At 37.6% G+C, this 115,343-nt stretch carries 119 protein-coding genes, 1 tRNA gene, 2 pseudogenes, 1 riboswitch and 2 other annotated features (2 of these 125 cut by a window edge); of the genes and pseudogenes, 107 read left to right on the top strand and 15 right to left on the bottom strand.

What is annotated here, in order from left to right:
• The 16 genes from sppA to ACFSUL_RS12575 form a co-directional block, all read left to right on the top strand.
• Window positions 1–547: the 3' portion of a signal peptide peptidase SppA gene (gene sppA / locus ACFSUL_RS12650; RefSeq protein WP_071411051.1), read on the top strand. It extends 470 nt beyond the left edge of the window; the window shows 547 of its 1,017 coding nt (coding positions 471–1,017); its start codon lies beyond the left edge, outside the window; the stop codon is at window positions 545–547.
• 20 nt (window positions 548–567) lie between these two features.
• Complete coding sequence (locus tag ACFSUL_RS12645; protein ID WP_377935930.1) at window positions 568–1,134, top strand: RDD family protein; 567 nt, start codon at window positions 568–570, stop codon at window positions 1,132–1,134.
• 13 nt (window positions 1,135–1,147) lie between these two features.
• Window positions 1,148–1,897, top strand: coding sequence for a DUF2953 domain-containing protein (locus tag ACFSUL_RS12640; RefSeq protein WP_377935928.1), 750 nt, complete (start codon window positions 1,148–1,150; stop codon window positions 1,895–1,897).
• Between the two features lie 69 nt (window positions 1,898–1,966).
• Complete coding sequence (gene ytfJ, locus ACFSUL_RS12635) at window positions 1,967–2,458, top strand: GerW family sporulation protein (protein ID WP_377935926.1); 492 nt, start codon at window positions 1,967–1,969, stop codon at window positions 2,456–2,458.
• Between the two features lie 142 nt (window positions 2,459–2,600).
• A complete protein-coding gene (gene tpx / locus ACFSUL_RS12630) occupies window positions 2,601–3,098 on the top strand; it encodes a thiol peroxidase (protein WP_377935924.1) in 498 nt (165 codons plus the stop codon).
• Between the two features lie 118 nt (window positions 3,099–3,216).
• On the top strand, window positions 3,217–4,203 hold the full coding sequence (locus ACFSUL_RS12625; protein WP_377935922.1) for a class I SAM-dependent methyltransferase: 987 nt from the start codon (window positions 3,217–3,219) through the stop codon (window positions 4,201–4,203).
• Window positions 4,204–4,437: 234 nt separating this feature from the next.
• Window positions 4,438–5,628, top strand: a complete 1,191-nt coding sequence (locus ACFSUL_RS12620; RefSeq protein WP_377935920.1) for an acetate kinase — start codon at window positions 4,438–4,440, stop codon at window positions 5,626–5,628.
• A gap of 261 nt (window positions 5,629–5,889) precedes the next feature.
• Window positions 5,890–6,090: a cold-shock protein gene (locus ACFSUL_RS12615; protein ID WP_071411057.1), complete on the top strand. Its 201-nt coding sequence runs from the start codon at window positions 5,890–5,892 to the stop codon at window positions 6,088–6,090.
• A gap of 215 nt (window positions 6,091–6,305) precedes the next feature.
• Window positions 6,306–7,142, top strand: a complete 837-nt coding sequence (locus ACFSUL_RS12610; protein WP_071411058.1) for an EcsC family protein — start codon at window positions 6,306–6,308, stop codon at window positions 7,140–7,142.
• A gap of 192 nt (window positions 7,143–7,334) precedes the next feature.
• Window positions 7,335–8,540, top strand: a complete 1,206-nt coding sequence (locus ACFSUL_RS12605; protein WP_377935917.1) for an argininosuccinate synthase — start codon at window positions 7,335–7,337, stop codon at window positions 8,538–8,540.
• The gene (argH, locus tag ACFSUL_RS12600; RefSeq protein ID WP_377935915.1) at window positions 8,537–9,925 is read left to right on the top strand and encodes an argininosuccinate lyase; all 1,389 of its coding nucleotides are present in this window, start codon (window positions 8,537–8,539) and stop codon (window positions 9,923–9,925) included. Before ACFSUL_RS12605 ends, argH begins: the two co-directional genes overlap by 4 nt.
• Window positions 9,926–10,213: 288 nt before the next feature.
• A complete protein-coding gene (locus tag ACFSUL_RS12595) occupies window positions 10,214–10,369 on the top strand; it encodes a hypothetical protein (RefSeq protein WP_377935913.1) in 156 nt (51 codons plus the stop codon).
• Between the two features lie 258 nt (window positions 10,370–10,627).
• Entirely contained in the window at window positions 10,628–11,749 is a 1,122-nt protein-coding gene (gene ald, locus ACFSUL_RS12590) for an alanine dehydrogenase (protein WP_377935911.1), read from the top strand.
• A gap of 155 nt (window positions 11,750–11,904) precedes the next feature.
• Window positions 11,905–12,585, top strand: coding sequence for a metal-dependent hydrolase (locus tag ACFSUL_RS12585; RefSeq protein ID WP_377935909.1), 681 nt, complete (start codon window positions 11,905–11,907; stop codon window positions 12,583–12,585).
• Between the two features lie 132 nt (window positions 12,586–12,717).
• Complete coding sequence (locus ACFSUL_RS12580) at window positions 12,718–12,960, top strand: hypothetical protein (protein ID WP_377935907.1); 243 nt, start codon at window positions 12,718–12,720, stop codon at window positions 12,958–12,960.
• 181 nt (window positions 12,961–13,141) lie between these two features.
• Window positions 13,142–14,461 (top strand): DRTGG domain-containing protein, encoded by a 1,320-nt coding sequence (locus tag ACFSUL_RS12575; RefSeq protein ID WP_377935905.1) that lies wholly within the window; start codon window positions 13,142–13,144, stop codon window positions 14,459–14,461.
• A gap of 56 nt (window positions 14,462–14,517) precedes the next feature.
• Here the strand turns inward: ACFSUL_RS12575 and ACFSUL_RS12570 are convergent, their stop codons facing one another.
• Window positions 14,518–14,817: a YtpI family protein gene (locus ACFSUL_RS12570; protein WP_377935903.1), complete on the bottom strand. Its 300-nt coding sequence runs from the start codon at window positions 14,815–14,817 to the stop codon at window positions 14,518–14,520.
• Window positions 14,818–14,942: 125 nt separating this feature from the next.
• On the opposite strand from ACFSUL_RS12570, the gene ACFSUL_RS12565 reads away from it, so the two are divergent.
• Window positions 14,943–15,878, top strand: coding sequence for a DHH family phosphoesterase (locus tag ACFSUL_RS12565; RefSeq protein ID WP_377935901.1), 936 nt, complete (start codon window positions 14,943–14,945; stop codon window positions 15,876–15,878).
• A 77-nt stretch (window positions 15,879–15,955) separates the two neighbouring features.
• On the opposite strand, the gene ytrI is transcribed toward ACFSUL_RS12565, so the two are convergent.
• Both ytrI and ACFSUL_RS12555 read right to left on the bottom strand, forming a co-directional pair.
• On the bottom strand, window positions 15,956–16,459 hold the full coding sequence (gene ytrI, locus ACFSUL_RS12560; protein WP_377935899.1) for a sporulation membrane protein YtrI: 504 nt from the start codon (window positions 16,457–16,459) through the stop codon (window positions 15,956–15,958).
• The gene (locus tag ACFSUL_RS12555; protein ID WP_071411067.1) at window positions 16,456–16,791 is read right to left on the bottom strand and encodes a YtrH family sporulation protein; all 336 of its coding nucleotides are present in this window, start codon (window positions 16,789–16,791) and stop codon (window positions 16,456–16,458) included. The genes ytrI and ACFSUL_RS12555 overlap by 4 nt, the downstream gene beginning before the upstream one ends.
• Before the next feature lie 410 nt (window positions 16,792–17,201).
• Here ACFSUL_RS12555 and dnaE point away from each other — a divergent pair, with 410 nt between their 5' ends.
• The 8 genes from dnaE to ACFSUL_RS12515 all read left to right on the top strand — a co-directional run bounded on the left by dnaE (window position 17,202) and on the right by ACFSUL_RS12515 (window position 28,402).
• Window positions 17,202–20,561, top strand: a complete 3,360-nt coding sequence (gene dnaE, locus ACFSUL_RS12550) for a DNA polymerase III subunit alpha (protein WP_377935897.1) — start codon at window positions 17,202–17,204, stop codon at window positions 20,559–20,561.
• Window positions 20,562–20,850: 289 nt separating this feature from the next.
• Window positions 20,851–22,089, top strand: coding sequence for an NAD(P)-dependent malic enzyme (locus tag ACFSUL_RS12545; RefSeq protein ID WP_377935895.1), 1,239 nt, complete (start codon window positions 20,851–20,853; stop codon window positions 22,087–22,089).
• A 68-nt stretch (window positions 22,090–22,157) separates the two neighbouring features.
• Window positions 22,158–22,724 (top strand): FadR/GntR family transcriptional regulator, encoded by a 567-nt coding sequence (locus ACFSUL_RS12540; RefSeq protein ID WP_377936138.1) that lies wholly within the window; start codon window positions 22,158–22,160, stop codon window positions 22,722–22,724.
• Between the two features lie 143 nt (window positions 22,725–22,867).
• The gene (gene accD / locus ACFSUL_RS12535) at window positions 22,868–23,737 is read left to right on the top strand and encodes an acetyl-CoA carboxylase, carboxyltransferase subunit beta (RefSeq protein WP_377935893.1); all 870 of its coding nucleotides are present in this window, start codon (window positions 22,868–22,870) and stop codon (window positions 23,735–23,737) included.
• Window positions 23,731–24,708: an acetyl-CoA carboxylase carboxyl transferase subunit alpha gene (gene accA / locus ACFSUL_RS12530; RefSeq protein ID WP_377935891.1), complete on the top strand. Its 978-nt coding sequence runs from the start codon at window positions 23,731–23,733 to the stop codon at window positions 24,706–24,708. The genes accD and accA overlap by 7 nt, the downstream gene beginning before the upstream one ends.
• A gap of 355 nt (window positions 24,709–25,063) precedes the next feature.
• On the top strand, window positions 25,064–26,023 hold the full coding sequence (gene pfkA / locus ACFSUL_RS12525; protein WP_377935890.1) for a 6-phosphofructokinase: 960 nt from the start codon (window positions 25,064–25,066) through the stop codon (window positions 26,021–26,023).
• Window positions 26,024–26,132: 109 nt separating this feature from the next.
• Complete coding sequence (gene pyk, locus ACFSUL_RS12520) at window positions 26,133–27,893, top strand: pyruvate kinase (protein ID WP_377935888.1); 1,761 nt, start codon at window positions 26,133–26,135, stop codon at window positions 27,891–27,893.
• A gap of 122 nt (window positions 27,894–28,015) precedes the next feature.
• Complete coding sequence (locus ACFSUL_RS12515) at window positions 28,016–28,402, top strand: FxsA family protein (RefSeq protein ID WP_377935886.1); 387 nt, start codon at window positions 28,016–28,018, stop codon at window positions 28,400–28,402.
• A gap of 312 nt (window positions 28,403–28,714) precedes the next feature.
• Here ACFSUL_RS12515 and ytvI read toward each other — a convergent pair whose 3' ends face one another.
• Window positions 28,715–29,830 carry a sporulation integral membrane protein YtvI gene (ytvI, locus tag ACFSUL_RS12510; protein WP_377935884.1) on the bottom strand — a complete coding sequence of 372 codons (1,116 nt, stop codon included), beginning with the start codon at window positions 29,828–29,830 and terminating at the stop codon, window positions 28,715–28,717.
• Between the two features lie 287 nt (window positions 29,831–30,117).
• On the opposite strand from ytvI, the gene ACFSUL_RS12505 reads away from it, so the two are divergent.
• The 21 genes from ACFSUL_RS12505 (at window position 30,118) to thrS (ending at window position 54,908) form a co-directional block, all read left to right on the top strand.
• Window positions 30,118–30,576, top strand: coding sequence for a DUF441 domain-containing protein (locus tag ACFSUL_RS12505; RefSeq protein ID WP_377935882.1), 459 nt, complete (start codon window positions 30,118–30,120; stop codon window positions 30,574–30,576).
• A 469-nt stretch (window positions 30,577–31,045) separates the two neighbouring features.
• A complete protein-coding gene (gene citZ / locus ACFSUL_RS12500; protein ID WP_377935880.1) occupies window positions 31,046–32,164 on the top strand; it encodes a citrate synthase in 1,119 nt (372 codons plus the stop codon).
• 184 nt (window positions 32,165–32,348) lie between these two features.
• Window positions 32,349–33,620, top strand: coding sequence for an NADP-dependent isocitrate dehydrogenase (gene icd / locus ACFSUL_RS12495; RefSeq protein ID WP_377935878.1), 1,272 nt, complete (start codon window positions 32,349–32,351; stop codon window positions 33,618–33,620).
• An 80-nt stretch (window positions 33,621–33,700) separates the two neighbouring features.
• The gene (gene mdh, locus ACFSUL_RS12490) at window positions 33,701–34,639 is read left to right on the top strand and encodes a malate dehydrogenase (RefSeq protein ID WP_377935876.1); all 939 of its coding nucleotides are present in this window, start codon (window positions 33,701–33,703) and stop codon (window positions 34,637–34,639) included.
• Between the two features lie 167 nt (window positions 34,640–34,806).
• Window positions 34,807–35,283, top strand: a complete 477-nt coding sequence (locus tag ACFSUL_RS12485; RefSeq protein WP_377935874.1) for a MaoC/PaaZ C-terminal domain-containing protein — start codon at window positions 34,807–34,809, stop codon at window positions 35,281–35,283.
• A gap of 393 nt (window positions 35,284–35,676) precedes the next feature.
• Window positions 35,677–36,396: a response regulator transcription factor gene (locus ACFSUL_RS12480; RefSeq protein WP_377935872.1), complete on the top strand. Its 720-nt coding sequence runs from the start codon at window positions 35,677–35,679 to the stop codon at window positions 36,394–36,396.
• On the top strand, window positions 36,393–38,177 hold the full coding sequence (gene pnpS / locus ACFSUL_RS12475; RefSeq protein WP_377935870.1) for a two-component system histidine kinase PnpS: 1,785 nt from the start codon (window positions 36,393–36,395) through the stop codon (window positions 38,175–38,177). The genes ACFSUL_RS12480 and pnpS overlap by 4 nt, the downstream gene beginning before the upstream one ends.
• 296 nt (window positions 38,178–38,473) lie before the next feature.
• On the top strand, window positions 38,474–39,451 hold the full coding sequence (hflK, locus tag ACFSUL_RS12470) for an FtsH protease activity modulator HflK (protein WP_377935868.1): 978 nt from the start codon (window positions 38,474–38,476) through the stop codon (window positions 39,449–39,451).
• Entirely contained in the window at window positions 39,448–40,383 is a 936-nt protein-coding gene (hflC, locus tag ACFSUL_RS12465; RefSeq protein ID WP_377935866.1) for a protease modulator HflC, read from the top strand. The genes hflK and hflC overlap by 4 nt, the downstream gene beginning before the upstream one ends.
• 316 nt (window positions 40,384–40,699) lie before the next feature.
• Window positions 40,700–43,330 carry a DNA polymerase I gene (gene polA / locus ACFSUL_RS12460; RefSeq protein ID WP_377935864.1) on the top strand — a complete coding sequence of 877 codons (2,631 nt, stop codon included), beginning with the start codon at window positions 40,700–40,702 and terminating at the stop codon, window positions 43,328–43,330.
• A gap of 66 nt (window positions 43,331–43,396) precedes the next feature.
• Window positions 43,397–44,221 (top strand): DNA-formamidopyrimidine glycosylase, encoded by an 825-nt coding sequence (gene mutM / locus ACFSUL_RS12455; RefSeq protein WP_377935862.1) that lies wholly within the window; start codon window positions 43,397–43,399, stop codon window positions 44,219–44,221.
• A 312-nt stretch (window positions 44,222–44,533) separates the two neighbouring features.
• Entirely contained in the window at window positions 44,534–45,166 is a 633-nt protein-coding gene (gene ytaF / locus ACFSUL_RS12450) for a sporulation membrane protein YtaF (protein ID WP_377935860.1), read from the top strand.
• 19 nt (window positions 45,167–45,185) lie between these two features.
• Window positions 45,186–45,791 (top strand): dephospho-CoA kinase, encoded by a 606-nt coding sequence (gene coaE, locus ACFSUL_RS12445; RefSeq protein WP_377935858.1) that lies wholly within the window; start codon window positions 45,186–45,188, stop codon window positions 45,789–45,791.
• Window positions 45,792–46,079: 288 nt separating this feature from the next.
• Window positions 46,080–47,108, top strand: coding sequence for a glyceraldehyde-3-phosphate dehydrogenase (locus ACFSUL_RS12440; protein ID WP_377935856.1), 1,029 nt, complete (start codon window positions 46,080–46,082; stop codon window positions 47,106–47,108).
• Window positions 47,109–47,580: 472 nt separating this feature from the next.
• On the top strand, window positions 47,581–47,961 hold the full coding sequence (gene speD, locus ACFSUL_RS12435; RefSeq protein ID WP_071411091.1) for an adenosylmethionine decarboxylase: 381 nt from the start codon (window positions 47,581–47,583) through the stop codon (window positions 47,959–47,961).
• A gap of 137 nt (window positions 47,962–48,098) precedes the next feature.
• Complete coding sequence (locus tag ACFSUL_RS12430; RefSeq protein WP_377935854.1) at window positions 48,099–48,476, top strand: cytosolic protein; 378 nt, start codon at window positions 48,099–48,101, stop codon at window positions 48,474–48,476.
• A gap of 73 nt (window positions 48,477–48,549) precedes the next feature.
• The gene (nrdR, locus tag ACFSUL_RS12425; RefSeq protein WP_377935852.1) at window positions 48,550–49,005 is read left to right on the top strand and encodes a transcriptional regulator NrdR; all 456 of its coding nucleotides are present in this window, start codon (window positions 48,550–48,552) and stop codon (window positions 49,003–49,005) included.
• 103 nt (window positions 49,006–49,108) lie between these two features.
• Entirely contained in the window at window positions 49,109–50,518 is a 1,410-nt protein-coding gene (locus ACFSUL_RS12420; protein WP_377935850.1) for a replication initiation and membrane attachment family protein, read from the top strand.
• Window positions 50,519–50,527: 9 nt separating this feature from the next.
• Complete coding sequence (gene dnaI, locus ACFSUL_RS12415) at window positions 50,528–51,460, top strand: primosomal protein DnaI (RefSeq protein ID WP_377935848.1); 933 nt, start codon at window positions 50,528–50,530, stop codon at window positions 51,458–51,460.
• A 144-nt stretch (window positions 51,461–51,604) separates the two neighbouring features.
• Window positions 51,605–52,474, top strand: coding sequence for a putative sporulation protein YtxC (locus ACFSUL_RS12410; protein ID WP_377935846.1), 870 nt, complete (start codon window positions 51,605–51,607; stop codon window positions 52,472–52,474).
• Window positions 52,475–52,976: 502 nt separating this feature from the next.
• The gene (gene thrS, locus ACFSUL_RS12405; protein WP_377935844.1) at window positions 52,977–54,908 is read left to right on the top strand and encodes a threonine--tRNA ligase; all 1,932 of its coding nucleotides are present in this window, start codon (window positions 52,977–52,979) and stop codon (window positions 54,906–54,908) included.
• 137 nt (window positions 54,909–55,045) lie between these two features.
• On the opposite strand, the gene ACFSUL_RS12400 is transcribed toward thrS, so the two are convergent.
• Window positions 55,046–55,378, bottom strand: a complete 333-nt coding sequence (locus ACFSUL_RS12400) for a winged helix-turn-helix transcriptional regulator (protein ID WP_071411097.1) — start codon at window positions 55,376–55,378, stop codon at window positions 55,046–55,048.
• A 169-nt stretch (window positions 55,379–55,547) separates the two neighbouring features.
• Between ACFSUL_RS12400 and ACFSUL_RS12395 the strand changes: the two genes are divergently transcribed.
• The 6 genes from ACFSUL_RS12395 to ACFSUL_RS12370 all read left to right on the top strand — a co-directional run bounded on the left by ACFSUL_RS12395 (window position 55,548) and on the right by ACFSUL_RS12370 (window position 59,225).
• Window positions 55,548–56,405 (top strand): VOC family protein, encoded by an 858-nt coding sequence (locus ACFSUL_RS12395; RefSeq protein WP_377935842.1) that lies wholly within the window; start codon window positions 55,548–55,550, stop codon window positions 56,403–56,405.
• Window positions 56,406–56,619: 214 nt separating this feature from the next.
• Window positions 56,620–56,761: a sequence feature (ribosomal protein L20 leader region), on the top strand.
• Window positions 56,762–56,833: 72 nt separating this feature from the next.
• Window positions 56,834–57,352, top strand: coding sequence for a translation initiation factor IF-3 (infC, locus tag ACFSUL_RS12390; RefSeq protein WP_084778168.1), 519 nt, complete (start codon window positions 56,834–56,836; stop codon window positions 57,350–57,352).
• Between the two features lie 21 nt (window positions 57,353–57,373).
• Window positions 57,374–57,574: a 50S ribosomal protein L35 gene (gene rpmI / locus ACFSUL_RS12385; protein ID WP_071411100.1), complete on the top strand. Its 201-nt coding sequence runs from the start codon at window positions 57,374–57,376 to the stop codon at window positions 57,572–57,574.
• A 29-nt stretch (window positions 57,575–57,603) separates the two neighbouring features.
• Complete coding sequence (rplT, locus tag ACFSUL_RS12380) at window positions 57,604–57,963, top strand: 50S ribosomal protein L20 (protein WP_071411101.1); 360 nt, start codon at window positions 57,604–57,606, stop codon at window positions 57,961–57,963.
• A gap of 246 nt (window positions 57,964–58,209) precedes the next feature.
• Window positions 58,210–58,488: a DUF1294 domain-containing protein gene (locus ACFSUL_RS12375; RefSeq protein WP_377935839.1), complete on the top strand. Its 279-nt coding sequence runs from the start codon at window positions 58,210–58,212 to the stop codon at window positions 58,486–58,488.
• A 161-nt stretch (window positions 58,489–58,649) separates the two neighbouring features.
• Window positions 58,650–59,225, top strand: a complete 576-nt coding sequence (locus tag ACFSUL_RS12370) for a TVP38/TMEM64 family protein (protein ID WP_071411103.1) — start codon at window positions 58,650–58,652, stop codon at window positions 59,223–59,225.
• 95 nt (window positions 59,226–59,320) lie between these two features.
• Here the strand turns inward: ACFSUL_RS12370 and ACFSUL_RS12365 are convergent, their stop codons facing one another.
• Window positions 59,321–59,719, bottom strand: coding sequence for a sigma-w pathway protein ysdB (locus ACFSUL_RS12365; RefSeq protein WP_071411104.1), 399 nt, complete (start codon window positions 59,717–59,719; stop codon window positions 59,321–59,323).
• Window positions 59,720–60,123: 404 nt separating this feature from the next.
• Here ACFSUL_RS12365 and ACFSUL_RS12360 point away from each other — a divergent pair, with 404 nt between their 5' ends.
• Complete coding sequence (locus ACFSUL_RS12360) at window positions 60,124–60,612, top strand: dUTP diphosphatase (RefSeq protein WP_377935836.1); 489 nt, start codon at window positions 60,124–60,126, stop codon at window positions 60,610–60,612.
• Between the two features lie 87 nt (window positions 60,613–60,699).
• A complete protein-coding gene (locus ACFSUL_RS12355; protein WP_377935834.1) occupies window positions 60,700–61,785 on the top strand; it encodes a M42 family metallopeptidase in 1,086 nt (361 codons plus the stop codon).
• A 99-nt stretch (window positions 61,786–61,884) separates the two neighbouring features.
• Here ACFSUL_RS12355 and sspI read toward each other — a convergent pair whose 3' ends face one another.
• The gene (gene sspI / locus ACFSUL_RS12350; protein WP_377935832.1) at window positions 61,885–62,091 is read right to left on the bottom strand and encodes a small acid-soluble spore protein SspI; all 207 of its coding nucleotides are present in this window, start codon (window positions 62,089–62,091) and stop codon (window positions 61,885–61,887) included.
• A 162-nt stretch (window positions 62,092–62,253) separates the two neighbouring features.
• On the opposite strand from sspI, the gene ACFSUL_RS12345 reads away from it, so the two are divergent.
• From ACFSUL_RS12345 to pheT, 3 genes are all read left to right on the top strand, one after another.
• Window positions 62,254–63,015, top strand: a complete 762-nt coding sequence (locus ACFSUL_RS12345; RefSeq protein ID WP_377935830.1) for a TrmH family RNA methyltransferase — start codon at window positions 62,254–62,256, stop codon at window positions 63,013–63,015.
• Window positions 63,016–63,072: 57 nt separating this feature from the next.
• Window positions 63,073–63,312 (top strand) — a binding site (T-box leader).
• A 48-nt stretch (window positions 63,313–63,360) separates the two neighbouring features.
• Window positions 63,361–64,398 (top strand): phenylalanine--tRNA ligase subunit alpha, encoded by a 1,038-nt coding sequence (gene pheS, locus ACFSUL_RS12340; RefSeq protein WP_377935828.1) that lies wholly within the window; start codon window positions 63,361–63,363, stop codon window positions 64,396–64,398.
• An 18-nt stretch (window positions 64,399–64,416) separates the two neighbouring features.
• Complete coding sequence (gene pheT, locus ACFSUL_RS12335; RefSeq protein WP_377935825.1) at window positions 64,417–66,831, top strand: phenylalanine--tRNA ligase subunit beta; 2,415 nt, start codon at window positions 64,417–64,419, stop codon at window positions 66,829–66,831.
• 187 nt (window positions 66,832–67,018) lie between these two features.
• Here the strand turns inward: pheT and rnhC are convergent, their stop codons facing one another.
• On the bottom strand, window positions 67,019–67,942 hold the full coding sequence (rnhC, locus tag ACFSUL_RS12330; protein ID WP_377935823.1) for a ribonuclease HIII: 924 nt from the start codon (window positions 67,940–67,942) through the stop codon (window positions 67,019–67,021).
• Window positions 67,943–68,120: 178 nt separating this feature from the next.
• On the opposite strand from rnhC, the gene zapA reads away from it, so the two are divergent.
• The 13 genes from zapA (at window position 68,121) to ACFSUL_RS12265 (ending at window position 83,963) form a co-directional block, all read left to right on the top strand.
• Complete coding sequence (zapA, locus tag ACFSUL_RS12325) at window positions 68,121–68,381, top strand: cell division protein ZapA (protein ID WP_377935821.1); 261 nt, start codon at window positions 68,121–68,123, stop codon at window positions 68,379–68,381.
• Between the two features lie 5 nt (window positions 68,382–68,386).
• Complete coding sequence (locus tag ACFSUL_RS12320) at window positions 68,387–68,926, top strand: CvpA family protein (RefSeq protein WP_377935819.1); 540 nt, start codon at window positions 68,387–68,389, stop codon at window positions 68,924–68,926.
• A 418-nt stretch (window positions 68,927–69,344) separates the two neighbouring features.
• Window positions 69,345–71,057 carry a DNA polymerase/3'-5' exonuclease PolX gene (gene polX / locus ACFSUL_RS12315; protein WP_377935817.1) on the top strand — a complete coding sequence of 571 codons (1,713 nt, stop codon included), beginning with the start codon at window positions 69,345–69,347 and terminating at the stop codon, window positions 71,055–71,057.
• A gap of 22 nt (window positions 71,058–71,079) precedes the next feature.
• Window positions 71,080–73,440 (top strand): endonuclease MutS2, encoded by a 2,361-nt coding sequence (locus ACFSUL_RS12310; protein ID WP_377935815.1) that lies wholly within the window; start codon window positions 71,080–71,082, stop codon window positions 73,438–73,440.
• A 22-nt stretch (window positions 73,441–73,462) separates the two neighbouring features.
• Window positions 73,463–73,870 (top strand): DUF350 domain-containing protein, encoded by a 408-nt coding sequence (locus ACFSUL_RS12305; protein ID WP_377935813.1) that lies wholly within the window; start codon window positions 73,463–73,465, stop codon window positions 73,868–73,870.
• Window positions 73,871–74,260: 390 nt separating this feature from the next.
• Entirely contained in the window at window positions 74,261–75,955 is a 1,695-nt protein-coding gene (locus ACFSUL_RS12300) for a long-chain-fatty-acid--CoA ligase (protein ID WP_377935811.1), read from the top strand.
• Between the two features lie 211 nt (window positions 75,956–76,166).
• Window positions 76,167–76,754 carry a TetR/AcrR family transcriptional regulator gene (locus tag ACFSUL_RS12295; protein ID WP_377935809.1) on the top strand — a complete coding sequence of 196 codons (588 nt, stop codon included), beginning with the start codon at window positions 76,167–76,169 and terminating at the stop codon, window positions 76,752–76,754.
• A gap of 22 nt (window positions 76,755–76,776) precedes the next feature.
• On the top strand, window positions 76,777–77,550 hold the full coding sequence (locus ACFSUL_RS12290; RefSeq protein WP_377935807.1) for an enoyl-CoA hydratase: 774 nt from the start codon (window positions 76,777–76,779) through the stop codon (window positions 77,548–77,550).
• A 185-nt stretch (window positions 77,551–77,735) separates the two neighbouring features.
• Window positions 77,736–78,509 (top strand): electron transfer flavoprotein subunit beta/FixA family protein, encoded by a 774-nt coding sequence (locus tag ACFSUL_RS12285; RefSeq protein ID WP_377935805.1) that lies wholly within the window; start codon window positions 77,736–77,738, stop codon window positions 78,507–78,509.
• Window positions 78,510–78,608: 99 nt separating this feature from the next.
• Window positions 78,609–79,589, top strand: a complete 981-nt coding sequence (locus ACFSUL_RS12280; RefSeq protein ID WP_377935803.1) for an electron transfer flavoprotein subunit alpha/FixB family protein — start codon at window positions 78,609–78,611, stop codon at window positions 79,587–79,589.
• A gap of 409 nt (window positions 79,590–79,998) precedes the next feature.
• Window positions 79,999–80,313 (top strand): thioredoxin, encoded by a 315-nt coding sequence (trxA, locus tag ACFSUL_RS12275; RefSeq protein ID WP_071411121.1) that lies wholly within the window; start codon window positions 79,999–80,001, stop codon window positions 80,311–80,313.
• A gap of 196 nt (window positions 80,314–80,509) precedes the next feature.
• Window positions 80,510–82,300: an excinuclease ABC subunit UvrC gene (uvrC, locus tag ACFSUL_RS12270; RefSeq protein ID WP_377935800.1), complete on the top strand. Its 1,791-nt coding sequence runs from the start codon at window positions 80,510–80,512 to the stop codon at window positions 82,298–82,300.
• Window positions 82,301–82,371: 71 nt separating this feature from the next.
• Window positions 82,372–82,550: riboswitch (Lysine riboswitch) on the top strand.
• A 174-nt stretch (window positions 82,551–82,724) separates the two neighbouring features.
• The gene (locus ACFSUL_RS12265) at window positions 82,725–83,963 is read left to right on the top strand and encodes an aspartate kinase (protein WP_377935798.1); all 1,239 of its coding nucleotides are present in this window, start codon (window positions 82,725–82,727) and stop codon (window positions 83,961–83,963) included.
• Window positions 83,964–84,044: 81 nt separating this feature from the next.
• Here ACFSUL_RS12265 and ACFSUL_RS12260 read toward each other — a convergent pair whose 3' ends face one another.
• On the bottom strand, window positions 84,045–84,488 hold the full coding sequence (locus ACFSUL_RS12260; protein WP_377935796.1) for a YslB family protein: 444 nt from the start codon (window positions 84,486–84,488) through the stop codon (window positions 84,045–84,047).
• Window positions 84,489–84,847: 359 nt separating this feature from the next.
• Here ACFSUL_RS12260 and ACFSUL_RS12255 point away from each other — a divergent pair, with 359 nt between their 5' ends.
• The 15 genes and pseudogenes from ACFSUL_RS12255 to ACFSUL_RS12185 all read left to right on the top strand — a co-directional run bounded on the left by ACFSUL_RS12255 (window position 84,848) and on the right by ACFSUL_RS12185 (window position 98,014).
• Window positions 84,848–85,456 carry a succinate dehydrogenase cytochrome b558 subunit gene (locus ACFSUL_RS12255; protein ID WP_071411125.1) on the top strand — a complete coding sequence of 203 codons (609 nt, stop codon included), beginning with the start codon at window positions 84,848–84,850 and terminating at the stop codon, window positions 85,454–85,456.
• Between the two features lie 68 nt (window positions 85,457–85,524).
• Window positions 85,525–87,291, top strand: coding sequence for a succinate dehydrogenase flavoprotein subunit (gene sdhA, locus ACFSUL_RS12250; RefSeq protein WP_377935793.1), 1,767 nt, complete (start codon window positions 85,525–85,527; stop codon window positions 87,289–87,291).
• The gene (gene sdhB / locus ACFSUL_RS12245; protein ID WP_377935791.1) at window positions 87,291–88,058 is read left to right on the top strand and encodes a succinate dehydrogenase iron-sulfur subunit; all 768 of its coding nucleotides are present in this window, start codon (window positions 87,291–87,293) and stop codon (window positions 88,056–88,058) included. Before sdhA ends, sdhB begins: the two co-directional genes overlap by 1 nt.
• Before the next feature lie 275 nt (window positions 88,059–88,333).
• The gene (locus tag ACFSUL_RS12240; protein WP_377935789.1) at window positions 88,334–90,130 is read left to right on the top strand and encodes a bifunctional metallophosphatase/5'-nucleotidase; all 1,797 of its coding nucleotides are present in this window, start codon (window positions 88,334–88,336) and stop codon (window positions 90,128–90,130) included.
• 384 nt (window positions 90,131–90,514) lie between these two features.
• A complete protein-coding gene (locus ACFSUL_RS12235) occupies window positions 90,515–90,739 on the top strand; it encodes a helix-turn-helix domain-containing protein (RefSeq protein WP_014097816.1) in 225 nt (74 codons plus the stop codon).
• 358 nt (window positions 90,740–91,097) lie between these two features.
• Window positions 91,098–91,541: a MarR family winged helix-turn-helix transcriptional regulator gene (locus ACFSUL_RS12230; RefSeq protein WP_377935786.1), complete on the top strand. Its 444-nt coding sequence runs from the start codon at window positions 91,098–91,100 to the stop codon at window positions 91,539–91,541.
• 9 nt (window positions 91,542–91,550) lie between these two features.
• Window positions 91,551–92,345, top strand: a complete 795-nt coding sequence (racE, locus tag ACFSUL_RS12225; RefSeq protein WP_377935784.1) for a glutamate racemase — start codon at window positions 91,551–91,553, stop codon at window positions 92,343–92,345.
• Window positions 92,346–92,571: 226 nt separating this feature from the next.
• Entirely contained in the window at window positions 92,572–93,678 is a 1,107-nt protein-coding gene (locus tag ACFSUL_RS12220; protein WP_377935781.1) for a GerMN domain-containing protein, read from the top strand.
• A gap of 255 nt (window positions 93,679–93,933) precedes the next feature.
• On the top strand, window positions 93,934–94,668 hold the full coding sequence (gene rph, locus ACFSUL_RS12215; protein ID WP_377935779.1) for a ribonuclease PH: 735 nt from the start codon (window positions 93,934–93,936) through the stop codon (window positions 94,666–94,668).
• 17 nt (window positions 94,669–94,685) lie between these two features.
• The gene (locus ACFSUL_RS12210) at window positions 94,686–95,297 is read left to right on the top strand and encodes an XTP/dITP diphosphatase (RefSeq protein ID WP_377935777.1); all 612 of its coding nucleotides are present in this window, start codon (window positions 94,686–94,688) and stop codon (window positions 95,295–95,297) included.
• Window positions 95,294–95,806, top strand: a complete 513-nt coding sequence (locus tag ACFSUL_RS12205) for a metallophosphoesterase (protein ID WP_377935775.1) — start codon at window positions 95,294–95,296, stop codon at window positions 95,804–95,806. Before ACFSUL_RS12210 ends, ACFSUL_RS12205 begins: the two co-directional genes overlap by 4 nt.
• A 193-nt stretch (window positions 95,807–95,999) precedes the next feature.
• A tRNA-Arg gene (locus ACFSUL_RS12200) sits at window positions 96,000–96,076 on the top strand.
• 108 nt (window positions 96,077–96,184) lie between these two features.
• Window positions 96,185–97,153 (top strand): tyrosine-type recombinase/integrase, encoded by a 969-nt coding sequence (locus ACFSUL_RS12195; RefSeq protein ID WP_377935773.1) that lies wholly within the window; start codon window positions 96,185–96,187, stop codon window positions 97,151–97,153.
• A 144-nt stretch (window positions 97,154–97,297) separates the two neighbouring features.
• Window positions 97,298–97,537: pseudogene (locus tag ACFSUL_RS12190) on the top strand (helix-turn-helix domain-containing protein); the annotation flags it as partial.
• 27 nt (window positions 97,538–97,564) lie between these two features.
• Complete coding sequence (locus ACFSUL_RS12185; protein ID WP_377936148.1) at window positions 97,565–98,014, top strand: hypothetical protein; 450 nt, start codon at window positions 97,565–97,567, stop codon at window positions 98,012–98,014.
• Here ACFSUL_RS12185 and ACFSUL_RS12180 read toward each other — a convergent pair.
• From ACFSUL_RS12180 to ACFSUL_RS12170, 3 genes are all read right to left on the bottom strand, one after another.
• Window positions 97,996–98,157 carry a hypothetical protein gene (locus ACFSUL_RS12180; RefSeq protein ID WP_377935771.1) on the bottom strand — a complete coding sequence of 54 codons (162 nt, stop codon included), beginning with the start codon at window positions 98,155–98,157 and terminating at the stop codon, window positions 97,996–97,998. The two genes, ACFSUL_RS12185 and ACFSUL_RS12180, sit on opposite strands and share 19 nt — an antisense overlap.
• Window positions 98,158–98,464: 307 nt before the next feature.
• Complete coding sequence (locus ACFSUL_RS12175) at window positions 98,465–98,656, bottom strand: hypothetical protein (RefSeq protein ID WP_377935769.1); 192 nt, start codon at window positions 98,654–98,656, stop codon at window positions 98,465–98,467.
• 18 nt (window positions 98,657–98,674) lie between these two features.
• Window positions 98,675–98,866 carry a hypothetical protein gene (locus ACFSUL_RS12170; protein WP_377935767.1) on the bottom strand — a complete coding sequence of 64 codons (192 nt, stop codon included), beginning with the start codon at window positions 98,864–98,866 and terminating at the stop codon, window positions 98,675–98,677.
• Between the two features lie 161 nt (window positions 98,867–99,027).
• Between ACFSUL_RS12170 and ACFSUL_RS12165 the strand changes: the two genes are divergently transcribed.
• The 4 genes and pseudogenes from ACFSUL_RS12165 to ACFSUL_RS12150 all read left to right on the top strand — a co-directional run bounded on the left by ACFSUL_RS12165 (window position 99,028) and on the right by ACFSUL_RS12150 (window position 101,040).
• Window positions 99,028–99,585: a recombinase family protein gene (locus tag ACFSUL_RS12165; protein ID WP_377935765.1), complete on the top strand. Its 558-nt coding sequence runs from the start codon at window positions 99,028–99,030 to the stop codon at window positions 99,583–99,585.
• Window positions 99,586–99,916: 331 nt separating this feature from the next.
• A pseudogene (locus tag ACFSUL_RS12160) lies at window positions 99,917–99,988 on the top strand (hypothetical protein); the annotation flags it as partial.
• 129 nt (window positions 99,989–100,117) lie between these two features.
• Complete coding sequence (locus ACFSUL_RS12155) at window positions 100,118–100,273, top strand: hypothetical protein (RefSeq protein ID WP_377936146.1); 156 nt, start codon at window positions 100,118–100,120, stop codon at window positions 100,271–100,273.
• 236 nt (window positions 100,274–100,509) lie between these two features.
• Window positions 100,510–101,040, top strand: a complete 531-nt coding sequence (locus ACFSUL_RS12150; RefSeq protein WP_377935763.1) for a hypothetical protein — start codon at window positions 100,510–100,512, stop codon at window positions 101,038–101,040.
• A 4-nt stretch (window positions 101,041–101,044) separates the two neighbouring features.
• On the opposite strand, the gene ACFSUL_RS12145 is transcribed toward ACFSUL_RS12150, so the two are convergent.
• Complete coding sequence (locus ACFSUL_RS12145) at window positions 101,045–102,145, bottom strand: tyrosine-type recombinase/integrase (RefSeq protein WP_377935761.1); 1,101 nt, start codon at window positions 102,143–102,145, stop codon at window positions 101,045–101,047.
• A gap of 93 nt (window positions 102,146–102,238) precedes the next feature.
• Window positions 102,239–102,463: a helix-turn-helix domain-containing protein gene (locus ACFSUL_RS12140; RefSeq protein ID WP_377935759.1), complete on the bottom strand. Its 225-nt coding sequence runs from the start codon at window positions 102,461–102,463 to the stop codon at window positions 102,239–102,241.
• A gap of 309 nt (window positions 102,464–102,772) precedes the next feature.
• On the opposite strand from ACFSUL_RS12140, the gene ACFSUL_RS12135 reads away from it, so the two are divergent.
• The 3 genes from ACFSUL_RS12135 to ACFSUL_RS12125 all read left to right on the top strand — a co-directional run bounded on the left by ACFSUL_RS12135 (window position 102,773) and on the right by ACFSUL_RS12125 (window position 104,761).
• Complete coding sequence (locus ACFSUL_RS12135; RefSeq protein WP_377935757.1) at window positions 102,773–102,961, top strand: hypothetical protein; 189 nt, start codon at window positions 102,773–102,775, stop codon at window positions 102,959–102,961.
• Window positions 102,958–104,136: an FtsK/SpoIIIE domain-containing protein gene (locus ACFSUL_RS12130; RefSeq protein WP_377935755.1), complete on the top strand. Its 1,179-nt coding sequence runs from the start codon at window positions 102,958–102,960 to the stop codon at window positions 104,134–104,136. Before ACFSUL_RS12135 ends, ACFSUL_RS12130 begins: the two co-directional genes overlap by 4 nt.
• A 256-nt stretch (window positions 104,137–104,392) precedes the next feature.
• The gene (locus ACFSUL_RS12125; RefSeq protein ID WP_377935753.1) at window positions 104,393–104,761 is read left to right on the top strand and encodes a hypothetical protein; all 369 of its coding nucleotides are present in this window, start codon (window positions 104,393–104,395) and stop codon (window positions 104,759–104,761) included.
• 16 nt (window positions 104,762–104,777) lie between these two features.
• Here the strand turns inward: ACFSUL_RS12125 and ACFSUL_RS12120 are convergent, their stop codons facing one another.
• Window positions 104,778–105,011, bottom strand: coding sequence for a helix-turn-helix domain-containing protein (locus ACFSUL_RS12120; protein WP_377935751.1), 234 nt, complete (start codon window positions 105,009–105,011; stop codon window positions 104,778–104,780).
• 266 nt (window positions 105,012–105,277) lie between these two features.
• On the opposite strand from ACFSUL_RS12120, the gene ACFSUL_RS12115 reads away from it, so the two are divergent.
• The 15 genes from ACFSUL_RS12115 to tig form a co-directional block, all read left to right on the top strand.
• Window positions 105,278–105,871, top strand: a complete 594-nt coding sequence (locus tag ACFSUL_RS12115) for a hypothetical protein (RefSeq protein WP_377935749.1) — start codon at window positions 105,278–105,280, stop codon at window positions 105,869–105,871.
• Window positions 105,871–106,125, top strand: coding sequence for a hypothetical protein (locus tag ACFSUL_RS12110; RefSeq protein WP_377935747.1), 255 nt, complete (start codon window positions 105,871–105,873; stop codon window positions 106,123–106,125). Before ACFSUL_RS12115 ends, ACFSUL_RS12110 begins: the two co-directional genes overlap by 1 nt.
• Window positions 106,126–106,271: 146 nt before the next feature.
• Window positions 106,272–106,652: a hypothetical protein gene (locus ACFSUL_RS12105; protein ID WP_377935745.1), complete on the top strand. Its 381-nt coding sequence runs from the start codon at window positions 106,272–106,274 to the stop codon at window positions 106,650–106,652.
• A 245-nt stretch (window positions 106,653–106,897) separates the two neighbouring features.
• Entirely contained in the window at window positions 106,898–107,368 is a 471-nt protein-coding gene (locus ACFSUL_RS12100; RefSeq protein ID WP_377935743.1) for a hypothetical protein, read from the top strand.
• Window positions 107,369–107,561: 193 nt separating this feature from the next.
• Entirely contained in the window at window positions 107,562–108,326 is a 765-nt protein-coding gene (locus ACFSUL_RS12095; RefSeq protein ID WP_377935740.1) for a hypothetical protein, read from the top strand.
• A 103-nt stretch (window positions 108,327–108,429) separates the two neighbouring features.
• Window positions 108,430–108,663, top strand: a complete 234-nt coding sequence (locus ACFSUL_RS12090) for a helix-turn-helix domain-containing protein (protein ID WP_377935738.1) — start codon at window positions 108,430–108,432, stop codon at window positions 108,661–108,663.
• On the top strand, window positions 108,650–108,904 hold the full coding sequence (locus ACFSUL_RS12085; protein WP_377935736.1) for a hypothetical protein: 255 nt from the start codon (window positions 108,650–108,652) through the stop codon (window positions 108,902–108,904). Before ACFSUL_RS12090 ends, ACFSUL_RS12085 begins: the two co-directional genes overlap by 14 nt.
• Window positions 108,905–109,018: 114 nt before the next feature.
• Window positions 109,019–109,330: a hypothetical protein gene (locus tag ACFSUL_RS12080; RefSeq protein WP_377935734.1), complete on the top strand. Its 312-nt coding sequence runs from the start codon at window positions 109,019–109,021 to the stop codon at window positions 109,328–109,330.
• Window positions 109,331–109,332: 2 nt separating this feature from the next.
• Complete coding sequence (locus ACFSUL_RS12075; protein ID WP_377935732.1) at window positions 109,333–109,476, top strand: hypothetical protein; 144 nt, start codon at window positions 109,333–109,335, stop codon at window positions 109,474–109,476.
• Between the two features lie 216 nt (window positions 109,477–109,692).
• Window positions 109,693–110,478 (top strand): hypothetical protein, encoded by a 786-nt coding sequence (locus ACFSUL_RS12070; protein WP_377935730.1) that lies wholly within the window; start codon window positions 109,693–109,695, stop codon window positions 110,476–110,478.
• Window positions 110,479–110,572: 94 nt separating this feature from the next.
• A complete protein-coding gene (locus ACFSUL_RS12065; protein WP_377935728.1) occupies window positions 110,573–110,845 on the top strand; it encodes a hypothetical protein in 273 nt (90 codons plus the stop codon).
• Between the two features lie 53 nt (window positions 110,846–110,898).
• A complete protein-coding gene (locus ACFSUL_RS12060) occupies window positions 110,899–111,216 on the top strand; it encodes a hypothetical protein (RefSeq protein WP_377935726.1) in 318 nt (105 codons plus the stop codon).
• A gap of 5 nt (window positions 111,217–111,221) precedes the next feature.
• Window positions 111,222–112,805, top strand: a complete 1,584-nt coding sequence (locus ACFSUL_RS12055; RefSeq protein WP_377935724.1) for a hypothetical protein — start codon at window positions 111,222–111,224, stop codon at window positions 112,803–112,805.
• A 579-nt stretch (window positions 112,806–113,384) separates the two neighbouring features.
• A complete protein-coding gene (locus tag ACFSUL_RS12050) occupies window positions 113,385–114,386 on the top strand; it encodes a tetratricopeptide repeat protein (RefSeq protein ID WP_377935722.1) in 1,002 nt (333 codons plus the stop codon).
• A gap of 444 nt (window positions 114,387–114,830) precedes the next feature.
• Window positions 114,831–115,343, top strand: the 5' portion of a protein-coding gene (tig, locus tag ACFSUL_RS12045) for a trigger factor (RefSeq protein ID WP_071411134.1). It continues 774 nt past the right edge of the window; only the first 513 of its 1,287 coding nucleotides appear in the window; the start codon lies at window positions 114,831–114,833; the stop codon falls past the right edge of the window.

The following is a 115,343-nucleotide window of genomic DNA, read 5'->3' as shown; positions in this document are numbered from 1 at the left end:
AGCTACTAAAATTTTTGCAAGCAAAGAAACACTTACAGGTTCTTTAGGTGTTATTATGCAAAGCATTAATTATGCAGAACTGGCAGAAAAGTATGGTGTTGACTTCGTTACCATTAAAAGTGGTCCTTACAAAGATATTATGAGTCCTACACGTGAAATGACAGAAGAGGAAAGAAAGATTCTTCAATCAATGATTGATAACTCTTATGAAGGATTTGTTGACGTAATTGCCAAAGGTAGAGATATGTCAGAAGCACAAGTTAAAAAAATTGCTGATGGAAGAGTGTATGATGGTACTCAAGCCAAAGAGGTTAACTTAATAGATGAATTTGGTTATTTGGAAGATACAATTGAGGCAATGAAAAAAGATTACAAAGACCTGAAAAATGCACAAGTTATTGAGTATTCATCTGGAGACCCATTTTCTAATTTCCTCAGTATGGGAGCTAAAAAAGTAATCAGTGGTGGAGATATGGAAGCAGCTGCTTTACTGAAGATTTTCTCGCAACCTAATTCTCCAAGATTGATGTATCTCTATTCTGAATAGTAGAAAGGGTGGTGGAACAGATGAGCGAAGAACAAAGTGAGAAATCTTTTCAAAGTGAAGATAGTAGAACAGTAACAGTCAATCATTCGGAGAACGATGCTGCGTCTATAGAAAAAAGTTCACAAGACAGAGGTACTGGATCTTCTTCTTTCTTTCTAGCAGGATTTTGGATGAGGTTTTGGGCGTATTTAATAGATATCATTGTGGTAGGAAGTGTCACCAGACTGCTCATTAACCCTATTTTTAGAGCAATGGATGTTTCTTTAGTCGATACTTCTATGTTCGCTCCAATCGCGATAATGGATGCAGTTATCTTTTACGGCTACTTTATTCTGATGACAAAGTATTTTAGCCAAACAATAGGAAAAATGATTCTTGGGCTTAAAGTGATTGAATTGAATGGAAGTAAGCCCTCATGGGGAACCGTTCTATTCCGTGAGTTAATTGGCAGATTCATTTCTGCAACGGTGTTGATTTTATATATTGTTGTAGCCTTCACAAACAAAAAACAAGGAATTCATGATTTGTTTGCTGACACAACAGTTGTTCAAGAGAAAAAACGAGTACAATTTAAACCTGCTTCGTAGCAGGTTTATTTTTTTGTCACATGACCATAATGGAAGGTTGAAGGGTCGTGATAATATGGGGGTTTGGCTTTGGCTCATAATAATTATATTTACTGTTATCATTGCATTATTTTTGATTGTTTCTATTACAAAGCTCACGATAACGCTTTCCCTTTACCATGGAAATGACAATGATCATTTTACGATTAAATTTAGGGCTTGGCACGGGTTAATTAAGTATACACTCGATATTCCGTACATGAAACTTGATGAAGATGGCCCAAATATCGTTTTTGAAGAAGATAAACAAATGGGAGAGAAAGAGGATAAATCGAAACAAAAGAAATCTACGAAGAAAGTAACTCCGAATGATTTCCTAAAAACCATCCATGATGCAAAAGAACTTCTAGTACACGTGAGAGAAATGCATCGAATTATTAAACATTTTTTAAGCAAAGTAATAATTGATAATGTCCATTGGCACACATTAATAGGGTCGGGCGATGCAGCGACAACAGGAACATTATCAGGTGCTATATGGGCAGCAAAAGGTAGTTTGATTGGTGTTATTAGCAATTATATGCGATTGCAAAAAATGCCTGATTTAAACGTCATTCCCTCCTTTCAAAGGCCGATTATTCAAACGAGTTTTTCATGTATTATCCAATTCAGGTTAGGGAATGCTATCCTAGTAGGAATTAAATTACTTCGTTATTGGAGAGGGAGAGCGGATTTTAAAACAAAGCCGCTTAGCATTTTCTCCGACGAGAAGCACTCTGTATAACTTGTTAGATAATAGGGAGTTTAGATTCCCGAGTTCTTTCTCACATCAGAATTCAAAGGAGGACTACATATGTCAGAACATCCTATTGAAGGACTCATGACTACGGCAATGGAAAATCTTAAGGAAATGATTGATGTAAACACAATTATTGGGGATCCCGTTGAAACTCCAGATGGAAGTGTCATTCTTACCGTTTCAAAAGTAGGATTTGGGTTCGCAGCAGGTGGAAGTGAGTTTAAACTAGGTGGAAAAGGGCAAGGTGGCAAAGGAGAGAGTGGTGGAGATGGAAACTCTTCCAGTAAACAGCCATTTGGTGGCGGTAGTGGTGGAGGGGTATCGATTACTCCCATTGCATTTTTAATAGTAAACTCGTCTGGAGTGAAAATGTTGCATCTTGATGAGGGTACACACTTACTTGATCGACTGTTAGATCTTGCTCCTGGTGCCATTGATAAAATTCAATCAATGATGAAGAATAAATCTGGTGGAGGAAGTGGAGGCTCTAATCAATCGCAACAATCACAACAACAATCACAACCTAAGCAAAACTCAGATTTCTAGGTTTAAAGAGGCGTTCGGTGGATAGAAACTGAACGTCTGTTTCTTTGTCAATTTGGAAAAGCAGGATCTTTTTATTTGATTTATTATTCCTATATTCTGTAGTATAAAATTGTACATAAATTATTTGAGGAGGAACAAATTAATGGCTAACATTACGTTTAAACAAAACCCAGTTACCTTATTAGGGAATGAAGTAAAGGTTGGAGACCAGGCACCTGATTTTACTGTACTCGCAAATGATTTATCTGAAGTAACATTAAATGATTCTAAAGGGAAAGTTCGTTTAATTAGTGTCGTTCCTTCTATTGATACAGGCGTTTGTGATGCACAAACGAGAAAGTTTAATGAAACAGCTGGAAAACTGGATAATGTAGAGGTATTAACCATTTCGGTTGATTTACCTTTTGCGCAGAAGCGTTGGTGTGGTGCTAATGGAATTGAAAATGTACAAACACTTTCTGACCACCGTGACCTATCTTTTGGTGAAGCGTACGGAGTTCATATCCAAGAGATGCGTTTGCTTGCACGTGCTGTATTTGTTGTCGATAGCAATGATAAAGTAACATATGTAGAATATGTTAGTGAAGCAACAAATCATCCTGATTATGATGCGGCTATTGAAGCGGTAAAGAACGCCTAGTAAGTTAATAGAGAATAATAAAAAATAAGGCTGACCGCCTCGGTCAGCCTTATTTTTTACATTTACCGTATTGCACGATAAAATAGAAGAATGAAAAAAAATAAAGGAATGAAATGTAATGATGAATTCTCCAGTAGAAACAATTTTTTATATAATTGATGAAACAGCTACCATACTCCAAGAAGAATTATCTTGTACATACTTAGAAGCAGTAGCAGAAACGGGCGAAAATTTATTTCAAGATGATATTTTGCAGGATGAGGTAAGCGAAGTTACTAAGAAAAGACTTCAAAAAAGTTATGAGGAAGCAAACATTGGTGAGCAACCAAATGAAACGATTCGTAAAGCATTTCAATTTGCTATTTTAAAAGGTATGAAAGAGAACGTTCAACCGAATCATCAAATGACTCCAGATTCACTAGGATTATTCATTAGTTTCTTAGTGAACAAATTTATTACAACGGAAAAACAACTAACAGTTTTGGATCCAGCTATCGGAACCGGTAATTTACTTACAACTGTGCTGAATCAAATGGCTAACAGCAATGTACATTCTATTGGAGTTGAAATAGACGAGGTGTTAATTAAGCTTGCTTATGTAGGGGCGAACCTTCAAAAACACCAACTAGAATTATTTAACCAAGATTCATTAGAACCGTTATTTATTGATCCGGTGGATTTAGTTCTAAGTGATTTACCAATAGGATATTACCCTAATGATGTTAGAGCACAGGATTATGAGCTTCAAGCAAAAGAAGGTCACTCTTTTGCACATCATCTATTTATAGAGCAAAGTATAAAACATACGAAAGGTGGAGGCTATTTATTCTTTATTGTTCCCAATGGATTGTTTGAATCGACGCAGTCACAACAACTCCATGAATATTTACATAAGGAAGTACACATACAAGGGATGCTACAGCTACCAACGTCATTGTTTAAAAATGAAAAGGCAGGAAAAAGTATCCTCATATTGCAAAAGAAAAAAGAAGGAATTAAGCCGCCGAAAGAAATTTTGCTTGCCACTTTGCCAAGCTTAATGAAACAAAGTGCGGTGGAAGATATACTTGCAAAGATAGATGGTTGGATTAAACAAAATAAGTAAACTCTTTAGATCAACTTTCGGGTTGATCTTTTTTATTGGTAGAATATCTATAATTTTGCGAAAATATTTACTTTATCATGAAAACGATGTCATTTCAAGCTTTTTCTTGAAATAATAATTAGTCAGTGATTAAATGTGAAATTGAGAGTTTATTTAGATGTAGTAATTATATTAGTACTTACTGAACAAAATAGAAGAGAATAACAGGATCCACGAAATAAAGGAGCGATAACTGTGTCTAAAATTATAGCGATTAATGCTGGAAGTTCTTCTTTGAAGTTTCAACTTTTTGAAATGCCAGAAGAAACAGTAATTACCAAAGGATTAGTAGAACGTATCGGATTAAATGACGGAATCTTTACTATTTCTGTCAATGGTGAAAAAAAGGAAGAGATAACAGATATTCCTGACCATGAAGTAGCGGTTAAAATGCTATTAGAAAAGCTAACAAGCTTTGGAATTATTAAATCATTAGATGAGATCGAAGGAATCGGTCATCGTGTTGTACACGGCGGAGAAGTCTTTGACGATTCAGCTGTTATTACGGACGATGTGTTAGACAAAATCAGTGAACTATCAGATTTGGCACCTTTGCATAATCCAGCTAATATTACGGGAATCAAAGCATTTCAAAATGTGTTGCCAAATGTACCGGCTGTTGCAGTCTTTGATACAGCTTTCCATCAATCAATGCCAGAAAGCTCTTTCTTATATAGCTTACCGTATGAGTACTATGAAAAATTTGGAATTCGTAAATACGGTTTCCATGGTACTTCACATAAATATGTTTCACAAAGAGCAGCAGAAATGCTTGGCCGTCCGGAAGAGCAAGTTCGCCTTATTTCTTGCCATTTAGGTAACGGAGCAAGTATTGCGGCTATTGAAGGAGGAAAATCTATTGATACATCAATGGGATTCACTCCTTTAGCTGGTGTAACAATGGGGACTCGCTCTGGTAATATTGATCCTGCTTTAATTCCATTTATTATGGAGAAAACAGGTTCTTCAGCAGAAGAAGTACTAAATATACTGAACAAAAAATCAGGTATGCTTGCAGTTTCTGGTTTTTCAAGTGACCTTCGTGACATAGAGGAACAAGCAAATGAAGGAAATGAACGTGCAGAGTTAGCATTAGAAGTTTTTGCGAACCGTATTCATAAATATATTGGTTCTTATGCTTCTCGTATGAATGGCGTTGATGCAATCGTATTTACAGCTGGTATCGGTGAAAACAGTACCCTTATCCGTGAAAAAGTATTAGAAGGTCTTGAATTCATGGGTGTTTATTGGGACCCAGCACGCAACAAAGTTCGTGGAGAAGAAACGTTTGTCAATTATCCGCACTCTCCAGTAAAAGTAATGATTATCCCAACAAACGAGGAAGTAATGATTGCTCGTGATGTTGTAGAAAAAGCTGGGATATAAGTTCAGGATTTACATTAAGAAATAATTGGATATAAGATCGACAAGCCCCGTAAGTGACTAGTTACTTATGGGGCTTGTTTTTCTTTTGCAAAGAACTAACTAAAATATAAATTTGCTTATTTTAAGGTTTCCTGTTAGTATAAAGAAGAATTATTTTTGTTCGGTATGTAAGGAAGGAACAAGTTAGAAGCTTTTCGCCTGAATATCAAAATGAGCAAGGATAGTATTATATTATGTGTTTGCACACTAGGAGGAAACAAAATGTTAGAAGGTACAGTAAAATGGTTTAACGCAGAAAAAGGTTTCGGATTCATCGAGCGCGAAGGCGGAGACGATGTATTTGTTCATTTCTCAGCTATTCAAGGCGAAGGTTTCAAAACTTTAGACGAAGGTCAAAAAGTTACTTTTGACGTTGAGCAAGGTCAACGTGGAGACCAAGCAGCAAACGTTCAAAAAGCGTAATTCTATATAGAATAAAAAAGACTCCAGTTATGGGGTCTTTTTTGTATAATCTTTTATCATACTTACAAACCTGATTGAAAAGTAAATAAGATAAATGCAGATTGGTGTTTGTTTTATTTTTGGAATTTTCAAATTAATGCACTTTCAAAATATAATCATCTAGGGAATGTATGATATACTTTAGTTACTATTTGCAATTGAAGGAGTTGTAGCACTTGAGTTGGTCTAAACGTGACAAGCAAGTTTGGGAAAACATCGAGAATTGGAAGCAAGACTTGTTTAATTATGAAGCAAATGACATAGAGAATACATATGTGAAATGGTTAGATTATGCCTTTTCATCCATTCCCGAACATTTACAAGAAGAATTTTTCAAACGACTAGACGGATGGTTATTTCAAATCCACTCGCTTATTCAAGGGTCTCAAATGCAAAATGATGCGCGGGAAAGGATTTTAGTAACGGCTAGGGCATTTTCGAAAGATATTGATACTATTGAAGATTTACAAATATTAAATATAGATCAACTTCATTACATAGCCGAACAGCATGCAGGGCGTCACCGGATATATTCTCTATGTCAAGGGGGAATAACGGGAACAGGTGGAGCAATTGCTTTAGGTTCTGATTTGCCTGCTCTTGCAATAATAAACTTAAGGTCTGTACAATTAATTGCTCTCACGTATGGGTTTAATGTACAGGCACCTTTTGAAATGATGACCTCACTAAAAGTATTCCATGCAGCTACGTTACCATCACGTTTAAAATCATATGCATGGGCAGAATTAATGGAGGATATAGAAAAGAAAGAGTCAGATTTTTTCTATGAAGGGTCCGAGCAATTAACGGATTATACTTGGCTTGAAGGTCCGCTTAAACATTGTTTTAAAGGACTGGCAATTACAATGTTTAAAGGGAAAAAATGGTCTGGGGTTCCTTTATTAAGTATGGCAATTGGAGCTGGCGTCAATTACCAACTATCAAGAAAAATTACAGACTTTGCCGAGAAATTTTATCAATATAGGTATCTAAAAGAGAAAAGACAAAATTAATAAAAATGGCTGATTTCTAAAAAAGAAATCAGCCATTTTTTTATATAATAAGATGTGGTTGATATTACATTGATAATTTTTATACATTTTTATGAATAAGTATTGAAAAAAATCACAGTTACTGATAATATACATAACTATAAACAGAATAAATATTCAGTTGTCAGAATTAATATAAGTGGAGGGTTTTACATGGAGAAAAAGGTTGTTCTAGCATATTCAGGTGGATTAGACACATCAGTAGCTATTCAGTGGTTGAAAGATCAGGGGTATGAAGTAATTGCATGCTGTTTAGATGTAGGCGAAGGAAAAGATCTTGATTTTGTTCAAGCAAAAGCATTAAAGGTTGGAGCAAGTAAAAGCTATGTCATTGATGCAAAAGAAGAATTTGCCAATGACTATGCTCTCATTGCACTTCAAAGTCACGCTCTTTATGAAGGCAAATATCCACTAGTTTCTGCACTTTCTCGTCCTTTAATCGCAAAGAAACTTGTAGAGGTTGCTGAAAAGGAAAATGCACAGGCTGTTGCTCACGGCTGTACAGGGAAAGGGAATGACCAAGTTCGATTTGAAGTTTCTATTGCTGCTTTAAATCCGTCATTAAAAGTTATCGCACCTGTTCGTGATTGGCAATGGTCACGTGAAGAGGAAATTGAGTATGCAAAAGAAAAGGGAATTCCGGTTCCGATTAAATTAGATTCTCCTTATTCTATCGACCAAAATTTATGGGGAAGAAGCAATGAATGTGGAATATTAGAAAACCCTTGGATTGCACCTCCAGAAGACGCATATGACTTAACATCAAGTATTGAAGATTCACCAGATACGGCCGATACGATTGAGATTGAATTTGTTGAAGGCGTCCCAGTTGCACTAGATGGAAACAAGTATAATCTTGGTGAGCTGATTGCGCAGTTAAATGTATTAGCTGGAAAGCATGGTGTTGGACGAATCGATCATGTAGAAAATCGTTTAGTTGGTATTAAGTCACGTGAAGTGTATGAATGTCCGGGAGCAATGACACTGTTAAAAGCACATAAAGAATTAGAAGATATTACATTGGTGAAAGAAGTTGCGCATTTTAAACCAGTTGTTGAAAAGAAAATGACAGAATTAATCTATGAAGGATTATGGTTTTCTCCTTTAAAAAAGGGACTCGATGCGTTTTTACAAGAAACACAAAAATTTGTTAATGGAACGGTACGTGTGAAACTGTTTAAAGGCCATTGTATTGTGGAAGGAAGAAAGTCACCAAATTCGTTATATAATGAGAAGCTCGCTACTTATACAAAAGAAGATGAATATGATCATGAATCTGCTGTTGGCTTTATTAAAGTTTGGGGTCTCCCAACAAAAGTAGCTTCAATGATAGGGGAAAAGGAGAAAATTTCTTTATGAGTAAGCTTTGGGGGGGAAGATTTGAAAAAAAACCGGAAGAATGGGTAGATGAATTTAATGCTTCAATATCCTTTGATCAGGAACTAGTGCTAGAAGACATCGAAGGCAGTATTGCACATGTGAAAATGCTACAAAAGTGCGAGATTCTTAACGAGGTAGATGCAAAGAAAATCCTTTCCGGTTTACAGGAGTTGTATATAGAAGCTGAGAATGGTAGCTTGCAGTACTCGGTTGAGTATGAAGATATTCATCTTAATATCGAAAAAATGTTAATCGATAAAATTGGTGATACGGGAGGAAAACTTCATACAGGAAGAAGCAGAAATGATCAAATTGCGACAGATATGCACCTGTACTTGAAGCGTAGAACAGCTGAAATTATTGATTTGCTTGATGAACTGCAGCAAAAACTTCTTCATCAAGCAGAGGAAAATATTGAAACAATTATTCCTGGCTACACCCATTTACAAAGAGCACAGCCAATCTCATTTGCTCATCATTTACTTGCTTATTTTTGGATGCTTGAACGTGATAAGGAACGTATGAAAGATGGTTTGAAAAGAATTGATATTTCTCCATTAGGAGCGGGGGCACTGGCAGGTACGACTTTCCCTATTGATCGCAATTTTTCTGCGGAATTACTTGGATTCAACTCCGTTTATGAAAATAGTCTTGATGCAGTAAGTGACAGAGACTTCATTTTGGAATTTTTAAGTAGTAGTTCAATTGTAATGACTCATTTATCTCGTTTAGCAGAGGAATTTATTTTATGGTCAACAGAGGAATTTCAATTTATTGAACTTGATGATGCTTTTACAACTGGAAGTAGTATAATGCCCCAAAAGAAAAATCCGGATATGGCGGAGCTTGTCAGAGGCAAAACAGGGAGAGTAAACGGGCACCTTACTTCCCTATTAACTGTATTGAAAGGGCTGCCTCTTGCTTACAATAAAGATATGCAAGAAGATAAAGAAGGCATGTTTGACACAGTTAAAACGGTTGTTGGCTCTTTAAAGATATTTATTGGTATGGTTAAAACAATGAAGGTTAAAAAAGAAAATATGAAAAAAGCAGTAGGTGAGGACTTTTCCAATGCTACAGAGCTTGCAGATTATTTAGCTGTTCGCAATATTCCCTTCCGACAGGCCCATGAAATAGTCGGAAAACTCGTATTGCACTGTATACAAAATAATATGTTCTTGAAAGACCTCCCGCTACATGTTTACAAAGATGCATCACCAGTAATTGAGGATGATGTATATGATATACTTGCCCCAACCTCTGCTGTTGAAAGAAGAAATTCTTATGGTGGAACGGGATTTCAACAAGTAAAATACCAGATAGAGAAGGCAAAAGGTAAAGTAGAATTATCTCTTCAAAAGTAATGGGACTACTTGTTAACTATAAAAGGGATATCCGTTAAGGCAATGAAAAGCCTTAACGGATATCCCTTTTTGTATTAGGGTGTTTTCGTCAAAGTTGTTGTTTAACGGGAATCAACGGGCAGAATTTATAAGTAAAAACAACAACCTATGAGAAAAGAGCCAAATAAATAAACAGTATTTACAATACTCACTAAATCCATCTGTATTCATACTAGATATTTCCACTAATAATTTTGGCGAAATATCAAAAAATAACCAATATCATACTAATAGAGAGGAGAAAGTTTAATGAAAAGGAAAAATTTCGAACATAAATATGATTATGATGAACAAGCATCACAACAAGTAAGTAATCAAATAATGGGTGCTTACTCTAGCGGTGTTATCGATTCACCTGATGGAAGCTACAATCCATATGAAGATCAAGAAAATCAATATGAGTAAAAAATAGGAGGGATACCTGGACTAGTCCAGGTATCCCTCCTATTTTGTTTACTTGTAAAATAAACTTTTGACTAAGTGGAATATTTTCAAAAAATAGAATAAATAAACTTTTATATTTTTAAAAAAGAATAGAGAAATTCTTACAAACTTTTGTTAGAATGTAAATGCTTACATAAAATCATTTCACCATGTTGTAAGGTTAATGTATTTAAAAGAACATTACTCTTTGGAAAAGGGAAATAGGAGGTCGCTTTTATTATGCGTATTGGAATACCGAAAGAAATAAAAAACAACGAAAATCGTGTAGCAATGACACCAGCTGGGGTTGTTAGCCTTGTCCAATTCGGGCATGAAGTTTATATAGAAACAGGTGCAGGTCTTGGGTCCGCTTTTACAGATGAAGATTATATTAATGCAGGCGGGAAAATTGTAGGTGAGGCTTCTGAAGCATGGTCAATGGACATGGTAATGAAAGTCAAAGAGCCACTTCCAAGCGAGTATTCTTACTTTAGAGAAGGATTAATTTTATTTACGTATTTACACTTAGCACCAGAGCCTGAATTAACAAAAGCACTTATCGATAATAAAGTGGTAGCTATCGCTTATGAAACAGTTGAATTACCAAACCGTTCTCTGCCATTGTTAACACCGATGAGTGAAGTTGCTGGAAGAATGTCTACACAAATTGGTGCTCAATTCCTTGAAAAAATCCACGGTGGAAAAGGAATCCTTCTTTCAGGAGTTCCAGGAGTTGCGCGCAGTCGCGTTACAATAATCGGCGGTGGCGTAGCTGGTACAAACGCGGCAAAAATGGCCATAGGGCTAGGGGCCAATGTAACAATTCTTGACCTTAATCCAGAGCGTCTTCGTCAGCTTGATGACATTTTTGGTAGTGATGTAACAACATTAATGTCAAATCCTTTAAATATCGAAGAAGCTGTTAAAAACTCTGATTTAGTAATTGGTGCTGTTCTAATTCCTGGAGCAAAAGCACCTAAACTTGTAACAGAAGATATGATTAAATCAATGACTCCTGGTTCTGTTGTTGTTGATATTGCCATTGACCAAGGTGGAATTATTGAAACATCTGACCGTATTACAACACATGATGATCCAACGTATGTGAAACATGGTGTTGTCCATTATGCTGTTGCAAATATGCCTGGTGCTGTTCCAAGAACTTCTACTATTGCACTTACGAACGTAACGGTACCGTATGCAGTGCAAATTGCAAATAAAGGCTATAAAGAAGCTTGTCTAGACAATGAAGCACTATTAAAAGGAATTAATACGTTGAATGGCTATGTAACATATAAAGCAGTTGCAGAAGCACATCAACTTGACTATTCTGATACGAAAACACTTCTAGAACAACAATAATTGATTATAGGAAAACCCGTTCTTACTAGAGCGGGTTTTTTCTGTTTTTTTACTTTTAACTAATTAACAAATGTGGTATACAAGTACTAATTAGAAAGGTATTTAGTGGTTGGATATCGAACATTTAAAAGGACTATTAATTTGGAGGAGATATAATGAAAATTTCTTATCACGGTCATTCTGTTGTAAAGATTGAGACAAAAGGAAAGACGATATTGATTGACCCATTTATTAATGGAAATGGACTTACTGACCTAAAGGTTGAAAATGAAAAACCGGATGTAATTGTTCTAACACATGGTCATAATGATCATGTTGGGGATACAGTAGAGCTTGCGAAGAAAAACAATTCCTTAGTTATTGCTCCTAATGAATTGGCCACTTATTTAAGTTGGCAAGATATCGATACGCATCCAATGCATATTGGCGGAGCATATGAGTTTGATTTTGGAAAGGTGAAATTTACACAAGCTTATCATGGGTCAGGCTTTGTAACGGATGATAAAGAGATCATCTATATGGGTATGCCAGCAGGAGTTCTATTAATGTTAGAAGGAAAAACAATTTTTCATGCGGGTGATACCGGATTATTCTCCGATATGAAGTTAATTGGTGAAAGACATCCAATTGACGTAGCGTTTCTACCAATCGGCGATAACTTTACAATGGGCCCTGAAGATGCAGCGGTTGCTGCAAGCTTTTTGAAAGCAAAAAAAGTTGTGCCGATTCATTACAATACATTCCCACCGATTAAACAAGATCCACAGAAGTTTATTGACCTTCTTGATGGGCAGGAAGGCAAGGTAATGAAGGCCGGAGATATATTAGAGTATTAAGTGAGTATTTTGATAAGGAGAAGGCGAAATCAATTAGGTTTTGCCTTTAATATCAATTTTCCCCTTATGAATAATGAATGTATTCCCCTTTTTGTACATAAACATAATACAAGCTAGAAGGGGGTGGGGGATTTGAAGCAGAGATATATATTAAGTTTATTATTGGCTGCGGCAATGCTTTATTATGCTTTACCGAGACTAAACATAGCTACGGGAGGTCTTGAAGGTATTTTCGCCTTATCGTGGCTTGGGTTTGCGTTAATCGTGATTCTAGGAAACCTATCCGCAGCCCTTTTTGCACCAAAGAGATTACAGCCTAAACGAAAACGGAGCATTTCTTCTAATAAATCGGAAAGACATAGATCCTTCGGATAATCAAAAAACTAGGGGGCGTGGGACGTGACTTCACGCTTCTTTTTTTATATATAATGGTAATAATTAGACTACTAACTAATCCCTTCATTATCAGTTAATTACTTTACGTTAAAATTGAAACGTTAAGCGTTTCTCTTTATAATGAAAGTATCAGAGCAGTTCGTTAAAAAGGGTGAAAAAATTGGCTACTAAGCATGAACAAATATTAGAATATATCGACTCTTTGCCTGTTGGTGAAAAAATTTCTGTCCGTCAAATTGCAAAGGCATTAAGTGTAAGTGAAGGAACTGCCTATCGTGCTATTAAAGATGCGGAAATAAAAGGGTATGTTAGTACGATTGAACGAGTAGGTACAATAAGGATTGAACGAAAGAAAAAAGAGAACATTGAAAAGTTAACTTTTGCAGAAGTTGTCAATATTATAGATGGACAGGTTCTTGGTGGAAGAACAGGTCTTCATAAAATGTTGAATAAATTTGTTATTGGAGCAATGAAGCTCGAAGCAATGATGCGATACACAGAAGCTGGAAATCTCTTAATTGTCGGAAACCGTACACGTGCACATGAACATGCTTTACGTGCAGGTGCGGCAGTGCTTATTACTGGAGGTTTTGATACCGAAGAGCAAGTCAAGAAACTTGCTGATGAATTGGAGCTACCTGTCATTTCTACATCTTATGACACATTTACAGTAGCCGCGATGATTAATCGGGCAATTTATGATCAATTGATTAAAAAAGAAATTGTGTTAGTAGAAGATATTTTAACAAAGGTAGACGATACAGTGTACTTACATAGTGACGATACATTAGAAGAATGGTTTGAAAAAAATCAGTATACTTTTCATAGTCGTTTTCCTGTCGTAGACCATGGAATGAAAGTAGTAGGGATGGTCACTTCTAAAGATATAATGGGGCAGGAAAAATATGCAAACATTGATAAGGTAATGACAAAAAGTCCGATTACTGTCGGTCCGAACGCAAGTGTAGCCTCTGCTGCCCATATGATGATTTGGGAAGGGATTGAAGTGCTTCCGGTCGTAAATGAGCAAAATAAACTACTTGGAATTATTAGTAGACAGGATGTTTTAAAAGCTCTGCAAATGATTAATCGTCAGCCGCAAATTGGAGAAACAATTGATGATATTGTTGCTAATCAAATAGAGTCTCTAGGAGAAAAGAAAACAGATAAAGAGACGTATCAATTTGCAGTAACACCGCAGATGACAACGGGGTTAGGAACACTTTCTTATGGAGTATTTACAACTCTTATGACAGAAGCGGCTAATCGGGCGTTGAAGAATTATAAAAAAGGTGATCTTGTTGTTGAAAATATGACAATTTATTTTATTAAGCCGGTCCAAATGGAAAGCAATCTAGAAGTGCGACCGAAAGTTATAGATATAGGGCGTAAATTTGGTAAGGTGGATGTTGAGGTGTACAGTGAGGGAGCATTAGTTGGAAAATCGTTAATGGTTTGCCAGCTGATTGATCGTCAGTAACAGGGTAATTAACTGAAGTAAAATAGGGGATTTCTAGAAGTCCCCTATTAGTATTCTCAGTCGAATTCATCAGCCTCTCTTTGGGCAAATGGTAGAACATGTTTATACATTTTAAATCCGGTCCATGCACTCCCTATACCAAATAACAGGAAAACAGCAGCGATAAAATAAGATAATGCTGTTTGGTAAATGAATAGTTGATTAATGCCAAATAAAGCGACAAATAGCCCGAGAGCAATACTTGCTTTAGAAGATAACCATTTCTTTTCCATTGGACGATTACTTCTAACTTGTTTTATCTTATAAAAGATATAAAATGTAAAAGATAGTACAATAAATAAAGCGAGAATAGGCATATTCATAATCCTCCATTATTAGAAAAGTGTAAGCGGCTAGCCGCTGGAACTAAATAATACTTCTTTCTCGCTACTATTTTAACCGGAAGTACCAAGAAAGCCAACTAAAAAGGAGTTGATTGACAATGAAAGAGAAAATATTAGAAATGATAAAACAATATGAAACAATTATTATACATAGACATGTTCGTCCTGATCCAGATGCATATGGATCGCAAGGTGGCCTAGCAGAAATAATCAAAACATCCTTTCCTGAAAAAAAGGTATATGCCGTTGGAGTTGAGGAACCATCATTAAATTATTTAAGAAGATTAGATTCTATTGAAGACAGTGTTTTTGAAGGAGCATTAGTCATTGTTTGTGATACCGCTAATGAGGAGAGAATCTGTGACAGCCGCTATAGATTAGGGGACAAGTTAATAAAGATTGATCATCATCCAAATGAAGATGCATACGGCGACCATTTATGGATAGATACTAGTGCTAGCTCTGTTAGTGAAATGATTTATGAGTTTTATCAATTTGGAAAGGAAAAAGGACTTGTTCTTTCTAATGAGGGAGCAAGGTTGTTATTTGCGGGTATCGTAGGGGATACAGGTAGATTCCTTTATCCAAGTACAACTCAAAATACATTTGATGTTGCTGGTGAGCTTATTCGGTTTGATTTTGATCGAAATACACTTTTTAATGAAATGTACGCAATGGATCCGAAACTATTAAAGCTTCATGGGTATGTTCTTCAGAATTTTGTAATGAACGAGGATGGAAGTGCCCATATGATCTTATCGAAAGAAATTCTAAAAGAATTCGATTGCTTGCCTGCTGAAGCATCACTTCTTGTAAGTACGCTTGGAGATGTTAGGGGAATGAAAGCGTGGGTATTTTTTATAGAAGAGGAAGATCAAATAAGAGTACGATTACGTTCTAAGGGGCCAGTAATTAATACGATTGCGAAAAAGTATAATGGTGGCGGTCATCCACTTGCTGCGGGGGCATCAATTCATTCTTGGGATGAAAAGGATCAAGTATTGAAGGATCTTTCCGAAGTTTGTAATGACTAGCCTTCTAATGGGAGGAGAAGGTATCTGCTCCTCCCTTACTACCCTATGAAGGGCAATTTAGAGAAGGGATTCTAATTCTAACTAGCGATTTTTAACTCTAAGTAAATTTCCATAGATGTATAAATGTACATTTCTTTTACTTTCAGCTGATATCGTTTGTCATTTAGATTAATCGTTTGCTTTTCGATTGTTTTTTTTATTAAGTCTTTGTTTTTATATACTGATTCTAAATCCTTTGTTAAAAGACTCCGCAAATCTTCCGTTATTGTATCCTCTGTTTCATGGATGCTTAATAGCTCTACTTTATATTCTTCTGGGTTAAGAATCTTTACCTTTATATCCTGAATCAGAAGTTTTTTTTGATTATCCTTGTTCAGTTTTTTATATTCATCCTGCCAAATAGAAAGGTCTTTTTTTATATTCTCTATCGTATCCTTCTGTTCTTCAATTGTTTTCGTTTGTTCCTCCTGTAAAACACCAAACATAAAGAGGAAAACCATCCAACTGATGGCTCCTCCTAAAACCATCCCAGCAAGAAATCGTTGCCATGTAGGTAGTCGGTAATAGGGAGGAATTCTCATGACGACACATGCTCCTGTGTTAACCAGTTAATAATCATTGCACCTGTATTGGCACCACCTAGGGCTGAAAGAATTAATAAAAACTGTTTAAATAGTACCTTTGTTTCACCATCTAAAAAGCCTCGCTCGAAGCTGTATACTGTATCAAATGTCCCCCCAATAGCAGCAATAATTGCCCAAATTCTTAAAATGTTAGAAAGTCTGTACATTTCCGTTAACGGAGGCTGTCCCATAAAAAAAGATGCAAAGCCACCAAGTAGCGAGCCACCAAGTAGCACACCTAAAGCAATAAAATAAGCTTTAAAAAACTCAGGAAAAAAAGGCTCGACCATAAAATCTCCCCCACTTATCATCAGAATTCCTCTTCTAACACTATATGAATCAACTAAACAACATATGAAGGAGAACATATTTTCTTTTTTAATAAACTTTTCCTATAATAGAAAGAAAAGCGGAAGCGGCTTGCTTAGCTCGGGAAGAAAATAGGGATTTCTCTCAAAAGGCGCTTTTTGCCTTTAGAGAGAAATCATCTTTTTCACAGCGAGCTAGCCGCTGGAGCTGGACAGAAAGAAAAGCGGAAGCGGCTTGCTTAGCTCGGGAAGAAAATAGGGATTTCTCTCAAAAGGCGCTTTTTGCCTTTAGAGAGGAATCATCTTTTTCACAGCGAGCTAGCCGCTGGAGCTGGACAAAAAGAAAAGCGGAAATAGCAGTAACTAGATAATAACAAAGGGTGTGCATATAAATGTCGTTTGTTCACTTACAAGTGTCAAGCGCTTATAGTCTTCTATCAAGTACGGTTTCCATTCCATCACTTGTAAAGAAAGCAAGTAAATTAGGTTTTCAATCATTAGCTATAACCGATAGAAATGTAATGTACGGTGTTATCCCTTTTTATAAAGAGTGTATAAAGGAAAATATAAAACCGATTATAGGGCTTACAGTCGATGTTGCTTTAAGCGTGGAAGGGTCCGCTCCTCTTGTTTTACTAGCAAAGGATTATGAAGGTTATGAAAGTCTAGTGAAGATTTCAAGTGTAGTAGGAACGAAGACTCCAGATGGAATACCGATGAAGTGGCTTAAGGGCTATGGGAAGGGGCTAATCGCTATCACTCCTGGTCTAGAAGGGGAAATAGAACAGCTTCTACTTCAGGGGCAGATGAAAAAGGCGAAGGAGGCTGTGAGAACTTACCAAAATATATTTGGAAAGGAAAATTTTTTCTTCAGCTTACAAAACCACGGTCTTCAGGAACAGAAAGAACTTTATCCGCTATTAAATCAGTTGTCAATAGAGATGGAAGCACAGACTGTTGCAACAAATAATGTGCAATTTTTAGAAAAAGAGGATAGGTTTGCACTTGAATGTCTATTGGCTATTCGCGACGGGGGTAAATTGTCCGAAGAGGGAAGGGGAAAAGTAGAGAGTGAAGAGTATTTTTTTAAAACGCAAGAAGAGATGATAGGGCTATTTTCAAACGATGCAGACGCTCTTAAAAACACCATTTCTATTGCTGAAAAGTGTAATGTCACAATCCCGTTTCATCAACAACTGCTACCTAAGTATCCCCTTCCTTTACATACTGATTCTTCAGAAGTACTAAAAGAAACGTGCTTCAAAGGGTTGAAGGATAGAGGAAAAGCGTCTTCTAACGATTATTTAGAAAGACTTCAATATGAATTGGGTATCATTTCAAGAATGGGCTTTAATGATTACTTTTTAATTGTATGGGATTTTATGAAGTATGCACGTGAGCGAGGTATATTAACCGGACCAGGACGTGGGTCGGCTGCTGGCTCTCTCGTAGCTTATGTTTTAAGAATTACCGATGTGGATCCAATTGAACATGAATTGTTGTTTGAACGCTTTCTAAACCCAGAGCGTGTCACAATGCCAGATATCGATATAGACTTTCCAGATCATCGACGCGATGAAGTGATAGAATATGTTGTGAAAAAATATGGGGACCTTCACGTTGCGCAAATTATCACGTTTGGAACCCTTGCGGCAAAAGCATCTTTGAGAGATACCGCAAGAGTGTTCGGTCTTAATACGAAAGAACAAGAACAGCTTTCTAAACTAATCCCTTCTAAGTTAGGAATTTCTTTAAAAGCTGCTTACAAGGAGTCAGAAGGGTTAAGAAAATTTGTCGAAGGTTCGGAGCTTCATGAAAAACTTTTTCGAACGGCATTAAAATTAGAAGGGCTTCCAAGACATACATCAACGCATGCTGCTGGTGTAGTGATTAGTGAAAATCCTTTAGTCAATTTAATACCAATTCAGGAAAGTGGCAGCGGTGTTCATCTCACGCAGTATTCAATGGATATATTAGAGGAAATAGGCCTACTAAAAATGGACTTTTTAGGGTTACGAAATCTATCTATTTTAGAAAGAATTGTTCAAAATGTTAAAAAGGGTACGAATGGTACATTTTCACTTGAAAACATTCCAATGGATGATGACGAGACATTCCAGTTATTAAGTAAAGGTTCTACTAATGGGATATTTCAATTAGAGTCAGAAGGTATGAGAAATGTATTAATGAAACTGAAACCATCTACTTTTGAAGATATTGTTGCAGTTAATGCGCTATACCGTCCGGGTCCAATGGAAAATATCCCAGTATATATCAAACGCAAACACGGGCGAGAAACGATTGAGTATCCTCACCCAGATTTAGAGCCAATCCTTCAAAAGACTTACGGTGTCATCGTTTATCAGGAACAAATCATGCAAATAGCTTCTAAGATGGCTGGTTTTTCTTTAGGAGAGGCAGACCTCCTTAGAAGGGCAGTAGGAAAGAAAAAGAAGGAAATTTTGAATGAACAAAGAAACCATTTTATAAAGGGAGCACAAAAGAAAGGTTATACACTTGAAGTAGCGAATAATATATATGATTTAATTGTACGATTTGCAAATTATGGCTTCAATCGTTCTCATGCTGTAGCGTACAGTATGATAGCCTACCAGCTTGCCTATTTGAAGGCACATTACTCAGCGTATTTTCTTGCTTCTTTACTAACTTCTGCCATTGGTAATGATGTGAAAGTAGCACTTTATATTAGAGAGTCAACCCAGCATCATATCGAAATTCTTCCTCCCTCCATTAATAATAGTCATTTTGCTTTTATCGTCGAAGGAAAAAAAAGAATTCGTTACAGTCTCGCTTCTATAAAAGGAGTTGGTGCAGCTGCACTAAGAGAAATTTTCCGAGCACGAAGAGAGAAGCCTTTTAGTGATTTATTCGATTTTTGTTTAAGGGTGTCCCAAAAGGCGGTTAACAGAAAAACGCTAGAAGCTTTAATCTTTTCAGGGGCATTTGATGAATTTGGAGAAGATAGAGCTGTTTTATTAGCTAGTTTAGATGTAGCAATAGAACACGCGGAATTAGTTAATCCAGATGAAGAAAATTATGATTTATTCGAGGATGAAGAAGCTTTTTTGCTAAAACCAAAGTATATTGAAGTAGAAAATCTAGAGCTAACTACTAAGCTTCAATATGAAAAACAAGTTTTAGGATTATATTTATCTGATCATCCGAGTTCATCTTACCGAGAGTTATTTTATCACGCAAATGCAACGTTTGTAGCCGACCTTCAAAATAAAAATCATAAAGCAGTCGTTGGTGGGTATATAACTAGTCTAAAAACAATCAGGACAAAAAAAGGTGAAGTAATGGCTTTTCTGCAAATAAGTGACGAATCAGGCGATATAGAGGCGGTAGTATTTCCTAGTGTATATCGGAAGCATATGAATAAGATCCAAGAAGGCGCAATACAATTGTTTGAAGGAAAATTAGAGATTAGAAACGAAAAATTACAATTAATTGTTAATACGGTAGAGTCCATAGAGGAGTTAACTGCCCGAATAAAAAATAATGATCGAAAGCTTTTCCTAAAAATTGAGCGATCTCAGGATCCGCAATTGATAATGAATAAAGTAAGAAAGGTTATACAGAAGCATAAAGGGAATCAACCAGTTGTGGTGTACTACGAATTAGAAAATAAGGGGATTCAGCTACCTCCAAACTTAAGGATAAATGCAAATTGGGAAGCATTGGAGGAATTAAAGTCCTTCTTAGGTGAAAACAATGTTGTTTTAAAATAACCTACTTTACTTACTACAATTTTTATATTATTGTTTAATAGACAAACGTGGTCAGACCACCTGTGAAAGCAAAAGTGAACGTAAATATATCCTAATTTTAGGCTATCTCGCATTAACAGGTAGTAACCCCTCCCACCTCAAAGGTTTGAGAAGATTGAAGAAGAGTAGAGACGGAAACTACTACTGGTTAAAGCTTCACTTTATGAAAAATGTATTATTTCACCTCAGTGTTTACTCGCAGTAACTATTTGAATAAAGTTATATTAAAAAAGGAGAAGGAGTGAAACTATTGTCATTACGTGAAGAAGCTCTTCATATGCATAGAGTCAATAGAGGGAAGTTAGAGTCAAAATCCAAGGTAGAGGTACGAAATGCAGAAGATTTGAGTCTAGCATATTCTCCAGGAGTAGCAGAACCTTGTAAAGATATTTATGATAAACCAGAAACTGTCTATGAATATACGATGAAAGGGAATATGGTAGCAGTTGTTTCCGATGGAACAGCTGTATTAGGGTTGGGAAACATTGGTCCAGAAGCAGCTCTTCCTGTAATGGAAGGGAAAGCAGTCTTATTCAAAAGCTTCGCTGGAGTGGATGCGTTCCCTATCTGTTTAAGTACAACGGAAGTAGATAAAATTGTCGAGACAGTAAAATTGCTTGAACCAACCTTTGGAGGAGTAAACCTCGAAGATATTGCAGCTCCCAATTGTTTTGTGATCGAGGAGCGGTTGAAAAAGGAAACGAATATTCCAATCTTTCATGATGACCAACATGGAACGGCTATTGTTACAGTTGCAGGGTTAGTTAATGCACTAAAGTTAGTTGGCAAAAAGATGTCTGAGATTAAAGTGGTAGCTAGTGGTGCTGGTGCAGCAGGGATGGCAATCATTAAGCTTCTCTATAATTATGGAGTACGTGATATTATCATGTGTGACTCTCGTGGTGCTATTTATGAAGGACGTCCTGAAGGGATGAATGTTGTTAAAAATGAAGTAGCTAAATTCACTAATCGCGATCATGTAGAAGGCGGACTTCAAGAAGTAATGAAAGATGCAGATGTCTTTATCGGCGTATCCGTTGCTGGGGCGTTGACAAAAGAGATAGTAGAAACAATGGCGAAGGATCCTATCATATTTGCGATGGCAAACCCCGTTCCAGAAATTATGCCAAATGAGGCAAAAGCAGCTGGAGCAAAAGTAGTTGGGACAGGTCGTTCGGACTTCCCTAACCAAGTCAATAATGTTTTGGCATTTCCAGGGATTTTTCGTGGAGCCCTTGATGTTCGTGCAACACATATTAATGAAAAAATGAAGCAGGCAGCAGTTGAAGCGATTGCCTCTCTTATTAGTGATGAAGAGTTAAACGAAGACTTTGTAATTCCAGCTCCTTTTGATTCAAGGGTAGCTCCTGCTGTAGCTGCGGCTGTTGCAAAAGCAGCAATGGAGACAGGTGTAGCTAGGCTGAAAGTTGATCCTGAAGAAATAAGGAGAAAAACAGAACAATTAGCGGTAATTGGTAAAGGTGAGTGAATAAAAAGGTGAGTTCTTTTAAACCTCACTCGAAAGTTTATGTGGAAATTGTTCACCAGATTAGAACGATGATTTCACAAGATGGATTAAAACCAGGAGATAAAATTCCATCCGAAAGAGAGCTTTCGGAACGATTAGACGTAGGGCGTTCATCAGTAAGAGAAGCACTTCGGGCATTAGAGTTGCTCGGGTTAATAGAGACACGTAGAGGGGAAGGAACATTTCTTAGAGACTTTCGCGAGCACCATCTTGTAGAATTGTTAGGAATGTTTATTTTGCAAGATGAACAGGCAAAATTTGATGTTCTTCAAACAAAGATGATGTTAGAAAAAGAAACGTTAAGAAAGATCATTTCCGACAAAACGAGTGTACTAAAGGTGATAGAGCAGCTTGAGCAAAATAAATTCCATCATCTTGGTGAAGTATTTAAAAAAGTAATGAAACTTGGGAATAATTATCTAGCATATAAAATTTGGAACATACTTAATGAATATGCCGCTATTTATATTGGGGAGATACGAATTACTCCAAAAATACAAAGAGATGTAACAGCATTACTTCGAGGGCTAGAAAATCAAGAGAATAAAGTTGTACTGGATTTATATGAAAATATTAGAGAATTTGTTGAGAAATAAACGACAATTCCAGCATTATTTTATAACTTTATCCGTCAAAGTGATAGACAAGCAATCTAGAGGTGAAGGACAAGGGTGAGTTGAAGGAAGTCATCTCCTTTCTCACCTTTGTACTTTTCTTCTAGAAAGAAGGAGGTTTCACCGTGCTTAAGGAGCTATTTAATAAATCCAAAAAGAAAAAATATGCTACAATTCCTTCTGAAGCATCGAAACAAGACGTTCCGGAAGGGATTATGACTAAGTGCCCTAATTGTAAAAAAATTATGTATACAAAAGAATTACAAAAAAACTTAAAAGTATGCCTGCACTGTGGCTTTCATCATGGAATGAACGCTTGGGAAAGGATAGCTAGTTTTGTTGATGAAGATACTTTTAAAGAATTAGATGAAAATATGGTATCTACCAATCCGCTCAATTTTCCAGATTATATCGAAAAATTGGAAAAGGATCGAGAGAAATCTCAGCTTAATGAAGCCGTTGTAACAGGAACAGGGAAAATAAATGGATTGGATGCAGTGATAGCTGTGATGGATTCCCGTTTCCGCATGGGAAGTATGGGGTCGGTTGTCGGTGAAAAAATTACCAGGGCTATCGAAGAAGCAAATGCTAAAAAAGTGCCTTTTATTATTTTTACTGCTTCTGGTGGGGCAAGAATGCAAGAAGGGGTCTTGTCTCTAATGCAAATGGCGAAAACAAGTGTTGCACTTCGTCGGTTAAGTGATAATGGTGGTTTATTCATTTCCATCATGACCCATCCGACTACGGGTGGAGTGTCAGCAAGTTTTGCATCTTTGGGTGACTACAATTTTGCAGAACCTGGAGCACTTATTGGTTTTGCGGGAAGAAGAATTATCGAGCAAACAATTCGAGAGGATCTTCCTGAAGACTTTCAAACTGCTGAGTTTTTACTTAAGCACGGGCAGCTAGATGATGTTATTTCTAGACTAGATTTAAAAGACAGTATTACAAATGTCCTGGATATTCACAGTTGGGATGGTGAATTACCTTGGTAAACGAGCTAGAATTCGAGAAACCAATTATAGAGTTAAAAAAGAAAATAATAGAATTAAAAGAGTTTACTCAGAACTCGGACGTAGATTTATCAAAGGAAATTGAAAAGTTAGAAAAACGGTTACAGAAGCTTGAAAATGAGATATATGTTAATATGAAGCCATGGGATCGGGTTCAAGTTGCTCGTCATCCGAATCGTCCGACTACGCTTGATTATATAGATTACCTTTTTACAGACTTCAAGGAAATGCATGGAGATAGGTTGTATGGGGATGATGAGGCAATTGTAGCAGGAATAGCTAAGTTTCAAGGTGTTCCTGTTACAGTTATTGGGCATCAAAGAGGAAAAGATACAAAAGAAAATATCCGTCGAAACTTCGGAATGCCACATCCTGAAGGGTATCGAAAAGCAATACGTTTGATGAAACAAGCGGAAAAGTTCAATCGGCCTATTATTTGTTTTATCGATACAAAAGGGGCTTATCCAGGAAAAGCAGCAGAAGAAAGAGGGCAAAGTGAAGCAATTGCTAGGAATCTTTTTGAGATGGCTGGTTTGACCGTTCCTATCATATGTATTGTTATCGGTGAAGGGGGAAGTGGTGGAGCCCTTGCTCTCGGTATTGGAAATCATATTCATATGCTAGAAAACTCGACATACTCTGTAATTTCTCCTGAAGGTGCAGCAGCTCTCTTATGGAAAGATTCTACATTAGCTAAGAAAGCTGCTGAAACAATGAAAATTACTGCTCCTGATCTGAAAGAATTGGGTATTATTGACAAAATTATTCCAGAAGTAACTGGTGGAGCACATCGTAATACAGAGGAGCAGGCAAATAATATAAGAAATATTATAAAAGACTCTCTTCAAGAATTAGTGTCACTATCAGGGGATAAATTGGTTGAAAACCGTTATGAAAAATATAAATTAATGGGCCAATATTCTGTTTTAAATGAGTATATTGGGGTAAAGTGATAAGAGACTTTTAATCAGCAAGATTTTCAATAGCTAGTAATTTCAAAATGAAGGGCTGACTGAATGGCAATATATCCCACTAGTCAGCCCTTTTTATTGTCCTCTTGTAAATTACGTAGGTAAAACGCTTTCAGTTACCCGATAATTTCGTCTATTAACTAACCTTAGTCCTATTTATTGAGAACCTTGATTCTTCGTGGTATTTTAGAAATAATCGAAAGTCTATTTGTCCATAATAATGAAATGGGTGGGGCTAAAGCTTCATAAAAATATTATTATGTATTGTGAACACTTATACAAGTTGTTTATTACTGAGTATATATTTATGTTTAATCTAACAATGAGGTGATCTTACATGAAGAGAATAGGAGTTTTAACAAGTGGTGGGGATTCTCCAGGGATGAATGCCGCTGTGCGTGCAGTTGTAAGAAAAGCAATTTACCAAGATATTGAGGTATATGGAATTTATCAGGGTTACAACGGATTAATTAGTGGAAATATAAAAAAATTGGAACTAGGTTCTGTTGGCGACATAATTCACCGAGGTGGTACGATGCTTTATACCGCACGTTGTGAAGAATTCAAAACAAAAGAGGGGCAACAGAAAGGAATTGAACAGCTTAAAAAGTATGGTATTGAAGGGTTAGTTGTTATCGGTGGGGATGGTTCTTACCAAGGAGCAAAGGCACTTACAAAACTAGGCTATCCATGTGTCGGTGTACCTGGCACAATTGATAATGATATTCCTGGAACAGAATTTACAATCGGATTTGATACGGCATTAAACACTGTTATTGATGCTATCGATAAAATTCGCGATACTGCGACTTCCCATGAGAGAACATTCATTATTGAAGTAATGGGAAGAAATGCTGGAGATTTAGCACTTTGGTCTGGGTTAGCAGGTGGAGCAGAAACGATATTAATTCCAGAGGATAATTATAAAATGGATGATATTGTTGACCGCTTGAAAAAAGGTCAAGAGCGTGGTAAAAAACATAGTATTATTATCGTTGCTGAAGGAGTAATGTCTGGTAACGAGTTTGCTAAGCAATTTACCGAAGCCACTGGTATGGATACTCGTGTTTCTGTATTGGGACATATTCAAAGAGGTGGAACCCCGACTGCAAGTGACCGTGTTTTAGCGAGTCGTTTTGGGGCTCGTGCTGTTGAATTACTAATGGATGGAAAAGGCGGGCGTGCAGTAGGTATTGAAAAAAATAAGCTTGTAGATTATGACATTATAGAGGCCTTAGGGAAACAACATGAAATAAACCTTAATATGTACAAGCTATCTAAAGAACTATCTATATAAGATTGGAACCCGTATCAGAGTGGTTTTGTTGGAGTGATTAGTCTCATAGCGGTAAAAAGGGAAGGTTTCACTTTATCCCGTTGTGTACCATTTTAGGAGGTATTTTATAATGAGAAAAACAAAAATTGTTTGTACGATTGGTCCTGCAAGTGAAAGTGTGGAAAAGCTATCGCAGTTAATGGAGGCAGGAATGAATGTTGCTCGATTAAATTTCTCTCATGGGGATCATGAGGAGCATGGAGCACGTATTAAAAATATTCGAGTAGCAGCAGAAAAAGCAAGTAAGACAGTAGGGATTCTTTTAGACACAAAAGGTCCAGAGATTCGCACAAATAATATGGAAAATGATGCTATTGAGCTTACACAGGGTTCACAAGTCATTGTATCAATGAAAGAAGTAGTAGGAACACCAGAGAAGTTTTCCGTTACATATGAAGGCTTAATTGATGATGTACATGTCGGTTCCAAAATCCTTCTGGATGATGGGCTTATAGGGCTTGATGTAGTAGAGATTCACAAAGACAAAGGTGAAATTGTTACGGAGGTCACAAATAGTGGAATTTTAAAGAATAAAAAAGGTGTTAATGTTCCAGGTGTCTCTGTAAACTTACCAGGTATTACGGAAAAAGATGCAAGTGACATCATTTTTGGTATTGAGCAGGGGTTAGACTTTATCGCAGCTTCTTTTGTTCGTCGTGCATCAGATGTGCTTGAAATCCGACAGCTACTCGAAGAACATAATGCTTCGCATATTCATATTATCCCTAAAATTGAAAACCAAGAGGGTGTCGATAATATCGATGAAATCCTTGAAGTTTCTGATGGGTTAATGGTTGCACGTGGTGATTTAGGAGTTGAAATTCCTGCTGAAGAAGTGCCGTTAGTACAAAAAGCACTAATCAAAAAATGTAATGCACTTGGTAAACCGGTTATCACTGCAACACAAATGTTAGATTCTATGCAGCGTAATCCACGTCCTACTCGTGCGGAAGCAAGTGATGTGGCGAATGCGATTTTTGATGGAACGGATGCTATTATGCTTTCAGGTGAAACAGCGGCAGGAACATATCCTGTAGAAGCTGTTCAAACAATGCATAATATCGCTTCGCGTGCAGAAACAGCGCTAAATTTTGATGCAATTTTATCTTCACGTAGTAATGAGAGCGACCATAATATGACAGATGCAATTGGACAATCAGTAGCTCATACAGCAATTAATTTAGATGTAAATGCAATTGTAGCTCCAACAGAGAGTGGTCATACAGCACGAATGATTTCTAAATACCGTCCAAAAGCTCCTATCGTTGCTGTCACAGCTTCAGAGTCTGTTTCTAGAAGATTATCACTTGTATGGGGTGTATGCTCTCGTGTAGGGAAATTAGTAGAAACAACAGATGAAATGCTTGAAATGGCTGTAGAAGAAAGCTTGGATTCAGGATTTGTTAAACATGGTGATTTAGTTGTAATTACGGCTGGTGTACCTGTTGGTGAATCTGGTACTACAAATCTAATGAAGATTCATATAGTGGGTGACGAAATTGCAAAAGGTCAAGGAATTGGTCGTAAATCAGCTTATGGGAAAGCAGTTTTAGCGAAAAATTCCACAGAAGCATTAGAAAAAGTGACAGCAGGATCTGTTCTTGTAACAATAGGTACTGATAAGGATATGGTTCCCGCCCTTGAAAAATGTTCTGCATTAATTACAGAAGAAGGCGGATTAACAAGCCATGCTGCAGTCGTTGGAATTAATCTTGGAATTCCTGTAATTGTTGGTGTTGAAAATGCTGTAAGTTTGTTTACAGAAGGTCAGGAAATTACTGTCGATGCAACTCGTGGTGTCATCTATAACGGCCATGCGAGCGTATTATAGCAAATAAAAAGAGGCTGGGACAAACGTGTTCCAGCCTCTTAATTATCTCATGAATACTTGTTTTTTCTCATATGTTATAATGATAATAGAAAAAAATAAAATGAAAATGGAGGAATCCATTCATGAGATATATTTTGTTTTTCTTGATTGTAATTCCAGCTTTAGAAATTGGACTACTTGTTCTTTCTGGTCAAACTTTGGGTGTACTACCGACAATCTTGCTTATTATTTTCACAGGGATTTTAGGAGCGTATTTGGCGAAAAAACAAGGGTTGGAAACAATGAGGAAAGCACAACAGGATATGGGATACGGCCAGGTTCCTGGTGATGCAATTATAGATGGTTTATGTATTTTAGTAGGAGCTGTCTTGCTTTTGTCACCTGGTTTTGTTACAGATGCAGTAGGTTTTCTATTATTGATTCCTATTACACGAAAAGGGTTTAAACCGATTCTTTATAAGCTGTTTAAGAAATGGATTAATAACAAAAATGTGATTATATATAGATAAAAAAAGCTGGGACAAATGTGTTCTAGGTGAATAAAAAACCGAACTAATTCTTGTATTTGAAGGCGAATTAGTTCGGTTTTTTTATAAGTCTTCATAAAACGTGTTGTTCTTTTTAACTTGTTCTAGCTGTTGATTGGAGTGCAAGACGAAGACTCCTGCGGAAAGCGAAGTCTTGACACGGAAATCAACAGCGGTGTTTAATAACGATTACGAAACAATTTAACCTGATATTGTTCGTCTTTAGGGGGTGGTATTTTAGTTATGTCCCAGCCTCTTTTTTATCATTCTTTCAAGATGGTCGGCTCTTTCCTTCTAAGAAGGTGACCCCTTAATAAATTTCCAAACATCTTCAAAAACTCCAGCTCTCCTCAACGTTGTAAGAATAACTAATGAAACAGGACCTAAAATTAAGCCTAAAAACCCAACTAACTTAAACCCAACAAATAAAGCGACAAGTGTAGCTAAGGGATCCAATCCGATGCTTGAAGAAAGAATTTTCGGCTCCATAATCTGTCGTTGAACAACGACAATCGAATAAAGGACACTAAGCCCAATTCCAAGATTGATATCACCTGTGATAAATTCATAAGCAATCCAGGGGACAAAAACAGCACCTGTTCCTAAATAAGGAAGGATATCAACCAAACCGCTTACAAGTGCAATGGTTATAGCATAGTCAACTCGTAAAATGAGCAATCCTATTAATACAATAACAGCGGTGATGGAGATTAAAGTAAATTGAGCGCGAATAAAGCCAAATAAAGCTTTCTTCAAATCGATAAAAACCTTTTCTCCGCTAGAAATAGCCTTTCCAGGAATATATTTTTCGGCTTTTTCCGAAAGTTTATACCAATCTTTGCTAATGAAGAAGGTAGCAAGTGTAGCAAATACTAATACTGTTGCTGCGTTTGGAATCCATGAAATAAGCCGTGGTAACTTTTGAAAGAAGTTTTGCAAAAACTCCCCAGCCGAAGTGGCGACTTTACTTCCAGCTGTTTCAATATTTTGAAGGATAGTATCTTGTTGACCAGCGTCTAAGCTTTTAAACAAGCCGGCAATCTGATGGTACAAAGGAATGACATTTGCTACGATAAAATCTTCTATGTATTTTACTAGTGTTTCTACATGTTGTGGGACTTCATTAGATAAGTAATCGGCGCCAGAAACAATTTCAGCTATTAATAATGTAATAAGTCCTACGAAAATACTGACAATTAAAATGAGCGAGACTATAACAGCCCCAGTACGAGGAAGTCTACCCTTGCGCTCAAGCCAATTTACAAATGGGTTGATCATTAAGGCAATGACAATGGCAATAATAAAAGGATAAGCAACTTTCCAAATAAAATAAAAGGAAACAGCTGCAATTATGACAATGGTAATGACGACGATAAATCTAATTGTTCTATATAAATATTCTAGATTCAATAGTTTCCCCCTCCTGCATATATTCTACCATTATTTTATAGGAGTGGATAAATAATGGAAAGTTCTATTTGTTCCAAATGGATTTAAAAAATATCTTAATAGCAGTAATTCAACTGGCTGGGAAATTTATTAATATGTTAGGATAGTAAAGTTAAACTTTTAATAAATTAGGGAGTTCTCGTCTCTTAATCGCAGTTTTTTTTGTGAATAGTGGTGAGCTAAAAATAGTGTGGCTATAGGAGATGGATTTTCACCTTATCTGAAGTAGTGGGAAAGGAAGGTACAACATGAATCAGCCAATGTTATTTTTATTATTACTTCTTGCAATTGGGTTTATTGCAAAGAACCAGTCGATTATGTTTGCCGTAGGTTTGCTTATTGTTATGCGAATTATTGGTTTGGATGAAAAAGTTTTTTCAACTGTTCAATCTAAAGGAATCAATTGGGGTGTTACGATAATTACAATAGCTGTATTAGCTCCAATCGCGACGGGTGAAATTGGATTTAAAGAATTGTTTGATGCATTAAAAACTCCTTATGCATGGATTGCACTTGCCTCCGGTATGTTTGTCGCATTGATAGCAAAAAATGGATTGACATTGCTCGCAAACGACCCACATATTACTACGGCATTAGTGTTAGGTACCGTAATAGCCGTTTCTCTTTTTAAAGGAGTGGCAGTGGGGCCGTTAATAGGTGCAGGAATAGCTTATATGGCTATGAAGGTATTTGAGTTTTTTCAATAATGCACAATTTTAATTTGACTAAAAAGCGGAGTGTTTAGTTTTGGTGTGCTATATATATTGTTTGGTGATAGATTCCCGTATTATATATTGATTTAGTCATGAGACTAAACACTTTTTGGTCAGATTCAACTTGCAGTTTTTGCAAGTTAATAGTAGTGTAGAGTATAGAGACTTTTCAATTCAGAACTTTTGATACTTTTCTAGAAAAATAATTTTTATAGAAATTAATGCGTTTCCATTCACAAATGTCAGATAATTGTTTATAATGGGAAATGTAAGCGCATCCTAATCCTTGTTTTAAGAAGAAGGTAGGGAATCGTTAATAGATTCAAGTTGAGCAAGCGCTCAGATATATAATTTTTTATATAATACAGCCTATTGAAAGATTTATAGATTGTTTATCTTGTAGGTATTTATTGCTCACACCACAGTGGGTAATGGGAAATATATTTATAAAGGAGAGGTTTTTATGACAGCGACTCGCGGTTTAGAAGGAGTTGTAGCAACAACATCTTCGATTAGTTCAATTATTGATGATACCCTTACATACGTTGGGTATAACATCGATGACCTAGCAGAAAATGCTAGCTTTGAAGAGGTAATCTATTTATTATGGCATTTAAGGTTACCTACTATTTCTGAATTAAAAGAATTGAAAAAACAGCTTGCGACTAACATGGAACTTCCCAAAGAGGTCATTGACCATTTAAAACAATTCCCAAGCAATGAAGTACATCCAATGGCTGTGTTACGTTCTGCAGTATCTTTACTAGGAATCTATGATAAAGAAGCAGACGTAATGGAAGAGGAAGCAAACTATCGTAAAGCAGTTCGTCTTCAAGCGAAGATGCCTGCAATTGTTACTGCTTTTTCCCGTATCAGAAATGGTGAAGAGCCAGTAGCTCCTCGTGAAGATTTAGGATTTGCTGCAAATTTCTTATACATGCTATCAGGAAAAGAGCCAGAAGCTGTGGAAATTGAAGCATTCAATAAAGCATTAGTTCTTCATGCAGACCATGAATTAAATGCTTCTACATTTACAGCAAGAGTATGTGTAGCCACATTATCTGATGTCTATTCTGGTGTAACAGCAGCAATTGGAGCTTTAAAAGGCCCATTACACGGTGGAGCAAATGAACAAGTAATGAAAATGCTTACGGAAATTGATTCCCTTGAAAATGTAGAACCAGCTATTCGTGCAAAGCTTAATAATAAAGAGAAAATTATGGGATTTGGTCACCGTGTCTATCAACAAGGGGATCCTCGTGCAAAACATTTAAAAGAAATGTCGCGGAGACTGACAGAACGTAAAGGCGAGTCTAAGTATTATGAAATGTCTACAATGATTCAAGACATCGTTACATCTGAAAAAGGTCTTCCACCTAATGTAGATTTCTATTCTGCATCTGTTTACCATAGTTTAGGAATCGATCATGATTTATTCACACCAATTTTTGCAACAAGCCGTGTTTCTGGTTGGTTAGCACATATTTTAGAACAATACTCTAACAACCGACTAATCCGTCCACGTGCGGATTACACAGGCCCTGGAAAGCAAGAATATGTTGCGATTGAAAAACGAGGTTAATTTTCAATATTTACAAATCCTTTAAATATTGATGTAATTAATAATAGAATAGGCAAACCCAATAGTAAGTGTCGGACATATTTATTTAGAAACACAACCAACATTGTTTAAATTACTTTTTAAAACTTGTTTAGACACTTCCGGGTCAGCCTTTTAATAATGAAAAAAATGGAGGTAACATCTAATGACACAAGGCGAAAAAATTACAAATCAAAATGGTCAGTTAAATGTACCAAATAACCCAATTGTACCTTTTATCGAAGGTGACGGAACTGGTCCAGATATTTGGGCAGCTTCCCAAAGAGTTTTAGATGCAGCAGTTGAAAAAGCATATAAAGGTGAAAGAAAAATTGCATGGAAAGAAGTTTATGCTGGTGAAAAAGCATATAACAAAACTGGTGAATGGTTACCAAGTGAAACACTTGATACGATTCGTGAGTATTTCATCGCAATCAAAGGTCCTTTAACAACTCCTATAGGTGGCGGAATTCGTTCATTGAACGTTGCACTACGCCAAGAGTTAGACTTATTCACTTGCTTACGTCCAGTACGTTATTTCCAAGGTGTACCTTCTCCGGTTAAACGCCCTGAAGATACGGATATGGTAATCTTCCGTGAAAATACAGAAGATATCTATGCTGGAATCGAATATGCAAAAGGTTCAGAAGATGTGAAAAAAGTAATTCGTTTCTTACAGGAAGAAATGGGTGTAGATAAAATTCGTTTCCCGGAAACTTCTGGAATCGGTATCAAGCCAGTTTCTGAAGAAGGAACGAAACGACTAGTTCGTGCGGCAATTAACTATGCTATCAGTGAAGGCCGTAAATCAGTAACACTTGTACATAAAGGTAATATCATGAAATTCACAGAAGGCGCATTCAAAAATTGGGGCTATGAACTTGCTGAACAAGAATTCGGCGATAAAGTATTTACATGGGCTGAATATGACAGAATTAAAGATGCTGACGGTCTAGAAGCTGCAAACAAAGCACAATCTGATGCAGAAGCTGCAGGGAAAATCATTGTAAAAGATTCTATTGCGGATATCTTCTTACAACAAATCCTTACTCGTCCAGCGGAATTTGATGTAGTGGCTACTATGAACTTAAATGGTGACTATATTTCTGATGCTCTTGCAGCTCAAGTAGGTGGAATTGGTATCGCTCCTGGGGCAAATATTAACTATGAAACAGGACATGCTATCTTTGAAGCAACTCATGGAACTGCACCTAAATATGCAGGTTTAGATAAAGTGAATCCATCTTCTGTTATTCTTTCAGGTGTTCTTTTACTAGAACATTTAGGCTGGAATGAAGCAGCTGATCTAATCACAAAATCTATGGAAAAAACAATTGCTTCTAAAGTTGTAACATATGACTTCGCACGTTTAATGGAAGGTGCAACTGAAGTTAAATGTTCTGAATTCGGAAATGCACTAATTGAAAACATGGGTTAATAATTAGTTAAATGATATAAAGGGGTAAAGGGATTCTTTACCCCTTTATACATTATCTATAATGCAAGGGGGAGCTTCTAATGACAATTAAGCGTAGAAAAGTTTCTGTAATCGGCGGCGGATTTACTGGTGCTACTACAGCATTAATGTTAGCTCAAAAAGAACTAGGGGATGTAGTACTTGTCGATATTCCTCAAATGGAAGATCCTACAAAAGGGAAAGCGTTGGATATGCTTGAGGCAAGTCCTGTTCAAGGATTCGATGCACAAATCACTGGTACTTCTAATTATGAAGATACGAAGGATTCCGATATTGTGGTAATTACTGCAGGTATTGCGCGTAAACCTGGTATGAGCCGTGACGATTTAGTTCAAACAAACCAAAAAGTAATGAAGTCTGTTACGGAGCAGATTGTTAAGTACTCACCAAATTGTTATATCATTGTTTTAACAAATCCGGTTGATGCGATGACATATACAGTGTTTAAAGAGTCTGGCTTCCCGAAAAACCGTGTAATCGGTCAATCTGGTGTATTAGATACAGCTCGTTTCCGTACATTCGTTTCACAGGAACTAAACCTTTCGGTGAAAGACGTAACTGGCTTTGTTCTTGGAGGACATGGAGATGACATGGTACCTCTAATCCGCTATTCTTACGCTGGAGGAATTCCGTTAGAAACATTACTTCCTAAAGACCGTCTTGATGCCATCGTTGAACGTACTCGTAAAGGTGGAGGAGAAATTGTAGGATTGCTAGGTAATGGTAGTGCTTACTATGCTCCTGCTGCTTCTCTTGTACAGATGGTAGAGGCTATTTTGAAAGATCAGCGTAGAGTTATTCCTGCTATTGCTTATCTTGAGGGTGAATATGGATTTGAGGGAATTTATTTAGGAGTTCCAACAATTCTAGGCGGAAATGGTATTGAAAAAATTATTGAACTAGAATTAACAGAAGAAGAAAATGCAGCTCTTGCTAAATCTGTTGATTCAGTTAAAAATGTAATGACAGCTCTAATTTAATAGAAAGTTAAAAGAAACGCCTTTTAGAATCCTAAAAGGCATTTCTTTTTTATTCTGTTTTTAGGATAAGATCATTTTGAATGGTTAGGATAGAAATGGTATTATATAAGTGTGCATATTTTCGCTCTATTCAAAATTGTAAGCGTTATCAAGTGGAGGTGTATGGAATGCTGCTAGGTAAAAAAAGAAAACTTGGAAGAAAGATTGAAGAAATGTCAGTGGGGGAAAAATTAACATTGACAGAGAAAATTGAAGATAAAGATTTGTTGTTATATTTAGGCTTAACAAATGATGCAAATCCCTTATATATACAACATGATTATGCTTCACAAACACCATTCAAAAAGCCAATTGTTCCAAGCATCATGTTAACAGGAATTATTACTTCAGCTGTGTCGAAGTATCTACCAGGACCAGGTTCTCATATAATGGAACAATCTATCGAATTCCCAAAACCTATTTACCATTATTCTACAATTCAATTTCTTTTTGAAGTAAGGGAAATAGATATGTCTAATCATATCGTTGTCATCGAAGTCTCCGCAACAAACGATGAAAATGAAATTGTAGTAAGCGGAACGGTGAAAGTGTGTCCTCCCCATCGCTTAGAAAAAATGAACAGTCAGGCATTGGAAAACTTTTAAAATAAATTTATAAATAAGAAGACTAGAGACGGGTGTTCTACCCGTCTCTAGTCTTCTTATTTAGTTAAAAGCATTTGCATTCTCGGCTGATTAAGGCACTTGCATATTTCTTCTTTTAATTAGACTGATTTGAAAAAGATTGTTGCTTTTAACAACAATTGAAAACATAGAGTGGATGGAAGTGGAAAGGAACGGTCCATTGCCCACAAACAATAAATTTTATAAAAACAGTCTTTAACTATATGCAGTTGTCGATAATTTTTCGACTAGCTGTGTTATTGTTTGAAAAATAAGGGGTAGGTGAGGGGGGAGTTTTTGTACTATAATGAAGATGTATTTGATAGTGAAGGTATTTTGAGGTATTAAAACTTTTGGACGGAGGCCATTTTGTCTATGAACAAAAAAATTCTTGTCGTTGATGATGAACAGTCAATCGTTACTTTAATTAAGTATAATTTAGAACAGTCAGGCTATAGTGTGATAACGGCTAGTGACGGAGAAGAAGGAAAAAACAAAGCGATATTAGAAAAGCCCGATTTGATGATTTTAGATCTTATGCTGCCGAAAATGGATGGAATAGAAGTATGCAAAAAGCTGCGTCAGCAAAAAGAACTGCTTCCTATTTTAATGTTAACGGCAAAAGATGATGAGTTTGATAAAGTGTTAGGTTTGGAACTTGGTGCTGACGATTATATGACAAAGCCATTTAGTCCGCGTGAAGTGGTGGCAAGAGTAAAGGCAATTTTGAGGCGAAGTCAAGCTATACAAGAAACAAATGATCATTCTTTAGAAGTGATAAAAGAGTACAATGAAGTGGCGGAATTGAAAATTTATCCAGAACAGTATGAGGCTTATTTTCAAGGGCGTTTACTAGAGCTTACACCAAAGGAATTTGAACTTCTGCTCTTTCTAACTGAGAATAAAGGGAGAGTCTTGACACGTGATCAATTATTACGTGCCGTTTGGAAGTATGACTTTGCAGGGGACACTAGAATTGTTGATGTCCATATAAGTCATTTACGAGATAAAATAGAATCGAATACAAAAAAGCCAATGTACATAAAGACGATTAGAGGACTAGGGTATAAACTGGAGGAGCCTAAAGCTCCATGATGAGGTTTAGAACAAAACTTCTTTTTGCATTAATAACGTTAATAATCGCTGTATTAATTGCTCTTGGACTTTTGTTAGGGCAAATATTTAAAAATTATTATTTAGATACATTTAATTCAAGGATCGAAAAAGAGGCACAATTGCTTGCTAATGAAATAAGTGAAAATGGTGATCCGAAATCCTATGATGAGAAAATGACCCAAGAAATCAGTAAGATTTTAGATGTAAGAATAACGATTACGAATGATAAAGGGGACATTCTTCAAGATACAGGGATAATCAAAGAAGTAAATAACCAAAAACAAGAAGAAATTATTACAGATATAACGGAGAACTGGGATAAAAAGGATAAGCAAACAAAACTGGTAATGTCAGGGTTAGAAGTTAAGTACTATTGGTATCCATTATATAATAAGCGACAACAGTTGGACGGTTTACTGATTTTGAGTACGAAAGTGGATGCTTTAAATAAAATTAATCATCAAATTTGGATTGTTTTATCCGTTTCGCTTGGTTTATCCCTAATTGTTATTATTTTACTAGGGGCTAGGATTACAAATAGATATACAAAGCCAATAGAGTCGGCAACAAATGTGGCAATAGAATTAGCAAAAGGTAACTATAAAGCTAGGACGTATGAGGACCGTTTAGATGAGACAACGATGTTAAGTACATCGATAAATATTCTAGCTCGTAATCTTCAAGAAATGGTCATGTCACAGGAAATGCAGCAGGATAGATTAACTACACTAATAGAAAATATGGGAAGTGCACTACTACTTATCGATCATCGCGGATATATTGTGGTGACAAATCGGGCTTTCAACGAGTTTTTTAATATAAAAAAAGTTTTACCTAGAAAACGATACCATGAAGTTATTCAACATACAGAAGTTAATAAGTTAGTAGAAGAAATTTTCATGACAGAGCAGAGATTGAGAAGGCAAATACTACTTCCACATAAAATAGAAAGAAGGCATTACGAGGTTTACGGGGCTCCTATTATCGGTCACAACGATGAATGGAATGGTATCGTTGTCGTGTTTCATGATATTACAGAACTTAAAAAGCTTGAACAAATGCGAAAAGACTTTGTAGCTAATGTATCTCATGAACTAAAAACACCAATAACTTCTATAAAAGGGTTTTCAGAAACTTTATTAGACGGGGCAATGAAGGAACCACAGACACTTGAAGCATTTCTAGATATTATCCTAAAAGAAAGTGATAGGTTGCAATCACTTATTCAAGATCTTCTTGAACTGTCAAAAATTGAAAAGCAAGGTTTTACTTTGTCCGTTCATAGAACAGATATGGCTAAACTAATTTCGGAAGTACTTCCAATTTTGGAAGATAGAGCGAGACTAAAAGCAATTAAGTTGTCTTATACACCTGCTAGCGACAGTAGTGCTGAAATTGACCCTTATCGAATGAAGCAAGTGTTTATTAATTTAATCAGCAATGCTATTGCCTACACACAGAAAAATGGCAAAATTAATGTACATATTAAAACGGATGAAAAAAGGGTCAAAGTTATTGTAGAAGACAACGGGATTGGTATTGAAGAAGATCAGATTCCAAGAATATTTGAAAGGTTTTACCGAGTTGATAAAGCTAGGAGTAGGAATTCTGGGGGAACAGGATTAGGATTAGCTATTGTAAAACATATAGTTGAGGCACATTATGGAAAAATAGAAGTGAAATCCAAAGTAAATAAAGGATCAACTTTCATTGTCACCCTTTATAAAAGGTTTCCAAAAAATAAGGAGATTGAAAAATAAATGGAAGGTATCTCTATGTATCATGAATAATTATCAATGATATATTAGAAAAATATAGGAAACCTTTCATCCTAAACAAGAAAATATGTAAATAATTGAAATGTTTACAATATATTTACACAGCTTTCAAATTAGATTAATAATTGAATGATACTATACTTAGTGAAAACCCCTTCATCCAAATGGATAAGAAAAGACGAGAACTGACCCCGTTCTCGTCTTTTTCTTTTATATATAAAAGAAGGAAACCTTTTTTTTATTCAATCGTATTACATAGTACAAATAAAAAAGGGGGGATGGATTTGAGTCTTAAAAGAATTTATGCCATTACTGGAATGGTGTTTGGGGCTATTATACTATCAATCGTTTTATTTACTTCATGGTATACAGTGGATGAATCGGACCAGGCGATTGTTTTAACATTTGGAGAAGCAGGAGAACCGGATACTGAACCAGGTCTTAAATTTAAATTGCCTTGGCCAATTCAATCAGTAGAAATCCTTTCAAAAGAAACATTCAGCTTGCAATTTGGATTTGAAGAAAAGGATGGGGAAATTAATGAGTTTCCCGATGAAACAAAGATGATTACAGGGGATGAAAATATTGTGTTAGCAGACCTTGTTGTTCAATGGAAAATTACAGATCCTGAGAGTTATTTATTTAATGCAGATGATCCGAAAGAAATATTATACGATGCTACTTCCGCATCCATCAGAAGTATTATTGGTAGTTCAGAAATTGATGATGCTCTTACTTCCGGAAAAGCTGAAATTGAGGCGGAGGTAAGGGACTTATTAACGAACTTAGTAGAAGGCTATAATATGGGGATTTCGGTTATAAATGTTAAGTTGCAAGATGTAGAGCTACCGAATGCAGAGGTGCGCAGTGCTTTTACTGCCGTTACGGATGCTAGAGAAACGATGAATACAAAGAAGAATGAAGCAGAGAAATATCGAAATCAACGATCCAATGAGGCGAAAGGAGAAAAGGATGCCATCATCTCAAAAGCGAACGGAGAAAAAACAGCACGCATTGAGCAAGCGCGAGGAGATGTAGCCGTATTTAACAAGCTTTATGAGGAATACAAAGGTAATTCTGAGATAACGAAAAAACGCCTAATTCTTGAAACTTTAGAAAATGTCTTACCAGATGCGGAAGTATACATTATGAAGGATAATGGAGATACATTAAAATACTTCCCAATTCGTTCATTCGAAGGCGGTGCAGAGAAGCCAGCACCTGCTAAAACGGAGGAAGGAAGTGAAGAGCAATGACGGAAGAAAATGTTTTTGAAAAATATAATAGGAAAAAACAGCCGATTGAGTGGAAAAAGTATACAAAGATTGGTATCTTCTTAATCGTATTGTTAGCAGTACTTGCATTAGTTTTCACAAATATCTACGTGGTAAAAGAAGGGGAATATAAAGTTGTTCGCCAGTTTGGTGAAGTTGTTAGAATTGAAGAAGAGCCTGGATTGAATTTTAAAATTCCGTTTATCCAATCGGTTACTTCACTGCCTCAATACCAAATGACCTATGATGTTTCGGAAGCTGAAATTAACACAAAAGATAAAAAGCGTATTATCATTGATAACTATGCTGTATGGAAAATAGAAGATCCCTTAAAAATGATTACAAATGCTAGGACTGTAATCAATGCTGAAACAAGAATGGAAGAGTTCATCTATTCTGTTGTCCGTGCAGAGCTAGGAAGCCTAAATTATGATGAAATAATAAATGATGAAAAATCATCTCGTGGAAGTTTAAATGACCGTGTTACGGAGAAGGTAAATAAATTGCTTAAAAGAGATAACTATGGTGTAACTGTTACTGATGTAAGAATGAAGCGGACTGATTTACCACCGGAGAATGAAAAGTCTGTTTATGCCAGAATGATCTCAGAACGCGAATCGAAAGCTCAGGAGTATCTTTCAAAAGGAGACGCGGATAAGCAAAGGATTATTGCGGAAACAGATCGAGAGGTTCGAGAGCTGCTAGCAAAAGCAGAAGCGAATGCTAATGTTATTCGTGGTGAAGGAGAAGGAGAGGCAGCTAAAATTTATAACTCTTCTTTTTCTAAAGATCCAGAATTCTACAATTTATATAAAACATTAGAAACGTACAAAAAAACAGTCGATGGAGAAACGGTCATTGTTCTACCGTCTGACTCTCCATATGCACGTATTCTTGCAGGAGACACGGAATAATTTGATAACTTTAGGGCCTAAAATAGAGCGATAGTTGCTTTATTTTAGGTTTTTTTGTTTAGCGTGCAAGTCGTAAATAGATATCAGTCATCGGATAGAACCATTACGAGTCCATAGGACATACAAAAGGTTGAAAGAGGAAAGGTTTTGTATAGTTATAATTACTACATAGAGTCATTTTAGACGACTGAACCTCTTACTTACAGATGCTAGCCATTTTTCCTTTCATTACAGGTCATGGTAGAATAAACGGGAGAGAGAACAGGGATAATTGCACGGGAAAATTAAAAATTATGTAGTACGAGGAGGCACCTCAATGGATAAAAAACTAGTTTTAATTGATGGCAATAGTATTGCTTATCGGGCATTTTTTGCATTACCGCTGTTAAATAATGATAAAGGTATACATACGAACGCGATTTATGGATTTACTACAATGCTACAAAAAATTCTAGAAGAGGAAAGACCTACGCATATATTGGTTGCCTTTGATGCGGGCAAAACAACATTTCGTCATAGCACTTATAAGGAGTATAAAGGTGGACGGCAAAAGACACCTCCCGAGCTATCAGAACAGTTTCCATATATTCGTGAACTTTTAGATGCTTATGGAATAGCACGATATGAAATAGAAAATTATGAAGCAGATGATATAATCGGAACGCTTTCGCTAACAGCAGAAAAAGATGGATACGAAGTAAAAGTCATTTCTGGTGATAAAGATTTAACACAGCTTAGCTCTGATAAAACAACGGTTTGTATCACGAAAAAAGGAATAACAGATACAGAAGTATATACACCTAAACATATTGAGGAAAAATGGGGAATAACGCCTAATCGGATTATCGACATGAAAGGCTTGATGGGAGATAGTTCAGATAATATCCCGGGTGTCCCTGGAGTAGGAGAAAAAACAGCAATAAAACTATTGAAGCAATTTCAAACAATTGAAAATCTATTAGAATCTATTGATGAAGTGAGCGGAAAAAAACTACAAGAAAAATTGGAAGAAAATAAACAGCAAGCCATCATGAGTAAAGAACTGGCAACAATCTTGCGTGAGGCACCTGTTGATGTCAAATTAGACGAGATAGAGTATAAAGAAAACGATCAGAATAAGCTGAAGGAACTTTTTAAAGAATTAGGTTTCAACTCACTACTGGAAAAAATGGGTGAGGGTGTAGAGGAAGAACAACAAGAGTTGCAAGAGATTACATATGAAATTCTCGACAAGTTAGAAAGAGAGCATTTTGCTGATCAGAATTCACTGTTCATTGAAATACTCGAAGATAATTATCACCTGGCAGAAATAATTGGCATGAGCCTTCACAATGAAAATGGTACATACTATTTTAGTTTAGAGACAGCCTTAAATTCTCCTGCATTTAAAGAGTGGGCAGAGGATGAAAGAGCTAGTAAAAATGTTTTCGATTCTAAATTGTCCGTTGTTTCTTTAAATAGGCACGGAATCGATTTAAAAGGGATTGAATTTGACTTACTACTTGCATCTTATATTTTGAATCCTTCTGACTCTGGTGATGATTTTGCCTCTATTGCAAGACGCCATCATCAGCCTGCCATTCAAACGGATGAAAGTGTTTATGGTAAAGGAGCAAAACAGAAAGTTCCAGAAGAAAAAATAGTGGCAGAACATTTAGCGCGCAAGGCTAAATCGCTTTATACACTGGAAAAAACATGTGTGGAAGAGTTAAAGAAAAATGATCAATATGAATTATTTACAGAGTTGGAGCTTCCACTTGCGCTAATACTTGCTGAAATGGAATATACAGGAGTAAAGGTAGATACTGGACGTTTAAAAGAAATGAAGACAGAACTTGCAGAACGTTTACAGGAAATGGAGATTAAAATTCACGAGCTTGCAGGTGAATCATTTAATATTAACTCCCCTAAACAGCTTGGAGTCATTCTCTTTGAAAAATTAGAACTGCCAGTTATTAAAAAGACGAAAACTGGCTACTCTACTTCTGCAGATGTATTAGAAAAGCTTCAATCTAAGCATGAAATCATTGACTATATTCTGCGTTATCGTCAGTTAGGAAAACTTCAATCTACCTATTTAGAAGGATTGTTAAAGGTAGTTCATGAGAACACAGACAAAATCCATACTAGATTTAATCAAGCATTGACGCAAACTGGACGATTGAGCTCTATTGATCCTAACTTGCAAAATATCCCAATTAGACTTGAAGAAGGAAGAAAGATAAGACAAGCGTTTGTTCCATCCCACGAAGGATGGGTAATGTTTGCTGCTGATTACTCACAAATTGAATTGAGGGTATTAGCACATATTGCAAATGATGAAAAACTTATAGACGCTTTTAAGAATAATTTAGATATTCATACAAAGACAGCAATGGATGTGTTTGGGGTAAGTAAAGATGAGGTCACTTCTAATATGAGAAGACAAGCTAAAGCTGTCAACTTCGGTATTGTATATGGAATCAGTGACTATGGACTTTCCCAAAGTCTAGGTATTACTCGTAAAGAAGCGGGAGAATTTATTAAGCGCTACTTAGAAAGCTTCCCAGGAGTAAAAGAATATATGGATGAGATTGTGCAAGACGCCAAACAAAAAGGCTTTGTTACTACATTGCTGCATCGTCGTCGCTATTTACCGGAGATTACGAGCCGTAATTTCAATCTTCGTAGCTTTGCTGAACGCACGGCAATGAACACACCAATTCAAGGAAGCGCAGCGGACATCATCAAAAAAGCAATGATTGAAATGGCGGAACGATTGAAAACAGAAAATCTGCAATCTAAATTACTTCTACAAGTGCATGATGAACTCATCTTTGAGGCACCCAAAGAGGAAATAGAAAAATTAAAAGAGATTGTACCAGAAGTGATGGAGAATGCTTTAGAACTGAAAGTGCCATTAAAAGTAGATTATTCATATGGTCCAACATGGTACGACGCAAAATAATGGATCAATGGATCATGGGTAATATACAGTGGGTTTTAAAAAGCGTCTCGCAAAGGAGGAACCATTATGCCAGAACTGCCAGAAGTCGAAACAGTACGTAAAACATTAGAACAGCTAGTGATTGGAAAAAGAATTGAAAGTGTGTCTGTTTTTTGGCCAAAAATGGTGAAACTGCCTGATGATGCAGAAGTTTTTGTCCAGTCGTTGAGAGGGCAGGAGATCCTTGAAATGAGAAGGAGAGGGAAATTTTTAATATTTTACCTAACAGATTATGCACTTGTTTCCCATCTTCGAATGGAGGGAAGATATGGTTTGTACGAAGAAAACGAACCTGTTGAACCGCATACGCATGTCATTTTTCATTTTACGGATAACACGGCTCTAAGGTACCGGGACGTTAGGAAATTCGGTACGATGCATTTATTTAGTAAAGGGGAGGAAATGAAACACTTACCTTTAGCTCAATTAGGTCCAGAACCATTTTCATCTGACTTTACGGTTTCGTATTTAGCGGACAGACTTATGAGGACAGAAAGAGCTGTAAAAGCAGCACTACTAGACCAAACTTTACTAGTCGGTTTAGGCAATATCTATGTAGATGAGACACTTTTCCGTGCGGGTATTCATCCAGATCGTAAAGCAAAATCCTTAACGCAAACAGAGGTAGAAAAGCTGCACGCCGAAATTATTGCGACATTATCTGAAGCAGTAGAGCAAGGGGGAAGTACGATTCGTTCTTACGTGAATTCTCAAGGACAAATGGGGATGTTTCAGCAGCAATTATTTGTTTACGGTAAGAAAGAAGAGCCTTGTCCAAAATGCGGAACGACAATTGAGAAAAAGGTTTCCGCTGGGAGGGGGACACATTATTGTCCTACCTGTCAGAAGTAATGAGGCTTTTCGAAGTGCCTTAGCTCGTTGGGAAAAGGGTGATTTTGTCCTAAAGGCCAAAAGCGCTTTTTGAGCGAAATCCCTATTTTTTTCACGAGCTATTCGAGCCGCTTTTGCCTTTCGGGTTGTCTAGCGCCAGCGGCTAGAGGCTCGAGTCATAAGTCAAGCATCCCAAAAAGGCAAAGAACCCCTTTCTGAGATGCTCGCCTTATGCTTGTCGCCTCTGTTCGAGCCGCTTTTGCATTTCTATTTAACATTTAATAAGCTCCTCCCATATACTATCGTAGCGATTTCTAGGGAGGAGCCTAATCGATGAGTCAAACAATAACGTTATTATTGCTTGCGTTTGCTGTCAGTCTCGATAGTTTTAGTACAGGACTAACATATGGATTGAGGAAAGTAACCATCCCCTTTAAATCAATTAGTATCATCTCCATCTGCTCCGCAACCACATTGTTGGTAGCGATGCTTGTTGGTCAAACTATTCAAACGTTTATTTCACCTGAAGTTGCTGGAAGGTTTGGGGGACTGATACTAATTCTTTTAGGGGCAGTTGTTCTATATCAATTTTTTCGCCCAGAAAAAGAAGTAGAGGTAAAAGAAGAAAAAACGTTAATTAACTTTGAAATTAAATCAATTGGATTGGTTATTCAAATCTTGCGTAGGCCTTTAACAGCAGACTTTGACAAGTCGGGGACCATTACTGGTATTGAAGCCTTTATGCTCGGTATCGCACTCTCATTAGATGCATTCGGTGCTGGAATTGGAGCCGCGTTACTCAGTTTTTCTCCAATTATTCTGGCGTTAGCGGTAATGGTGATGAGCTTCTTATTTTTAAACGGTGGTTTGAAAATGGGAAGGTTCTTTTCTCATATTAGATGGATTCAACAGGTTTCTTTTTTACCGGGACTTCTGCTCATTCTAATAGGAGTATTAAGATTTTAAGATAGAAAGGAATACGGTTATGGGAATGGTTATTGGATTAACAGGAGGGATTGCCAGTGGAAAAAGCACTGTCTCCACCTTCCTAAAACATAAAGGCTTTACAGTAGTGGATGCAGATATTGCAGCAAGAACGGTTGTAGAAGTTGGAAAACCGGCATACAATGAAATTGTAACTAAATTCGGAAAAGAAATCTTATGCAAAGAAAACAATAAGATTAATCGTGAAAAATTAGGAAGTATTGTTTTTTCTAATGAGGAAAAACGAAATTTATTGAACGGAATTGTCCATCCAGCAGTGAGAAAAGAGATGCTCGACCAGAAGGAAAAAGCATTTGCTAGTGGGAAAAGGACGGTCATCATGGATATTCCTTTACTTTATGAGAGCAATTTAACTTGGATGGTGGATCGGACGATTGTTGTATATGTCGATGCAGAAACACAGTTAAATAGACTAATGGAAAGGAATAGCCTAAGCAAAGAAGATGCACTTGCTCGGATTGACTCTCAATTCCCGTTAAAGGATAAAGTTAGTCTTGCAGATGTGGTTATCGACAATAATGGATCTATAACTAATACAGAATTTCAACTAGAAGAACTGCTTGAAAGGTGGAACTTGATTCCTTGATAAAGTGAAATTTCAATCAGTGGGGGCTTCTATCTACCCCCATCTACTCCTTCTTCGAACCTCTCTAATCTTTGATGTGGGGGGATTACTACCCGTTTATGCGGGATAAAAGCTGCTTCACGAGGAATTTATTTTCCGAAGGGAGCGTTTTTTATTATCTGAATTTTTCTGAAAAATAAGACATTTAAAATACGCAAATTATTCATTAACAAATTCTCTTAATATGTTATACTAATTTTAGTTAATCATCATATAAGTATGACATTATTATAGAGGGGAGCCGGATTAATGAAGGCTAAAGTGGCAATCAATGGGTTTGGAAGAATAGGTAGAATGGTTTTTAGAAAAGCAATTTTAGATGAAAGTCTTGATGTAGTAGCGGTCAATGCAAGCTATCCCGCTGAGACGTTAGCACATTTAATAAAGTATGACACAAACCATGGCATCTTCCAGGCTGATGTAAGAGCAGAAACGGATAGCATTATTGTAAATGGAAAAACTGTTCAATTGCTGGGCAATCGTGATCCAAAGTCACTTCCTTGGAATGAATTAGGTATTGATATCGTTATTGAGGCTACTGGAAAATTCAATTCAAAAGAAAAGGCTAGTCTACATTTAGAAGCAGGTGCTAAAAAAGTAATTTTAACAGCACCGGGGAAAAATGAGGATACAACTATTGTAATGGGCGTAAATGAAAGCGCATTAAATATGGAAGAACATAATATTATTTCTAATGCGTCATGTACAACAAACTGTCTTGCACCGGTCGTAAAAGTACTAAATGAACAGTTTGGAATTGAAAATGGTCTGATGACAACGGTTCATGCTTACACGAATGATCAAAAGAATATTGATAATCCGCATAAAGATCTTCGTAGAGCTAGAGCGTGTGGTCAGTCCATTATTCCAACAACGACGGGTGCTGCTAAGGCACTTGCACTGGTAATTCCGGAACTAAAAGGAAAATTACATGGCATGGCACTAAGGGTTCCAACCCCTAATGTGTCACTTGTTGACCTTGTTGTTGATTTGAAAAGAGATGTTACGGTTGAGGAAATTAATGAGGCGTTCATCACTGCATCACAGGGCTCATTGCAAAATATTTTGCAATATACAACGGAACCGCTAGTATCTATTGATTTTAATACTAATCCACATTCTGCAATAATTGATGGTCTGTCTACAATGGTAATGGATAACCGTAAGGTAAAAGTATTAGCATGGTACGATAATGAGTGGGGCTATTCTTGCCGTGTAGTTGATTTAGCAAAATTAGTTGCTTCGAAAATGGAGCTTCGTTCTGAGGTAAGTGTTTGAAAGGATAGTAAGAGAGACAAAAGATAGTATTATCTAAGCCAGTGAGGTTGCGTGAAGCTTCACTGGTTTTTTCCATTCCATTTTATAAATATGGATTTACTAATACTTTTAACAAAATGGCCATGTCTGCGGAAGACTGACATGGTTATTAACCAACGACACTAATTACCCCAAACTTCGCCTGTGTCCATCTTTCGTTTGTGGAATACTAAAACTAATTCCGGTAAAAAGTAATGAGGATTAGTACTGTTATTGTAAAAATACAAGAAAAAATTCAAAAACTTTATTGCAAAACAGTTTTAAACAAAGTATACTATTTTTCGTGAACTTCTTGTTAGCAGAATAGTACTAATTTAGCTACTTAAAGGGTTAGGACCTCTTCGGACTAACTTTCCCCCGTGGTAGTTAACATTTTTGCAAATGGAAATGTTCATTTTGACGAAAAAAATTATGTCAAAGGGGGAAACGACTAATGGAAACAATGGGTCGTCATGTAATCTCTGAATTATGGGGATGCGATTTTGAAAAGTTAAATGATGTAAATGAAATTGAAAAAACGTTTGTAGACGCAGCATTAAAATCAGGTGCTGAAGTTCGTGAGGTAGCTTTTCATAAATTTGCTCCACAAGGTGTAAGTGGGGTTGTAATTATCTCTGAATCACACTTAACTATTCATAGCTTTCCTGAACATGGTTATGCGAGTATTGATGTGTATACATGTGGCGAATTAGATCCTAATATTGCTGCTAACTATATTGCTGATGCACTTAGTGCAGAAACACGCGAGACAATTGAAGTACCACGTGGAATGGGTCCTGTTCAAGTGAAAAAGCCGCAAGTAAAAGCACTTTAATCTTAAAATAAAATTTGCGTTAAAGAGGTGTATGAATTCCATACACCTCTTTTTGGTGCATCTATCTATATTATTTTTTCCTTATATCTCTTTTTCGTGTAAAATAGAATTAAAGAAATATGGAGGATGAACAAAATATGAGCGGAGTACGTTCGATTTTAAAAAGATTTCAATCAGAATGCGAGACTAGTGACGAACATGTAGATAAAGATCTTCAAACCCATTACTATAAATCAACTTCTCAAAAAGTAAACGATGCGGTGGAATCGCTTTTTGCCTCAGATGAATATCAAGTTTTATCCCACTCAAAAGACAGAGGGGAATGGACAGTCCAAAAAAACATTCGCCCTTCTTTATTTATCGTGGTGACAATCATTACGGTCCGTCCGTTTGAAACAGCGGTTGATTTTAAAGTGAGTGCGAACGGAGCAAAGCTTTCAGGTACATATCCTGTTTTAAAAGGACATATCCAGTCATTTTATGAAAATCTTGATAAAAATCTTATTAAAATTTAATTGTGAAGGTTGTCGGAACAGCTTACCTTATATATGATAAAAATAATTAGTATAAAGTAACGGAGCTGATATAATGAAGTGCCCGTCGTGTAACCATAGTGGTACAAGAGTAGTCGATTCTCGTCCTGTTGATGAGGGGCGTTCAACGAGAAGAAGAAGAGAATGTGAACTTTGTGCTCATCGTTTTACAACATTTGAAAAAGTAGAGGAAATCCCGCTTATTGTTGTAAAAAAAGAAGGAATTAGAGAAGAGTTTAGTCGTGAGAAAATTTTAAGAGGGTTAATTAAAGCATGTGAGAAGCGTCCTGTCTCTCTTGAGCAGTTAGAGAAAATCACACTAGAAATTGAGAAAGAACTTAGAAGTCAAGGTACGTCAGAGGTGCAATCAGATAAAATCGGAGAAATGGTAATGGACAGGCTTGCAAAAATTGATGAAGTATCCTATGTGCGATTTGCATCGGTTTATCGTCAATTTAAAGATATCAATGTTTTTATTGATGAATTAAAAGACCTTATAAAAAGAGATTAATGAAGTACGAGCTGAAGAGATGGTTCTTTAGCTCTTTTCTCTTTTACATTTCGTAGAATTGATTGTAAAAACAGTAAAAACTCACCTGAAAGGTAGTATGTTAATGATGAAGAAGCATTGGAATGAAATACAGCCTATTGATCATTACAGTGTCAAGACGAACGGTATTGTGCATGAGTATGACAAAAAGGTCATAACACTTCTTTATCAGCCTCTTATAGGAGCAGCTTGTTATAGTTTGTATATGACATTATTTACAGAGGTAGAGGAGAATAAATTATGGTCGGGTGAATCAACGCATTATCACTTGATGAACTTTTTATCTTTAAATTTACAGAGTATATATGAAGCAAGACTAAAGTTAGAGGGAATCGGTTTATTAAAGACATTCCAAAAAACAGAAGATGATAAACGGATTTTTATTTATGAATTGCAACGACCATTGTCACCAGATGAGTTTTTTTATGATGGCATGTTAAATGTATATCTTTATAGGAAAATTGGGAAATCTCATTTTACAAGGCTAAAACACTTTTTTACAGACTCTAAAATCAATCAAGGTCAATTTAGTGAAATTACCCGTTCCTTCCAAGATGTTTATACATCTACATCAGAACAAAATGTGGATTTCCTTCACCATGAAGCGAACATTGCTAGTAAAACAGATGAAAAATCTCAATATATCTATCAAGCTAAAGGCAAGGGTGTTGAGTTAGACGACGTTAATTTTGATTTTTCCCTATTGCTCTCTGGGTTATCTGAATCAATGGTTCCGAGAAAAGCTTTTACGAATAAAGTCAAAGAAACGGTACTTAAATTAAGCTATTTATACGGTATTGACCCGATCCAAATGAAGAATGTCATTCTAAGCTCTCTTACAGCTGATGACTCCATCGATATAGAAGTGTTAAGAAAGTCTGCAAGAGATTGGTACCAGCTTCAAACGGGGGATGTACTTCCCGAGTTAACTCCGCATCTTTCAACTAAAGGGAATGAAAAAGAAAAAAACGAGCCTTTAACAAAAGAGGGAGAACTTATTGAATACTTGGAATCAACCTCACCGAAGGATGTTCTCTCAGATATAAGCAATGGTGGAAAACCTTCGAAAGCAGATATGCAAGCGGTCGAAGAAGTGCTCATGACGCAAAAATTATCAATAGGTGTTATGAACGTATTAATTCAATATGTACTTTTAAAAACGGATATGAAGCTAACAAAAGGTTATATGGAAAAAATAGCTTCTCACTGGAAAAGAAAAAAAGTGACAACCGCAAAAGAGGCAATGGAATTAGCTAAAAAAGAACATAAACAATACTTGGAATGGGCACAAGGTAAGGATGGGAAGCAGCCATCTGGATCGCGCCGTAAACCAATTAGAACAGAGAAACTTCCTGATTGGTTCACAGAAGAAGACAAGTCATCAAAAGTAAAACCTTCTAAAGACCAAAGTAATTTAAATTTTGAAGAAGAGAAAAGGAAGCTTGAGGAAGAATTAAAGAATTTCCGAAAGTAGGTGAACAGAATGGAACGGATAAATGATACGTTAAAAAAATTGGCTACCTCTGGATCGTTTAAAGAGAGATATGAACAAACCAAAAGGGATATCCTTCAAAACGAGGAGGTCAAAGCATTTATAGATCAACATCAAGGAACTGTGACACGAAGTATGATTGATGGAAGCATAATGAAGCTTTACGAATATATATCCCAAAGTAAACAATGTAATGATTGCCCAAGTCTCGGTGAATGCAAAAATATGATGAAGGGATATGACCCACATCTCGTAATAAAGGGCAATTCCATTGACATTGAATATCATCAATGCCCGCGTAAAGTAATGGAAGATGAACGGGCACGCTCTCAAAAGTTAATTAAAAGCCTGTATGTACCAAAGGACATTTTAGAAGCATCTTTTTCCACTTTGGCATTAGATTCCCCAAGCCGACTTCAAGCAGTTCGGCTTGCTAAAAACTTTGTAGAAGAATATTCTCCTGAGAAAAAAATGAAAGGCCTATACTTTTACGGGAAATTTGGAGTAGGGAAGTCCTATCTGTTAGGTGCAATTGCGAATGAACTAGCCGAAAATAACTTTTCTTCCATGATTGTGTATGTCCCAGAATTTTTTAGGGAGATTAAACAATCTCTTGGGGATAATTCCATCAATGAAAAGTTAGAGATGGTAAAGAAAGCACAGGTTCTTATGCTCGATGATCTAGGAGCAGAAACGATGACAAGCTGGGGAAGAGATGAAATACTTGGAACGATTTTGCAATATAGAATGCTTGAGAACTTACCGACTTTTTTCTCTTCCAATTTTAATTGGGATGAATTGACTCATCATCTTACCTACTCGCAAAGAGGTGAAGTGGAAAAGATGAAAGCAGCAAGGATTATGGAAAGAGTAAAGTATTTAGCTAAGCCAGTATTAATTGACGGTCATAACAGGAGAGAATAAGGAATAAACTGCCGTACAAGAGGAGAATTCTTCTGTACGGCAGTTTTTTTATAAAAGGTGAATAAAATTTGTCTGAAAACTTCTAATTCGAACAAGCTCTCCATATATATAAAGCAGGGATTTGGCTTTAGGGAGGGAAGAAATTTGTTGGAACTTTTATTTAAGAGCAAAAGGGACGCTAGTAATCTTCAAAAGCGTGCGAACGATTCGGGTTTCATATCATCGTTCCATGAGACATTATTCCAAAATCAACAACATTATATTATATCTATAAATAAACCTTATACAAATGACGAACGGCAACAATTAATAAAATCAATATGTGACTTTTTATTATCAGAAAAATGTATGGAGTGGGCATCCTCTATTCTGACGGATTATTATTATTATGAAGACAGTGATGAAATAGGACAAATAATGGAGATTATTTTAGGAATGCGGCTTGGTGAACGGCCAGAACTGACAGAGCTTTTGGAAGAATGGGGAGAGCGGGAGTTTGTTGAAGAAAATGTAGAAATGCTGCTTGAAAGTAGGGAGCCGGTAAGTTTCGATTCTTGGTCTAAATTTCGGTTGAAGAAATTACAAGATAGGCAAATGGAGTATGTTGAACTGGCGATAGATGAATACAAAATGGAGCAAGAATATCAAATGTTTCTTCATATGTTGAGAGAATATTTGTCTACAAGAGAACAGAAAAAAATTTCTATACATCTCTATTCAACTCCGTTCGGATTCCGCTTTTTTGATGAGGGATTTCAAGAACTGGACAGAGATCAACTTTTAGCTTATATGGACAAGAGGCTTTTGACTAATCACCCATTGTATGTTGATTCTTATACGATAGCTCCTTTGCTTTCACTTGCACCGGAGAAGATTTTTGTTTATAGCGACGACCATGAGCAAAACCTTATTCGAACGTTACAAAATATTTTTGAAGAGCGGGTGAATCTACTGCCGTTAAGATATTTTCCGGAAAGTTTTCTTTATACATCATTAGACGCAGCGAATGAATAGCTTTTTTGCGATTTAAGAATATAAACTTTTAGTCAAGAAGAACTTTGATTGAGTTAAACCTGTAGAATTGAAGTATAAGTAAAACTAGCTCATCACCTATGCCTAATGACTTAATGCTAGCTAATTTTTCTTTAAAGTCCTCTTGATTTTCATTTTATAACGGCTTATAATACCTACATAATAAGTCAATAGATAAAAGTTATGATGAGGACAACAGTATTCTTTGTCAGTTTTCAGAGAGGGAAGTCAAGGCTGCAAGCTTCCTAGCGCGATACGTATACTTACCACCTCTAAACTTCAATCAGGAACCGCGTGACATACGTGCAGTAATGGTTGACGGCGACTGTCGTTATTGGTAATCAATGAAGATATTGCATAAAGGAATAGGTCCTTTTGTAATGTGAAGTTGGGTGGAACCACGAGTGTGTATATTAACCTCGTCCCTTCAAGTAGAAGGGGCGGGGTTTTTTATATTTTTTAAAATTTAAAGGAGTGAAGTCACATGGCAGAAGTTGTTAAAATTCAGTTCCCTGATGGAAGTGTGAAGGAGTTTCCAAAAGGTGCAACAACAGAAGATATCGCCGCTTCTATTAGCCCAGGGCTAAAGAAAAAAGCGATTGCCGGTAAAATAGATGGTCAACAAATCGATCTTCGTACAAGTATAGAAAGTGACGGAGAAATTGAAATTATTACAGCTGGAGGAGACGAGGCACTTGAAATTTTAAGACACAGTACAGCACATCTAATGGCTCAAGCGATAAAACGTCTTTATCCCGACGTGAAACTTGGAGTTGGGCCTGTTATTGAAGGTGGCTTCTACTACGATCTTGATATGGAACATGCTATTACACCAGAGGATTTTCCTAAAATTGAAAAAGAAATGAAAAAAATTGTGGGAGAAAGTTTAGAAGTTGTCAGAAAAGAAGTGAGTCGGGATGAAGCTCAAAGAATGTTTGAAGACATCAATGATGAGTATAAACTTGAACTATTAGAAGCAATCCCTTCCGATGAACAAGTATCGATTTACGAACAAGGTGAATTTTTTGATTTGTGTCGTGGAATCCATGTACCATCTACAAACAAAATTAAAGAATTCAAACTTCTTAGCATTGCAGGTGCTTATTGGCGTGGAAATAGCGATAATAAAATGCTTCAGCGTATTTATGGTACTGCTTTCTTTAAAAAAGAAGATTTAGAGGAGCATCTTCGCCTTTTAGAAGAAGCAAAAGAGCGTGATCACCGCAAAATTGGTAAAGAATTAAATTTATTTATGAATTCGCAAAAAGTTGGGCAAGGTCTTCCGATGTGGCTTCCAAAAGGAGCGACAATTCGTCGTATTGTTGAGCGTTACATCGTTGATAAGGAAGAGCGCCTAGGCTATGATCATGTCTACACTCCTGCTATGGGAAGCGTTGATCTTTATAAAACTAGTGGTCACTGGGATCATTACCAGGATGATATGTTCCCTGTTATGGAAATGGATAATGAATCACTTGTGTTACGTCCGATGAACTGTCCGCATCATATGATGGTTTATAAAAATGGCATTCACAGCTATCGTGAGCTCCCTATCCGCATTGCTGAGTTAGGCTTAATGCACCGTTATGAAATGTCTGGTGCACTGTCTGGGTTACAACGTGTTCGTGGGATGACGTTAAACGATGCACATATTTTTGTAAGGCCAGATCAAATCAAAGAAGAGTTAAAACGAGTAGTTAGTTTAGTAATGGAAGTTTACAAAGACTTTGACATAAAAGAGTATTCGTTCCGCTTATCCTATCGTGATCCAGAAGATAAAGAGAAGTACTATGATGATGATGAAATGTGGAATAAAGCACAAACTATGCTCAAAGATGCAATGGATGAACTTGATCTAACTTATTTTGAAGCAGAAGGTGAAGCGGCATTTTATGGTCCGAAACTCGACGTTCAAGTAAAAACAGCGCTGGGGAAAGAAGAGACATTATCTACTGTTCAATTAGACTTCTTACAGCCTGAACGTTTTGATCTAAGTTATATAGGTGAAGATGGAAAACAACATCGTCCAGTCGTTATCCACCGTGGTGTAGTCTCTACAATGGAACGTTTTGTTGCTTTCCTAATCGAAGAGTATAAAGGGGCATTCCCTACATGGTTAGCACCTGTTCAAGTACAAGTAATCCCTGTTTCACCAGATGTCCACTTTGATTACAGTAAACATGTAAAAGAAGAACTTCAGGCACAAGGATTACGTGTTGAACTTGATGACCGCAATGAGAAAATTGGTTACAAAATCCGAGAAGCACAAATGAGTAAAGTTCCTTACATGCTTGTCGTAGGTGATAATGAAATAGAAGAAAACTCGGTTAATGTTCGAAAATATGGGGAACAAAAATCTGAAACGGTGCCTTTAGCGGAATTTATTTCTAAAATAAAAGAAGAAGCAAACCGTTAATTAACAGTAAAAGAGAAGCTGCTAGTCGTTGTTAGGACTAGCAGCTTTTTTTGTGAAAATCTATATGGGGAATTCTAATGTGTACTTAGCGTACGAAATGTTGAATTTAATTATAGATTGTTCTTACTAAACGCTACTTAATTATTCTTTGAAGAAGGATCTATTTCCAGCCATTCTTGTGACCATTTTTCAATTTCCTTCATTAGCGGTTCTAACGAAAGTCCTTTTTCCGTTAAAGAATATTCAATTCTTACCGGAGTTTCTGGGAACACTTCTCTTTTCACAATTCCTTCTTCCTCTAATTCCTTTAGACGCTCTGAAAGAAGTCTCCCGCTTATACCTGTAGCAGACTTAATTGTGCAGTTTCGTTGTGGACCAGAAAGTAGTTGATAAATAATCATACCAGTCCATCGTTGACTTAAAATGCCCATTGCTTTTTCAAATCTTGGACAAATTAGAGATTTGTTCATTTTCGATCACTCCTATATTTAGATTATAGCTTAATTATTATTGATAATAAACTTATTTTACTATAACAATGAGACTTGACATAATGTGATTACAAAAGTATAATAAGTTACAAATAGTAACTTATACTAAAATTGAAAACACATACTTTTAAATACAGGAGGAACAACTATGGAATTCCATCGTCCGCCACATATTTATGTTGGAAAAGTAAATATAAAAGTAGCCGACCTAGAGCGTTCTTTGACGTTTTATAAAGATCTTATTGGATTTCAAATTTTAGAGCAATCTGGAAAAAGAGCGATTTTAACGGCAAACGGGAGAACGCCGCTCCTAATCATTGAACAGCCTGATAATGTAATACCGAAGCAACGACGAACAACCGGTTTGTATCATTTTGCACTTTTATTACCGAATCGCTCAGACTTAGGTGCAGTACTTAGGCATTTACTTCAAAATAGATATCCGATAGAAGGGGGATCCGATCACCGAGTAAGTGAGGCTCTTTACTTGTCCGACCCTGATGGAAATGGAATTGAAATATATCGAGATCGCCCATCAACATCATGGGAATGGAATAATAATGAGGTGGTAATGACTACTGAACCACTAGATGCTGAGTCCCTCTTAAATGAAGGGGAGGATGTGAAATGGGAAGGTCTCCCGAATGCCACATTGATGGGGCATATTCATTTGCATGTATCCCAAATAGCCAATACGGAGCAGTTTTATCAAGGTGGACTAGGTTTTGATATTGTTACTCGATATGGTAATCAAGCTCTCTTTATGTCTACTGGTAGGTATCATCATCATATCGGATTAAATACATGGAATGGAATTGGAGCACCTACACCAGTAGAAAACAGTATAGGATTAGGTTCATTTACGCTTATTTTCCCAGATTCAATGACGAGAGATAAAATAATAGAACAGCTGCAAAGTATTGATGCTCCGGTTACAAAGAAAGCTAGTAATTATATTACAAAGGATCCTTCTGGAAACACAATAGAATTACAAGTTAATGAATAAAATGACCTGAAATCAGCAGGATCTTACTGGAAATTAATACAGAGTAAAGTATTGATAGATATAACCCTCTGTGAACAGAAACGATATTGAGCATGAAAAAACTGTTGCACAAACAGATAAGTTCTGATAAAATAAAACATGTTGCATTGAAAGTAGTCATTTGACAGCATATTAATGCTTATGATATACTAGCTAAGGTGAATTGAATACGAGTTTGGTCAAGAAGAGGCTACCCGCTTCTCACCTGATTGACGCACAATAGCAGTTGGCAGGTTTTTAACAATTAATGTTTGAACGTTATGCGTTCTTTTATTGTAATGCGGGTGTGCTTATCACACCCGCATTTTTTAATGGATAAAAACTTTGTCTAGTTTCAGCTTGGGTGCGCCCAAACCGAGTATTCTTTTAATAAACCTTGGAGGTGGCTAATTATTAGCAAAGACATGATCGTAAATGAAGGCATTCGTGCCCGTGAAGTACGTCTAATTGACCAAAATGGAGAGCAACTTGGAATTAAGTCCAAAAATGAAGCTCTTGAAATTGCTGCACGTGTAAATCTTGATCTTGTACTTGTTGCTCCAAATGCAAAACCGCCAGTAGGTCGTATTATGGACTTTGGTAAGTTTAAGTTTGAACAACAAAAGAAAGATAAAGAAGCGCGTAAAAAGCAAAAAATTATTAACCTTAAAGAAGTACGTCTTAGTCCTACTATTGAGGAGCATGACTTTAATACAAAGCTTCGCAATGCAATTAAGTTCCTTGAAAAAGGGGACAAAGTGAAAGCTTCTATTCGTTTTAAAGGCCGTGCGATCACGCATAAAGAGATTGGTCAACGTGTATTGGATCGATTCGCAGAAGCATGTAAAGAGGTTTCTACAATTGAATCTAAACCGAAAATGGATGGACGCAGTATGTTCTTAGTATTAGCACCTATCAACGAAAAATAAGGACCCGAGGAGGAAAAGCAAATGCCAAAAATGAAAACTCACCGTGGCTCAGCTAAACGTTTTAAAAAGACAGGTTCTGGAAAGTTAAAACGTTCACACGCTTATACAAGCCATTTATTCGCAAATAAATCTACTAAAGCAAAACGTAAATTACGTAAAGCGGCTGTTGTCTCTAAAGGAGATTTCAAACGCATTCGTCATATGCTTGACAATATTAAATAATTAGCAAGAAGAAATAGGAGGGAATTATTATGCCACGCGTAAAAGGCGGAACAGTAACACGCAGACGTCGTAAAAAAGTTCTTAAGTTAGCAAAAGGGTTTTTCGGATCAAAACACACTTTATATAAAGTAGCAAACCAACAAGTAATGAAATCTTATATGTATGCTTACCGCGATCGTCGCCAGAAAAAACGCGACTTCCGTAAGTTATGGATTACTCGTATCAATGCAGCTGCTCGTATGAACGGTCTTTCTTATAGCCGTTTAATGCACGGATTGAAGCTTGCTGGTATTGAAGTAAACCGCAAAATGCTTGCTGATCTTGCTATCTCAGATGAAAAAGCATTCAATCAATTAGCTGAAGCTGCTAAAGCTCAACTTAACAAATAATAGCAATTATGAAGGGGTTGGCCGACTATGGTCAGCCCTTTTACTTTTTATACAGGCTATTTTATAAAAGATTGTTGTTTTAACAACAGTTGACAGCATAGGGAGCGTTGGAGCGGAAAGGAACGGTCCATTGCCCACAAACAATAACTTTATGAAAACAGCCTTTATAGATGCTGGAACTTTTTATAAAACAGTCGATTGATAACAGGTATTCTTTACAAATATAGCAGCAAGTGAGGGAGAAGTATGGATGCAATAATAAGTATTATCTATTGGTATGTTTTATTTATTAATATGATAGGGCTGTATATTATGAAGACAGATAAACAAAGGGCAAGGAAACAAAAGTATCGCATAAAAGAAAATACAATATGGAAGATATCGTTTTTAGGTGGAGCGATTGGGACTTTTCTAGGAATGAGAATGTTTCGTCATAAAACAAAGCATAAAAGCTTTGCTTGGGGTCTTCCATTGCTGGCTGTTGCGGAGAGCCTGCTGTTTCTATGGATTTATCAAGTAATATAATAGTATGAAATGGAATTTTTGAAGTGTTTAGCATATCAACTTGTACCATTGTATATGTTGTATTAAGTATGGGATGATGAAAAACTCTGCCGTAATTTGGATATTGCTTCTGTCTTGTGTTGGGCTAAAATTAGTTCGCCACAGCAAGGGGAGGGAGATCGATGGATGAAAGATTAGTAACAGCATTCGCTTTTATTGAAGCGAGCGGTTATATAGCACCAATCCTATTTATCTTATTTCATATTTTAAGACAGTTTTTATTTATCCCAGTTTCACTTGTTTGCATGGCCGGGGGGATTCTGTTTGGAAGTCTGCTCGGTACGGTGTACTCATTAATTGGCTTAACGCTATTATCTATTGGGTTTTATTTTGTTATTAAATGGCTTCCGGGACTGTCTAACAAACTATTTAAAATGAAGGAAAAATGGTTCGGACAAAGTGCAGTCCTGACAACAGGTCAAATTTCAATTCTTAAACTTATCCCATTTTTTCATTATCAGCTTTTAAATTTATGTTTAGTAGAAAGAAAGAGGGAATTTCCTTCTTTTACGAAAGCATCTTTATTATCTAATTTACCACTAGCATTTTTCTATACGGTTTTTGGTCAATATATTACTCGTTTTTCCCCAACTATGATGATCATTCTGCTTTTTTCATTAGTATTACTGTTTTATGTGTTGAGAGAAAAAGTTAGAGTAGTACAGTGGAATGAATTTTTTGAAACCTCCAAGGGTTAATGAAAAAAGGGGCTGCGCATTGCAGTCCCTTTTTACTTGGAATACATGAAAAATTCATCGTATCTTACCTAACCACTTCCACTTTTTAATTTAAATTAGGATGTTTCATTATCATTATTATTGAGAAGTTCTTTTATAGGGCTTTTCCAATCAATTTTTGCTTTCGGATATCTTTCGCGGATTTCTCCCTCTATATAGTAGAAGTCTTTCAAAGACAAACCTTTTAAAGATGAGACGTTATTTGTCCATACAAAAATGGAAACAACTTCAAAAGAATCTTCTGTCGTCCCCAAATATTTTTCCCCCTCAAACAGTACCCCTTTATACGTTATAAAAAAGTTCTTACGTACATTATCTTGGTCATCAAAAAAATAAAACTTTTTCTGTTCTTGTGCAAGTTCTAATTTTCTCTTTGGATTAACAATAAACTTAAAGCAACGATAAAAAAGATAAATGATAAGAAGAAATAAAACTATTCGAAATATCCATAGCATAGCAGGTACCTCCATTAAGGCATAATACTTGTTATTTTTTATACGAATGAAAAACAAAAAGGTTTCACTTTTTTAAAACTTTTTTTTACTGTTAAGGATATTAAAAGATTTTCGCATATGGATAACTCAAAAATTAAAGTGGTTTGTCTAGCTCCTGCAATTAGCTTGCTATGAAAAAGAGGATTTCCCTCTAAAGGTAAAAAGCGCCTTTAGAGGGAAATCCATATTTTTTTCGCGAGCTGACCAGGCCCATTCCGCTTTTGTTCCTTGTGCGCCAGTTTTCTATTTAACCCATTTATTCCTATTTTATAAATGGGTTATGTCACATAATAAACAAATTACTCAAGGGGTATGATGTATAGGTGATATACTTAAATTAAATTAAGTAAAGGGAGGTTGGAAATTTGGATATACAAAAATTGTTAGAGATGCAAAGGCAGCTAGATAACTATATAGAAAAAGAGCATGGACTAGAAGAGGAAAACCTTTTTGGAAAGAAGATGCTGGCCCTGCTTGTTGAGATCGGAGAATTAGCAAATGAAACACGTTGCTTTAAATTTTGGAGTAAAAAACCAGCTTCCTCTAAAGAGGTTATTTTAGAGGAGTTTGTGGACGGTGTGCACTTTATTTTATCTCTTGGACTTGAAATAGGTGTCAAACAGCTTGAACTTAAAGAAACGAATTATACGATTGAAGATGTAACAGAACAATTTATGGAAGTTTATCGAGCTGCAAATGAATTTATGACCGAACGATCTGTCACACATTTCACTAATTTACTGCGCCACTATTTTTATCTGGGAGAACTACTAGGATTTTCACACGATGATGTGTTAAAAGCATATATTCAAAAAAATGAAGTAAACTACCAAAGACAAAAGGAAGGGTACTAAACGAGTGTAGTAGTTGCTCTTCGTGGACATTTTCAGAGAATTTAGTATAATACAAAATGTACATATGAAAAAATGGGGGTCGAAAGAATGGCAAAGCTAGATGAAACACTAACGATGCTTAAGGACTTAACGGATGCTAAAGGTGTTCCGGGTAATGAAAAAGAAACAAGAGAGGTTATGAAAAAATACATAGAACCTTTTGCTGATGAAATTACTACGGATAACTTAGGAAGTTTAATTGCTAAAAAAGTTGGAAATGCAGATGGTCCAAAAATTATGGTTGCAGGTCACCTTGATGAAGTAGGGTTTATGATCACACAAATTGATGATAAAGGATTCTTGCGTTTCCAAACAGTCGGCGGCTGGTGGTCACAAGTTATGCTTGCTCAACGAGTAACGATTGTAACGAGTAAGGGTGATATTACTGGAGTCATTGGCTCTAAACCACCGCATATTTTACCTGCTGAAGCACGTAAAAAACCAGTAGATATTAAGGACATGTTTATTGATATCGGTGCTTCAAGCCGTGATGAAGTATTAGAATGGGGAGTTAAACCAGGGGATATGGTTGTCCCTTATTTCGAATTCACTGTTATGAACAACGAGAAGATGTTGCTTGCGAAAGCTTGGGATAACCGTATTGGTTGTGCTATTGCTATCGATGTACTAAAAAATCTAAAAGGTCAGGATCATCCAAATGTAGTGTATGGAGTAGGTACAGTGCAAGAAGAGGTTGGGCTTCGTGGAGCGAAAACATCAGCTGCTAAAATTCAACCGGACATTGCTTTTGGGGTGGATGTTGGTATTGCAGGTGACACACCAGGAATCTCTGAGAAGGAAGCAATGAGTAAGATGGGAGAAGGTCCACAAATCATTCTTTATGATGCTTCAATGGTTTCTCATAAAGGCTTAAGGGATTTCGTAACAGATACTGCCGATGAACATAATATCCCTTACCAATTTGATTCTATTGCAGGTGGGGGAACAGATTCAGGTTCCATTCATTTAACTGCGAATGGAGTGCCTGCCCTATCTATTACGATTGCAACTCGTTATATTCATTCACACGCTGCAATGCTTCATCGTGACGATTATGAAAATGCTGTAAAACTAATCACAGAAGTTATTAAGCGTTTGGATAAAGAAACAGTTGCAAAAATAACTTTTGATTAATAAGGAAATAAATAAAACGGATGCGGGTAGCATCCGTTTTATTTATTTTCTTTTGAAAAATTTAATAAAGAAAAGGGGTTTTATCAATGGAATTTCCTTTTATTTTAGTCCCTCTTCCAACGTTTCTAACAGCATACTTTTTTCTTCTTGACTAGAATGCTGCCAAAAAACTTCAAGTAGGACACCAAGACCTGGAAGTGTTTTTTCTTCTCCACCTTGAATGGCATCTACAATCGTGTCTTTTAATTCATCTTGACTATTTCCAGAAACGTTATGAATAATCGCATTTCTAAGATTTAGGCCCATGTCTAAACGCTCCTTTTTCTTAAAGTAACTATTTCAATGTTATTTTCACCCGAATTTAATTTATTATGTATGAAAGTTCATGTATAATGTAACCTTAAATATTTTATGAATAAAAAACTTGACATACTTGGCATGAAAACTAGCTAAAGGAGGGAACTTCTTTTGAAATACATACAGTCTTCTAAAAATCCGCAAGTAAAACAATGGAAAAAGTTATTAACTAAAAAAGAGAGAGATAAAACAAATACATTTATTGTAGAAGGATTCCATTTAGTGGAAGAAGCGCTAAAACAAAATAAAGTTGTTTTAGAATTAATCGTGAGTGATGGGGTAGATATTCCGCAAAAATGGAATGTGGATTCTATTTCCATTACAATCGTGGCGGAGGAAGTATCAAAAGTTCTTTCAGATACAGAATCGACTCAAGGAATCTTTGCAGTTTGTAGTCAAGTGGAGAAAAGTATGGAAATAAGCGGTGCGAAAACCTTTCTCCTACTCGATGGAGTCCAAGATCCAGGGAATATTGGAACGATGATCAGAACCGCAGATGCAGCTGGTATTGATATGGTAGTTCTTGGGGCTGGTTCAGGAGATCCTTACAACCCAAAAGTTCTAAGGTCAGCACAAGGCAGCCATTTTCACTTGCCGATTGTACGAAGCGATTTACAACAAACCATTGAACTATTAAAAAGCAAAGAAATTCCAATCTACGGAACAGCACTAGAAAATGGAGTCGAATACACAAATGTGGAGCCATCCTCAACATTTGCCGTAATTGTCGGTAATGAGGGAAATGGAGTATCAAATGAAGTGCTCTCTGAAACAAATCAAAACCTATATATTCCGATCTATGGGAAGAGTGAGTCGTTAAATGTTGCCGTTGCAGCTGGCATATTGTTATATTATTTAAAAATTGGGCAATAATTTAGCGAAAAAGGTTTGAAATACGGTCGATTTTTATCTATAATGATTCACATATGAGTAAAAACATGGACAGAGGAAAGTAACACATCGTCTTTTTTCAGGGAGAGAATGCCATTTTGACTGCAAGCATTCTTATTAAGATATGTTGTGAAAATTTCACCTCTTGAGTTGGCATCGGGACCATTTCTGAATAGAAATGTAAAGATGCTCCGGCATAAGCCGTTATCCGAATGAAGTGAGTATACGGATTTGTATACTTATAAGGGTGGTACCGCGAATCCAAACCTCGTCCCTTTTTAGGGGATGGGGTTTTTTTATTTGTAATGAAAAAAGGAGGAAAAGAAAATGGAGGATAAGTTAAGAGCGCTTCAAACAGAGGCACTTGAAAAAATAGAATCAGTTCAAAACTTAAAAGAGCTTAACGATATCCGTGTGGCGTATCTCGGTAAAAAAGGTCCTGTAACTGAAATATTAAAGGGAATGGGGAAACTTTCGGCTGAAGAGCGACCAAAAATGGGTGCCCTGGCTAATGAAGTACGCGGCTCTATAAAGGAAAAAATTGAAAGTAAACAAGAGAAGCTCGAAAGGGAAGCTGTGCAAAAGAAACTGGAATCTGAAACGATTGATGTGACTCTTCCAGGGCGTCCTGTCCGTAAAGGTAGTCATCATCCTTTAACAAAGATGGTCGAAGAAATTGAAGATCTATTTATTGGTATGGGATACACAATAGCAGAAGGACCTGAAGTGGAAAAAGATTATTACAATTTTGAAGCGTTGAACCTTCCAAAAGGCCATCCTGCTCGTGATATGCAAGACTCTTTCTACATTACAGAGGATATTTTACTTAGAACGCATACATCTCCCGTTCAAGCTAGAACGATGGAAGGTAAAAATGGCAAAGGGCCAATAAAGATTATTTGTCCAGGGAAAGTATATCGTCGTGATACAGATGATGCGACACATTCACACCAATTTACTCAAATTGAAGGATTGGTGGTTGATGAAAATATTCGAATGAGTGATCTAAAAGGAACTCTTCAAGTATTTGCGAAAAAAATGTTTGGTGAAGATCGAGAAATCCGTTTACGTCCTAGTTTCTTTCCGTTTACAGAGCCTTCTGTTGAAATGGATATTTCTTGTAAAATGTGTGGCGGAAAAGGCTGTAATGTTTGTAAAAAAACTGGATGGATTGAAATTCTTGGTGCCGGAATGGTACATCCGAATGTACTTGAAATGGCAGGGTATGATTCGAAAAAATATACAGGATTTGCATTTGGTATGGGACCTGAACGAATTGCAATGCTGAAATATGGTATTGATGATATTCGACACTTCTATACGAATGATGTTCGTTTCCTCACTCAATTTGGAATACAAGAATAATCGAACGGAGGTAGTAATATGTTTGTTTCATATAAGTGGTTGGAAAATTACGTTGACTTATCAGGAATATCTCCTGAAGAATTGGCAGAAAAGATTACAAGAAGCGGTATAGAAGTAGAAGGCATTGAGAAAATTGGTGAAGGAATCAAAAATGTTGTTGTCGGTCATGTAGTAAAATGCGAACAACATCCAGACGCAGATAAATTAAACAAATGCTTAGTGGAAGTTGGAGAAGACGCTCCCGTCCAAATCATTTGTGGAGCTCCAAACGTAGCCCAAGGCCAAAAAGTACCAGTAGCTAAAGTAGGAGCAGTGCTACCGGGGAATTTTAAAATAAAAAAAGCGAAGCTACGTGGGGAAGAATCCCGTGGAATGATTTGTTCTCTTCAAGAACTAGGAGTAGAAAGCAAATTAGTTCCAAAAGAGCATGCGGAAGGAATATATGTTTTCTCTGATGATGCAGAGGTCGGAAAGGACGCTGTTGAACTGTTAAACTTAGATGATGCGGTCCTTGAACTTGGGCTTACACCTAACCGCTCTGACTGTTTAAGTATGCTTGGAGTTGCTTACGAAGTAGCTGCAATATTAGATCGGGATGTCAAACTTCCAGCATCTACTTATAAAGAAAGCACAGAAAAAGCTTCCGATTATATTTCTGTCAAAGTGGAAGCAAAAGAAGATAATCCATTGTACGGTGCGAAGGTTATTCGGAATGTTAAAATTGGCCCTTCTCCACTGTGGATGCAAAATGTCTTAATTGCAGCTGGAATTCGACCTCATAATAATATAGTAGATATAACAAACTATGTATTACTTGAATATGGTCAGCCTTTACATGCTTTTGATTACGATCGTTTAGGTTCAAAAGAAATCGTTGTAAGACGTGCACATGACAAAGAAAAAATAATGACATTAGATGATACGGAAAGAACACTTTCAAATAATCATTTAGTAATTACAAATGGATCTGAGCCTATTGCACTTGCAGGAGTAATGGGCGGAGCTGATTCAGAGGTTAAATCAGACACTACCAATATCTTACTCGAAGCGGCTTATTTTAAGGGGCAAACGGTAAGAACGGCATCAAAAGATCATGGGTTACGTAGTGAAGCAAGTGCTCGTTACGAAAAAGGTGTGGATCCTAATCGAGTATTGAAGGCTGGAGAACGTGCAGCTGCTTTAATCGCACAATATGCAGATGGTGAAGTACTTCAAGGAACAGTTACATTTAACGAGTTGGAAGTAGAACCAGCTGTTGTAACGATTACGTTGGAAAAAATAAATGCTTCTCTCGGTACAACAATCTCAGGGCAGGAAGTAGAAGATATTTTCCGACGTCTACAATTTGAGGTTAGTCGCACAGAAGATACATTCACTGTTACTGCTCCGACAAGAAGAGGCGATATTACAATACCAGAAGATCTATTAGAAGAGGTTGCACGTCTATTTGGTTATGATGAACTGCCGCTTACTCTTCCAGAAGGCGAAGGTACAACTGGAGGTTTATCACCTTATCAGTCTAAGCGTCGTACTGTCCGTAAGTTTTTAGAAGGAGCAGGATTATTCCAAGCTATTACTTACTCGTTAACAAATGATGAAAAGGCAACAAAGTATGCTCTTGATAAAAGGGAACCAGTTAAATTATTAATGCCGATGAGTGAAGAGCGTAGCAATCTTCGTTTAAGTGTTGTACCTCAGTTGTTAGAGGTGGTTTCGTATAATCTTGCTCGTCAAAATGATTCGCTTGCAATTTATGAAGTAGGATCAATTTTCCTTAAAAATGAGGGAGAAGCACTTCCAACAGAAGAGGAACATATTGCGGGGGCGTTAACAGGATTATGGCAGAATCACTCTTGGCAGGGAGAAAAGAAAGCTGTCGACTTTTATGTTGCAAAAGGTGTTTTAGAAGGTCTATTTGAGGAGCTAGGCATTATCGACTTCATCAATTTCCGTGCAGCGGAAATTGATGGTATGCACCCAGGTAGAACAGCGGAAATTCTTCTGAAAGAAGAGGTGATTGGTTTCGTAGGTTCGGTTCACCCTGAAGTAGAAAAAGAACTAGACCTCAATGAAACATACGTATTTGAATTAAAGGCTACGCCAATTTTCGAATATAATCTGCCAGCATTACAATACACACCAATTCCAAGGCATCCATCTATCACGAGAGACATTGCATTAGTAGTTGATAGCGCAATTAATGCTGGTGAATTAAAACAAATTATTAAAGATGCTGGTGGAAAGCTTCTAAAAGAAGTATCAATTTTTGACTTATATGAAGGTGAACATATGGAGCCGGGTAAAAAATCACTTGCTTACTCATTAAAATACTTTGATCCAGCTAAAACGTTAACAGATGAGGAAGTCGTCAAGACTCATGACAAAGTACTCGCTACAGTAAAAGAAAAAGCTGGAGCAGAATTACGAGGATAATGGATTAGAGAAGGGAGCTGATTCAAACGTAGATGATGCGTTTGGGTCAGCTTTTTTAGTAGTATGGGGAGTCTGTATTTTGCCATTGGTTGCCAAGGAATGCTGACAGTCACTTTGACGCCTATCAGCAATCAATCGAACAAAACAACCACTCCAAAAAGGTAATCCTCCTAAGAGCGGTTTAAGTTTATTTCCCAGCTATTCTTAACGCCTTTCCACTATTAGCAAAGTGCCATTTGGTCATATTTTTTAACTCTTCTATCCCTTTATTTTTAATGATTTTTGCAGCTGCAATATCAACTTGCTTACCGGCACCTTTTGGAATGGTAACACCAGCATGGGCACTTAATTTATCCATTTCTTTCAAGAAAGCATATCTTGCAATAATAGATGCTGCAGCAACTGCAATATGGATGCTTTCCCCTTTTGTGCTAAAATATACATTTTCTTTTTGAATTCTCTTTTGACTGCTAATATGTTTAAAATAAGTGTTTTTCTCTACAAATTGATCTATTAGTATTCCTTCAGGTTGGGTAGGTGAAAGTTTATCTAATAAGTGTAGGATAGCCTGGTTATGTAGAATGGCTTTCATTTTCCCTTGAGACATTCCTTTTTCCTGAAGACTGTTGTATTTGGGATTATGCAAAATAAGCAAACTATATGGCACTGTGTGAATTAAATCTTTAGCGATGTCAACAATTTGCTTATCAGACAAATCTTTAGAATCCTTAACACCAAGTTCTTTTAACAGCGGTATGTGATCTTTAGCCACATAGGCACTAACAACTGTAATTGGACCAAAAAAATCACCTGTTCCGACTTCATCAGATCCAATAGCAGACCAACGAGAAAACCCAGCTGGTAATTTTGTGGTAGTGGCACTAGATGCTTTTATAGTTTTGGACTGGCTTTCTCCCCATTTTGCGGCTTCTTCTGCTCCAGATGCCCCCTGAAACATAACCTTCCCTGAGCGATATGCAGTAATCGTACACTGTGGAGGTTTTGCAACAAAAACAGCACCTGGAGGTAGCTTTTCGATTAGGAAACGTGAATAGTATTCTTTTATTTTTTCCATTTGTGATTTAGATGTTTGAATGACGGTATTTGCCAAATAAAACGCTCCTTCTAGTAAGAGTAGGATAACACTTTCTATTATTAATTATTCTTTACTCTAGCTGATAATGTGAGTAAATTCTATAATAAATGACGAATTGTGACAATTTCTTTCCAAAACAAAAAAATTCATGTTATGATATTGTTTAGGATTCTTATGATAGGGGGCTTCTAGGTTGTCTGAAGAACAAAAAAATCGAGCGACAGTAGAAATTTACGGTCAGCAATACAAAGTTGTTGGAGCAGAGTCTGCTGCTCATATCAGGTTTGTAGCTTCGATGGTAGATGAGAAAATGAGAGAAATAGGCTCCATGAATCCTGTGCTAGATACTAGTAAGCTTGCAGTCCTTACAGCAGTGAATGCTGTAAACGACTACATTAAACTGAAGGAGCAATATGAGAAATTAGAAATAGAAATTAAAAAATTAAAGGATTGAAATGAATGTTAGATTTAGCTCTGTTGATAATCCTTTTAATAGGATTTTTGGTTGGTCTTAAAAGAGGTTTCATATTACAAGTGATTCATATGACCGGCTTTATTATATCTTTTATTATAGCATATCTATACTATGACAAGCTTGCACCAAAGTTAACTCTCTGGGTTCCTTATCCTATATTGGATGAGCAATCGAATTTAAACATGCTTTTCGAATCTACTAATTTAGATCAAGCGTATTATCGCGTTATCGCGTTTGCTCTAATCTTTTTTGCCGTGAAAATTATTTTGCATATTATCGGTTCGATGCTTGATTTTGTCACTCATTTGCCATTGTTAAAGCAACTAAATGTTTTAGGTGGAGGACTGCTTGGATTTATTGAAATATATTTAATTGTTTTTATTCTGTTATACATAGCTGTTCTTCTGCCAATTGAGGCAGTACAGACACAAATAAATAGTTCATTTATTGCAGAGGTAATGGTAAAACACACCCCTGTTTTTTCAGAACAGGTTCAACAATGGTGGATAAAATTTGTAGCTTAATAGTAGGGCTGACTTTAAAAGAAATTGAATTCTTGCAGAGATAAACATTGTTTCGCAAGAATTATCTTTATTAGTCAGCCCTTTTGTATGCTCCTCTTTTTCTTTTAAAAGATAACTTTGCTACTATATAAAGTGAAACTTCAATCAGTGAGGGGCTTCCATCCCCACTAGTTGTTAGTCCCGTTCTACTGTTGGTAAAGCTCTGCTTGTCAGCGGATGCTTAACCGACAGTACGAGCCCGATTGATTCAATTAAACCTCTGCGCGTCGCATCGGTGAGTTTCATCGTATCTCACCAATCGGGCTTTTACGGGCAGTTCCCCTCATCTTCGCTTCTCTGGTACCTCTAAGCTTTGAGGCCCGTCAATGCGAGATAAAGAAAGGATTACAATAAAAGATAATAATAAGCAGGTGAAGTGATGAATAAAAAGGATATTATAAGACTTTTGGAAGATATCGCGTTATATATGGAATTAAAAGGAGAGAATTCCTTTAAAATATCTGCCTACAGGAAAGCCGCTTCGGCTCTTGAAAATGATGATCGAAGTTTAAGTGAGATTGGCGACTTTACCCAATTAAGTGGAATTGGTAAAGGAACGGCTGCGGTTATAGAAGAATATATGCAGGAGGGTAAATCACTTGTCCTTGAACAATTAAAAGAAGAAGTACCTAAAGGGCTTATTCCACTTTTGCAGCTTCCGAGTCTAGGTGGAAAGAAAATTGCCAAGCTTTATAAAGAATTGGGAATTGAGGACATAGAAGATTTAAAAGAAGCATGTGAAAACAATAAAATTCAACGTTTACAGGGTTTTGGAAAAAAAACAGAAGAAAAGATCCTTGTTGCTATTAATTCTGTAGGGGAACGGCCAGAACGTCTTCCAATTGCATTTATGCTTGAAGTTGCTGAAGAAATAGAGGCAAAGCTTGCTAAAATGGATGGAATTTATTCTTATTCGCGGGCAGGAAGCCTGAGAAGAGTGAGAGAAACAGTAAAAGATTTGGATTACATCATTTCTACAGAAGAAGCCGATAAAGTTAAGAATCAGCTGCTTTCTCTCTCTAACATTAAGGAAAAAATAGCTGCTGGAGATACAAAAGTCTCGCTAACCTTTGAATACCAGTGGGATGTTAGTGTTGATTTTAGAATTGTAAAGGTGCACGAATTTGCAACAACCTTGCACCATTTTACGGGGTCAAAAGAGCATAATGTGCGAATGAGGCAGCTTGCAAAAGAACGAGGAGAAAAAATTAGTGAATATGGTGTTGAGAATAGTGAAACCGGGGAAAACCTCACTTTTCAATCAGAGGAAGGTTTTTATAAGCATTTTGGACTCCCGTTTATCCCTCCAGAACTCCGTGAAGATGGCAAGGAAGTAGACGACTTTAATGAAAATTATCGTTTGATTAACATCGAGGATATAAAAGGGGATCTTCACATGCATTCTAGTTGGTCTGATGGTGCGTATTCTCTTGAAGAGATGGTAGAGGCATGCAGAGAAAAAGGATACCGCTATATGGCAATTACAGATCACTCCCAGTATTTAAAAGTAGCGAATGGGTTAACGCCGGAAAGATTATTAAGGCAAAAAGAAGAAATAAGAAAACTAAATGAAAAATATGATGATATTCTTATTTTATCTGGGATAGAAATGGATATTTTACCCGATGGAAGTTTAGATTATGAGGATGAAGTGCTAGAACAGATTGACCTTGTAATAGCATCCATTCATTCGAGCTTTTCTCAATCAAAAGAAAAAATAATGGGTCGATTAAAGACAGCTTTAGAAAATGCACATGTTGATATAATTGCTCATCCTACGGGTAGATTAATCGGAAGAAGAGAAGGATACGAAGTCGATATGGATTTACTAATTCAATTGGCAAAAGAAACAAACACAGCATTAGAATTGAATGCTAACCCAAATCGTTTGGACCTTTCAGCAGAAAATATAAGAAAAGCACAGGAACAAGGTGTTAAAATAGTAATTAACACGGATGCACATAGTATTGATCATCTTTCATTTATGGAAATAGGAGTAGGTACAGCAATAAAAGGCTGGTTAGAAAAGGATACGGTATTAAATACGTATGAAACAAAAGATTTAGTAGCTTTTTTAAAGCGAAACAATTGATTAATAGGGAGGAAGCTTCTCCGTGAATCGTAAAGTACAGAAGACATTAGAGTTTGATAAGATTAAAGAACTGTTAAAACAATATGCTGCATCCCGATTAGGACATTCAAAAGCAGACGGTTTATCGCCATCTGTCAATTATGAGGAAATCGTAAGGATGCAGGAAGAAACAGATGAAGCAATGACTGTTTTAAGAGTGAAAGGGCACGCCCCTTTAGGTGGAATATTTGATATTCGTCCACATGTAAAAAGGGCCCAAATTGGTGGAATGCTCTCTCCACAAGAGTTCGTTCAGATTGCTAGTACTGTTAGAGCAAGCCGCAAGTTCAAAAAATTTATGGAAGAGTTGCTAGAAGACGAATTGAATTTACCTATTTTAGAAGAGAAAGCATCCCAAATGATCACTCTTTCTTCTCTGGAACAAACGATAAGACAAGTGGTAGATGAAAATGGTGAAATTCTGGATTCGGCAAGTGAGGCATTGAGAAGCATTCGCTCGCAGCTTCGGTCTAATGAAAACAGAATTAGAGAAAAGTTAGAAAGAATGATCCGTTCTAGCAATGCTCAAAAAATGCTATCTGATGCGATTATTACTATTAGAAATGATCGATATGTAATACCAGTAAAACAGGAGTACCGCGGTCATTACGGTGGTATCATTCATGATCAATCGTCATCAGGGCAAACATTATTTATTGAACCAGAAGCAATCGTTCAATTGAATAATCAATTAAGTGAGCTCCGATTAAAAGAGCAAACGGAAATAGAAAAAATATTGGTGGAATTAACAGTAGAAGTACACACCCATAGTGAAGATCTTTTAATCATAGTAGAAGTGCTAGCTGATATTGATTTTATGTTTACAAAAGCGAAATTCGGTAGATCTATTAAAGGGACGAAACCGCAAATAAATAATGAAAGAAGAATGAAGTTAAACAAAGCAAGACATCCTCTTTTATCAATGGAGGAGGCGGTTGCAAATGATATTGAACTTGGGGATGACTTTACAGCAATTGTCATTACCGGACCTAACACAGGGGGGAAAACGGTTACGCTTAAAACGATAGGGCTCACAACGTTAATGGCCCAATCGGGGTTGCCAATTCCTGCACTAGATGGTTCAGAAGTTGGGGTATTCCAATATGTTTATGCTGATATAGGGGATGAACAATCGATAGAGCAAAGTTTAAGTACCTTCTCTTCTCACATGGTTAATATTGTTGATATATTAAAACAAGTAGACGATAAGAGCTTAGTTCTATTTGATGAGTTAGGGGCAGGGACAGATCCACAGGAGGGTGCAGCACTTGCAATATCTATCTTGGATGAGGTCCATCAAAAGGATGCGAGAGTAGTAGCAACAACACACTACCCTGAACTAAAGGCTTATGGGTATAACCGTGATGGTGTAGTAAATGCTAGCGTAGAATTTGATGTAGAAACATTAAGTCCGACATATAAATTACTAATTGGAGTCCCGGGAAGAAGTAATGCGTTTGAAATTTCAAAACGTTTAGGTTTACAGGATGGTGTGATACATCGCGCAAAATCATATATTGGTGCAGATACGAAAGAAGTAGAAAATATGATTGCTTCACTCGAAGATAGTAGAAGACAAGCGGAAAAAGAGATGAGAGAAGCAAATGAATTCCTGAAACAAGCTGAAAAAATGCAGCGGGACATGCAAAAACAAATGATGGAATTTTATGAGAAGAAAGATGAAATGTATGAAAAAGCGGAAAGAAAAGCGGCAGAGGTCGTAGATAAGGCTAAAGAGGATGCGGAACAAGTTATTCGTGATTTGCGAAAAATGCGTCAAGAAAAATCAGCTGAAGTAAAAGAGCATGAACTTATACAAGCTCGTAAACAACTAGAAGGAGCTGCTCCTGTATTAGAAAAATCTTCATCTGCTAAAAAAAACATAAAGAAAACAACTCGTGAGTTTAAACCTGGTGATGAGGTAAAGGTCTTAAGCTTTGACCAAAAAGGACACCTTATTGAGAGAATTTCAAACAAGGAATGGCAGGTCCAAATGGGGATTATGAAAATGAAAGTAAAAGAGTCAAACCTTGAGTTCATTCAATCCAAACAGAAAGTTGAAACGAAGCCGCTTGCTACTGTAAAAGGAAAAGACTATCATGTTAGTCTCGAACTTGATTTGCGAGGAGAAAGGTTTGAAACGGCATTATCACGTGTAGAAAAATATATTGATGATGCCCTACTTGCAGGATATCCTAGAGTTTCCATCATTCATGGTAAAGGAACGGGTGCGTTAAGACAAGGTGTGCAAGAGTATTTGCGAAATCACCGTTCTGTAAAGAAAATTCGTTTTGGTGAAGCATCTGAAGGTGGAACTGGAGTCACCATTGTCGAGTTTAAATAATGGATAAAGGGAGCAGAAATTAATGGAGAATTTTTGGGAAAATCAATTTGTCCAGACGGCGGGAAATTATAGTGTTGTCATCCTTTTCATGGTGTTGTTTTTAGCTATATTCGAAATTGTAACGAAATATCGAAATTGGGATGAAATTAGAAATGGGAATATGTCTGTTGCCATGGCAACTGGAGGAAAAATTTTTGGGATTGCCAATATTTTTCGTCATTCCTTTCAACAGCACGAAGCATTTTTAACAACAATTGGTTGGGGAATATTCGGGTTTATCTTATTGTTAATCGGATATTTTGTTTATGAATTTTTAACACCGATGTTTAAAATCGATGAAGAAATAGCGAATGACAACCGGGCAGTCGGATTTATATCCCTTGTTATATCAATAGGATTATCTTACGTAATTGGAGCGGGAATTTCATAATACAGTGACAGTGGATTCACGGGCACGTAAAACGGGAAGAAGAGTGTTTTTGCCAATCCAATCCGTTAGAATCAAGGAGAGAAAAAATGGAAACATTAGCAAAGGTTTTATTATGTTTATGTGGGGGATTTTTGTTAGTTGGTGTAATCTATATGGTATTCTTTGCATAATAAAAAACGGCGGCACATGTTGCAGCCGTTTTTTTATTTGAGGTCCATTTGTTCTGGGGAGTTGAACTGCAATTAAGATTTATAGAAACTTGTTGTGGACTAGTATAAAAGTTTGAGGTTATTATTTTTAAAATTGTAACCGAAGTCCCTATATATTATAATAGCAGGAAGAGTTAATTTTCTGAAAACTATTTTAGAGTTAGAAAAGGGAGGGAATCATTTGTCTAGACCATGGTTAGATCAGTACCCGTCTGAAATACCTGCTGCATTAGAGATTTCCCGTAAGCCGGTTCAAGCTTACTTAACCGATTCCGCTAAGAATTTCCCTAATAAAACAGCCATTCACTTTATGGGGAAAGAAATTACGTATGTAAAGTTGCATGAAATGGCATTGAAATTTGCAGGTTATCTAAAAAAAATTGGAATTCAAAAAGGAGATCGTGTAGCAATTATGCTACCCAACACTCCACAGTCTGTTATTGGATATTATGGTATTCTTTATGCAGGAGGTGTTGTCGTTCAAACAAATCCATTATATATGGAACGGGAAATAGAGTATCAGATGAAGGATTCAGGAGCAAAAGCGATTCTAACTCTTGATATTTTGTTCCCAAGGGTATCGAAAGTAATGAAAGAAACAGAACTCCAACACATAATTGTAACCGCTATCAAGGAATATCTTCCGTTTCCTAAAAATCTTATCTACCCGTTTATGCAAAAGAAGCAGTATGGAATTGTTGTTAAGGTGGAGCAAACAGACCAATTCCATTTGTTTGATACTATTATGAAGGAACCTCCTTTAAATAAGGAGGAGGAAATTAATGTTGAGGAAGACCTAGCTCTTCTTCAATACACCGGAGGCACAACTGGTTTTCCGAAAGGTGTTATGCTTTCTCATGAAAATTTAGTTGCAAATGCGGCAATGTGTGATGTATGGATGTATAAATGTAAAAAAGGAGAAGAAACTGTCCTGGGAATCCTGCCATTTTTTCATGTGTATGGAATGACGACAGTAATGATTTTATCTGTTATGCAAGCTTACAAAATGGTATTACTTCCGAAGTTCGATGCAGAAACGACTTTAAAAACCATTCACAAACAAAAACCAACATTATTTCCAGGAGCGCCGACTATTTATATCGGACTGCTAAATCATCCAAACTTAAAAAAATATGATCTCTCATCTATTGATTCCTGTATTAGTGGTTCAGCACCGTTACCAGTTGAAGTTCAGCAAAAATTTGAAGAAGTTACTGGTGGAAAATTGGTGGAAGGGTATGGATTAACGGAATCGTCACCTGTTACCCATTCTAACTTTCTATGGGATAAAGAGCGAGTAAAAGGGAGTATCGGTGTGCCATGGCCAAATACTGATGCCGCAATATTTTCATTAGAAACAGGGGAACGGTTACCTCCTAACGAAATTGGAGAAATTGCTGTAAAAGGTCCGCAAGTTATGAAAGGATATTGGAATCGACCTGAAGATACGGAACAAACTTTACGTGATGGTTGGCTGCTGACAGGTGACATGGGATACATGGATGAGAAAGGATATTTCTATGTAGTAGATCGTAAAAAAGACATGATTATCGCTGGAGGGTTTAATATTTATCCGCGAGAAATTGAAGAAGTACTCTATGAACATCCAGATGTTCAAGAAGCTGTAGCTGCAGGTGTCCCAGATCCCTATAGAGGGGAGACAGTAAAGGCCTATATTGTTTTGAAGGAAGGCGCTTCTGTAACAGAAGAGGACTTAAATGAATTTGTACGAAAGCATTTAGCAGCATATAAAGTGCCGAGAATATATGAATTTAGAAAAGAGCTTCCGAAGACGGCGGTCGGAAAAATTTTAAGAAGAACATTAGTAGAAGAGGAAAGAAAAAAGTTTGATGATGAACAAAAACTAAACGAATAAAAGAGGAATTCCTCTTTCTTTTTCACTGTAAAATGGACAAGATTCTATTCTTGACAATTTTGCAGAATAATTTTATTATTAAAATATGAATGAATGGTCATTCATATCCATTGATTAATCAATAATCAACACTTAGAACAAGGTAATTCTCCTAATACTATTAGTTACGAAGGAGAATAAATTAAAAAATAAGACAGGGCAGGTCAAAAGAATGAAACGAAATAAACCGAAATATAAACAAATTATTGATGCTGCCGTCGTAGTAATTGCTGAAAATGGGTACCATCAAGCCCAAGTCTCTAAGATTGCTAAACAAGCAGGTGTAGCAGACGGTACTATTTATCTTTATTTTAAAAACAAAGAAGACATCCTCATATCCTTATTCAGAGAAAAGATGGGACAATTTGTTGAAAGAATTGAGGAAGGTATAGCAGGAAAACAAAAAGCTGCGGAGAAGTTATTAGTATTGATCGAATATCATTGCAGACATTTGTCTGGAAATCATCATCTGGCAATTGTTACTCAACTGGAGCTTCGTCAATCAAACAAGGATATCAGATTAAAAATTAATAAGGTCTTAAAAGGATATTTAGAGCTTATAGATAAAATCTTGATTAATGGCGTTGAAACAAAAGAGTTTTCTGAAGATCTTAATATTCGATTAGCCCGTCAAATGATTTTCGGGACGCTCGATGAAATGGGAACAACTTGGGTGATGAACGATCAGAAATACGATTTAATAGTACAGGCACCTGCTATCCACAGACTTCTATTAAATGCTGTGGGAGGCAAATATTAAATTCGTTTAGGAGGTTAGAAGGATGGAGTTATTATCATGGACTTTAGAAGAGAATGTTGCAAAAGTCACGATTAATAGACCGCCAGCAAATGCTCTTGCAAGTGAATTAATCACTGAACTAGACTCGCTCTTCGATGAACTGAAAGATAATACGGAGGTTAGAGTTGTTTTATTGCAAGGGGAAGGGAGATTTTTCTCTGCAGGAGCTGATATTAAAGAATTTACTACAGTAGAAAGCGGGGAAGATTTCGCAAAGCTATCGAAAAAAGGGCAGGATGTATTCGAGAAAATTGAAAACTTCTCTAAGCCTGTTATTGCTGCTATTCATGGGGCTGCATTAGGTGGCGGACTTGAACTAGCGATGGGTTGTCATATTCGATTAGTAGGTGAAAAAGCAAAACTTGGCTTGCCTGAGCTCCAGCTGGGACTCGTTCCGGGATTTGCTGGTACACAAAGGCTTCCAAAACTTGTTGGTTCAGCAAAAGCAGCAGAAATGCTTCTGACAAGCGAACCAATTTCTGGTGTGGAAGCTGTTAAATGGGGACTGGCTAATAAAGCGTATCCGGAAGAAGAGCTGTTCGATAAAGCGAGAGAACTTGCTGTAAAGATTGCTAAGAAAAGTCCAATCGCCGTCAAAGCTACTATTGAATTATTAAGCTATACAAAGGATGATAGTTTTTATAAGGGAGTAGAGCGAGAAGCTAGCGCGTTTGGTGAAGTTTTTGTATCCGAAGATGCCAAAGAAGGTATTGATGCTTTTATAAATAAAAGAGAACCATCTTTTCAAGGGAAGTAATTTACTTTATTATAAAAGGGTACCTTCTATCAGTGGAGAGCGCTCCAAATGATGGAAGAACCTGAGGATCACTATTAGGAGGATATCTCAATTTCTGTAGAGTAGCTTCTTAATAGTGTACAATCAATTTTCGGAATCTTAACAAAGGATTGAAAGTTTTAAATTATCAGGAGGGGGATATTAGAATGAACATCTTTGTACTTATGAAAAGAACGTTCGATACTGAGGAAAAAATCGCTATTCAAAACGGTCAAATTAACGAGGATGGGGCAGAATTTATCATCAACCCCTATGATGAATATGCGATTGAAGAAGCTATTACCGTTCGTGATCAACATGGTGGGGAAGTAACAGTAGTCTCGGTTGGAAACGAAGAAGGTGAAAAACAACTTCGAACAGCACTAGCAATGGGGGCTGACAAAGCTGTTTTAATTAATACCGAAGATGATGTCGAAAACGGCGACCAATTTACTACCGCAAAAATTTTATCAGAGTATCTAAAGGGGAAAGAAGTAGATTTAGTTATAGCAGGTAATGTTGCAATAGACGGTGGATCAGGTCAAGTAGGTCCGCGTGTTGCCGACCAATTGGACATTCCATTCATCACAACAATAACAAAGCTCGATATTGATGGTGATAAAGTAACTGTTGTCCGTGATGTTGAAGGGGATTCAGAAGTCATTGAAACATCACTTCCACTTCTTGTGACAGCTCAACAAGGTTTAAATGAACCACGTTACCCTTCCCTTCCTGGAATTATGAAGGCTAAGAAGAAGCCGTTAGAAGAGCTAGAGATTGATGATTTAGATTTGGATGAAGATGATGTAGAGGCTAAAACAAAAACAATTGAAATCTACTTACCTCCTAAAAAAGAGGCTGGTAAAGTACTTGAAGGTGAATTAACGGATCAAGTATCAGAACTTGTACAGCTTTTACGTAACGAAGCAAAAGTAGTCTAAAGTTCCTGGATAAAAATGATAGATTAGTAAACTCATTCGAGTTAAAACGATAGAATTTTAAACAGTGTATTTACCATTTACAATCAGGGGGTAGAGATCATGGGAAGAAAAGTTTTAGTTCTAGGAGAAGTACGTGACGGAACTTTACGTAATGTATCGTTCGAAGCGGTAGCAGCTGGAAAGACTGTTTCAGAAGGCGGAGAAGTTGTTGGTGTTTTATTGGGCGATTCTGTAAGCGCTTTAGGGAACGAGTTAATTCAATATGGAGCAGATCGAGTGGTAGTAGTAGAGGATGAGAAGTTAAAACAATATACATCTGATGGCTATTCGCAAGCATTGATGACAGTAATTGACCAAGAAAGCCCAGAAGCAATTATCTTTGGTCATACTGCACTAGGAAAGGATCTTTCACCTAAAATTGCAAGTAAATTAAGCACGGGATTAATTTCAGATGCTACTGGTGTGGAAGAAGCAGGTGGAAATCTTGTTTTCACTAGACCGATTTATTCAGGAAAAGCATTTGAAAAGAAAATTGTAACAGATGGCGTGGTTTTTGCTACAATCCGTCCCAACAATATAGAGGCGTTAGGAAAAGATGAGTCTCGTTCTGGAGAGGTATCTTCCGTAACAGCTGAAATTAAAGATCTTCGTACAATTATTAAAGACGTGGTACGCAAAGCGAGCGAAGGTGTCGATTTATCAGAAGCGAAAGTAATCATTGCGGGGGGACGTGGTGTTAAAAGTGAAGATGGATTCCAACCATTACAAGAGCTTGCCGATGTATTAGGTGGTGCTGTTGGAGCATCACGTGGAGCCTGTGATGCTGATTACTGTGACTATTCCTTACAAATTGGTCAAACAGGTAAAGTAGTAACTCCTGATTTATACATAGCTTGTGGTATTTCGGGAGCAATTCAGCATTTAGCTGGAATGTCAAACAGTAAAGTAATTGTTGCTATTAATAAAGATCCAGAAGCAAATATCTTTAATGTTGCAGACTATGGTATCGTAGGCGATCTTTTCGAAGTTGTACCTATGTTAACAGAAGAGTTTAAAAAGCTAAAAGTAGCATCCTCTTAATGTTAAAAGTATATGGATGACCGAGAAGTGTCTGGTTTCTCCCATTTAATTCAATATAGTACCCTAGTTATATAATGAGGTATTTTATATTGATGGGAGGGTACCGGGCACTTTTCCTTCCTCAGAAGATTTGACTGTCAGTTAATAAAGGTAGTTCCGTTTTTAGTTTTTGTCTAGCACGTGCGGCTAGCCCCTTGAGGTCATAAGCTAAGCATCCCCAAAAGGAAAAAAAGCGCCTTTTCCAGATGCTTGACTTATACTTGTGGGAGCTAATCAAGGCGCTTCCGCTTTTCATGTTGCATACATATAAACAAGATGGGTATATTACCAACGAGCAAAAAATTAGCATCGTAGTTGGAACGGTGATATACTAGCGTTACATTGAAAGATAATTAGGAGGCGAATATAAATGGCAATTACACATGCAACAGATCAAACATTTACTAATGAAACAAATTCAGGTTTAGTACTAGCAGATTTCTGGGCACCATGGTGCGGACCTTGTAAAATGATTGCTCCAGTACTTGAAGAGTTAGATAGCGAAATGGGTGACAAAGTAAAAATCGTAAAAGTTGACGTTGATGAAAATCAAGAAACGGCTAGTAAATACGGTGTTATGAGTATCCCGACGCTGATTGTCCTAAAAGACGGTGAAGAAGTAGATAAAGTTATCGGCTTCCAACCAAAAGAAGCTCTTGCGGAACTACTAACAAAACACGCATAAATTGAATTTTTTTTCGAACTGGGCCTGAAATTCAGGCCCAGTTTTTTATTTAGGGAAAAATTCCTGATCCTCTCTTGAAATAGACTTCAATTAAAGTGGGTGTTAAGCTAATATTTATATCAAGTGAATTCTTTATTAGTTGGAATCGCTGCTTGTTAATATAGTAATAAAATATTTTCATTCATATAAAAAACTAATGAAAGGAAGGAAAGGTTTGAACGGTAATATATCGAATAAATTGGCTCTGTTGCCTGGGCAACCTGGTTGCTATTTGATGAAAGACAGGCAAGGAACAATCATTTATGTAGGTAAAGCAAAGATATTAAAAAATCGTGTCCGTTCCTACTTTACAGGGTCACATGATGCTAAAACACAAAGACTTGTCAGTGAAATTGAGGATTTTGAATATATTCTAACTTCTTCCAATCTAGAAGCATTAGTCTTAGAGATGAATTTAATTAAAAAGTATGATCCGAAATATAATGTTATGTTGAAGGATGATAAAAGCTATCCGTTTATAAAGCTTACAGCAGAAAGACATCCGAGACTGATTATTACGAGAAAGGTGCAAAAGGGAAAGGGAAAATATTTTGGACCCTATCCAAATGTAAGTGCGGCCAATGAGACAAAAAAATTGCTTGACCGCCTTTATCCATTAAGAAAATGTTCTACGCTCCCTGACCGTGTATGCCTTTATTATCATATGGGACAATGTTTGGCCCCATGTGTAAAGGAAGTAAGTCAAGATACGTATAAAACGATGACAGGAGAAATTACTCGTTTTTTAAATGGTGGTTATAAAGAAATAAAAGAGCAACTGTCAGAAAAAATGAACGAAGCGGCAGAAAATCTTGAGTTTGAACGGGCAAAAGAATTTCGTGACCAAATTGCACATATCGAAGCAACAATGGAAAAACAAAAAATGACGATGACAGATTTTACGGATAGAGATATTTTTGGGTATGCGGTTGATAAAGGATGGATGTGTGTACAAGTTTTTTTTGTTCGCCAAGGGAAGCTTATTGAGAGGGACGTCTCTTTATTCCCTATTTATAACGAACCTACGGAAGAGTTTTTAACATATTTAGGGCAATTTTATTCCATGTCAAACCACTTTAAACCGAAAGAACTATTTTTACCAACGGAAATAGAGGGAGAGCTCGCCTCTAAGTTACTTGAAATTAAAGTACTTCAGCCCCAAAGAGGTCAGAAAAAAGATCTTGTTCATCTTGCGGAAAAAAATGCAAAAATGGCATTAAATGAGAAGTTCGCTCTTATAGAACGTGATGAAGAACGAACGATTAAAGCAATAGAAAAATTAGGAGAAGCAATGGGGATTTATACACCATACCGAATAGAAGCCTTTGATAATTCGAATATTCAAGGGACGGACCCGGTCTCTGCGATGATTGTATTTGTAGACGGAAAGCCTGCAAAAAAAGAATATCGAAAATATAAAATAAAAACTGTGAAGGGTCCAGATGATTATGAATCTATGAGGGAAGTAGTTCGAAGAAGGTATTCGAGGGCCCTGAAAGAGGGATTACCTCTCCCGGACTTAATTATTATTGATGGTGGAAAAGGACAAATAGAAGCAGCGCGGGATGTATTAGAAAATGAACTTGCTTTAGACATCCCATTAGCAGGGTTAGCGAAGGATGATAAACATCAAACATCTGAGCTCCTCTATGGAAATCCTCTTGAAATTATCCCATTGGGAAAACGAAGCCAAGAGTTTTATTTATTGCAAAGAATTCAAGACGAAGTTCATCGTTTTGCGATTACGTTTCATAGACAACTTAGAGGGAAAAATGCTTTTCAATCAATTTTAGATGAAGTAGAAGGAATAGGACCAAAACGAAAAAAGCAGTTATTAAAACATTTTGGTTCTGTAAAGAAAATTAAGGAAGCAACACTAGAGGAATTAATAGCTTCTGGTTTACCTGAACGTACAGCAAAAAATCTTTTCCAAAAGTTGCAAGAATGATGTTGTTGCAATGAAGCACCTGTGCTATAATAAATGAAAATTTCATAAAATTATCACTTTAAAGTTATAAAAGTGATGATAGAGGTGCGAGCTTCATAAGTATAGGCGCAGAGAGGTATGAGCTTCAATGATGTGCTTAGAAAGGGGAGGTCGCCGAAGTGGTGGTAAACTCATAATACTGTCGCTGGTTCTGCGTTTAAGAAATGCAGAATTGTCAAGATGTGAAAAATCTTGGAGAGCTATCTCACAATGCTATTAAACGTAATTTTTTCTGCGTTTGTAAAAGCAATGGGATCTCTATCTCATTGCTTTTTTTAGTATCTAGCTGATGGTGATTGAACCGTTTGCGAATACTATTCAATATTGTGACCTCTCCATTCCCCTTATAAAAGGGAATGATTCTAACGAGAAAGAGGGAGAAACCGTGAGTATTATTGTACAGAAATTTGGCGGAACATCAGTAGGCTCTGAAGAAAAAATTATCAATGTTGCTAATCGAGTTATTGAAGAAAAGCAGCGAGGAAATGATGTAGTAGTTGTTGTATCAGCAATGGGGAAAACGACGGATGGATTAGTCAAATTAGCAAGTAATATTACAAGTCATCCGAGTAAACGCGAAATGGATATGCTGCTTTCAACAGGTGAACAAGTTACCATTTCTCTTCTTGCTATGGCTCTCCAACAAAAAGGATATGATGCTGTTTCATATACTGGATGGCAAGCAGGTATCGTGACGGAAGCAGTTCACAGCAACGCCCGAATCACAGAAATTAATACGGTAAAGTTGAAAAAAAGCTTAAATGAAGGAAAGATTATTGTTGTTGCTGGGTTTCAGGGGATGACTGCCTCTGGCGAAATTACAACGCTTGGAAGAGGAGGATCTGACACTACTGCGGTTGCACTTGCGGCCTCCTTACATGCTGAGCGATGTGATATTTATACAGATGTGGATGGTGTCTATACATCAGATCCGCGTTACATTGAAAATGCTCGAAAATTAACTTCTGTTTCCTATGATGAAATGTTGGAGCTAGCTAATTTGGGTGCGGGAGTTCTTCACCCTAGAGCAGTCGAATTTGCAAAAAACTATCAACTTCCATTAGAAGTACGTTCAAGTATAGAAAAAGTGGAAGGGACTTTAATAGAGGAGGAAGCAACAATGGAACAAAATTTAATTGTTAGAGGAGTCGCATTTGAAAACGAAATTACAAGAATGACTGTATTTGGATTAAAGAATGCTATAACAGGTCTATCCTCTATTTTTACTACCTTAGCCAAGCATCATATCAATGTTGATATAATTATTCAAAGTCAGACAGAAAAGAATTGTACAAATTTGTCATTTTCTATCCACGAACACGATCTGGGGCAGGCAATTTCTGTTTTAGAGGATAATAAACAAACACTAGGCTTTACTCATATTGAACATGAGAGCGGACTTGCAAAAGTTTCTATTGTCGGTTCTGGAATGATCTCTAACCCTGGAGTTGCTGCAGAAATGTTTGAGGTACTTGCTGAACACGATATTATCGTTAAAATGGTCAGCACATCTGAAATAAAAGTTTCAGCTGTAGTAGATGAACAGAATATGAATAAAGCAGCCAAAGTACTACATACAGCTTTTGATTTGGATAGAGTAAAGGTAGAACAATACTCCTCTTGAAAAGGATAAAAAAATAGAGATGTCCAAATTTTGGCATCTCTATTTTGCATGACTAAAGGATAAAAGTGTAGGTATGTATAACTATTCTATACTATCTTTGTCATCCCAACGAACGATAATTTTTACTGTTTTTGCTCGTTTTTGAATTTCGTAAGCAGCCTCTGTAATGACTTTTTTTTGTAGCTGTAGTTGTTCAGCCAAAAAACCAGCTTCCATTTTAAATGAGACATCAGATTTTAATGAAATTCGGCGAGAGACAAGTTCACCACTTAATTCATAAATAACTTCGTGTTTTTTTTGTTCCAGCACCGTTAATATTCCCCAGCCTGCTTCATGAAAAAATGAAGAGAATTCATCTTGGGAAATTAACGGAAACTTTCGGGAGAGTTGTTTGCCTCCATAATATAAAATATCAGGTGTATTTTTACCTAAAATTTCTGGAATTAAAATATCACGGATAATTTCGTATCCGAAAATTGGAATGGTTGGTTCTTGTACCTGTTCTTTGTTATTTTCATTTTCCAAATAAATCCCCCACTTTCTTTAAAATTATTATATACGTGTTAGAAGGGAATGAACACCAATCTTTAAAAAAACGGAGTGGGATATTTTGGTGAGATAATTTTTATAGGGATTTTGAATGAGTTCTTTGCTAATTAATCTAGAATAAATACGCTTTTTTATGTTGTCGGTATATTTTAAAAATTTTTTCGATATTGTCAATTTTATGTATACGTTTTCTTGACGCTTCTTTCGCTTGGGAGTAAAATGAACTTGTCACATAATAGTTTATAATATGAAACGTGGTATCTTATTTCTATTAAATTTCTTTTATAGGGCAAAAGAAAACAGATTCATGTTTCAGGATTTAAGGGGGGTATATCATGGCTGGAAATCGTGAATTTAATTATCGTAGGCTTCATTCATTACTAGGTGTTATTCCCGTAGGTATATTTTTGATTCAACACTTAGTAGTGAACCATTTTGCTACTGGAGGAGAAGAATCTTTCAACAAAGCTGCTCATTTTATGGAAAGTTTGCCTTTCCGGTATGCTTTAGAAACTATTGTGATCTTCTTGCCAATACTGTTCCATGCAATTTACGGCTTGTACATTGCCTTTACTGCAAAGAACAATACTAGCAAATTAGGTTTTTTCCGCAACTGGATGTTCCTACTGCAGCGTGTATCAGGAGTTATCACTTTAATTTTCATTACATGGCATGTATGGGAAACTAGAGTAGCAGCTGCTTTTGGAACAGAAGTAAACTTTCAAATGATGGAGAATATTTTAGCGTCTCCTGTTATGTTTGCTTTTTATGTTGTTGGTATTATTTCTACTATCTTTCATTTCGCGAACGGATTATGGTCATTCCTAGTAAGCTGGGGAATCACTGTTTCACCTCGCTCGCAGTTAATTGCTACATACGCTACGATTATCATTTTTGTAGCATTGTCATTCGTATCAATACGAACTCTTTTAGCGTTTGTATAGGAAATGCTTATATAAGATTGATAGATTTAAATAGTAGTGGACTTTGGTTAGAAAAGGAGTGAGTCACGATGAGTAAGGGAAAAATCATCGTAGTCGGCGGAGGACTTGCCGGTTTGATGGCCACAATTAAAGCAGCAGAAGAAGGAGCGCCAGTGGATTTATTTTCCTTAGTGCCTGTAAAGCGTTCACACTCTGTTTGTGCACAAGGTGGTATTAATGGTGCTGTCAATACAAAAGGGGAAGGGGATTCTCCTTGGATACATTTTGACGATACAGTATATGGTGGAGACTTCTTAGCAAATCAACCACCAGTTAAGGCGATGTGTGATGCAGCACCTGGAATTATTAATTTGCTAGATCGTATGGGAGTTATGTTTAATCGTACCCCAGAAGGATTACTAGATTTCCGTCGTTTTGGGGGGACACAACATCACCGTACAGCGTTTGCTGGAGCTACAACTGGACAGCAATTACTTTATGCATTAGATGAACAAGTTCGTCGTCATGAAGTTGCCGGTCTTGTTAATAAGTACGAAGGATGGGAATTTTTAGGTACGGTCATTGATGATGATGGTGCTGCAAGAGGTGTTGTATGTCAGGACCTTAAAACAATGGAAATTAAATCTTTCCCTGCAGATGCAGTAATAATGGCTTCTGGAGGACCTGGAATCATTTTTGGTAAATCTACTAACTCTGTTATTAATACAGGTTCAGCAGCATCCATTGTATACCAACAAGGTGCTTATTATGCAAATGGTGAATTTATTCAAATTCATCCTACAGCGATTCCGGGTGACGATAAACTCCGTCTTATGAGTGAGTCTGCACGTGGTGAAGGTGGACGAGTTTGGACGTATAAAGATGGTAAACCATGGTACTTCCTTGAAGAGAAATATCCAGCATACGGAAATCTAGTACCACGTGATATTGCGACTCGTGAAATCTTTGACGTGTGCGTGAATCAAAAACTTGGTATTAATGGTGAAAATATGGTCTACCTAGACCTTTCCCATAAAGATCCAAAAGAGCTTGATATTAAACTTGGTGGAATTATTGAAATCTACGAAAAGTTTACGGGGGACGATCCTCGTAAAGTACCGATGAAAATTTTCCCTGCCGTTCATTATTCAATGGGTGGATTATGGGTAGATTATGATCAAATGACAAATATTCCAGGCTTATTTGCTGCAGGAGAATGTGATTATTCACAGCACGGAGGGAATCGTTTAGGTGCGAACTCTCTATTATCTGCTATTTACGGTGGTATGGTTGCTGGACCGAATGCCGTTAAATATGTTGAAGGTTTAGAAAAGAGTGTTGACTCCATTCCATCTTCTGTTTTCGATCGCTATGTAAAACAAGAAGAGGAGAAATGGAATAATATCCTGTCTATGAACGGAACTGAAAATGCGTATCTTATTCACAAAGAGCTTGGAGAATTGATGACAAAGAATGTAACAGTTGTTCGTCATAATGACAGGCTTAAAGAAACAGACGAAAAAATTCTAGAGCTAATGGAACGCTATAAGAATATCAATATTACGGATACAGCAAAATGGAGCAATCAAGGGGCTACGTTTACACGCCAGCTTCAAAATATGCTGCAACTAGCACGTGTCATCACTATTGGAGCACTTAACCGTAATGAAAGTCGGGGAGCGCATTATAAACCAGAATTTCCGAAACGTAACGATGAAGAATTCTTAAAAACAACAATGGCAAAATATAACGCTGAAACGAATTCACCAGAGTTTCATTATGAAGATGTAGATATCTCTCTAATTCCACCACGTGAACGTGATTATACTAAAAAAAGTGAAGGGGGTAAAAAGTGATGAGTGAAAAGAAAACGGTTCGTTTTATCGTTACTCGTCAAGACAGCCCTGAAACTTCTTCATACACAGAAGAATTTGTATTAGATTATCGACCAAATATGAACGTTATTTCTGCACTTATGGAAATTCGTCGTAATCCAGTCAATGCAAAAGGAGAAAAAACAACTCCTATTAACTGGGATATGAACTGTCTTGAAGAGGTCTGTGGCGCGTGTTCAATGGTTATCAATGGGAAGCCAAGGCAGTCTTGTACAGCCCTTATTGATCAATTAGAACAACCAGTTCGTTTAGAGCCAATGCGTACATTCCCTGTCGTACGTGACCTCCAAGTAGATCGCAGTCGCATGTTTGATTCCTTGAAAAAGGTAAAAGCATGGATTCCAATTGATGGCACATATGATCTTGGACCTGGTCCTCGTATGCCAGAGAAAAAGCGTCAATGGGCATATGAATTATCAAAATGCATGACGTGTGGTGTTTGTTTAGAGGCGTGTCCAAACGTAAACAGTAAATCTGAATTTATTGGTCCTGCTCCATTGTCACAAGTTCGTTTGTTTAATGCACATCCAACTGGAGCAATGAACAAAGATGAGAGACTAGAGTCAATTATGGGAGACGGTGGACTAGCTAACTGTGGTAATTCACAGAACTGTGTACAATCATGTCCAAAAGGAATTCCTTTGACAACATCGATTGCTGCATTGAATCGTGAGACGACTTTCCAAATGTTTAAGAACTTCTTTGGAAGCGACCACATGGTTGATTAATAGTTTTAAATAAAGCACTCGCTCTTTGGAGCGAGTGCTTTATTTTTTGTTAGATACAATATTCAATGGGAAAGCATATAAATATAGGTCTATAGAATCGCTGGAGTGAGGAGGGATTAGGTATAAAGGTTGAGGAATTACCTAGCGATAGGTTATATAGGGAGTGATTTTTTGAACTTTTTGAAAAAACAGTCGAAAGAATCCTTCTTCTTCGGAAGAATATAAGGTAGGAAGTTATCAAGGTTTACTTTATTCTTAGTAAGGGGGAAAAGGAAATGAGAAGGAATACGCGTCAAGGTTTAGCATTAATAACAGCTTTTTTTATAGTGTTAGGTTTGGTTTTGCCACTTGCCGATACGGTTACGGCAAACACAACTTCGCCTACTATCCGAGCTTCTGTTCATGATGAGTTAGCTTTTCAACAACAGAAGAACACATCGGACTTAACGATTTTACATACAAATGATACTCATGCCCATTTGGAGAATGTACCTTATATGCATACGGCTATCAAAACCGAAAAGAAAAAGCACCCAAATGCATTGTTATTAAATGCAGGTGATGTTTTCTCTGGAACTCTATATTTCAATCAGTATCTAGGGCAAGCAGATCTAGAGTTTATGAATAAGATTAGATATGATGCCATGACTTTTGGAAACCATGAATTTGATAAAAAAAGTAACGTGTTGGCTGACTTTATTAAAGGAACGAACTTCCCGATTGTTAGTGCCAACGTTAATGTCGAAAAGGATGAAGAGTTATCCCCTCTCAAGAAAAATGAGATTGGGGTTTCAAGTGGGGGAGGGAAGATCTATCCAGCAATTATTAAAGAAGTAAATGGTGTTGAAGTAGGAATAATTGGGTTAACCACAGAGGAAACAGAGTTTTTAGCGAACCCAAGTGAAGGCGTTGTATTTGAAAATGCACAGCAAAAGGCTCTTGAAACTATTTCTCTTCTTAAAGAACAAGGTATTAATCATATCATTGTCCTTTCCCATCTTGGCGTTACGGCAGATAAAAAATTAGCAGAGAATGTACAGGGGATTGATGTTATAGTAGGTGGCCATACTCATACAAAACTGATAGAACCAATCGTTGTCAATGAAACAACAGAACCAACAGTTATTGTACAAGCAAGCGAATATGCACAATATTTAGGGAAGCTTCAAGTGAATTTTAATGATAAAGGAATCATCACATCTTGGAATGGAACGTTGCTGGATATTTTAGAACAAAATGAGGATGGAAAATATACGTATCCAGCAGATGAATGGGCTTCACTCCGTTTGCAAGAATTGAGTGAACCAATTGAAGAACTTAAAAATACAGTAGTCGGTTATACTGAAGTACCGCTAAACGGGGAAAGAGTTGATGTTCGCACTCAAGAAACAAATTTAGGGAATGCGATAACAGATGCGATGCTTTCAAAAGCAAACGAATCGATTCCAACTCAAATTGCGATGCAAAATGGTGGTGGAATCAGAGCCTCAATCAACAAAGGGGATGTTACTCTTGGAGAAGTGTTAACTGTAATGCCCTTTGGAAATACATTAGTAACATTGGAGTTATCTGGAGAAGAAATTATCCAGGCATTGGAACATAGTGTATCTCGAGTAGAGGAGGAAGCAGGTCAATTTATGCAAGTTTCGGGGCTACACTTCAGTTTTGATCCTAATCAGCCTGCCGGAGAACGTGTATACGGGGTAGAAGTGAAGACAGGTAGTAGCTATGAAGCAATTAATCCAGTCTCCATGTACAATGTAGCCACAAATGCTTTTGTTGCAGATGGTGGTGATGGTTATACTGTGTTTAGAAATGCTAAGGATGAAGGGAGAATGAAGGAGCTATTCTTTGTAGACTATGAAGTAATGGCAGAATATCTTGAGGCAAACAGTCCAATTTCACCACAAGTTGAGGTAAGAATAGCTGAGGGTGAAATGCCTGAAAAGAATATTTGTGAAAATCCTCATCCGGGCAAACAAAAAGGGCACGATAAACAAGATAATCATAAAAAAGGTAATGGAAAGAAAAAAGGGCATGAACCTTGTAAAGGAGATGAGGTAACAGCTTAAGTTATTTAAATAGTATAGGAATAAAGAACAGACGCCGGATTATCCCGAGATCGTCTGTTTTTTAATCCCGTATTAACAAACAGATAGCCTTCAGGGACTATTCATTATATGGGGATAGATGAAAGTGAGGGCTTATGTTTTGTGGGAAGAAGTTCAGAGATATCCAAGGAGACGGGGAAAGTATGTCCTTAGAAAGAGGGAAAAACTTATGTCTTCAATGTGTGTTTAGCTAATATTCCAGCGTGATGGATTTTATGCCTATTTTTTGATTTTGATACCACCTCCATGTCACTCTAAACCTTGACTTTACATATGATATCGTGACGACCGACAATACCCATCCCCGCGGTTTAAAGCTGGCGAAGGCAAGGAGGGTTACCATAATTGAAGGACAATGACTTTACACACAAACCATTGCTCACCAAAAGAGAAAAAGAAGTGTTCGAACTGTTAGTACAAGATAAGACAACAAAGGAAATCGCTAGTGAACTATTTATAAGCGAAAAAACAGTTCGAAATCATATTTCCAACGCCATGCAAAAGCTTGGAGTGAAGGGGAGATCACAAGCTGTTGTGGAGCTTCTTCGCATGGGGGAACTCAAGCTTTAAGTTAAGGGACTGACTCTAAAAAACTCACATAAGATTTTTGTTATATAAGTCTTATGGAAGGGAGAAATAAAGGGTCAGTCTCTTTTAAATTTTTGAGATATAGTTTTATGTATGAATGATAAGTAACGCGCAGTCTTTAGTGCAAATAATTGAACGGTGGGATACTATCTTTGGTTTGACTTCTCATCAGTGATAGAAATGAATCTCACACTGATGAAGTTTTGTTTCATTATTCCCGTAAATGGAAAATAACTGTAGGTCCGTTTTGATGAGTACAACTTGAAATTTTCTTGTAAAAAGGTGAAAATGCTAGTTAGGGATATATGCTTTAAAGCGTAGTAGTGAGGAGTTGCAGAAAATGAATGATTTACCTAAATTAGAAATTTTTGCAGATATTGAAAAAGATTTAAGATACATATCTTCAATTATTAAGCAAAAGGGAAGAGAAATTCTGAGTCACTATACGATTACACCGCCTCAATTTATTGCACTGCAGTGGCTTTATGAAGCAGGAGACATGACGATTGGGGAACTTTCTAATAAAATGTACTTGGCGTGTAGTACAACAACTGATTTAGTTGATAGAATGGAAAAAAACAAGCTTGTCGAGAGAGTAAAGGATGAAAATGACCGCCGTGTTGTTCGTATCCATATGCTGGAAGAAGGGGAGCGGATTATTGAGGAAGTAATAAGTAAGAGACAGGCTTATTTACAAAGCGTACTTAAAAATTTTACTTCCGATGAAATTGAAATTCTGAAAAAAAGCATGGCTAAATTACATCAAGAAATGAAAGTAGAATGAGGGAAAAATGTGAACAAACCAATAGGAATTATCGACTCTGGAGTTGGCGGTCTAACAGTAGCCAAAGAGGTTATGAGACAACTTCCTAAAGAAACCATATACTATTTAGGTGATACTGCGAGGTGCCCGTATGGACCGAGACCAGTGGAAGAAGTTAAACGTTTTACTTGGGAATTAACCCGGTTTCTTCTTCAATATGATATTAAAATGTTAATTATTGCTTGTAATACAGCAACAGCGGTTGTGCTAGAAGAAATTCAATCAGCAGTGAAAATACCTGTCATTGGGGTTATTCAGCCTGGTGCAAGAGCGGCAATAAAACAAACATATAATAATCAAATCGGTGTTTTAGGGACGATTGGTACGATTAAAAGTGGTGCATATGTGGAAGCACTTCATTCTATACATGAGGAAATAGAGGTCATATCATTAGCTTGCCCGAAGTTTGTACCATTAGTGGAGAGTGGTGAGTACAACAGTGCTATGGCTGATAATATTATTGCAGAAACCCTAGAGCCACTTAGAGGGGTAAAAATTGATACATTAATATTAGGCTGTACACATTATCCTTTATTACAACATAAAATCCAGAATTTTATGGGTAATGGAGTAGAAGTAATAAGTTCAGGGGATGAAACTGCCCGAGAGGCTAGTACTATCCTTGATTATTATCAGTTATTACATAAAGGGAAAGAAGCACCAAATCATCGCTTTTTTTCTACAGGATCTCCTGCAATTTTTTCTAAAATAGCGTCTGACTGGTTGAAAATCGATACCGTTACTGTTAAAACCATTCGTTTATAAGACTTCTAGTCTAAACGAATGGTTTTTTAGATTATGAAAAATAGTCTTGGGCGTCTATGTCGGAACCCTTTACTTTGTCTGATGTGACTAAATGACGCTCCTTTTCAAGTTGATACCGTTTTATTGACTTCTATCAAACTTATTTAGATTATTTTTAACAGGTTGGTCTAATTTAAAGATAGAGCTCGTATACATGTAGTACAAACTGTCTTTAGGAGGTTTCCTCATGTCGAAAAAAGCAAAGTCTACAGTAGTTATAACGGTATTAGCATCATCGTTGTACTTATCAGGATGCGGGTTATTGAGCTTTGGTGATAAAGAAAAGATCGATCCACCAAAAGATGTTTCCTATTTAGAGGAAGGGGAAAAAGTAGATACAACAAAAGAAGAGGGTGACAAAGCAAACACTTCCAAGGAAGGAAAAGAAGAGGGGAAAGATGTAAGTAAGAAAGACGCTGCTGAACAAACAGTTATGACGGAATTATATTTAATTGATGAAAATGGTTATGTTGTATCACAAGCATTGCCGCTGCCAAAAACAGAGAGCGTGGCAAAACAAGCGTTGGAATATTTGGTAGCTGACGGTCCTGTCCAAAATATGTTACCAAATGGATTTCGAGCAGTTCTACCTGCTGAAACACAGGTGAGCGTCAATATTAAGGACGGAAAAGCAACCGCTGACTTTTCTAAAGAATTTGCTAATTATCAACCTGAAGACGAAAAGAAAATTTTAGAAGCGGTAACATGGACATTAACACAGTTTGACTCAGTCGAAAAAGTAGAATTAACAATGAATGGATACCCACTGACTGAAATGCCTGTTAGTAATACACCAATCAATGAAAGTGGGCTGACAAGGGAAGTTGGTATTAATGTAGACACTTCCGGAGTTGTAGATGTTACGAACACGAAACCACTGACTGTTTACTACGTATCTCAAACAGGGGATCAATCGTACTATGTACCGGTAACCAAACGTGTTAGCGCAAACGAAGAAAATGATGTGAAAAGCGTTGTTCAACAGTTAATTGAAGGACCGGGCTATGCGTCGTCCTTAGTCAGTGATTTTACAGGAGCTGCCCTTCTTGATGATCCAAAAATAAAAGATGGGACCGTTACGCTGAATTTTAACGAAGCGGTCTATGGTAGTATTGAAGAAAAATTAGTTTCGGAACATATGCTTAATTCACTTGTACTTTCCTTAACAGAACAAGAAGGTATTAAAGAAGTATCTGTATTGGTGAATGGAGAAGCGACATCTGTTAGTAAAGATGGAAAAACAGTAACGGAACCAGTTTCTCGTCCTGAAAATATCAATGCTGTTAGTTTTTAATTTGGGGATTTTTGATATACTATAAAAGTATCGTTAAAAGAGGTAGGCTTATGCCACCTCTTCTCTTTTTGAGGGGATATATATTCTGCATAACAGTATACATATAGAATTTTATCCTGTATTAATGGGTAGTAAAACTCCCGCTGATTGGAGTCTCACTTTATTGTCAATGCCGTGCTATTTAGTTTTTCTACATAAGTTACGCATGTCATTCTTAATGAAAAAATACTTAATAGAAGTTGAGGAGGAAAAAGAATGAGAGTAGATGGAAGGGAAAAAAATCAATTAAGACCTGTTACAATCGAGACAGGGTTTGTAAAGCATCCTGAAGGGTCTGTACTTATTACGGTCGGAGAAACGAAGGTGATTTGTAATGCAAGTATAGAAGATCGAGTTCCCCCTTTTATGAGAAACTCAGGTAAAGGTTGGATTACTGCAGAATATTCAATGCTACCGCGTGCAACAGAGACACGAAATATTCGTGAATCCTCTAAGGGGAAAATTTCTGGTAGAACAATGGAAATTCAACGATTAATTGGGCGTGCTTTAAGAGCAGTTGTTGATTTGGAATCTATTGGAGAGCGGACAATTTGGATAGATTGTGATGTTATCCAAGCAGATGGCGGAACAAGAACAGCTTCTATTACTGGAGCATTTATCGCAATGGCCACTGCACTTGGTAAAATACAAGATGAGAAAAAAATAAAAAAATTCCCTATAAAATCGTATCTTGCTGCAACAAGTGTTGGAGTTGTAAAAGAGCATGGGGCAGTACTAGATCTTAATTATATTGAAGACAGTTCTGCTGAAGTAGATATGAATATTATTATGACTGGCGAAGGAGAATTTGTTGAGCTTCAAGGAACAGGTGAAGAATCAACTTTCTCCTACAATCAATTACAAGAGCTATTGAAATTAGGCCAAGAAGGAATCGGTGAACTTTTTGAATTGCAAAAAGAAGCTTTAGGAAAACTTGCGGACCGTATATAAGAAAGGAGAAACTTTTGATGAAAAGAGTTATTATTGCTACGAAAAATCGAGGCAAAGCGAAAGAATTTCAACAAATGTTTTCTCCGTTCGGGTTTGAAGTGCTGACATTACTTGATATGCCGGAAATAGAAGATGTGGAAGAAACCGGGACGACATTTGAAGAAAATGCAATTTTAAAAGCCGAGGAAGTAGCAAATAGGCTGAATACACTGGTTATAGCGGATGATTCAGGTTTGGCAGTGGATGCTCTAGAAGGACGCCCGGGTGTATACTCTGCACGCTATGCTGGCGAACAAAAAAATGATGAAGCCAATATTGATAAAGTATTAACAGCATTAGATGGAATAGAAATGGAAAAGAGAACCGCTCAATTTTATTGTGTACTTGCGATTGCCGGTCCAAATCATAATACAAAAACGGTAACAGGTTCTTGTGAAGGAATCATTTTAACAGAACGTCGTGGCACAAACGGTTTTGGCTATGATCCGATTTTCTACGTTCCGTCTTTTAAAAAAACAATGGCAGAATTATTACCAGAGGAAAAGAGCAGTATTAGCCACCGTGGAAATGCGTTGAAAAAGCTGCAAGAAATTCTTCCAGATGTTGTAGGGGGAGATGAAACGACATGAAATTAGTAATTGTGAGTGATAGTCACGGTTCAAGGGAAGAAATAAGAGAACTCCAAGAAAAGTATAGAAATAAAGTGGATGCACTTATTCACTGTGGTGATTCTGAACTAGCCTCTGATGATGTTGCTATTAAGGATTATATTATAGTAAGAGGAAACTGCGATATGGAAAGCAAATTTCCAAATCAAGTTGTAGAAGAAATTAAAGGGAGAAAGATTTTCGTTACCCATGGACATTTGTATAACATAAAAATGTCACTAATGAATCTACAATATAAAGCAAAAGAGAATATGGCTGACTTTGTCTTCTTTGGTCATTCCCATACACTTGGTGCTGAAATGATAGATGGGTGTGTTTTTCTAAATCCGGGAAGTATCTTGCTTCCACGCGGCAGGAAAGAAAGAACTTATGCCTTAGTAGAGTCTATTAATGAAAAAATTCAAGTTCAGTTTCTTACGCATGACCACAAAGTAGTAGAGTCGAAAGAGTTTGCATTAGAAAAGAAATAATAGAAAAAAATTCAGTGTCAATCCTTATTACCCCTTTTACATTAGTAGAAAATACGATATAATATGGAACAGAGATTGGCACTGATTTTAGAACTTAAATAAAAAAATAATTTTTTTCGCAAAAATGGTTGACTTTAAGTTGTTATGCGGATATAATTAAAAATGTCCTTGAGACAAAGTAAATAAAAACAATGTCCCAGTAGCTCAGCTGGATAGAGCAACGCCCTTCTAAGGCGTCGGTCGGGAGTTCGAATCTCTCCTGGGACGCCATCCAATCTTACATAATCGGCGTTAAAGCCGCGTGATATAAGCCTTCTAGTACGTCAGTTGAATCGGTCAATGAATCGGTCAACTAGCGGATTAGGAGGCTTATTTTTTATGTCAAAAAGAAAAGCGTCATTGCTAGTTAAAACGGATTTGTCCGATATATTCCACGAAAACCCACAACGTAAATCTCCAGAAGGTTACCCGATACAAAAAGCACTGTCTACTGTTCTTCGGCAAATGAAGGCGGCTGGTTTACGTGCGAGAACGGTTAGCGACTATGAGTTGCACGTTACCCACTTCGCTGAAATTACTGGCGTTAAAGTTATAGAAGAACTCAATGCGAATCATATATACGAATGGCTATCATCAATGAACGTTAGCAATCAAACGAAACTAACACGTTTAAAGTGTCTGAAAGCGTTTCTTGGACGTTGTTTTGATAATGGCTGGCTAACGTCTAATTTTTGGCGAAACATCAAAATAAAGGTCGATAGCCCGGTTAAAGAAGGCGCTACGGATCGAGAAATTAAGATGCTACTATCGCTACTAGACTTAACGCGGTTTGTAGAGTTGCGGGATGCGACTGCGGTTTTACTTATGTATCAGACCGGAATTCGTGTTGGCACAATAGCGCAATTAGAAGGTAAACACGTTAACCTTAACGATAAACTACTAAAAATTGATGGCGGTATTATAAAGAATCACGAATCAATATATTTACCTTTCGACGACGTGCTGGCTCGCTTGTTGGATGCGTTAATCCAGCAGAATGAGCTTATAAGAAGAGATAACAAGGTAAATAACGATTTACTCTTTATCACAAAGAATGGCGGTAAGGTTGCTACCAGTCCGACGAACAACAATATTATTAAGCGTCTCGGTAAGTATGCGAAAGACTACGGACTTAAAAATATTAATCCGCATGCACTCAGACGGGGATTTGCGAAGAATTTACTCGGTAAAGGGGCAAATATTGCGCTAATCTCTAAAGCGTTAGGACATAGCGATATAGCCGTTACAACGCGTTATTTGCATTTAGATAAAGAAGAGGTCGCGCAAAGTTTACGAAGTTATTTATAAAAAGACATAAAAAAAGCACGCGTCCACCGAAGTGAAACACGCACTACACCTAACTCAAATACTAAGCGAAAAAAGCGTAAATGTCAAACGCTTATTTGAGTGTGCCTTCATATTCGGTAGGGCTCCGAGGGGAGAAACCGTACCATGCGTTATTTATCAGAATATCAAACGTTCCAGTCCGTTGGCGAGCTCAACGAGGCTTTATATCGTCATACCTGCGACCACTATTTCGCTATGAATGAAACAGACCGCAGCATCTTAAAATTAATCGGAAGCTATGCCGTGAAGTTCCTAGGCGCAGCTCACTTAAAGGCGGCTACAATTGCGGACTCAATCGGAAAGAGCGAAAAGACTGCTCGGCGATCACTAAGCAAGTTACAAACGCTAGGCATTATCGCAAAGGTTTCAACTATGCGGAAAGTGACTGGCGGTTATGGAGCTAACGTGTATGTGATAAACAATGTCCAATCGCCTGTGTCCAGTCGGCAGCAAGCCGAGAAGCCTACTGAGGCAACGCATGAGCCAGCGAAAAAGGAAGCCGAAGCTATTACTCTTTCAAGCGAAAAAGAGTTATTAAGTTCTTATAATACGTATGAGCAGCCGGCTAGCCCTTACGTTAGGTTTAAGCAACTAATCGCAGATAAGAAATTACGGAATAAAATCTACGGAATATGGCTTGCTCATACATCGTACTTAAAAAACGTCTATGATAAAGACGTCTTATTAAACGCGGGTGTAACTGCGATAATGACTACGTTTAAGGCGAATAAAGTAAGGAATCCTGCCGGCTACTTTAATGGCGTGTTGGATCGCATGCTCGACCGCCTGTACTATGCTGATGTTTACGAGATTTTTTCGTAACCTAATGCGTGGAGTTCTTCGAAGTGATGAGTGCGGGCAATCCAGTAGTTTTCTTGGTTGTCTGTTACGATAATTTCATCCGGCAAAACATAGGTGCGGATTTGGTCCAAATCGAACGGACCGCGAAGTTCGCTGATGTTCACGGTAATCACCTCCTTTATATTAACTATATGCGAGTTGGTAAGCGATTACAATTAAGTTGCATTATCAGCACGGTGAGGCTTGCGCGTGGGCTTCCGAACACTTCCGATATTCATGCACCCTTACGCAACTCATTCGGCGATAATGACAGTTGTATACATATAGTAGGAACGCGGTTAATGGGCGGTTAGAGTCGCATTTATAACGTAAGGTTGCGTAATGTAAAGCGGAAATCATCAGCACGGAGGCTCTGGCGGGGGAGGGGGCGGAAAACTCAAGGGGTAGTAAAGAAGCGCCCAAACTGGACGCTCATTTATCGAATATCATTTTTCCTGCTACCTTCTCTCCATAAATTTTTTCGATGTCCTTATAGCAATCTTCGCTGGTATAGTTAATTCCGTTTACTCGGTTAACCTTTCGGAATATCTTTGCTAGTATATCCTTCGCCTCAGTCTCGCTCATTTCCTTAATCGCCTTGATTAAGTTTTCTTCACGAATCATTATGGAGCACCACCTTTACTATTCATCTATCTTGCCAGTTCCGTTACAGCGTTTGCATATCAATGTAGCATCGCTATATCGCCTTTTTAATTCCTTTAACGCAAAGTAGCCGGAAGGTTGTTCATCCACTAATCGGTCTATTTCATCGTCGTATTTATCAAAATTAAAAACTTCACCGAAAAAGCAATTCGGACACATTTTCGTCGCCATATAATCCACCCCCTAACATTTACCTATACCTATTCGCCATTTAATGATGGAATTCCTTCCTCGGTATCATAACTTAAAAGTTTTGACACCGGTTAACCGATGTAGTATTATCAAGGTATCAGAAGGTGTCAATACTTAGTGTCATAAATGGAGGCGTAAATATGAAGTATGGATATGCTCGGGTATCTACGACAGGGCAAGACTTAAACGCTCAGCTAGATGCGTTGAAAAATGAAGGTTGCGAAGAAATCTATTCGGAGAAGTTTACCGGAACAAAAGCCGATCGTCCACAATTCCAAGCGTTATTGTCTGCGCTACAGACTGGCGATACATTAGTTGTAACGAAGCTAGACCGCTTTGCTAGGTCGACTGCTGAGGCGTTGGAAATCGTCAAGAACCTATTCGAACGAGGCGTTAAGGTTCACGTCTTGAATATGGGACTCATCGAGAACACACCGACTGGCCGACTTATATTTACGATAATGAGTGGATTCGCTGAGTTTGAACGTGACTTAATTGTGGAGCGAACGCAGGAAGGCAAGGCGATAGCAAGACAGCGCGAGGACTTTCGAGAAGGTAGACCGCCTAAGTTTACAAAGAAACGGATCCAGAATGCGTTAGGGCTACTACAGTCGCACTCCTATAAGCAGGTGGAGGATATGACTGGCATATCGAAGAGTACCTTAATACGAGCGAAACGGAAGCAGTCCGATAAGTAAACAACTCCGTCTATAGTCCCCGCATATACTCCGCACATAGAACCCGCATATAATTTACGGTAAAAATATATTCGCAAGATAACAAGCGAACAAATAAACGAAGAATGGAAGCGAAAGATTGTTTCCGTTCTTTTTTATTTTTGTCGCTGACCCCAACGGCCCCCTTCGAAATCGGTCAATCTGCTGTTTCTAACTTACGCGCAAAAAATTTTCATTAGGGGGTCTACACGGTGTTGGGGTTTTCGTAAATGGAGAGCAACGGCGTCAAATGTTTTGGGTGAAATGACTCATTGTAATAGCTATAATTCAAGGAATCTAAAGGTTTTAGTGGATGGCTAAGTCTCATCGAACGTCAAATGATAAAGATTTAATCCGTTGGGATAAAGAATATGCTAGTATAAAATTAGGGAAACGGAAAATAGGAAAACACGTTATAATAAGAAACGTGGGCAGGGAAATTTATTCCAAAATAAACCTTGACCTTTCCTGTCTAAGCTTATATAATCTCACAGTTAGGGAGGGGGTGTCTTTTATGGATAACGTAAAGTTGGGAATGTTAATTCTCGGTGGCGTTATTAATCTCGTAAAATTTTACGTAGATTATGCTTTACCTTTCTTTAAGAAAAGGAAGGAGAAGCGAAACAATCCGCCAAGCTGTGGGGGCAAGACGGATCGTAACGTTAGTTAGCTTAGTTTTTTGTTTTAGAGGTCGTAGCTGTGGGGGCTACGGTCTCTTTTTTATGTTTATGATACTTTTGGTACCATTATGACGCATTTTGCGTCGTTTTGATGTCTTCTGATTACATATATTATCATACATGCATAAACTTCGGAAGTACGCATGGTGCAAAAATTTTCGTTAGGGAGTTAAAAAGGTAAAACCTTCCTTGTAGCGAATATGTATAGGTAGCAGGGGGCGATAAAATGAAAAAGGATTTCGGAATATTATTAGGAACATTCGCACTAGTTATTATCGGTGTACTAATCATGGTGAGCCAACCTTTCGAAAATGATGAACCCGAGAAGGTTACAACGGCAAATACGGAACCAGTTTCGGAACCACCAGCGAAGCAGCAACCCGAGGTTAAAGAGTACAACGCTACATGGTCCGACGATTATAAGGGGTACATATCGGAAATTAACAAGGTGGAAATCGAAAATAAGACGCTGCGTGTTTACTTTAAGTTTACGAATAACTCTCCGCATCAGTACTCGAATATGGTCGAGTGGGGCAAGGCGGTTGTTAACAAGAAACAAATTGACGCAAACTTTATTGGCAGCGAAGATGTGGGCGGAGAACATTTAAACGATACCGAGCGTGAGGGGTTCGTAGAATACTACGCCGACAGTCTGGAAGATTTAGAAGAACTAACGGAAGTGCGAATTACTTGGCATATGCTTAATGACGATCAGTTCGAAAAGAAAGAATATGACGTCACACTTCCGTTGAAATAGGGGATTACACATCTTTTTTAATTATTTCGTCAAACAAATCGGCAGCCTCACGCTGCTGCGAAGGAAATACATGCGAATAGGTATTTAGCGTAGTATCTATTCGTGAGTGACCCAAGCGCTCCTGGATTACCTTAGCATTGACACCATGGGCGAGCAGTAAAGAGGCGTGAGTGTGTCGCAAGTCGTGAAAACGAATTCGCGGCAAATCAGCCTTTTTTATTATCTCCTGCATGGCAGCCGTTAAGTTTCGCTGGTGTATCGGACCTAATTTCTTTGTTGAAACGACATAGTTTACCTTTGTCGGATCGATTGAGTCTAAGTACGTCTTATGCTCACGCAATACTTGAACGAGCGTTTCTGGCATTGCGATTAACCGCCTGCTTGCTCTCGTTTTAGTGCGACCGGTGTACTTTTTACCTTCACCGTAGAGGTTATGAATAGCTTCTTTAACTTTAATGGTTCGTTCTTCAAGGTCGACATTTTCCCACCGCAATCCCAATATTTCTGACTTGCGCATGCCTGTGTGAATTGCGAGCATATACGCAACAAAGAAGCTGGGGTTTCCGGTATGTGTTTTACTGCGATCCTTAGCAAATTTTAAAAAACGCTCAATATCGTCAGGGTTCCATACTGTATATTCTCTATATTCCTGTCTAATCTGGATACCTTTAAACGGATTCTTTTCGATTTCCTCCCACTCAACACCTCGATTAAAGGCTGTAGCTAAAAGGCGTCTGCATTTGCTAACTGTACTCGGCTTATATTTCTCTAATAATTTTCCCATTAATAGGTCGGCTCGCTTACGTTTCATTTCATGCAGATAGATATTAGCAAGGTACGGCTCGAGCATTTTTATGTATTTGCGATAAACGTACTGGGTGTTTGGACTAAGGTTACGACTAGTAATAGTTAGCCATTCGTCCATGAAGTCGAGCACTGTTCGGATGCTGCCGTTTTGTATGATTTCATTAATTGCTGCTTGAGCTTCTTGCTCAGAGTTATACGTTGAGTAATGTCGTTTTCGCTTACCGGTGACTGGGTCCTTGCCTACATCAATTGTAACTTGGTATTTGTTACCGCGTTTGCGAATGTTTCCTCTTACCATTAATCGCCACCTCCATGTAGATAAATTCTACTTTAAAACGCAAAATGGCGGCAAACTCACGCTATAATGGACGAAGGAAACCTGCGGGCTTTTTTACATTCCGAAATAGTCATCTGGCGGCACACTTCTCCCTAACTGCTGGATTGCTTTCTTTATCTTGGCAACTGTCGATAATTTAGGACGATAGTTTTTGTCGTTACATAACTTCGAAATTGTTGCCCTTCCTAGATTCGCCTTCTTCTCGAGTTCCAGCTGCGTTAATCCCTCACGATCCAACCATCGACCAAACTTCGTGCGTTTCTTTCCTAGTCCGAACATTTCTCGCAACTCCTTATCGTTTTTAAAACATTCTCGTCCAAAATGTCCGTTTTTATACCTAATGCAAAAAAGTGACAACTTAACCAAGCCGTGCAACATAGGCTATTAACACGAAGGCGAAAGAGTCTCGTAAGTTTTAAAACTCTATTTCGTAATATTAGCAACAGTTAACGCCTAGTGAAGTATTACCTTCGTAAACCCTAGCGAAATAGTAAAAGCAAAATCTGTTAAGAATGGAGCGAAGCGAAATGGATAGGAAGGGGAGCGCGAGGGGAAACAGAAAATAAATCATCATGAGGAGGCAGCACGATGTTATTTGAACCGATGTTTTTTATCGCTGGAGGAACGGTCTTGGCTGCGGCATTGCTAGACAAGACGCTAGAGGGATATGGATTTCACGCACTGGGAACGGTAGTTAAAATAGTCTTACCGATTGCAGCGTTTGCAGCTGGCGTCTACTTTATTGAAACTAACGCGATACTAGGGTGGTTGCGATGAACTTTAAAACAACATGGGCGAAACTAAAAACTCGCAAAAAGCTGATTGATTGCTTCAAATCTGGCGGTATTCACTTAACGTATGAAATGAGCGACAAAACTAAGCGCTTAATCCTTCCAAAAATCCACTCAGTCGATTCAACCGACAACTCTACTACTATTATCTTTTCGCTACCTAACGGGCTAGACCCAAAACTACTGCAAAAACACTTCTACGTATTCCAGCAACATTTCGGAAAATCTATCGAGCTTGAAGGCGAATATAAGAAATACGTCTTAACAATTCATCATACATCGCTTACAAAATCACTCAAATATAACTACGAAGCCCTGTCGCCATTGCTCAGCGACTTAGACGTTCCGATTGTTTGCGGTAAGGATTCGAACGGAAACATAATGGTCTATGATGCGATAACAGAGCCGAATTGTCTTATTTCCGGAGAACCGGGTGCGGGTAAGAGTACGCAGTTACGGAGCATACTTACGACACTTATCAAATACAAATCGCCGGATAATCTTCATATCTACCTTGGGGATCTGAAAATGAGTGAGTTTTTCCTTTTTAAAGGAATCCAGCACGTTAAAAGCGTTTGTATTTATCCGCAAGACATGGCGAGAATGTTGGACCATATCCACGCAGAAATGAAAAGGCGAGGCGAACTGTTAAATAAACACGAGGCTACGCACGTTAATAACCTGCCAGCTTTCGCAAAAGTACCTTATATTGTTCTTGCGATAGATGAAATCGTGATGATTATGGACGACAAGGAAATGAAGAAACAACTCGTTCAATTAGTAGCGCTCGGCCGTGCGTTAGGTATTTACTGTATTCTATCGCTTCAACGTCCATCGCACGACATTCTCGATACTAAAATTCGAGGCTTACTGACGGTTAGAATGGGCTTTCGTACAACTGACTTGTCTAATTCGCGAATCATAGGGACGCCAGGTAGTGAAAAGATAAGCCGAGAAACGCCTGGACGGTTTCTTATTAAACGTGATGAGCTAACCGAATTACAAGCTCCGTATTTAACTGAATCGAAGGCTAGAGAAATACTCGCAGAATATAAGGACGAAGGCTGGACGGATATGTTTGTCGGCAGTAATTCTCCCAAAATGGGTGGAATAAAAATTGAACAACTAACGGAAGAGGATGTGTTTAACGATGTTAAATAAACGTGATCGAGCGATTATATCCGACTTAAATAAATTTCGTGTAATGGACCGTGACTCTATCGCCGAGCTACATTTCGCCAGTTTAAAGAATCCACAATACTCCGCCAATAACGTACTGTTGCGGTTGCTAAGAGACGGTCATATTCAGCGTAGCACTGCGTTTGTGCCTTACGTTTATTTCGGACCTGACGTGAGCATGAAGAAGAACTCGGCGAAGATAGGACATTTCCTGGCGATTCTTAACGTGTATAAGGAAATGCGGAAGCTGGGAGCCGTTGAGGAGTTTCGAGTTGAACCGAAGTATGGTAGCAAAGGAACGGTCGAACCGGATATTTATTGTAAGTTTCGCCGAACGCCTTTCTTTATCGAAGTGCAGAAGTCGATTTATTCGCAAAAACAAATGAGCGACAAAATGAATCGGTATCTCGACCTATACAACAGCGATATATTAGGCGATGTTAAGCCACATGTTTTAATTATTGCTGAGCAACGATATGCAGTCGACGATTATCCGTTTAAAGTATTCCAGACGCAATCGTTTACCCAGTTTGTTGAATCGTTAAAGCAGAAGCCCCAGTCGATTAAGGCACCATCAAATAACGGCATTAGTGTCCGTATAGGGTAATAAAAAAGCGAGGCCATTAATCGGCTTCGCCTTCTTTGTTTTCTTTTATTTCGAATAAATCTTCAACTGGCATTTCCAAAGCCTTGCTTACTGATATTAATACGTCGATATCATAACGTGTTTGAGAATCGAACCGGCTAATTGTCGCCTCTTTTACTCCTACTAAGACTGCAAGTTCTTTTTGTGTTTTAATTCCCTTTAATTTCATAAGTTCTCGTATCTTTTTTGGTCGTGCAACATACTTTGCCATATTATTCCTCCACCCTATTTATACTTACATATTACACATTAGAAATCTTTTCGTCAATTACTCTTGACTTTCTAATTACTAATTAGTAATATTAACTCAACAGCAAAAATATTACACATTAGTAATAACTAATTAGAAATAAAAGAGGAGGAGTTAACGAAATGATTGCAGCATTTATCGTCGGCGTACTCGGCGCATTTGTAATCGGACTATTCATCGGAATGGACCGATCTAATCAACTAAATTAACAAAAAGGGGTGGCGAAAATGTTCGATAAATTACAACAGTCAATCCGCAACACTTGCGACATGTTAGACGGTTATACTATCGGCACACTCATCGTCGAGGGCGGTCGCGCTTATATGCAAACTGAAACTGGCGAAGAAATTGACTTGCAGCCGTACGAACAAATCGAAGTTTACACTGGTGGCGAATACAAGCGAATCAGCTACGGCGAAGTGGTTTCAACGGTTAGTTCCGATAACTGGCCAGCTTATGCAGGGCTAGATTGCCGGGTTAAGCCAATTAAACTTACGCTATTAACTAAGGAGGATTTTATCGATATGGAAAATAACGCAATTGTAAATGTAGTTCTAGATTTAGGCGAAGGGATCGCCGAAACTTACACGGCTTACAAGCTTACAGACAGCGGAATTTATCTTACGGACATAGATAGAGACGGGCTTGCGGTTATATCGACGCTGAAATGGGAAGAGGAGCTTTCCGGCTATTACTTCGACAAGGAATTATTCACGCTACAAAATTGCGGTGTGGTCGAAGAGTTTATCGCCAGTGTCGATGATATGCCAGCCGAGGAAATACTTACGTTACTTCTAAAATATAAGGCGGAGGGATATTGATGCGAAAAGTAACCGTTCACTTCCATAACGATGATGTAGATACGCAGGAGCAAGCCTATTTATTTGGCGGTAACATACTTCTATCAATTTATGGCGACACTTTATACTTCCGGCTTGTGACCGTCGGTTTGCGGCAACAAACTGACTTCCACGTTCGGGATTACAAAGTTCTCGAATTGCCTGGCAGTGGCGTGTCAGTTGAGAAGCTAGATTCAATTTCATTGGTCGATTACGTGAGATTAGCAGTTAATTAAATCAGCGTTTGTCAGTCGGTGCGTTATAGGAAGGCGCATCGGCTCGGCACTTAATAGCACGCGACTGTTTGCCGAGCGTTTGGCAGCGTTGGACAAGCAGCCGTCACAAGTTGCTAGCGAAACTATGAAATTAGGAGGTTATCGGAATGGAACTGGCACAAGTATATTACGGAAAACTCCACGACCTACATAACGAAGTAAAATCCATCTGTAAGAAGTTATCGATGTTGCAATCGACTTTGGATCGCAGAATAGCTGATATATACCATCGCATTGAAGAAACGCCTATTGAGGATTTAAATGAGCTCGAATGCTTAACGGAATTAAAGGACGTTTTGCAGCGACGACGCTTGTGTAAGGATGAATATGCGAAAATGAGGCCAATTCTGAGTAAGGTCGAACGAGACATGAAGGCGCTGGAAGAAAAGAACGACGAAATTGCAAATATGAGTGTGTACGTGAGGAATCGCTATAACGTGAGCATTACAGTTGAGGAGTTGTTTGCTGAAATAGGGATGGAAATATAGGTAATCTTTAATTATAACATGGAATTTTGAAAAATTCGCTAAAGTTGAATGGATTTTTTTGAAATCTTTTTATTCACCTTTTGGAGAGTTTAGAAAAATCTATGAGAAAATTAGAAAAATACTATAACACACTAAAAGTTGACCAAATTTCATTTTTGAAAAATGTTCAATTTCTCCGGTATTTTGATGGAGCTATGTAATAATTTTTGTGAAGATTTTTTAAAAAAACAGGAGGGATAACTGTTATGGAGGACTGGAAAATTAATCGTCATTTTGGCTCGGAGAAGGGTAGCTCAATGGTAAGAACGTCGTTATTACGTATGTATACGGCTCTTGAGGGGTTTGATGTTTCGACAGCAGGATTATATGCGTACTTTAGATCGTGGAGAAATACGACCGGAGATATTCAAACAAAAAATACGGTATGGCACCAAAAAGAATACATGTATGTACAAACAGGGCTTGGCAGAACCGCTTTTAATTCGAGATTAGAAACACTCAAAAAATACGGTTTGATTACTGAGTTAGACAGTAATAGAGGACCAAATAAAAAGGTTTATTATGTTCACGATCCACTTAGTAGAGATGATTTTATAAAAAAGTACCTGCGAGAGGTAGAAGAGTTGGTAAAAAAAGTAGAGGAAATTGAAAGGAAATCAGATGAAAATAATAGGACTCTTGCTAAAATCGCAGAACTAAATCGAAAAACGACATAAGCTACTGTTGATTTTGTACAGTAGAGAATGTTTAAAACATACTAATAGTAAGCAATAACTAGTAAGCAATGTCTAGTAAGCAATAAGTTCTTTCCAGCTCACTTACGTTCGCTGGCATTATTTTTAATAAAAGAGATTGTGCGATTAAAAGAATATGCGATAAATAGATAAAGAATGAATAGGAGGAATCGCCGTGTATCTATCAACATATGAATCTCAGGCAATACCAGCAATTCACGCATTTTGGGCCGATCACTGCCATGTCGAACAAACTTTTCGCAATGTCCTTGTCAAATACTTCACCGAAGAATGGTCCGACAAAATCGACCTTACTCGCCCGATAACTAAGCACCCAGCAACCAAAAAGAAAGAATTCACACTCTACAGCGTCCTAGACATTTTGACCGATTTCATACTCGCCTCTGGTCAAGTTGCTGAACGCGAACAAGAATACCCTGTCGCAAACGCGGACAAACGAGCGCGTCAATCGGCAGAAATCAGACACCACGAATACTCTCTTGTGTTGGACGAGGAGCACCCCAACAATGACGACGATTATCGCACACCACCGTATTCAATCGAGGAAAGTTCGCTTCCTGCTGCTGATCACGTAATGGAAGTATTATTCGCCGACTCCTGCTGCGAGAAAGTTGAAGAATTACAGGACCTAATAGCCCACGTTAAGCAATACCCGTACTTTTACGTTGCTACTTATGCTGAAGAAATGCCCGAAAAGAATCGTGACCGTAAGAAAGCAGAGAAATCTATCAAAGCGCTGGATGTTAATCGTGTGAGAGAATGTAAGGTTTGCGGAGGAGCATTTTACGCTCATGACTTGCGTAGGCGTGTGTGCGATATTCAGAAATACCCTAAGTCGCAAGATTCGGCGTGTGAGGTAAAAAATCATCGAAATCGGGAGAAAAATAGGTATTTAGCGCAGAAAAAAGCCATTATCTAATAGAGCCCAAGTGCGAGCCGGCGGTACTTGGGAGTCTAGGGCTTCTTATCGCGAAGGAGCCTGTTATTATTTTGTATAAAATGTGTGAAAAGGGGGAGAAACAATGACGAACGAAACATTTAAATTGATCAGATTGTATTCAGGACTTTCTCAAAGGGCTTTTGCGAAGAAAATTTCTGTCGGCCACGGAACTGTTTCTATGATTGAAGGGGGAAAAAGAAGAGTGACAGATAACGTAAAGTCTAAACTTGCAGCTCATTTTGATTTAACGCCTGATTTTTTTATATATTTAGAAAAAATGAAAGGATTATCCCACATTAGCAATGTTAACACATAAAATAAATAAAAACAACCAAAAAAGTGTAAAAAATAATGAGATTTGGCGAGTGGACTCCGACTGGCTCATGGCTTATTCGGAATGCCCAGAAACAATTCGGAAGGTCAAACGGAGCTACAAAGATTTTATTATTGTCGCTGATTACTTTAAGTACGGCAAGTTGGTCGGGTTGCAGTTCAAAATACCTTCACATCGCAAAAGAGCAGCACGGCACGTTTTTGGCGTAAATGTCACGAAATAAGGCGTTTTAGGGGTTTGCCCTTACAAAGACATTCGGGATGATTTTCGACCGCCAATTTAAGGCTGTTTTGTCGAAAACCGTACCATATACGTAGCATTTTGAGGAGGGTTTACGATGTTTATTCAAGGTACAGGTCTAAAGTGTATTTTATGCGTTCCGGGAAAGCACGCACCGAAGTCTATGAAAATAGTGGCGCAGGTTTTTGACGGAAAAGAGGTTTCCGAGTATCAGTTCGGTCCACACGTTCCACTAACGAAAATATGGACGCAAATTCCTCGGCTTTATATGGACAGTAAGTTTCCACCTCAGAAAAAAGTGAAAGGCATCGATCGTGGCGAAGTAATCAACATCACTCGCCGAGGAGAAAAACACCAGGCGATTAAGTTGCCGAACGGCTCCATTCTAATAAACGAGAAGGCGGTGTAAAGATGAACAGACGAATTAAACACATGGGTAGTTTTGTAGGCGGATTGAGTAAGTTGGGAAAACCGAAGAGGCCTCTTGCTTTTACTGGAGGTATTAAAGCGAGGGTAGAAGCAAGTGGAAATAATCGTAATATACAGTCTGACTAATCGCCCACAGTCTGGCAGCTTGTTAACGCTAAAAATAGCAGGACAAATATAACGGAGTTTTTGGAAGGGGGGCGAAGAAGATAGAGACGAAGATTAAGTGTCAGTTCTGCCAGTTAGCGCAAAACTGTCAGCGCAGGCAGCGAAAACAAAAATATGAACAAGCCGGCATAACAACGTACTGCACAATGGCAAAAAAACAAACGGGAGGAATTTTAAATGACAAACATTAACGATATCCGCAAATTAGTAGACGAGGCAATGGAAATCAAAAACGGTTCAACTAGGTTATTCCGCGAGTTTAACGATAGTTACCAGGCAAAACGATTATCTATCCAACAGAACCGCGACTATACTCCGAGTGGAAAACAAAAGTTACTTGAATCAGCTAAGAAACGTGAAACTTCTCGTCTTATGAAGCTCGCCCGTTCACAACGAGAAGAATTTAACGCTAAATTGAAACAAGCGAAAGCAGAAGCAGACGCAATTGTTCACGCTCACGCGCCAAAAGTTGATCCGGTTAAGCAAGAAAGGTTTAGCAAGCGACTAGCCGAAGTCAAAACGCAAATAGCTTTATCGAATGCAAAACGGGGGCAGCAACTTTTTAAAGAGTTTCTGACGGAAATTGACGAGCAAGCCTTCGCGGAACAAGTGAAAAACGACTTCTCGGCGTTAGTTCAACCGATTTTAAACGATGTAAGCGGGCCGGAAACGGAGAAAGTTCGCCATGCTCTTTTCGATGCGTTTGAGGACGTGAGAATGAAGGCGAAGTCACCAGAAGCAGGGGACGCTCAAAACGTTGCCGAATTTGCAGACGCTCTGCTGAACGGGAAGTTCTTCGAGGGTATCGTCGAGGAAAAAGCCGAGGAAGTGCTGGGAACGACAGCGAAGCAGTTTATTAATGAGCCGGAAGCTTACTTCGAAATTTATCCGGAAGAAGACCGACCACAGTCACACCTTAAAACAGTGGAGGAAATCATGGAGGAAGAGGACGCGAAGTATTAAATAAAAACTCATGCGGCTGTACTGCGGCTTACCTCCTCCGTAGGAGCATGAAGACATGTGAACGTAAATTTTAAAAACGAAGGGATGGAGCGGCATGTTAGAACTTAGAAAAGCAGAAGGAAAATTAATTATTAAAGGTGACGAGGCTCTAATATCGCAACTAGAAGGCGCTGACCTAAGCGGAGTTGACCTAAGCGGATTCAGAGCAACGGCAGACGATTTGTATAAAGCGTACGAATTGGCTGTCGCCCAGCCGGTTAAAGAAGTGAAAGACCGCAACACTGGCGAGGTAATAGGAACAGTCGACAACGTGAAGAAATACGGTGCGTTAAAACAGAAATGTATCGCAGCATTCGGGCAGGCTTAACGGCTTGCTCGTTTTTATTTATCTAACGAAGCTAACGAAAGGGAGTGTAGAGGATGAGCGCAGTATCAAAGGCACGGCTTGAACGCATGCGGAAAGCGAACGACCTAATGCACAAAATCGCTGGCAAGGGAGAAATCAAGCCGAAAGAATATCGCAAACTACAACAACTTCGCACAACAATCGAGCCAGCCGTCGTTGACCCAACACTCGGGCCATTAGCGGTTAGTTATCTCGCTACAATTGACATGTTAATTCGCGGCATTAATTTACTCGCGGAGGGTAAAACAGCCGAGGCGGAAGCGCTGGGCGACGAGTTTGCAGAATCATGCGTAAATCTGAGCGACCAAATTCGAAAATTTGAAGGGAGGTGAACGGAATGGCTATTGATTTAACGGCTAAACTATCGCTCCAGGACGACTTTACGAAAAAGATGGAACGTGTCGAGCGTAGAATGAAGTCGGCAGAAAAAACAACCAGTTCGCTAAGCAAAGCGACTTCTAGCTACAACGGCTACCTTGACCGTTCTTCTCGTTCTGCTGATCGTTTCAATGCCGGAATGCGAAAAATCGGCAGCGGAGCGAAGAAGGCGATTAGTGGTATTACGTCGTTGAAAGGTTCGTTTATCGGGCTAACCGCAGCAGTCGGCGGAGCAATGGCTGCGAAACAGGCGTTTGATTCCACTGTTTGGGAAGCTGCGAAAATGGAGCAAAGCCAAGTCGTGCTGAACGCTCTATTTGACGACGAGAAAGCGGCCAAACAATATGAAAAGATGATTAAACAGTTTTCGCTTGATTCGCCGATGTTGGATTTGAGCGACATGTACAATACGTCGAGCTCTTATTTAACGATAAGTAAGGACGTCAAGCAATTAGAGAAGCTATACGACATCACTGAGCGTCTAATCGCAGCAAATCCACAACGTACGCTTGAAGATGCGTCATTTAGTTTGCGAGAAATGCTGATGTCCGGCGATGCTATATCGCTAATCGATCGATTTAATCTATCGCGTGATGCAATGAATCGGATTAAAGAGCTCGACTTGCCTCAACAGATAACGGAACTCGACAAGTACCTCAACAAAATCGGCTTTACGTCGAAGTTAGTTGACGACATATCGAGCACCACTATCGCCAAGTTTAACAAGGTGAAGGAGCAATTCAAGTTATTCCTCACGGAAATGGGGCAGCCGTCGCTTGATGTGTTGAGCGGATTCTTTGACCGATTGACCAGCAAATTTGACTCCGGTCAGTTTCAAAACATGGCAAAAATGGGCGGTAGAATGATCGAAGGAATACTTAGCGGCTTAACCTCGGGCATTAATCGCGTATACGACTGGTTCTTGGCAATTTCGAACAACCCCGACTTTCAAGCGAGGACAACGTTAACAGGTAAAATCGATTTTATTTTCAACGACTTGTACGAACGCTTTACCGCGTGGTATGAAGGAGGCGGGAAGGATAAATTAGAGGCTGCCGTTACTAAAATGATTGAGTTTAGCGCTTCAACGATAGTAAACAGTTGGGACTTAGTTGCACCGGCTGCAAACGCACTCGGGACATCTATCGCGAATGGTGTTATTGACGGGTTCAAGAACCGGATTGCCAGCTTCTCTTTCGCTGATTTCATTCAGGGAACGCCTATGCCAGTAGAACCTAATTACGGAGGAAGCGGCAAAAAGAACAGCTCCGGCCATGAGTTTATCGGTCCAAAACCGCCTGGATTTTCCGGAGGACTCTCACGCGTACCATATAACGGTTTCCAAGCAACGCTTCATAAAGACGAGCAAGTTTTAACTGCTGAGGAAGCGAAAGAGTATCGCAACGGCGGAGGCAATGGCGTAACTATCGCAAAACTGGCAGACCATATTATCGTTCGTGAAGAAGCAGACATCGAGAAGTTTGCGTATAGACTTGCGAAACTAATTGAGCGAGAAGGAAATCAAATGGGAAGAGTTTATTAACAACCATGCCCGGCGGCTTAACGGTCGCTGGACGCAAGGAGGAGATCGAACGTATGAGAATGAAACGAATAAAGTAAAGGCAAGTAAAGTTAACGCGCTCATTGGCTTCGGCTGGTGAGCGCCTTTTTTTGTGTCGCTGAGGACGTCTATAACGAAATGAATTTAATATTTACGTATAGTTGGTCGATTAATCGCAAAATTAACGTATTGACGGGTTACATATATAATAGTAGAATTAAGTCAAACGGTCAGTTGTTCGTTTCAATGACCGAGTCAACTAACGTATATACTAACGGTTAAAGTCACGCGATTTATGACGGGTCGGGAGTTCGAATCTCTCCTGGGACGCCATCCAATCTTACATACAAAAGCTTACCTTAATCGGGTAAGCTTTTTTTTGTATAGTTGCAACGGCCTAGCTCTCAAGGTTATTTCTATAAAAAACTGTGGGTCAATAATTGACTTGAACTGTTTTTTGGAATAGTCAAAATGGAAGAAGGTCACGTCTACCTTTTTTTGTTATCTACTATATAACATGCTACACTGAAACCAACTTTTCTAGTTAGGACGGTATTATTCATGACAAATGAAAAAGATAATAAACGTAAAATAGTTTATTTTCCTAGATTAAAGGAAAGGCTTCTAGAAAAAGGAGTTCAAGCACTAGAAGAAGGGAAATATGGTGAATCAACTGAACTACTATCGCAAGCATATCAATTAGAACCACATAACCCTGATGTGAGCACTGCTTTAGTACTTTCGTTATATGAAAATAAAAATTATCACGAAGCAAAAGATATTTGCAAAGAGATGCTGCTTGAGGGAATTGGGGACTATTTTGAAGTCATTGATATGTACTTGATGATCCTTATTCAATTAAACGAGCATCAAGAAGTGGTTCATACGATACATGCGCTTTTTGACGAAAGGGAAGTCCCTTTTGAAAAAGAAGAGCATTTTGAAAAATTGCTTTCTTTCAGTGAAAAAGTAATTAAAGGAAAAGAAGAGCCATTGAAAGTGACAGAGAGTGAGAATGGTCTTTCTATTCTTACCGGTAAAAGCCTCGAAGAGCAGACACTTATTCTTGCTCAACTGGTAAATCAAAACATAAGACCGTATGTAAAAGAGTTGCTTTCATTTTTACAAGATAATACAGCACATCACTTTCTTCAGACTATGATATTAAATGTATTACGAGAGCACGGTCTTTCTGAAAAGGTTACCGTTGCAAAAGGTGAAAAACAAACAGAGGTAATTCCTTCTAAGCTTCATGATGTTTTTGAAACAGCTTTTTTTATCAACACATCTAAATGGCTTGAAGAGTTCCTTTCCCATCAGAGCCCGACATTGTATGAACAAGCAATGGAAATTTTCAAAAGGCATTCGTTTCTACTCTATCCATTTGAGATTGACTCTGATTATAAAAGAATTGGGGTAGCCTACGCGTATTATGTAGCAAGTCTTTATGAAGATAGACAGGTACAGCAAGAGTTAGACGGATTAGTAGATAACCAGAAGGATTTACATACGGTTCTTGAAAAAATAGAAGAACTAGAAAGAGTTTCTTCGCCTACTATTTAATTTAGCAACAGCTTGTCGCCTCTAACCGCTAGAGCTTTTCTATTTGTTTAGCTCAAGCGGTTAGAGGCTCGAGTCATAAGTCAATCAGTCCAGTAAGGCGAAAACCATGCCTTTCTGGTCTGCCCGCCTTATGCTTGTCGCCTCTGAGCAAGCCGCTAGAGCTTTTCTATTTGTCTAGCTCAAGCGGTTAGAGGCTCGAGTCATAAGTCAATCAGTCCAGTAAGGCGAAAACCATGCCTTTCTGGTCTGCTCGCCTTATGCTTGTCGCCTCTGAGCAAACCGCTAGAGCTTTTCCTTGTTGAAAGCGAGTTTTATTATGTTATAATGGAATGGTTGTAATGTGGAGTTTTTATCTATTTTACGTTGATAGTACTAGATTTACTAAAGATCGACTATCTGCAAAATTGTGAATGATTATTACTATAGATTGTTGGAGGGAAATATATGTCTGCAAAATGGGAAAAGCAAGAAGGAAACGAAGGAGTTCTTACAATTGAAGTAGAGGCTGCGAAAGTAAACGAAGGTTTAGACGCTGCTTTCAAAAAAGTTGTAAAACAAGTAAATGTACCAGGTTTCCGCAAAGGGAAAATGCCACGTGGAATGTTTGAAAAACGCTTTGGTGTGGAATCACTATACCAAGATGCATTAGATTTCATCTTACCTGAAGCTTATGCAAATGCAGTAGAAGAAGCAGGTATTGAACCAGTGGATCGTCCTGAAATTGATGTTGAACAAATGGAAAAAGGTAAAGAGCTAATTTTCACTGCTAAGGTTACTGTTAAGCCAGAAGTTAAACTTGGTGAATACAAAGGACTTGAAGTGGAAAAAGTAGAAACAGAAGTAACTGCAGAAGATGTTGATGCAGAACTTAACACGATGCAAGAGCGTCAAGCAGAGCTTGCTATTAAAGAAGAAGGTAAAGCGGAAGAAGGCGACACTGTTACTATCGACTTTGAA

Source organism: Bacillus seohaeanensis (assembly GCF_042684945.1).
Classification (GTDB): Bacteria; Bacillota; Bacilli; order Bacillales; family Bacillaceae_B; genus Rossellomorea; species Rossellomorea seohaeanensis.
The sequence above is the reverse complement of the archived record's forward strand: the minus strand, read 5'-3'. Positions and strand labels throughout refer to the sequence as shown.

What these genes read in the sequence shown, in the direction of transcription:
- ACFSUL_RS12430 (WP_377935854.1), top strand. Translation starts at nt 48,099, where the DNA reads ATGAGCGGAGTACGTTCGATTTTAAAAAGATTTCAATCAGAATGCGAG.
- ACFSUL_RS12365 (WP_071411104.1), bottom strand. Translation starts at nt 59,719, where the DNA reads ATGCTATGGATATTTCGAATAGTTTTATTTCTTCTTATCATTTATCTT.
- ACFSUL_RS12280 (WP_377935803.1), top strand. Translation starts at nt 78,609, where the DNA reads ATGGGAAGAAAAGTTTTAGTTCTAGGAGAAGTACGTGACGGAACTTTA.
- dnaE (WP_377935897.1), top strand. Translation starts at nt 17,202, where the DNA reads ATGTCGTTTGTTCACTTACAAGTGTCAAGCGCTTATAGTCTTCTATCA.
- ACFSUL_RS12205 (WP_377935775.1), top strand. Translation starts at nt 95,294, where the DNA reads ATGAAATTAGTAATTGTGAGTGATAGTCACGGTTCAAGGGAAGAAATA.
- ACFSUL_RS12305 (WP_377935813.1), top strand. Translation starts at nt 73,463, where the DNA reads ATGGAGAATTTTTGGGAAAATCAATTTGTCCAGACGGCGGGAAATTAT.
- coaE (WP_377935858.1), top strand. Translation starts at nt 45,186, where the DNA reads ATGGGAATGGTTATTGGATTAACAGGAGGGATTGCCAGTGGAAAAAGC.
- ACFSUL_RS12195 (WP_377935773.1), top strand. Translation starts at nt 96,185, where the DNA reads ATGTCAAAAAGAAAAGCGTCATTGCTAGTTAAAACGGATTTGTCCGAT.
- ACFSUL_RS12355 (WP_377935834.1), top strand. Translation starts at nt 60,700, where the DNA reads ATGGCAAAGCTAGATGAAACACTAACGATGCTTAAGGACTTAACGGAT.
- ACFSUL_RS12055 (WP_377935724.1), top strand. Translation starts at nt 111,222, where the DNA reads ATGGCTATTGATTTAACGGCTAAACTATCGCTCCAGGACGACTTTACG.
- rplT (WP_071411101.1), top strand. Translation starts at nt 57,604, where the DNA reads ATGCCACGCGTAAAAGGCGGAACAGTAACACGCAGACGTCGTAAAAAA.
- pnpS (WP_377935870.1), top strand. Translation starts at nt 36,393, where the DNA reads ATGATGAGGTTTAGAACAAAACTTCTTTTTGCATTAATAACGTTAATA.
- ACFSUL_RS12110 (WP_377935747.1), top strand. Translation starts at nt 105,871, where the DNA reads ATGCGAAAAGTAACCGTTCACTTCCATAACGATGATGTAGATACGCAG.
- polX (WP_377935817.1), top strand. Translation starts at nt 69,345, where the DNA reads ATGAATAAAAAGGATATTATAAGACTTTTGGAAGATATCGCGTTATAT.
- pheS (WP_377935828.1), top strand. Translation starts at nt 63,361, where the DNA reads ATGGAGGATAAGTTAAGAGCGCTTCAAACAGAGGCACTTGAAAAAATA.
- trxA (WP_071411121.1), top strand. Translation starts at nt 79,999, where the DNA reads ATGGCAATTACACATGCAACAGATCAAACATTTACTAATGAAACAAAT.
- pfkA (WP_377935890.1), top strand. Translation starts at nt 25,064, where the DNA reads ATGAAGAGAATAGGAGTTTTAACAAGTGGTGGGGATTCTCCAGGGATG.
- uvrC (WP_377935800.1), top strand. Translation starts at nt 80,510, where the DNA reads ATGAAAGGAAGGAAAGGTTTGAACGGTAATATATCGAATAAATTGGCT.
- ACFSUL_RS12540 (WP_377936138.1), top strand. Translation starts at nt 22,158, where the DNA reads ATGATTTCACAAGATGGATTAAAACCAGGAGATAAAATTCCATCCGAA.
- ACFSUL_RS12295 (WP_377935809.1), top strand. Translation starts at nt 76,167, where the DNA reads ATGAAACGAAATAAACCGAAATATAAACAAATTATTGATGCTGCCGTC.
- rpmI (WP_071411100.1), top strand. Translation starts at nt 57,374, where the DNA reads ATGCCAAAAATGAAAACTCACCGTGGCTCAGCTAAACGTTTTAAAAAG.
- ACFSUL_RS12070 (WP_377935730.1), top strand. Translation starts at nt 109,693, where the DNA reads ATGACAAACATTAACGATATCCGCAAATTAGTAGACGAGGCAATGGAA.
- ACFSUL_RS12240 (WP_377935789.1), top strand. Translation starts at nt 88,334, where the DNA reads ATGAGAAGGAATACGCGTCAAGGTTTAGCATTAATAACAGCTTTTTTT.
- ACFSUL_RS12565 (WP_377935901.1), top strand. Translation starts at nt 14,943, where the DNA reads ATGAAAGAGAAAATATTAGAAATGATAAAACAATATGAAACAATTATT.
- ACFSUL_RS12115 (WP_377935749.1), top strand. Translation starts at nt 105,278, where the DNA reads ATGTTCGATAAATTACAACAGTCAATCCGCAACACTTGCGACATGTTA.
- ACFSUL_RS12165 (WP_377935765.1), top strand. Translation starts at nt 99,028, where the DNA reads ATGAAGTATGGATATGCTCGGGTATCTACGACAGGGCAAGACTTAAAC.
- ACFSUL_RS12105 (WP_377935745.1), top strand. Translation starts at nt 106,272, where the DNA reads ATGGAACTGGCACAAGTATATTACGGAAAACTCCACGACCTACATAAC.
- ACFSUL_RS12485 (WP_377935874.1), top strand. Translation starts at nt 34,807, where the DNA reads ATGCTGCTAGGTAAAAAAAGAAAACTTGGAAGAAAGATTGAAGAAATG.
- sdhA (WP_377935793.1), top strand. Translation starts at nt 85,525, where the DNA reads ATGAGTAAGGGAAAAATCATCGTAGTCGGCGGAGGACTTGCCGGTTTG.
- ACFSUL_RS12395 (WP_377935842.1), top strand. Translation starts at nt 55,548, where the DNA reads ATGGAATTCCATCGTCCGCCACATATTTATGTTGGAAAAGTAAATATA.
- ACFSUL_RS12085 (WP_377935736.1), top strand. Translation starts at nt 108,650, where the DNA reads ATGTTAACACATAAAATAAATAAAAACAACCAAAAAAGTGTAAAAAAT.
- hflK (WP_377935868.1), top strand. Translation starts at nt 38,474, where the DNA reads ATGGATTTGAGTCTTAAAAGAATTTATGCCATTACTGGAATGGTGTTT.
- ACFSUL_RS12625 (WP_377935922.1), top strand. Translation starts at nt 3,217, where the DNA reads ATGATGAATTCTCCAGTAGAAACAATTTTTTATATAATTGATGAAACA.
- pheT (WP_377935825.1), top strand. Translation starts at nt 64,417, where the DNA reads ATGTTTGTTTCATATAAGTGGTTGGAAAATTACGTTGACTTATCAGGA.
- ytrI (WP_377935899.1), bottom strand. Translation starts at nt 16,459, where the DNA reads ATGAGAATTCCTCCCTATTACCGACTACCTACATGGCAACGATTTCTT.
- ytaF (WP_377935860.1), top strand. Translation starts at nt 44,534, where the DNA reads ATGAGTCAAACAATAACGTTATTATTGCTTGCGTTTGCTGTCAGTCTC.
- ACFSUL_RS12135 (WP_377935757.1), top strand. Translation starts at nt 102,773, where the DNA reads ATGTTATTTGAACCGATGTTTTTTATCGCTGGAGGAACGGTCTTGGCT.
- ACFSUL_RS12120 (WP_377935751.1), bottom strand. Translation starts at nt 105,011, where the DNA reads ATGGCAAAGTATGTTGCACGACCAAAAAAGATACGAGAACTTATGAAA.
- hflC (WP_377935866.1), top strand. Translation starts at nt 39,448, where the DNA reads ATGACGGAAGAAAATGTTTTTGAAAAATATAATAGGAAAAAACAGCCG.
- ACFSUL_RS12605 (WP_377935917.1), top strand. Translation starts at nt 7,335, where the DNA reads ATGGAGAAAAAGGTTGTTCTAGCATATTCAGGTGGATTAGACACATCA.
- ACFSUL_RS12170 (WP_377935767.1), bottom strand. Translation starts at nt 98,866, where the DNA reads ATGGCGACGAAAATGTGTCCGAATTGCTTTTTCGGTGAAGTTTTTAAT.
- citZ (WP_377935880.1), top strand. Translation starts at nt 31,046, where the DNA reads ATGACAGCGACTCGCGGTTTAGAAGGAGTTGTAGCAACAACATCTTCG.
- speD (WP_071411091.1), top strand. Translation starts at nt 47,581, where the DNA reads ATGGAAACAATGGGTCGTCATGTAATCTCTGAATTATGGGGATGCGAT.
- mdh (WP_377935876.1), top strand. Translation starts at nt 33,701, where the DNA reads ATGACAATTAAGCGTAGAAAAGTTTCTGTAATCGGCGGCGGATTTACT.
- icd (WP_377935878.1), top strand. Translation starts at nt 32,349, where the DNA reads ATGACACAAGGCGAAAAAATTACAAATCAAAATGGTCAGTTAAATGTA.
- rph (WP_377935779.1), top strand. Translation starts at nt 93,934, where the DNA reads ATGAGAGTAGATGGAAGGGAAAAAAATCAATTAAGACCTGTTACAATC.
- ACFSUL_RS12375 (WP_377935839.1), top strand. Translation starts at nt 58,210, where the DNA reads ATGGATGCAATAATAAGTATTATCTATTGGTATGTTTTATTTATTAAT.
- ACFSUL_RS12100 (WP_377935743.1), top strand. Translation starts at nt 106,898, where the DNA reads ATGGAGGACTGGAAAATTAATCGTCATTTTGGCTCGGAGAAGGGTAGC.
- tpx (WP_377935924.1), top strand. Translation starts at nt 2,601, where the DNA reads ATGGCTAACATTACGTTTAAACAAAACCCAGTTACCTTATTAGGGAAT.
- ACFSUL_RS12505 (WP_377935882.1), top strand. Translation starts at nt 30,118, where the DNA reads ATGAATCAGCCAATGTTATTTTTATTATTACTTCTTGCAATTGGGTTT.
- nrdR (WP_377935852.1), top strand. Translation starts at nt 48,550, where the DNA reads ATGAAGTGCCCGTCGTGTAACCATAGTGGTACAAGAGTAGTCGATTCT.
- ytfJ (WP_377935926.1), top strand. Translation starts at nt 1,967, where the DNA reads ATGTCAGAACATCCTATTGAAGGACTCATGACTACGGCAATGGAAAAT.
- ACFSUL_RS12615 (WP_071411057.1), top strand. Translation starts at nt 5,890, where the DNA reads ATGTTAGAAGGTACAGTAAAATGGTTTAACGCAGAAAAAGGTTTCGGA.
- ACFSUL_RS12140 (WP_377935759.1), bottom strand. Translation starts at nt 102,463, where the DNA reads ATGTTCGGACTAGGAAAGAAACGCACGAAGTTTGGTCGATGGTTGGAT.
- ACFSUL_RS12255 (WP_071411125.1), top strand. Translation starts at nt 84,848, where the DNA reads ATGGCTGGAAATCGTGAATTTAATTATCGTAGGCTTCATTCATTACTA.
- ACFSUL_RS12645 (WP_377935930.1), top strand. Translation starts at nt 568, where the DNA reads ATGAGCGAAGAACAAAGTGAGAAATCTTTTCAAAGTGAAGATAGTAGA.
- sdhB (WP_377935791.1), top strand. Translation starts at nt 87,291, where the DNA reads ATGAGTGAAAAGAAAACGGTTCGTTTTATCGTTACTCGTCAAGACAGC.
- polA (WP_377935864.1), top strand. Translation starts at nt 40,700, where the DNA reads ATGGATAAAAAACTAGTTTTAATTGATGGCAATAGTATTGCTTATCGG.
- ACFSUL_RS12320 (WP_377935819.1), top strand. Translation starts at nt 68,387, where the DNA reads ATGTTAGATTTAGCTCTGTTGATAATCCTTTTAATAGGATTTTTGGTT.
- ACFSUL_RS12130 (WP_377935755.1), top strand. Translation starts at nt 102,958, where the DNA reads ATGAACTTTAAAACAACATGGGCGAAACTAAAAACTCGCAAAAAGCTG.
- ACFSUL_RS12145 (WP_377935761.1), bottom strand. Translation starts at nt 102,145, where the DNA reads ATGGTAAGAGGAAACATTCGCAAACGCGGTAACAAATACCAAGTTACA.
- ACFSUL_RS12125 (WP_377935753.1), top strand. Translation starts at nt 104,393, where the DNA reads ATGCGGAAGCTGGGAGCCGTTGAGGAGTTTCGAGTTGAACCGAAGTAT.
- ACFSUL_RS12060 (WP_377935726.1), top strand. Translation starts at nt 110,899, where the DNA reads ATGAGCGCAGTATCAAAGGCACGGCTTGAACGCATGCGGAAAGCGAAC.
- argH (WP_377935915.1), top strand. Translation starts at nt 8,537, where the DNA reads ATGAGTAAGCTTTGGGGGGGAAGATTTGAAAAAAAACCGGAAGAATGG.
- ACFSUL_RS12210 (WP_377935777.1), top strand. Translation starts at nt 94,686, where the DNA reads ATGAAAAGAGTTATTATTGCTACGAAAAATCGAGGCAAAGCGAAAGAA.
- ACFSUL_RS12065 (WP_377935728.1), top strand. Translation starts at nt 110,573, where the DNA reads ATGTTAGAACTTAGAAAAGCAGAAGGAAAATTAATTATTAAAGGTGAC.
- ACFSUL_RS12440 (WP_377935856.1), top strand. Translation starts at nt 46,080, where the DNA reads ATGAAGGCTAAAGTGGCAATCAATGGGTTTGGAAGAATAGGTAGAATG.
- ACFSUL_RS12230 (WP_377935786.1), top strand. Translation starts at nt 91,098, where the DNA reads ATGAATGATTTACCTAAATTAGAAATTTTTGCAGATATTGAAAAAGAT.
- ald (WP_377935911.1), top strand. Translation starts at nt 10,628, where the DNA reads ATGCGTATTGGAATACCGAAAGAAATAAAAAACAACGAAAATCGTGTA.
- sspI (WP_377935832.1), bottom strand. Translation starts at nt 62,091, where the DNA reads ATGGGCCTAAATCTTAGAAATGCGATTATTCATAACGTTTCTGGAAAT.
- pyk (WP_377935888.1), top strand. Translation starts at nt 26,133, where the DNA reads ATGAGAAAAACAAAAATTGTTTGTACGATTGGTCCTGCAAGTGAAAGT.
- ACFSUL_RS12150 (WP_377935763.1), top strand. Translation starts at nt 100,510, where the DNA reads ATGAAAAAGGATTTCGGAATATTATTAGGAACATTCGCACTAGTTATT.
- ACFSUL_RS12220 (WP_377935781.1), top strand. Translation starts at nt 92,572, where the DNA reads ATGTCGAAAAAAGCAAAGTCTACAGTAGTTATAACGGTATTAGCATCA.
- ACFSUL_RS12555 (WP_071411067.1), bottom strand. Translation starts at nt 16,791, where the DNA reads ATGGTCGAGCCTTTTTTTCCTGAGTTTTTTAAAGCTTATTTTATTGCT.
- ACFSUL_RS12585 (WP_377935909.1), top strand. Translation starts at nt 11,905, where the DNA reads ATGAAAATTTCTTATCACGGTCATTCTGTTGTAAAGATTGAGACAAAA.
- ACFSUL_RS12050 (WP_377935722.1), top strand. Translation starts at nt 113,385, where the DNA reads ATGACAAATGAAAAAGATAATAAACGTAAAATAGTTTATTTTCCTAGA.
- ACFSUL_RS12290 (WP_377935807.1), top strand. Translation starts at nt 76,777, where the DNA reads ATGGAGTTATTATCATGGACTTTAGAAGAGAATGTTGCAAAAGTCACG.
- dnaI (WP_377935848.1), top strand. Translation starts at nt 50,528, where the DNA reads ATGGAACGGATAAATGATACGTTAAAAAAATTGGCTACCTCTGGATCG.
- ACFSUL_RS12075 (WP_377935732.1), top strand. Translation starts at nt 109,333, where the DNA reads ATGAACAGACGAATTAAACACATGGGTAGTTTTGTAGGCGGATTGAGT.
- thrS (WP_377935844.1), top strand. Translation starts at nt 52,977, where the DNA reads ATGGCAGAAGTTGTTAAAATTCAGTTCCCTGATGGAAGTGTGAAGGAG.
- ACFSUL_RS12420 (WP_377935850.1), top strand. Translation starts at nt 49,109, where the DNA reads ATGATGAAGAAGCATTGGAATGAAATACAGCCTATTGATCATTACAGT.
- ACFSUL_RS12570 (WP_377935903.1), bottom strand. Translation starts at nt 14,817, where the DNA reads ATGCCTATTCTCGCTTTATTTATTGTACTATCTTTTACATTTTATATC.
- ACFSUL_RS12090 (WP_377935738.1), top strand. Translation starts at nt 108,430, where the DNA reads ATGACGAACGAAACATTTAAATTGATCAGATTGTATTCAGGACTTTCT.
- ACFSUL_RS12480 (WP_377935872.1), top strand. Translation starts at nt 35,677, where the DNA reads ATGAACAAAAAAATTCTTGTCGTTGATGATGAACAGTCAATCGTTACT.
- ACFSUL_RS12515 (WP_377935886.1), top strand. Translation starts at nt 28,016, where the DNA reads ATGAGATATATTTTGTTTTTCTTGATTGTAATTCCAGCTTTAGAAATT.
- ACFSUL_RS12285 (WP_377935805.1), top strand. Translation starts at nt 77,736, where the DNA reads ATGAACATCTTTGTACTTATGAAAAGAACGTTCGATACTGAGGAAAAA.
- mutM (WP_377935862.1), top strand. Translation starts at nt 43,397, where the DNA reads ATGCCAGAACTGCCAGAAGTCGAAACAGTACGTAAAACATTAGAACAG.
- ACFSUL_RS12185 (WP_377936148.1), top strand. Translation starts at nt 97,565, where the DNA reads ATGCGGAAAGTGACTGGCGGTTATGGAGCTAACGTGTATGTGATAAAC.
- ACFSUL_RS12595 (WP_377935913.1), top strand. Translation starts at nt 10,214, where the DNA reads ATGAAAAGGAAAAATTTCGAACATAAATATGATTATGATGAACAAGCA.
- ACFSUL_RS12080 (WP_377935734.1), top strand. Translation starts at nt 109,019, where the DNA reads ATGTTTATTCAAGGTACAGGTCTAAAGTGTATTTTATGCGTTCCGGGA.
- ACFSUL_RS12155 (WP_377936146.1), top strand. Translation starts at nt 100,118, where the DNA reads ATGGATAACGTAAAGTTGGGAATGTTAATTCTCGGTGGCGTTATTAAT.
- ACFSUL_RS12400 (WP_071411097.1), bottom strand. Translation starts at nt 55,378, where the DNA reads ATGAACAAATCTCTAATTTGTCCAAGATTTGAAAAAGCAATGGGCATT.
- ACFSUL_RS12175 (WP_377935769.1), bottom strand. Translation starts at nt 98,656, where the DNA reads ATGATTCGTGAAGAAAACTTAATCAAGGCGATTAAGGAAATGAGCGAG.
- ACFSUL_RS12370 (WP_071411103.1), top strand. Translation starts at nt 58,650, where the DNA reads ATGGATGAAAGATTAGTAACAGCATTCGCTTTTATTGAAGCGAGCGGT.